The sequence below is a fragment of the Gordonia crocea genome, assembly GCF_009932435.1.
GTDB lineage: Bacteria > Actinomycetota > Actinomycetes > Mycobacteriales > Mycobacteriaceae > Gordonia > Gordonia crocea.
In genome coordinates this window covers 1-114588 of the sequence record NZ_BJOU01000002.1, presented here as the reverse complement: position 1 = coordinate 114588, position 114588 = coordinate 1, and the positions used below count along the sequence as shown (strand labels likewise).

General features: G+C 69.5%; 107 protein-coding genes, 2 tRNA genes and 1 pseudogene (1 of these 110 only partly in view). 39 read left to right on the top strand and 71 right to left on the bottom strand.

The window, feature by feature from the left end; all coding sequences use genetic code 11:
• Positions 1-118, bottom strand: partial view of a 3-isopropylmalate dehydratase large subunit gene (leuC, locus tag nbrcactino_RS12205; RefSeq protein WP_161927830.1) — the 5' end (the start) only. 1316 nt of this gene lie to the left of the window's left edge; 118 of the gene's 1434 nt are visible here — the first part of the coding sequence; its start codon is at positions 116-118; the stop codon falls past the left edge of the window.
• A gap of 75 nt (positions 119-193) precedes the next feature.
• Between leuC and nbrcactino_RS12200 the strand changes: the two genes are divergently transcribed.
• A complete protein-coding gene (locus tag nbrcactino_RS12200) occupies positions 194-928 on the top strand; it encodes an IclR family transcriptional regulator (RefSeq protein ID WP_161927829.1) in 735 nt (244 codons plus the stop codon).
• A gap of 65 nt (positions 929-993) precedes the next feature.
• Positions 994-1509: a PPOX class F420-dependent oxidoreductase gene (locus tag nbrcactino_RS12195; protein ID WP_161927828.1), complete on the top strand. Its 516-nt coding sequence runs from the start codon at positions 994-996 to the stop codon at positions 1507-1509.
• On the opposite strand, the gene nbrcactino_RS12190 is transcribed toward nbrcactino_RS12195, so the two are convergent.
• From nbrcactino_RS12190 to nbrcactino_RS12165, 6 genes are all read right to left on the bottom strand, one after another.
• A complete protein-coding gene (locus nbrcactino_RS12190) occupies positions 1472-3613 on the bottom strand; it encodes a heavy metal translocating P-type ATPase (RefSeq protein WP_161927827.1) in 2142 nt (713 codons plus the stop codon). The genes nbrcactino_RS12195 and nbrcactino_RS12190 overlap by 38 nt on opposite strands.
• 238 nt (positions 3614-3851) lie before the next feature.
• Positions 3852-3924: transfer RNA gene (locus nbrcactino_RS12185), tRNA-Glu, on the bottom strand.
• A gap of 62 nt (positions 3925-3986) precedes the next feature.
• Positions 3987-4058 (bottom strand) — tRNA-Gln (locus nbrcactino_RS12180).
• Between the two features lie 98 nt (positions 4059-4156).
• Positions 4157-5632 carry a glutamate--tRNA ligase gene (gene gltX, locus nbrcactino_RS12175; RefSeq protein WP_161927826.1) on the bottom strand — a complete coding sequence of 492 codons (1476 nt, stop codon included), beginning with the start codon at positions 5630-5632 and terminating at the stop codon, positions 4157-4159.
• 44 nt (positions 5633-5676) lie between these two features.
• Positions 5677-6507 (bottom strand): alpha/beta fold hydrolase, encoded by an 831-nt coding sequence (locus nbrcactino_RS12170; RefSeq protein ID WP_161927825.1) that lies wholly within the window; start codon positions 6505-6507, stop codon positions 5677-5679.
• Positions 6504-7289, bottom strand: coding sequence for a fumarylacetoacetate hydrolase family protein (locus tag nbrcactino_RS12165; protein WP_161927824.1), 786 nt, complete (start codon positions 7287-7289; stop codon positions 6504-6506). The genes nbrcactino_RS12170 and nbrcactino_RS12165 overlap by 4 nt, the downstream gene beginning before the upstream one ends.
• 148 nt (positions 7290-7437) lie before the next feature.
• Here nbrcactino_RS12165 and nbrcactino_RS12160 point away from each other — a divergent pair, with 148 nt between their 5' ends.
• The 3 genes from nbrcactino_RS12160 (at position 7438) to nbrcactino_RS12150 (ending at position 10035) form a co-directional block, all read left to right on the top strand.
• Positions 7438-8628 carry an MFS transporter gene (locus tag nbrcactino_RS12160; protein ID WP_161927823.1) on the top strand — a complete coding sequence of 397 codons (1191 nt, stop codon included), beginning with the start codon at positions 7438-7440 and terminating at the stop codon, positions 8626-8628.
• A gap of 76 nt (positions 8629-8704) precedes the next feature.
• Positions 8705-9058 (top strand): GntR family transcriptional regulator, encoded by a 354-nt coding sequence (locus nbrcactino_RS12155; protein ID WP_161927822.1) that lies wholly within the window; start codon positions 8705-8707, stop codon positions 9056-9058.
• Positions 9055-10035: a DUF1648 domain-containing protein gene (locus nbrcactino_RS12150; RefSeq protein ID WP_161927821.1), complete on the top strand. Its 981-nt coding sequence runs from the start codon at positions 9055-9057 to the stop codon at positions 10033-10035. Before nbrcactino_RS12155 ends, nbrcactino_RS12150 begins: the two co-directional genes overlap by 4 nt.
• Here nbrcactino_RS12150 and nbrcactino_RS12145 read toward each other — a convergent pair.
• A complete protein-coding gene (locus nbrcactino_RS12145; protein ID WP_161927820.1) occupies positions 10032-11078 on the bottom strand; it encodes a 3-isopropylmalate dehydrogenase in 1047 nt (348 codons plus the stop codon). The genes nbrcactino_RS12150 and nbrcactino_RS12145 overlap by 4 nt on opposite strands.
• Positions 11075-12670, bottom strand: a complete 1596-nt coding sequence (serA, locus tag nbrcactino_RS12140; RefSeq protein ID WP_161927819.1) for a phosphoglycerate dehydrogenase — start codon at positions 12668-12670, stop codon at positions 11075-11077. The genes nbrcactino_RS12145 and serA overlap by 4 nt, the downstream gene beginning before the upstream one ends.
• A 323-nt stretch (positions 12671-12993) precedes the next feature.
• Here serA and nbrcactino_RS12135 point away from each other — a divergent pair, with 323 nt between their 5' ends.
• The gene (locus nbrcactino_RS12135) at positions 12994-13653 is read left to right on the top strand and encodes a chymotrypsin family serine protease (protein WP_161927818.1); all 660 of its coding nucleotides are present in this window, start codon (positions 12994-12996) and stop codon (positions 13651-13653) included.
• Between the two features lie 240 nt (positions 13654-13893).
• Here the strand turns inward: nbrcactino_RS12135 and ilvC are convergent, their stop codons facing one another.
• From ilvC to nbrcactino_RS12120, 3 genes are all read right to left on the bottom strand, one after another.
• On the bottom strand, positions 13894-14895 hold the full coding sequence (ilvC, locus tag nbrcactino_RS12130; RefSeq protein ID WP_186343386.1) for a ketol-acid reductoisomerase: 1002 nt from the start codon (positions 14893-14895) through the stop codon (positions 13894-13896).
• Between the two features lie 91 nt (positions 14896-14986).
• Positions 14987-15487 carry an acetolactate synthase small subunit gene (gene ilvN, locus nbrcactino_RS12125; protein ID WP_161927816.1) on the bottom strand — a complete coding sequence of 167 codons (501 nt, stop codon included), beginning with the start codon at positions 15485-15487 and terminating at the stop codon, positions 14987-14989.
• Positions 15484-17424 carry an acetolactate synthase large subunit gene (locus nbrcactino_RS12120; protein ID WP_161927815.1) on the bottom strand — a complete coding sequence of 647 codons (1941 nt, stop codon included), beginning with the start codon at positions 17422-17424 and terminating at the stop codon, positions 15484-15486. The genes ilvN and nbrcactino_RS12120 overlap by 4 nt, the downstream gene beginning before the upstream one ends.
• A 266-nt stretch (positions 17425-17690) precedes the next feature.
• Between nbrcactino_RS12120 and nbrcactino_RS12115 the strand changes: the two genes are divergently transcribed.
• The 3 genes from nbrcactino_RS12115 (at position 17691) to ilvD (ending at position 21493) form a co-directional block, all read left to right on the top strand.
• Positions 17691-18158 (top strand): PH domain-containing protein, encoded by a 468-nt coding sequence (locus tag nbrcactino_RS12115; protein ID WP_228460848.1) that lies wholly within the window; start codon positions 17691-17693, stop codon positions 18156-18158.
• Positions 18159-18180: 22 nt separating this feature from the next.
• The gene (gene mgtE, locus nbrcactino_RS12110; protein ID WP_161927814.1) at positions 18181-19521 is read left to right on the top strand and encodes a magnesium transporter; all 1341 of its coding nucleotides are present in this window, start codon (positions 18181-18183) and stop codon (positions 19519-19521) included.
• A 127-nt stretch (positions 19522-19648) separates the two neighbouring features.
• The gene (gene ilvD / locus nbrcactino_RS12105; protein ID WP_161927813.1) at positions 19649-21493 is read left to right on the top strand and encodes a dihydroxy-acid dehydratase; all 1845 of its coding nucleotides are present in this window, start codon (positions 19649-19651) and stop codon (positions 21491-21493) included.
• 27 nt (positions 21494-21520) lie between these two features.
• Here ilvD and nbrcactino_RS12100 read toward each other — a convergent pair whose 3' ends face one another.
• Entirely contained in the window at positions 21521-22738 is a 1218-nt protein-coding gene (locus nbrcactino_RS12100) for a DoxX family protein (protein ID WP_161927812.1), read from the bottom strand.
• Positions 22739-22891: 153 nt separating this feature from the next.
• Here nbrcactino_RS12100 and nbrcactino_RS12095 point away from each other — a divergent pair, with 153 nt between their 5' ends.
• The gene (locus nbrcactino_RS12095; protein WP_161927811.1) at positions 22892-24091 is read left to right on the top strand and encodes a PQQ-dependent sugar dehydrogenase; all 1200 of its coding nucleotides are present in this window, start codon (positions 22892-22894) and stop codon (positions 24089-24091) included.
• A 92-nt stretch (positions 24092-24183) separates the two neighbouring features.
• Here nbrcactino_RS12095 and gatB read toward each other — a convergent pair whose 3' ends face one another.
• The 6 genes from gatB to gatC all read right to left on the bottom strand — a co-directional run bounded on the left by gatB (position 24184) and on the right by gatC (position 30610).
• On the bottom strand, positions 24184-25686 hold the full coding sequence (gatB, locus tag nbrcactino_RS12090; protein ID WP_161927810.1) for an Asp-tRNA(Asn)/Glu-tRNA(Gln) amidotransferase subunit GatB: 1503 nt from the start codon (positions 25684-25686) through the stop codon (positions 24184-24186).
• 31 nt (positions 25687-25717) lie between these two features.
• Positions 25718-26752: an ATP-dependent 6-phosphofructokinase gene (locus nbrcactino_RS12085; protein ID WP_161927809.1), complete on the bottom strand. Its 1035-nt coding sequence runs from the start codon at positions 26750-26752 to the stop codon at positions 25718-25720.
• A 98-nt stretch (positions 26753-26850) separates the two neighbouring features.
• Positions 26851-27669 (bottom strand): LLM class F420-dependent oxidoreductase, encoded by an 819-nt coding sequence (locus tag nbrcactino_RS12080; RefSeq protein ID WP_161928021.1) that lies wholly within the window; start codon positions 27667-27669, stop codon positions 26851-26853.
• Between the two features lie 50 nt (positions 27670-27719).
• Positions 27720-28724, bottom strand: a complete 1005-nt coding sequence (locus nbrcactino_RS12075) for an IS481 family transposase (protein ID WP_161927195.1) — start codon at positions 28722-28724, stop codon at positions 27720-27722.
• A 98-nt stretch (positions 28725-28822) separates the two neighbouring features.
• Entirely contained in the window at positions 28823-30313 is a 1491-nt protein-coding gene (gatA, locus tag nbrcactino_RS12070) for an Asp-tRNA(Asn)/Glu-tRNA(Gln) amidotransferase subunit GatA (RefSeq protein ID WP_161927808.1), read from the bottom strand.
• Positions 30314-30610 (bottom strand): Asp-tRNA(Asn)/Glu-tRNA(Gln) amidotransferase subunit GatC, encoded by a 297-nt coding sequence (gene gatC, locus nbrcactino_RS12065; RefSeq protein ID WP_161927807.1) that lies wholly within the window; start codon positions 30608-30610, stop codon positions 30314-30316.
• A 109-nt stretch (positions 30611-30719) separates the two neighbouring features.
• Here gatC and nbrcactino_RS12060 point away from each other — a divergent pair, with 109 nt between their 5' ends.
• Entirely contained in the window at positions 30720-31388 is a 669-nt protein-coding gene (locus nbrcactino_RS12060) for an ACT domain-containing protein (protein ID WP_161927806.1), read from the top strand.
• A gap of 43 nt (positions 31389-31431) precedes the next feature.
• On the opposite strand, the gene ligA is transcribed toward nbrcactino_RS12060, so the two are convergent.
• Complete coding sequence (gene ligA / locus nbrcactino_RS12055) at positions 31432-33474, bottom strand: NAD-dependent DNA ligase LigA (RefSeq protein ID WP_228460846.1); 2043 nt, start codon at positions 33472-33474, stop codon at positions 31432-31434.
• A gap of 55 nt (positions 33475-33529) precedes the next feature.
• Here ligA and nbrcactino_RS12050 point away from each other — a divergent pair, with 55 nt between their 5' ends.
• A complete protein-coding gene (locus nbrcactino_RS12050) occupies positions 33530-33946 on the top strand; it encodes an MmcQ/YjbR family DNA-binding protein (protein WP_161927805.1) in 417 nt (138 codons plus the stop codon).
• A 121-nt stretch (positions 33947-34067) separates the two neighbouring features.
• Positions 34068-34472, top strand: a complete 405-nt coding sequence (locus nbrcactino_RS12045) for a hypothetical protein (RefSeq protein ID WP_161927804.1) — start codon at positions 34068-34070, stop codon at positions 34470-34472.
• Between the two features lie 18 nt (positions 34473-34490).
• On the opposite strand, the gene nbrcactino_RS12040 is transcribed toward nbrcactino_RS12045, so the two are convergent.
• From nbrcactino_RS12040 to nbrcactino_RS11990, 11 genes are all read right to left on the bottom strand, one after another.
• On the bottom strand, positions 34491-35489 hold the full coding sequence (locus nbrcactino_RS12040) for a uroporphyrinogen decarboxylase/cobalamine-independent methonine synthase family protein (RefSeq protein WP_161927803.1): 999 nt from the start codon (positions 35487-35489) through the stop codon (positions 34491-34493).
• Entirely contained in the window at positions 35486-36577 is a 1092-nt protein-coding gene (mnmA, locus tag nbrcactino_RS12035) for a tRNA 2-thiouridine(34) synthase MnmA (RefSeq protein WP_161927802.1), read from the bottom strand. Before mnmA ends, nbrcactino_RS12040 begins: the two co-directional genes overlap by 4 nt.
• A 19-nt stretch (positions 36578-36596) precedes the next feature.
• Complete coding sequence (locus nbrcactino_RS12030; protein ID WP_161927801.1) at positions 36597-37796, bottom strand: cysteine desulfurase family protein; 1200 nt, start codon at positions 37794-37796, stop codon at positions 36597-36599.
• An 89-nt stretch (positions 37797-37885) separates the two neighbouring features.
• Positions 37886-38335, bottom strand: coding sequence for a hypothetical protein (locus nbrcactino_RS12025; RefSeq protein WP_161927800.1), 450 nt, complete (start codon positions 38333-38335; stop codon positions 37886-37888).
• A 56-nt stretch (positions 38336-38391) separates the two neighbouring features.
• Complete coding sequence (locus tag nbrcactino_RS12020) at positions 38392-39270, bottom strand: lysophospholipid acyltransferase family protein (protein WP_161927799.1); 879 nt, start codon at positions 39268-39270, stop codon at positions 38392-38394.
• A 1-nt stretch (position 39271) separates the two neighbouring features.
• Positions 39272-40138 carry a GNAT family N-acetyltransferase gene (locus nbrcactino_RS12015; protein ID WP_186343381.1) on the bottom strand — a complete coding sequence of 289 codons (867 nt, stop codon included), beginning with the start codon at positions 40136-40138 and terminating at the stop codon, positions 39272-39274.
• A gap of 142 nt (positions 40139-40280) precedes the next feature.
• Positions 40281-41249, bottom strand: coding sequence for an electron transfer flavoprotein subunit alpha/FixB family protein (locus nbrcactino_RS12010; protein WP_161927797.1), 969 nt, complete (start codon positions 41247-41249; stop codon positions 40281-40283).
• A 48-nt stretch (positions 41250-41297) separates the two neighbouring features.
• Entirely contained in the window at positions 41298-42080 is a 783-nt protein-coding gene (locus nbrcactino_RS12005; RefSeq protein WP_161927796.1) for an electron transfer flavoprotein subunit beta/FixA family protein, read from the bottom strand.
• A gap of 129 nt (positions 42081-42209) precedes the next feature.
• The gene (locus nbrcactino_RS12000) at positions 42210-43271 is read right to left on the bottom strand and encodes a DUF3558 domain-containing protein (protein ID WP_161927795.1); all 1062 of its coding nucleotides are present in this window, start codon (positions 43269-43271) and stop codon (positions 42210-42212) included.
• A 14-nt stretch (positions 43272-43285) separates the two neighbouring features.
• Entirely contained in the window at positions 43286-43792 is a 507-nt protein-coding gene (locus nbrcactino_RS11995; protein ID WP_228460845.1) for a DUF3558 domain-containing protein, read from the bottom strand.
• Entirely contained in the window at positions 43789-44328 is a 540-nt protein-coding gene (locus nbrcactino_RS11990; protein WP_161927794.1) for a DUF3558 domain-containing protein, read from the bottom strand. Before nbrcactino_RS11990 ends, nbrcactino_RS11995 begins: the two co-directional genes overlap by 4 nt.
• A gap of 97 nt (positions 44329-44425) precedes the next feature.
• Between nbrcactino_RS11990 and nbrcactino_RS11985 the strand changes: the two genes are divergently transcribed.
• From nbrcactino_RS11985 to nbrcactino_RS11970, 4 genes are all read left to right on the top strand, one after another.
• Entirely contained in the window at positions 44426-44776 is a 351-nt protein-coding gene (locus tag nbrcactino_RS11985) for a VOC family protein (RefSeq protein ID WP_161927793.1), read from the top strand.
• 106 nt (positions 44777-44882) lie between these two features.
• A complete protein-coding gene (locus nbrcactino_RS11980; RefSeq protein ID WP_161927792.1) occupies positions 44883-45680 on the top strand; it encodes a class I SAM-dependent methyltransferase in 798 nt (265 codons plus the stop codon).
• Positions 45677-47230 (top strand): 1,4-alpha-glucan branching protein domain-containing protein, encoded by a 1554-nt coding sequence (locus tag nbrcactino_RS11975; protein WP_161927791.1) that lies wholly within the window; start codon positions 45677-45679, stop codon positions 47228-47230. The genes nbrcactino_RS11980 and nbrcactino_RS11975 overlap by 4 nt, the downstream gene beginning before the upstream one ends.
• A complete protein-coding gene (locus tag nbrcactino_RS11970; RefSeq protein ID WP_161927790.1) occupies positions 47227-48492 on the top strand; it encodes a glycosyltransferase family 4 protein in 1266 nt (421 codons plus the stop codon). The genes nbrcactino_RS11975 and nbrcactino_RS11970 overlap by 4 nt, the downstream gene beginning before the upstream one ends.
• Positions 48493-48736: 244 nt before the next feature.
• On the opposite strand, the gene nbrcactino_RS11965 is transcribed toward nbrcactino_RS11970, so the two are convergent.
• Together nbrcactino_RS11965 and nbrcactino_RS11960 are read right to left on the bottom strand one after the other, a co-directional pair.
• Positions 48737-49150: a VOC family protein gene (locus nbrcactino_RS11965; protein ID WP_161927789.1), complete on the bottom strand. Its 414-nt coding sequence runs from the start codon at positions 49148-49150 to the stop codon at positions 48737-48739.
• Positions 49151-49328: 178 nt separating this feature from the next.
• A complete protein-coding gene (locus tag nbrcactino_RS11960) occupies positions 49329-50066 on the bottom strand; it encodes an acyltransferase (protein WP_161927788.1) in 738 nt (245 codons plus the stop codon).
• A gap of 108 nt (positions 50067-50174) precedes the next feature.
• On the opposite strand from nbrcactino_RS11960, the gene nbrcactino_RS11955 reads away from it, so the two are divergent.
• Positions 50175-51506, top strand: coding sequence for an outer membrane protein assembly factor BamB family protein (locus nbrcactino_RS11955; RefSeq protein WP_161927787.1), 1332 nt, complete (start codon positions 50175-50177; stop codon positions 51504-51506).
• A gap of 12 nt (positions 51507-51518) precedes the next feature.
• Here nbrcactino_RS11955 and nbrcactino_RS11950 read toward each other — a convergent pair whose 3' ends face one another.
• The 3 genes from nbrcactino_RS11950 to nbrcactino_RS11940 are packed head-to-tail and all read right to left on the bottom strand — an operon-like array spanning position 51519 to position 54541.
• The gene (locus nbrcactino_RS11950) at positions 51519-52715 is read right to left on the bottom strand and encodes a THUMP-like domain-containing protein (RefSeq protein WP_161927786.1); all 1197 of its coding nucleotides are present in this window, start codon (positions 52713-52715) and stop codon (positions 51519-51521) included.
• A 22-nt stretch (positions 52716-52737) separates the two neighbouring features.
• Positions 52738-53712, bottom strand: coding sequence for a methyltransferase domain-containing protein (locus tag nbrcactino_RS11945; protein ID WP_161927785.1), 975 nt, complete (start codon positions 53710-53712; stop codon positions 52738-52740).
• Positions 53713-53752: 40 nt separating this feature from the next.
• Complete coding sequence (locus tag nbrcactino_RS11940) at positions 53753-54541, bottom strand: enoyl-CoA hydratase/isomerase family protein (protein WP_161927784.1); 789 nt, start codon at positions 54539-54541, stop codon at positions 53753-53755.
• Between the two features lie 26 nt (positions 54542-54567).
• Here nbrcactino_RS11940 and ligD point away from each other — a divergent pair, with 26 nt between their 5' ends.
• The 3 genes from ligD to nbrcactino_RS11925 all read left to right on the top strand — a co-directional run bounded on the left by ligD (position 54568) and on the right by nbrcactino_RS11925 (position 58957).
• A complete protein-coding gene (ligD, locus tag nbrcactino_RS11935; RefSeq protein ID WP_161927783.1) occupies positions 54568-55500 on the top strand; it encodes a non-homologous end-joining DNA ligase in 933 nt (310 codons plus the stop codon).
• A 29-nt stretch (positions 55501-55529) separates the two neighbouring features.
• Positions 55530-57002, top strand: a complete 1473-nt coding sequence (locus tag nbrcactino_RS11930; RefSeq protein WP_161927782.1) for an NAD-dependent succinate-semialdehyde dehydrogenase — start codon at positions 55530-55532, stop codon at positions 57000-57002.
• A 623-nt stretch (positions 57003-57625) separates the two neighbouring features.
• A complete protein-coding gene (locus tag nbrcactino_RS11925) occupies positions 57626-58957 on the top strand; it encodes an HNH endonuclease signature motif containing protein (protein ID WP_161927781.1) in 1332 nt (443 codons plus the stop codon).
• Positions 58958-59097: 140 nt separating this feature from the next.
• Here the strand turns inward: nbrcactino_RS11925 and nbrcactino_RS11920 are convergent, their stop codons facing one another.
• Together nbrcactino_RS11920 and nbrcactino_RS11915 are read right to left on the bottom strand one after the other, a co-directional pair.
• Complete coding sequence (locus nbrcactino_RS11920) at positions 59098-59916, bottom strand: NUDIX hydrolase (protein ID WP_161927780.1); 819 nt, start codon at positions 59914-59916, stop codon at positions 59098-59100.
• An 86-nt stretch (positions 59917-60002) separates the two neighbouring features.
• Positions 60003-60836 carry an ABC transporter ATP-binding protein gene (locus tag nbrcactino_RS11915; RefSeq protein ID WP_161927779.1) on the bottom strand — a complete coding sequence of 278 codons (834 nt, stop codon included), beginning with the start codon at positions 60834-60836 and terminating at the stop codon, positions 60003-60005.
• Between the two features lie 64 nt (positions 60837-60900).
• On the opposite strand from nbrcactino_RS11915, the gene nbrcactino_RS11910 reads away from it, so the two are divergent.
• The 3 genes from nbrcactino_RS11910 (at position 60901) to nbrcactino_RS11900 (ending at position 63502) form a co-directional block, all read left to right on the top strand.
• Entirely contained in the window at positions 60901-61914 is a 1014-nt protein-coding gene (locus nbrcactino_RS11910) for an LLM class flavin-dependent oxidoreductase (RefSeq protein ID WP_161927778.1), read from the top strand.
• A gap of 98 nt (positions 61915-62012) precedes the next feature.
• Positions 62013-62768 carry a DUF1906 domain-containing protein gene (locus tag nbrcactino_RS11905; protein ID WP_161927777.1) on the top strand — a complete coding sequence of 252 codons (756 nt, stop codon included), beginning with the start codon at positions 62013-62015 and terminating at the stop codon, positions 62766-62768.
• Positions 62765-63502 (top strand): DUF1906 domain-containing protein, encoded by a 738-nt coding sequence (locus nbrcactino_RS11900; protein ID WP_161927776.1) that lies wholly within the window; start codon positions 62765-62767, stop codon positions 63500-63502. The genes nbrcactino_RS11905 and nbrcactino_RS11900 overlap by 4 nt, the downstream gene beginning before the upstream one ends.
• On the opposite strand, the gene nbrcactino_RS11895 is transcribed toward nbrcactino_RS11900, so the two are convergent.
• Genes nbrcactino_RS11895 through ctaD form a run of 3 tightly spaced genes read right to left on the bottom strand, consistent with a single transcriptional unit; the run spans position 63487 to position 67181 of the window.
• Entirely contained in the window at positions 63487-64236 is a 750-nt protein-coding gene (locus nbrcactino_RS11895; RefSeq protein ID WP_161927775.1) for a peptidyl-tRNA hydrolase, read from the bottom strand. The genes nbrcactino_RS11900 and nbrcactino_RS11895 overlap by 16 nt on opposite strands.
• 2 nt (positions 64237-64238) lie before the next feature.
• Complete coding sequence (serB, locus tag nbrcactino_RS11890) at positions 64239-65480, bottom strand: phosphoserine phosphatase SerB (protein ID WP_161927774.1); 1242 nt, start codon at positions 65478-65480, stop codon at positions 64239-64241.
• A gap of 3 nt (positions 65481-65483) precedes the next feature.
• The gene (ctaD, locus tag nbrcactino_RS11885) at positions 65484-67181 is read right to left on the bottom strand and encodes an aa3-type cytochrome oxidase subunit I (protein ID WP_161927773.1); all 1698 of its coding nucleotides are present in this window, start codon (positions 67179-67181) and stop codon (positions 65484-65486) included.
• Between the two features lie 196 nt (positions 67182-67377).
• On the opposite strand from ctaD, the gene nbrcactino_RS11880 reads away from it, so the two are divergent.
• Entirely contained in the window at positions 67378-68316 is a 939-nt protein-coding gene (locus tag nbrcactino_RS11880) for an ABC transporter substrate-binding protein (protein WP_161928018.1), read from the top strand.
• On the opposite strand, the gene nbrcactino_RS11875 is transcribed toward nbrcactino_RS11880, so the two are convergent.
• Entirely contained in the window at positions 68313-68843 is a 531-nt protein-coding gene (locus nbrcactino_RS11875) for a DinB family protein (RefSeq protein WP_161927772.1), read from the bottom strand. The two genes, nbrcactino_RS11880 and nbrcactino_RS11875, sit on opposite strands and share 4 nt — an antisense overlap.
• A gap of 67 nt (positions 68844-68910) precedes the next feature.
• Here nbrcactino_RS11875 and nbrcactino_RS11870 point away from each other — a divergent pair, with 67 nt between their 5' ends.
• Genes nbrcactino_RS11870 through nbrcactino_RS11860 form a run of 3 tightly spaced genes read left to right on the top strand, consistent with a single transcriptional unit; the run spans position 68911 to position 73537 of the window.
• Positions 68911-69780 (top strand): SMI1/KNR4 family protein, encoded by an 870-nt coding sequence (locus tag nbrcactino_RS11870; protein ID WP_161927771.1) that lies wholly within the window; start codon positions 68911-68913, stop codon positions 69778-69780.
• 5 nt (positions 69781-69785) lie between these two features.
• The gene (locus nbrcactino_RS11865; RefSeq protein WP_161928017.1) at positions 69786-72740 is read left to right on the top strand and encodes a DEAD/DEAH box helicase; all 2955 of its coding nucleotides are present in this window, start codon (positions 69786-69788) and stop codon (positions 72738-72740) included.
• Positions 72740-73537: a hypothetical protein gene (locus nbrcactino_RS11860; protein ID WP_161927770.1), complete on the top strand. Its 798-nt coding sequence runs from the start codon at positions 72740-72742 to the stop codon at positions 73535-73537. The genes nbrcactino_RS11865 and nbrcactino_RS11860 overlap by 1 nt, the downstream gene beginning before the upstream one ends.
• A 48-nt stretch (positions 73538-73585) precedes the next feature.
• Here the strand turns inward: nbrcactino_RS11860 and nbrcactino_RS11855 are convergent, their stop codons facing one another.
• On the bottom strand, positions 73586-74956 hold the full coding sequence (locus tag nbrcactino_RS11855; protein WP_161927769.1) for a DUF2252 domain-containing protein: 1371 nt from the start codon (positions 74954-74956) through the stop codon (positions 73586-73588).
• On the bottom strand, positions 74956-75957 hold the full coding sequence (gene nrdF / locus nbrcactino_RS11850; RefSeq protein WP_161927768.1) for a class 1b ribonucleoside-diphosphate reductase subunit beta: 1002 nt from the start codon (positions 75955-75957) through the stop codon (positions 74956-74958). Before nrdF ends, nbrcactino_RS11855 begins: the two co-directional genes overlap by 1 nt.
• 347 nt (positions 75958-76304) lie before the next feature.
• On the opposite strand from nrdF, the gene nbrcactino_RS11845 reads away from it, so the two are divergent.
• The 4 genes from nbrcactino_RS11845 (at position 76305) to nbrcactino_RS11830 (ending at position 82243) form a co-directional block, all read left to right on the top strand.
• Positions 76305-78728: a helix-turn-helix transcriptional regulator gene (locus nbrcactino_RS11845; RefSeq protein WP_161927767.1), complete on the top strand. Its 2424-nt coding sequence runs from the start codon at positions 76305-76307 to the stop codon at positions 78726-78728.
• A 117-nt stretch (positions 78729-78845) separates the two neighbouring features.
• Positions 78846-80393 (top strand): arylsulfatase, encoded by a 1548-nt coding sequence (locus nbrcactino_RS11840; protein ID WP_161927766.1) that lies wholly within the window; start codon positions 78846-78848, stop codon positions 80391-80393.
• Between the two features lie 4 nt (positions 80394-80397).
• Positions 80398-81342, top strand: coding sequence for an HAD family hydrolase (locus nbrcactino_RS11835; protein WP_228460843.1), 945 nt, complete (start codon positions 80398-80400; stop codon positions 81340-81342).
• Positions 81335-82243 carry a formylglycine-generating enzyme family protein gene (locus nbrcactino_RS11830; RefSeq protein ID WP_228460842.1) on the top strand — a complete coding sequence of 303 codons (909 nt, stop codon included), beginning with the start codon at positions 81335-81337 and terminating at the stop codon, positions 82241-82243. Before nbrcactino_RS11835 ends, nbrcactino_RS11830 begins: the two co-directional genes overlap by 8 nt.
• A gap of 8 nt (positions 82244-82251) precedes the next feature.
• Here the strand turns inward: nbrcactino_RS11830 and nbrcactino_RS11825 are convergent, their stop codons facing one another.
• The 5 genes from nbrcactino_RS11825 to nbrcactino_RS11805 all read right to left on the bottom strand — a co-directional run bounded on the left by nbrcactino_RS11825 (position 82252) and on the right by nbrcactino_RS11805 (position 86590).
• Complete coding sequence (locus nbrcactino_RS11825; protein WP_161927765.1) at positions 82252-82578, bottom strand: PIN domain-containing protein; 327 nt, start codon at positions 82576-82578, stop codon at positions 82252-82254.
• 152 nt (positions 82579-82730) lie between these two features.
• Positions 82731-83342, bottom strand: coding sequence for an NUMOD3 domain-containing DNA-binding protein (locus nbrcactino_RS11820; RefSeq protein WP_228460841.1), 612 nt, complete (start codon positions 83340-83342; stop codon positions 82731-82733).
• A 217-nt stretch (positions 83343-83559) separates the two neighbouring features.
• Positions 83560-85752: a class 1b ribonucleoside-diphosphate reductase subunit alpha gene (gene nrdE, locus nbrcactino_RS11815; RefSeq protein WP_186343379.1), complete on the bottom strand. Its 2193-nt coding sequence runs from the start codon at positions 85750-85752 to the stop codon at positions 83560-83562.
• A gap of 111 nt (positions 85753-85863) precedes the next feature.
• Entirely contained in the window at positions 85864-86301 is a 438-nt protein-coding gene (gene nrdI, locus nbrcactino_RS11810) for a class Ib ribonucleoside-diphosphate reductase assembly flavoprotein NrdI (protein WP_161927764.1), read from the bottom strand.
• 13 nt (positions 86302-86314) lie between these two features.
• Positions 86315-86590 carry a redoxin NrdH gene (locus nbrcactino_RS11805; RefSeq protein WP_161927763.1) on the bottom strand — a complete coding sequence of 92 codons (276 nt, stop codon included), beginning with the start codon at positions 86588-86590 and terminating at the stop codon, positions 86315-86317.
• A 264-nt stretch (positions 86591-86854) separates the two neighbouring features.
• On the opposite strand from nbrcactino_RS11805, the gene nbrcactino_RS11800 reads away from it, so the two are divergent.
• Positions 86855-87472, top strand: coding sequence for a TetR/AcrR family transcriptional regulator (locus nbrcactino_RS11800; protein WP_161927762.1), 618 nt, complete (start codon positions 86855-86857; stop codon positions 87470-87472).
• Positions 87473-87479: 7 nt separating this feature from the next.
• Here the strand turns inward: nbrcactino_RS11800 and eccB are convergent, their stop codons facing one another.
• Complete coding sequence (eccB, locus tag nbrcactino_RS11795) at positions 87480-88880, bottom strand: type VII secretion protein EccB (RefSeq protein ID WP_161927761.1); 1401 nt, start codon at positions 88878-88880, stop codon at positions 87480-87482.
• 303 nt (positions 88881-89183) lie between these two features.
• On the opposite strand from eccB, the gene nbrcactino_RS11790 reads away from it, so the two are divergent.
• Positions 89184-90536, top strand: coding sequence for a hypothetical protein (locus tag nbrcactino_RS11790; protein ID WP_161927760.1), 1353 nt, complete (start codon positions 89184-89186; stop codon positions 90534-90536).
• Between the two features lie 7 nt (positions 90537-90543).
• On the opposite strand, the gene manA is transcribed toward nbrcactino_RS11790, so the two are convergent.
• Genes manA through nbrcactino_RS11775 form a run of 3 tightly spaced genes read right to left on the bottom strand, consistent with a single transcriptional unit; the run spans position 90544 to position 93363 of the window.
• On the bottom strand, positions 90544-91779 hold the full coding sequence (manA, locus tag nbrcactino_RS11785) for a mannose-6-phosphate isomerase, class I (RefSeq protein ID WP_161927759.1): 1236 nt from the start codon (positions 91777-91779) through the stop codon (positions 90544-90546).
• A 1-nt stretch (position 91780) separates the two neighbouring features.
• Entirely contained in the window at positions 91781-92893 is a 1113-nt protein-coding gene (locus nbrcactino_RS11780; protein WP_161927758.1) for a hypothetical protein, read from the bottom strand.
• Between the two features lie 44 nt (positions 92894-92937).
• Positions 92938-93363 carry a DUF3499 domain-containing protein gene (locus tag nbrcactino_RS11775; RefSeq protein WP_161927757.1) on the bottom strand — a complete coding sequence of 142 codons (426 nt, stop codon included), beginning with the start codon at positions 93361-93363 and terminating at the stop codon, positions 92938-92940.
• Between the two features lie 94 nt (positions 93364-93457).
• On the opposite strand from nbrcactino_RS11775, the gene nbrcactino_RS11770 reads away from it, so the two are divergent.
• Positions 93458-93928 carry a metallopeptidase family protein gene (locus tag nbrcactino_RS11770; RefSeq protein WP_228460840.1) on the top strand — a complete coding sequence of 157 codons (471 nt, stop codon included), beginning with the start codon at positions 93458-93460 and terminating at the stop codon, positions 93926-93928.
• Between the two features lie 32 nt (positions 93929-93960).
• Here the strand turns inward: nbrcactino_RS11770 and nbrcactino_RS18025 are convergent, their stop codons facing one another.
• Positions 93961-94182, bottom strand: coding sequence for a WhiB family transcriptional regulator (locus nbrcactino_RS18025; protein ID WP_186343385.1), 222 nt, complete (start codon positions 94180-94182; stop codon positions 93961-93963).
• A gap of 512 nt (positions 94183-94694) precedes the next feature.
• Between nbrcactino_RS18025 and cofD the strand changes: the two genes are divergently transcribed.
• The 3 genes from cofD to nbrcactino_RS11750 are packed head-to-tail and all read left to right on the top strand — an operon-like array spanning position 94695 to position 97614.
• On the top strand, positions 94695-95717 hold the full coding sequence (gene cofD, locus nbrcactino_RS11760) for a 2-phospho-L-lactate transferase (protein WP_161927755.1): 1023 nt from the start codon (positions 94695-94697) through the stop codon (positions 95715-95717).
• Positions 95714-97069, top strand: coding sequence for a coenzyme F420-0:L-glutamate ligase (locus nbrcactino_RS11755; RefSeq protein ID WP_161927754.1), 1356 nt, complete (start codon positions 95714-95716; stop codon positions 97067-97069). The genes cofD and nbrcactino_RS11755 overlap by 4 nt, the downstream gene beginning before the upstream one ends.
• A complete protein-coding gene (locus nbrcactino_RS11750; protein ID WP_161927753.1) occupies positions 97066-97614 on the top strand; it encodes an NUDIX hydrolase in 549 nt (182 codons plus the stop codon). Before nbrcactino_RS11755 ends, nbrcactino_RS11750 begins: the two co-directional genes overlap by 4 nt.
• Before the next feature lie 60 nt (positions 97615-97674).
• Here nbrcactino_RS11750 and glgC read toward each other — a convergent pair whose 3' ends face one another.
• From glgC to nbrcactino_RS11690, 12 genes are all read right to left on the bottom strand, one after another.
• On the bottom strand, positions 97675-98892 hold the full coding sequence (gene glgC, locus nbrcactino_RS11745; RefSeq protein WP_161927752.1) for a glucose-1-phosphate adenylyltransferase: 1218 nt from the start codon (positions 98890-98892) through the stop codon (positions 97675-97677).
• A 33-nt stretch (positions 98893-98925) separates the two neighbouring features.
• The gene (locus tag nbrcactino_RS11740) at positions 98926-99783 is read right to left on the bottom strand and encodes a putative RNA methyltransferase (protein ID WP_228460839.1); all 858 of its coding nucleotides are present in this window, start codon (positions 99781-99783) and stop codon (positions 98926-98928) included.
• Between the two features lie 47 nt (positions 99784-99830).
• The gene (locus nbrcactino_RS11735) at positions 99831-99998 is read right to left on the bottom strand and encodes a DUF3117 domain-containing protein (RefSeq protein ID WP_007322703.1); all 168 of its coding nucleotides are present in this window, start codon (positions 99996-99998) and stop codon (positions 99831-99833) included.
• Between the two features lie 75 nt (positions 99999-100073).
• A complete protein-coding gene (locus nbrcactino_RS11730; protein WP_186343378.1) occupies positions 100074-100397 on the bottom strand; it encodes a DivIVA domain-containing protein in 324 nt (107 codons plus the stop codon).
• The gene (locus nbrcactino_RS11725) at positions 100388-101335 is read right to left on the bottom strand and encodes a glucosyl-3-phosphoglycerate synthase (RefSeq protein ID WP_161927751.1); all 948 of its coding nucleotides are present in this window, start codon (positions 101333-101335) and stop codon (positions 100388-100390) included. The genes nbrcactino_RS11730 and nbrcactino_RS11725 overlap by 10 nt, the downstream gene beginning before the upstream one ends.
• A complete protein-coding gene (gene folP / locus nbrcactino_RS11720; protein WP_161928011.1) occupies positions 101332-102156 on the bottom strand; it encodes a dihydropteroate synthase in 825 nt (274 codons plus the stop codon). The genes nbrcactino_RS11725 and folP overlap by 4 nt, the downstream gene beginning before the upstream one ends.
• A 102-nt stretch (positions 102157-102258) precedes the next feature.
• Positions 102259-104040, bottom strand: coding sequence for a long-chain-acyl-CoA synthetase (locus nbrcactino_RS11715; protein ID WP_161927750.1), 1782 nt, complete (start codon positions 104038-104040; stop codon positions 102259-102261).
• A gap of 40 nt (positions 104041-104080) precedes the next feature.
• The gene (locus nbrcactino_RS11710) at positions 104081-104617 is read right to left on the bottom strand and encodes an LOG family protein (protein WP_161927749.1); all 537 of its coding nucleotides are present in this window, start codon (positions 104615-104617) and stop codon (positions 104081-104083) included.
• Positions 104617-105384 (bottom strand): LOG family protein, encoded by a 768-nt coding sequence (locus nbrcactino_RS11705; protein ID WP_161927748.1) that lies wholly within the window; start codon positions 105382-105384, stop codon positions 104617-104619. The genes nbrcactino_RS11710 and nbrcactino_RS11705 overlap by 1 nt, the downstream gene beginning before the upstream one ends.
• Complete coding sequence (gene dapE / locus nbrcactino_RS11700; protein WP_161927747.1) at positions 105381-106481, bottom strand: succinyl-diaminopimelate desuccinylase; 1101 nt, start codon at positions 106479-106481, stop codon at positions 105381-105383. The genes nbrcactino_RS11705 and dapE overlap by 4 nt, the downstream gene beginning before the upstream one ends.
• Before the next feature lie 27 nt (positions 106482-106508).
• The gene (locus nbrcactino_RS11695; protein WP_161927746.1) at positions 106509-108137 is read right to left on the bottom strand and encodes a monocarboxylic acid transporter; all 1629 of its coding nucleotides are present in this window, start codon (positions 108135-108137) and stop codon (positions 106509-106511) included.
• Complete coding sequence (locus tag nbrcactino_RS11690) at positions 108134-108499, bottom strand: DUF485 domain-containing protein (protein ID WP_161927745.1); 366 nt, start codon at positions 108497-108499, stop codon at positions 108134-108136. The genes nbrcactino_RS11695 and nbrcactino_RS11690 overlap by 4 nt, the downstream gene beginning before the upstream one ends.
• A 93-nt stretch (positions 108500-108592) precedes the next feature.
• On the opposite strand from nbrcactino_RS11690, the gene dapD reads away from it, so the two are divergent.
• Positions 108593-109561 (top strand): 2,3,4,5-tetrahydropyridine-2,6-dicarboxylate N-succinyltransferase, encoded by a 969-nt coding sequence (gene dapD / locus nbrcactino_RS11685; protein ID WP_161927744.1) that lies wholly within the window; start codon positions 108593-108595, stop codon positions 109559-109561.
• Between the two features lie 149 nt (positions 109562-109710).
• On the opposite strand, the gene dapC is transcribed toward dapD, so the two are convergent.
• The 5 genes and pseudogenes from dapC to nbrcactino_RS11660 form a co-directional block, all read right to left on the bottom strand.
• Positions 109711-110820 (bottom strand): succinyldiaminopimelate transaminase, encoded by a 1110-nt coding sequence (gene dapC / locus nbrcactino_RS11680; protein ID WP_186343377.1) that lies wholly within the window; start codon positions 110818-110820, stop codon positions 109711-109713.
• Between the two features lie 5 nt (positions 110821-110825).
• Positions 110826-111155 (bottom strand): ferredoxin, encoded by a 330-nt coding sequence (fdxA, locus tag nbrcactino_RS11675; protein WP_161927743.1) that lies wholly within the window; start codon positions 111153-111155, stop codon positions 110826-110828.
• A 110-nt stretch (positions 111156-111265) separates the two neighbouring features.
• The gene (locus nbrcactino_RS11670; RefSeq protein ID WP_161927742.1) at positions 111266-113857 is read right to left on the bottom strand and encodes a bifunctional FO biosynthesis protein CofGH; all 2592 of its coding nucleotides are present in this window, start codon (positions 113855-113857) and stop codon (positions 111266-111268) included.
• A 28-nt stretch (positions 113858-113885) separates the two neighbouring features.
• Positions 113886-114266 carry a facilitated glucose transporter gene (locus nbrcactino_RS11665; RefSeq protein WP_161927741.1) on the bottom strand — a complete coding sequence of 127 codons (381 nt, stop codon included), beginning with the start codon at positions 114264-114266 and terminating at the stop codon, positions 113886-113888.
• Positions 114267-114286: 20 nt separating this feature from the next.
• Positions 114287-114588: pseudogene (locus nbrcactino_RS11660) on the bottom strand (N-acetyl-1-D-myo-inositol-2-amino-2-deoxy-alpha-D-glucopyranoside deacetylase); the annotation flags it as partial.

Here is a 114588-nt window from a genome sequence, read left to right as displayed (position 1 = left end):
CGATGTAAATCAGGTCGGGGTTGCGCTGCCCCGATGCGTCGCTCTCGCCGCGCACGACGACATGGTCGTCCCACACTTTCTCGGCGAGCGTGCGGGGCTTGGCCGGGCTGGTGCTCATAGCTCCTCGCTGGGTTTGCCAACAATTGGGCTGCAACTGTTGGAATCTCACTATCTGGACAGATAGTATCGGTCTATGGGAAATAGTACCGCACCCAGGACGGTGAGCGGAATCGGCGTTCTCGACAAGTCTGTCCTCGTACTGCACGCCGTGTCCGCAGCTCCGTGCAACCTCGCCGAACTCTGCGACGCGACCGCCCTCCCGCGCGCCACCGCGCACCGGCTCGCCGTCGGGCTGGAAGCGCACCGGCTGATCGCCCGCGACACCACCGGCCGGTGGATGCCCGGCCCGGCGCTGCGCGAACTGTCCGGGTCGCACGTCGACCGAATCCCCGACGCCGCGGTCACCATCCTGCCGCGGCTGCGGGAGATCACCGGCGAATCGGTGCAGATCTACCGCCGGGACGGGGCCGAACGCATCTGCGTCGCCGCACTCGAACCGCCCAGCGGCCTGCGCGACACCGTTCCCGTCGGCACCCGGCTGCCGATGACCGCCGGTTCGGCGGCCAAGGTCCTCCTCGCCTGGGCGCCCGACGGCGTCCGGACACCACTCCTCGACGACAGCGTCTTCGCCGAACGCACCCTGGCCGAGGTGCGCAAGAAGGGCTGGGCGCAGAGCGTCGCCGAACGCGCCGCCGGGGTGGCCAGCATCTCCGCCCCCATCCGCGACGGGGACGGCGAGGTCGTCGCCGCGATCTCGGTATCCGGTCCGATCGAGCGGATCGGGCGGCGTCCGGGCGCCCGGTGGGCGGCCGACCTGCTCGCCGCCGCAGACGCGCTGGAGGAACGGTTGGGCCACGCCCCGGACTGACCCGCCCCGGACTGACCGCCCCGGACTGACCGCAACCGCCGGCCGGGAACCGATAGGGTCCAGGAATGGGAAGCAACCAACGCAGCCAGATCGTCATGTCCGACGACGAGATCGCCACGTTCATCGACCAGCAGCGCACGGCCACCCTGGCCACAACCGGCGCCGACGGCGCGATCCACCTCGTCGCCATGTGGTACGGCGTGATCGACGGCGAGCTGTGGTTCGAGACGAAGGCCAAGTCGCAGAAGGCGGTGAACCTGCGCCGCACCGCGAAGTGCTCGGTGCTGATCGAAGACGGACTGACCTATGACACCCTGCGGGGGGTCGCCATCGAGGGAACCGCCGAGATCTACGACGACCCCGAGCACGCACTGGCCACGGGGATCAGCGTCTGGGAGCGGTACAACGGCCCCTACTCCGAGGAGATCCGACCGCTGGTCGACCAGATGATGCACAAGCGCGTCTCGGTCCGGATCCGCGCCGAACGCACCCGGAGCTGGGACCACCGCAAGCTCGGCCTGCCGGCCATGCCGGTGGCCGGGTCTACCGCGCCGTTCCTAACCGCACCGGACCAGCAGTAGCGGCCCGCGGCTCGGCTGCCGCCGGCGCCACGACCTCCGGACTGAGGTCGAGCCGCCGCAACAATTGGGCGTTGAGCGCGACGACGATCGTCGACAACGACATCAGCACCGCGCCCACCGACATCGGCAGCACGAAACCGACGGGGGCGAGCACTCCCGCCGCCAGCGGGACCGCGACCAGGTTGTACCCGGCCGCCCACCACAGGTTCTGCCTCATCTTGCGGTAGGCCGCCGCGGACAGCTCGATCACCGCGACGACCGACCGCGGGTCGTCGCTGGCCAGCACCACTCCCGCCGATGCGATGGCCACGTCGGTCCCCGCTCCGATGGCGATGCCGACGTCGGCCTGCGCCAGGGCCGGCGCGTCGTTCACCCCGTCGCCGACCATGGCCACGCGGTGCCCCTCCTGCTGCAGGCCGGCGATCGTCGACGCCTTGTCCTGCGGACGGACGCCGGCGAACACCCGGTCGATGCCCAGGTCGGCGGCCACCGACCGCGCCACCGCCTCGGCGTCGCCGGTGATCATCACCACCGCCACCCCGCGCCGGTGGAGCTCGGCCACCGCCGCGAAGGATTCCGGCCGGACCGCGTCGGCCAACCGCAGCGCGCCGACGACCACCCCGTCGACGAGGACGTGCAGAATGATGGCGCCCTCGTCGCGCCAGTCATCGGCGACGGGGAGTTCGGCCGCCGCCTCCTCGTCGAGCAGGTGCGGCCCGCCCACCCGCACAAGGCGTCCATCGACGCGGGCACTGACCCCGACCGCCGCCGACGAGGCGAAGTCGGTCGCCGACCGCACCGTCAGGCCGCGCTCGGCGCCGGCGGAGACGATGGCCCGGGCGAGGGGATGCTCCGAATCCGCCTCCGCCGATGCCGCCAGGGCGAGCACATCGTCGGCCGCCCACCCCGGTGCCGGCTCGACGGCGGTGACGGCCGGATTGCCCTTCGTCAGCGTCCCGGTCTTGTCGAAGACCACCGTGTCCACGGTGCGCATGCTTTCCAGCGCGAGGCGGTCGGTGACCAGCACCCCGCTGCGCGCCGCCCGCTCGGTCGCGATGGACACCACCAGCGGGATGGCCAGCCCGAGCGCATGCGGGCAGGCGATCACGAGCACGGTGATCACCCGCACGACCGCCTCGTCGGGGTTGCCCAGCAGCGTCCAGACCACCCCGGTGACGGCGGCGGCGCCGAGCGCGAACCAGAACAACCATCCAGCCGCCCGGTCGGCGAGACGCTGGGCGCGCGACGACGAGTTCTGCGCCTGCGCGACGAGCCGGGAGATCCCTGCCAGCGCCGTGTCCTCCCCGACCGCGGTGACCTCGACCCGCAACCCGGAGTCGGTGGCCACGGTGCCGGCCACGACCCGGTCGCCGACCTCGCGGCGCACCGGCCTCGACTCGCCGGTGAGCATCGACTCGTCGACGTCGGCGCTCCCGGCGACCACCTCGCCGTCGGCTGGGATCCGCCCGCCGGGCCGGACGACGACGATGTCGCCGAGGGCGAGTTCGGCCGGTGCCACGGTGACCGTTGAATCGCCCTCGACCCGCTCGGCCTCATCGGGCAGGAGCGCGGCCAGTGAGTCGAGCGCCGAGGTGGTCTGCGCGAGCGAGCGCATCTCGATCCAGTGGCCGAGCAGCATGATGACGATCAGCAGTGCGAGTTCCCACCAGAAGTCGAGCTCGTGGTCGAGCAGACCCAGGCTCGCACCCCAGGAGGCGAGGAACGCGACGGTGATCGCCAGCGCGATGAGCAGCATCATGCCGGGCCGGCGGGCCCGGATCTCGCCGACCGCGCCGGTCAGGAACGGGGCCCCGCCCCAGACGTACATGACGGTGCCGAGCACCGGGGAGATCCACGTCGCCCACGTCGGCACCTCGTAGCCGACGAGCATGGCGAACATCGGCGAGAAGGCGACCGTCGGGATCGCGACCACCGCCATGATCGCGAACAGGCGGCGGTACCGCGCCACGTGGCCGCTGTGGTCGTGCGCGCTGTGGTCATGTGCGCTGTGGCTGTGCGCGGCGTTCGCGCTGTGATCGGTGTGCCCGTGATGAGCATGGTGCTCGTCGTGGTCGTGTGCGCTGTGATCGTGCCCGGCTGTCATGGCCGCTCCGCTCGTCGCCAGATGATTCCATCCACCGCGAATCATACCCCTATGGGGTATTTCCTCCAGACGCCCCGATTCGCCGACTAGGCCCTCATCTTCGCCGAGTGGGCCCTCATCTTCGCCGACTGGGCCCTCATCTTCGCCGACTGGGCCCTGATTCCTGCCGACTGGGCCCTGACCCCGGCCGACAAAAAGAGGCGCCTCCACCGAATACTCGGTGGAGGCGCCTCCGTTGTACCCCCTACGGGATTTGAACCCGCGTTACCGCCTTGAGAGGGCGGCGTCCTAGGCCGCTAGACGAAGGGGGCCTGAACAACTCCTCGGTGCGAATCCGTTCCCGCAAGCGGGTCCGAACAGACCGTGAAGTCCGCTGGGGTACCAGGACTCGAACCTAGAATGGCTGAACCAGAATCAGCTGTGTTGCCAATTACACCATACCCCAATGGGTTCCAATCTCCGGGTGTCACCACCCGGCGAATGGGCCGAGAAGTAGGTTAGCAGGATGGCGGCCAAATAGCACAAACGAGCAGGTCGCAACCACTATTTCGCATACTTCGCATGGGCGTCGCGCAACCGCTGGAGCGACTTGTCGGCACCGAGCACCGTCATCGACTCGTACAGCGGCGGGCTCACCGCCGCCCCGGTGACCGCGACGCGCACCGGCCCGAACGCCTTGCGGGGTTTGAGCTCGAGTCCGTCCACCAGCGCAGACTTCAGCGCGGCCTCGATCGTCGGGGTATCCCACGGCGCCAGCCCGTCGAGCGCGGTGATCGCGGCGTCGAGCACCGGCGCGGCGTCGGCACCGAGGTTCTTCGCCGCCGACTTCTCGTCGATGACGAAGTCGGCGTCGTCGACGTAGTGGAACTTGATCAGATCCCACGCGTCACCGAGGACCTGGATGCGCGTCTGGATCAGTTCGGCGAGCGCCTCGAACGCCGGGTCGCCGACGGGGGACTCGGCGAATCGGCCCTGGGCCACCAGGTAGTCACCCAGGCGCGAGGCGAAATCGGCCGGCGCCAGCATCCGGATGTGCTCGGCGTTGATCGCCTCCGCCTTGCGCTCGTCGAAGCGGGCCGGGTTGGAGTTCACATCGCCGATGTCGAAGGCCTCGATCATCTGCTCGAGGGTGAACACATCGGTGTCGCCGCTGAACCCCCACCCGAGCAGCGCCAGGTAGTTCAACAGCCCCTCAGGCAGGAAGCCGCGGTCGCGGTGGTGGAACAGGCTCGACTGCGGATCCCGCTTGGACAGCTTGCGGTTGCCCTCCCCCATGACGAACGGGAGGTGCCCGAACTGCGGGACGCCGTCGGCGACGCCGATCCGCTCGAGCGCCCGATACAGCGCGATCTGGCGCGGGGTCGACGAGAGCAGGTCCTCGCCGCGCAGCACGTGGGTGATCTTCATCATGGCGTCATCGACGGGGTTGACGAGCGTGTAGAGCGGGTCGCCGCTGGCGCGGCTGAGCGCGAAGTCGGGTACCGTGCCGGCCTTGATCGTCGTATCCCCGCGCACGAGATCGGTCCAGGTGATGTCCTCGTCGGGCATCCGCAACCGCACCACCGGGTTACGACCATCGGCCCGATAGGCGGCCCGCTGCTCATCGGTCAGATCACGGTCGAAGTTGTCGTAGCCCAGTTTGGGATCGCGCCCGGCCGCCCGGTGGCGCGCCTCGACCTCCTCGGGGGTCGAAAAGGCCTCGTAGGCCTCTCCCGCCTCGAGCAGGCGGGCGACGACGTCGCGGTGGATGTCGCGGCGCTCCGACTGGCGGTACGGACCGTAGGGGCCGCCGACCTCGGGGCCCTCGTCCCACTGCAGGCCCAGCCAGCGCAGCGCATCGAGAATCGCGGCATAACTCTCCTCGCTGTCGCGCGCGGAGTCGGTGTCCTCGATGCGGAAGACGAAGTCACCGCCGTTGTGGCGGGCGTAGGCGTAGTTGAACAGCGCGGTGCGGATCAGCCCGACGTGCGGGGTGCCGGTGGGCGACGGACAGAAGCGGACGCGAACAGTGCTGGTCATGGCGTCAACGGTAGCGAATCCCGCCGGACGCCCGACGACCGGCGTCAGTGCTTGGCCAGGAACTCCAGCAGCAGCTCGTTGACCCGTGCGGGCTGCTCCAGGTAGCCGAAATGACCGGCCTTGTCGACCACGGCGTATTCGGCGCCCGGAATCACGTCGGCCACCTCGCGGGCCAGGAACTCCGGCAGTGTTCGGTCGTCGGCGAACCCGACGACGAGGGACGGGCGGGTGATCTGCCGATACGCCTCGAGCCGATCGGCCTCTTCCTCGTGCACGCCCAGCTGGGCGCGAACCCCGGGGGTGACGCGTTGCGGCGAGAAGGCGATGATGTCGAGCCAATCGCGCGCGGACCGGTCGTCGGCCAGCGTGTGCGGCGACAGGTTGAGATGGGCGGTGACCGCGGCGACGTAGTCGGAGGGCAACTCGACGCCCTGGTCGTACAGGGCGCGCTCCCCCGCGCTGAACGCGCTCACCATCGGTGTGGGCCGCCCGTAGGTCGCCAACATCGTCGCCGAGCGGACCACGTCGGGTCGCGCCAGCGCCAGCTCCTGGGTGACCCGCGCGCCCAGCGACGTCCCGACGACATGCGCCGGGCCGGCGTCGAGGTGCTCAATGAGGGCGGCGGTGTCGGCGACCATGTCGTCGATGCTGAATCCCGTCGCGCATTCCGACGACGGGGCGATCCCGCGGTTGTCGAAGGTGACCGTGCGGTATCCGGCACGGACCAGGGCGGGGACCTGGTTGGCCTTCCACACGCGTCCGGGGCTGCCGGTGCCCATCACCATGACGACGAGTTCTCCGGCGCCGCCGGAGTCCTCGTAGGAGAGGGTGATCCCGTTGACCTGGGCGAGGGTCGGTGCGGCCGGTCTGGTCACTTATCGACCACCGGGTTGCTCAGCGTGCCGAGTCCGGCGACCGTGACCGACACCCGTTCGCCCGCAACCATCGGCCCGATCCCCTCCGGGGTGCCGGTCAGGATCACATCGCCGGGCAGCAACGTCATCACCGCGGACACCCATTCGACGAGGGATCCCACGTCGTGCAGCATCAGCGAGGTCCGCGACTCCTGCTTGACCGAGGTCTGGCCGTCGAGGCCGGTCAGCTCGGTGCGGATCGCCACATCCGACGGGTCGAACTCGGTCTCGATCCACGGGCCCAGCGGGCAGAACGTGTCATACCCCTTGGCACGGGTCCACTGGCCGTCGAGCTTCTGCTGGTCGCGCGCCGTGACGTCGTTGGCGACCGTGTAGCCGAGGATCGCATCCTTGGCGGCACTCGCCGCGACGTCCTTGCACGGTCGGCCGATGACCACCGCCAGTTCGCCCTCGTAGTCGACCCGCTCCGCCGACGGCGGGCGCACGATGGGCACTTCCGGACCGATGATCGAGGTATTGGGCTTGAGGAAGATGACCGGTGTCTCCGGCGCCTCCGATCCCATCTCGGCCGCGTGGGCCGCGTAGTTCTTTCCCACGCAGATCACCTTCGACGCCAAGATCGGCGCGAGCACCCGCACGTCGGCCAACGGCCAACTGCGGCCGGTGAACGTCGGCGCGCCGAAGGGGTGCTCGGCGATCTCCCGTGCGGTCTCCGCCCCGGATTCACCCTCGATTGCAGCGAAGGCCACGCCATCCCGGGTGGCCACACGTCCTAGTCGCATGCCCGCCAGCCTATCCCACGTTCCGGGATCCCCTCTCGCCGACCGCTCTGGGCGAGTTCTACACTATGAAACTGTCCGTCTCATTCTATGAGACTCGCGATCCGACGAGCCTGTCGCGTTACGGCGCCGACATCAGAGGGGAGCCCGCGTGACCAGCCCATCACCGGCAACCGCCACCAGCACCCGACGGTGGGTCATCCTGGCGAGTTCCCTGCTCGCAGCCATGGCCACCACCTGCCTCGCCAGTGGCGTCGCCTTTCTCATCCCCCGGCTGCACCAGGACGGGATGTCGTTGCCGGCCGCCTCGGTCCTCGCCTCGGCGCCGATGGTCGGCATGGTCGCAACCACCCTGCTGTGGGGTTGGGCACTCGACCGCGTCGGTGAGCGCACCATCCTGGTCCTGTCTTTGTCACTCACCGTCGCCGCGACAGTGGCGACGACGGCCGCCTCCGCGCTGCACGCGCCGGCGTGGGCGTTGTGGATCGGACTGTTCGCCGCGGGCGCCGTTGCCGCGTCGACGAATGGCGCCAGCGGGCGCATCGTCGTCGGCTGGTTCCCTGCGCACCAGCGCGGCACCGCGATGGGAATCCGCCAGATGGCCCAGCCGCTGGGCGTGGGCGTCACCGGCTTGACCGTCCCCGTGCTCGCCCAGCGGTTCGGCACCACCGCGGGGTTCGTCGTGTTCGTCGTCGTCGCCGTCGTCGCGCTGGTGGCAACCGTGCTGTGGATCGTCGATCCCCCGCATCCGGATTCGCCGACCGAGTCCGGCGGCACGAACCCGTACCGGCGCGGGTCCTTCTTGGTCCGCGTCCACGCCGTGAGCGTGCTGTTGGTCATCCCCCAGGTGGCGCTGTGGACCTTCGTGCCCGCCTGGCTGATCATCGCGCGCCACTGGCCGCCGTTGCAGGTCGGGATCGCGGTGACCGCCACCCAAGTCGTCGCGGCACTCGGGCGCATCGTCGCGGGGCGTTGGTCCGACGCCTGGGGGTCGCGGATGCGGCCGATCCGGATCATCGCCGCGGCCGCCACACTCCTCATGGCCGCATTGGCCGCCACCGACGCGATCAACAGCCCGGTGGCGGTGCTTGTCATGGTCGCGGCGTCGATCGTGGTCGTCGCCGACAACGGTCTGGCCTTCACCGCGATTGCCGAGTACGCCGGCCCCGCGTGGAGCGGTCGCGGCCTGGCCATCCAGAACACCAGCCAGTACATCGCCAGTGCCGCGTCGGTCCCGCTCATCGCCGCGGTCATCGACGGCCACGGCTATGCCTGGGCCTATGCCCTGTGCGCCCTGCCCCCGCTGATCGGACTGGCCCTCGTCCCCCGCGACCCCCGCTGATCCACGAGGGAGTAGTGAAACGACGTCACCCGTTCCCGATGTTGTTCTATTTTAGATAGAACTATAGAATCAAGACATGCTGATTCGGATCGACCCCGCCGACCGCACCGCGCTCTACGAGCAGGTGGCGGCGTCGGTGCGCGGCGCCGTCGCCCGCGGCGAGGTGGCCCCGGGTGACCGACTGCCCACCGCGCGCGAGGTCGCCGCACTGCTCGACATCAACATGCACACCGTCTTGCGCGCGTATCAGATCCTGCGCGACGAAGGCGTCATCGAACTGCGCCGCGGCCGCGGCGCCGTCATCGCCCAGAACGCACCGACGACCGCCGAGCTCACCACCGCCATCGACCGACTACTCGAGGTCGCGCGTCGGCACGGGGTGAGCATCGATGCCCTGATCACCACCCTCACCGAAAGGAGCGCCCCATGAGCGCCGACCCGACCCGCACGACGATGCCGAGAATCCGCCTGATCACCACAGTCGTCGGCCTCTGCCTCGGCATCGGCACCCTCGGCTCGATCCTGATCGCGTCCTGGCGCCACGGCCTCCCCGACCCGATCGCCACCCACTTCGGCACCTCCGGACCGAACGGTTTCACCTCGACACCGTGGGTGATCGCCCAGCCGTTGATCGTCGCCGCGGTGTGCGCCGGCGTCGGGGCCGCACTGTTGCTGTCCGACCTCCCGCGCGCCGCGGCCCAATGGCTCGTCGGCTTCGCCACCGGCATGGCGGGCGGAATCGTCACGCTGATGGTCCTGCTGGTCGAGGGGCAACGCGGACTGGCCGACGCCACGAAGGCCACCTTCACCCCGTGGTCGATTCTTGTCGCCATCGCAGTCGGGGCCGCCCTGGGCCTCGGTGCCGCACGACTGGTCCCCCGCTGGCGCGATGCGCTCCCCGCCGTCGACGGAGACGAACCGGTGGCGCAGCTGGGTCCGGAGGAGAGGTTCGTCTGGACCCGGCGCGCAACGTCCTCGGCGCCGGTGGCCGCACTGGCCGTGGTCGCCATGCTTCCCTTGGGCGCGGTCGCCTGGGCGACCCACAGTTGGCTGCCGCTCGCGGCGGCCGCCTTCACGCTGGCCCTCGTCGCGGTGATGTGGTCGGTGCGCGTGACCATCACCCGGACCGCGGTGTCGATCCGCTCCGCCGTGGGTTGGCCGCGAATCACCATCTCGCTCAACGATATCGAGCGCGCCGAAGTCGTCCAGGTCAGCGCCCTGCGCGACTACGGCGGCTACGGCTACCGCATCGGCATCGGCGGCCGGCTCAGCGGAAGCAAGGGATTCGTCCTGCGCTCCGGGACCGCCCTGTTACTCGTCAAGCGCGACGGCGGCCGCGAAGTCGTCGTCGTCGACGATGCCGCGACCGCCGCGGGCCTGGTGAATGCTGTCTGCCGCGCGGGTTAGACGCGTGCCAGGATCCGGTCGCCCACCTCGACGGTGTTGACCGGCCCGTCGCCGCGCTCGGCGACGTCGGCGGCCACCGCCTGCTCGACGCGCACCGCGTCGGCCTCGCGGCCGAGGTGGCGCAGCAACAGCGCCGCCGAGAGGATCGCCGCGGTCGGATCCGCCTTGCCCTGGCCGGCGATGTCGGGCGCGCTGCCGTGCACCGGCTCGAACATCGACGGATTGGCACCGGTGGCATCGATATTGCCCGATGCGGCCAAACCGATACCGCCGGTGACCGCGGCCGCCAAGTCGGTGACGATGTCGCCGAACAGGTTGTCGGTCACGATGACGTCAAACCGCGACGGATCGGTCACCAGGTAGATCATCGCCGCATCGACGTGGCAGTAGTCAGTAACGACGTCGGGGAACTCCGCCCCGACCTCGTCGACGGTGCGCTGCCACATCGAGCCGGCAAAGGTGAGCACGTTGGTCTTGTGCACCAGGGTCAGCTTCTTGCCGCGGGCCTGCGCCCGGGCGAACGCATCCCGGACGACGCGCTCGATGCCGAATCGCGTGTTGACGCTCACCTCGGTCGCCACCTCGTGCGGGGTCCCGACCCGGATCGCACCGCCGTTGCCGGTGTACGGCCCCTCGGTGCCCTCGCGCACGACGACGAAGTCGATCGACGGATCGCCGGGTTGATTCGGCCCGCTCGCTCCGCTCCCGGCGCCGGCCAACGGCGACGACACCCCGGCCAGCAGCACCGACGGCCGCAGGTTGACATGGTGGTCCATGGCGAACCGCAGCTTCAGCAGGAAGCCGCGCTCCAACACTCCCGACGGCACGCTCGGGTCACCGATCGCACCCAGCAGGATGGCGTCGTGCTCGCGCAGCGAGGCCAGATCCGCGTCGGTGAGCAGCTCCCCGGTCGCGTGGTAGCGGCGGGCACCGAAGTCGTACTCGGTGGTGCTCAGGTCGGGGTCGAGCTTCTCGAGGATCCGCAGCGCCTGGGCGACGACCTCGGGACCGATCCCGTCACCGGGGATGACCGCGAGTTTCACGACAGATCCACCTGCTTGACCAGGTTTGCCTCGACCGACTTGCCGATCTTGCCGACGAGCTCGTCGGACAGCTCGCGATCGACGCGCAGCATGACCGTCGCGCCTTCCCCGCTCGCGTCCTGCGACAGGGCTGCGGCCTGGATGTCCACGCCCTCCTCGCCCAGGGCGGTCGCGATCTTGCCCAGCGAGCCCGGCTTGTCGGCGTAGCTGAGGACCAGGTTGTGGCCCTCGGCGCGCAGGTCGAAGTTGCGGCCGTTGATGTTGACGATCTTCTCCACCTCGCGCGGGCCCGACAGGGTGCCGGCGACGTTGTGGGTCGAGCCGTCCGGGAACACCGCCCGCACGTCGACGACGCTGCGGTGGTTCGGGCTCTCGGTCGCGCGGGTGACCTCGCTGGTCACCCCGCGGGTCTGTGCCACCGACGGCGCGTTGACGAAGGTGACCGGCTCATCGGTCGTCGCCGAGAACACCCCGCGCAAAGCAGAGAGGCCCAAGACGTCGACACTGTTCGCGGCCAGCTCGCCGCGGACGTCGACGGTGACCGTCGCCGGCACGTCGGCGCTGATGGCGCCCACCATGACGCCGAGCTTGCGGGTGAGTTCGAGCCACGGCGCGACCTCGTCGTCGACGGCGCCGCCGGTGATGTTCACCGCGTCGGGCACGAACTGTCCAGCCAGGGCGAGGCGGACGCTCTTGGCGACGTCGGTGCCGGCACGGTCCTGCGCCTCGGCGGTCGATGCGCCCAGGTGCGGGGTCACGACAACCTGATCCAGCTCGAACAGCGGCGAATCGGTGCACGGCTCGCTGTTGAAGACGTCCAGGCCGGCGCCGCGGACCTGGCCGGAGGTGATGGCGTCGGCCAGGGCTTGCTCGTCGATCAGCCCGCCGCGCGCGGCGTTGATGATGATGACGCCCTTCCGGGTCTTGGCCAGCTGGTCGGCACCGATCAGTCCGGCCGTCTCCGGCGTCTTGGGCAGGTGGACGGTAATGAAGTCCGCCCGTTCCAGCAGCTCGTCGAGCGTGACGAGTTCAATGCCCAGCTGCGCGGCGCGGGCCGCGGACACGTAGGGGTCGTACGCGATGATCTTGGTCTCGAAGGCGCCCAGTCGCGCGGCGACCAACTGGCCGATGCGGCCGAGGCCGACCACGCCGACGGTTTTGTCGAAGAGCTCGACACCGGAGAACGACGAGCGCTTCCAGGTGTGCTCCTTGAGGGTGGCGTCGGCGGCGGGTACCTGCCGGGCGGTGGCCATCAGCAGGGCGATCGCGTGCTCGGCCGCGGAGTGGATGTTCGACGTCGGGGCGTTGACCACCATCACCCCGCGCTCGGTCGCGGCCGGGACGTCGACATTGTCGAGCCCGACGCCTGCGCGGGCGACGATCTTCAGGTTGGGTGCCGCGGCGAGGACCTCGGCGTCGACCGTCGTGGCCGAGCGCACCAGCAGGGCATCGGCTTCACCGACGGCCTCGAGAAGCTTGGGCCGATCCGGGCCGTCGACCCACCGCACCTCGACTTCATCGCCGAGCGCCTCGACGGTCGAAGGGGCCAACTTGTCGGCAATAAGGACAACTGGACGGCCAGCTGCGGTCACGGGTGTCTCCTGACGGCGATTACGAACGGTTTCGGTTTATCGGATATCCGGGCAGGTGGCGCCCGGTACCCCGACAAGTTTAGTGGCCGCCGTCTGCCCGGTTGCACCCCGGTCGGCCACACCCCGCTAGGATGTGACGGCGCGCACTGCGCTATCGCAAATGTGAACCGTGACCGGATCCGCACCGGCAGCCACGGTAGGATTCTCCAGACCCGCACGGATTCCGCCGCCAACCGGCAAACCCGGGTATCGTGGGCAGGCCGCCTGAAAGGGCGGCGCCGGGGAAATACCAAGTCACGGGACCAACGAACTGGAGTTATTTGATGACACGGAAGCTGACCGCCGTTTTTGCGGTCATGGCCGCGCTTGTGCTCGGCGGACTGGGGAGCAGCGCAGCGTTGGCCGCCCCGCAAGTCCCGGTGGGCGCCGGGTCGGGCATCTTGGTCCTCAAGGGCGGCTCGTCGGCAGCGGCGTGCACGCTGACCGCCATCGGCCGTTCCCGTAACGGAAACAAGTTGATCGGTATCACCGCCGGACACTGCGGAACGCCCAGCCAGCGGGTCTACTCCGAGGTGTTCCAGAACCGCGGCCAGATCGGCACGATCACCTACTCCGCCGCCGACCTGGACATGGCCATCATCGAGTTCAACGGCAACGTCGGCCCGCGCCGCACCAACCGCGGCTTGACCATCACCCAGATCGACCCGCGCCCGGTCCAGTTCCCGACGATCATGTGCAAGACCGGCCGCACCACCGGCCAGACCTGTGGCGTCGCATGGGCCTCCGACAACAAGTCGCACTTCTCCCAGATGTGCGTCATCGAGGGCGACTCGGGCGCACCGGTGACCGTCGGCAGCCGGCTCGTCGGCATGGTCAACGCCTACTACTTCACCGCCTGCATCGGCCCGGAGACCGGCACCAACATCGGCCCGATCATGAACCGGATCGCTCGCACCCAGTACGGCGGCTTCCGCCTCATCTGACCGAGCACCGCCCGGCACCACGAACCCCGCACCTCGGTGCGGGGTTCGTCTTTGTTGGGGTGTCCACTCGACGAGAAACAGGGCCCAGTCGACGGATTCGAGGGCCCAGTCGACGGAATTGAGGGCCCAGTCGACGGAATTGAGGGCCCAGTCGACGGAACTGAGGGCCCAGTCGGCGAAAAGCGGGAGCCCGCACCGGAATTCCGGTGCGGGCTCCGTCGAGCGGGCTCGAGTTGAGACCTAGGCGGTCTCGGTGATCGGGCGGTCGACCCAGCTCATCAGGTCGCGCAGCTTCTTACCGGTGACCTCGATGGGGTGCTCGGCGTTCTGCTTGCGCAGCTCCTCCAGCTCCTTGTTGCCGTTCTCGACGTTGGCAACGAGGCGGCGGGTGAACTCGCCGGACTGGATGTCGGCCAGGATCTCCTTCATCCGCTCCTTGGTGCCGGCGTCGATGACGCGCGGGCCGGAGAGGTAGCCGCCGAACTCGGCGGTGTCGGAGACCGAGTAGTTCATCCGCGCGATGCCGCCCTCGTACATGAGGTCGACGATCAGCTTCAGCTCGTGGAGAACCTCGAAGTAGGCCATCTCCGGGGCGTACCCGGCCTCGACCATGACCTCGAAGCCGGTCTTGACCAGTTCCTCGGTACCACCGCAGAGCACGGCCTGCTCACCGAACAAGTCGGTCTCGGTCTCTTCCTTGAACGTGGTCTTGATGACGCCCGCCCGGGTGCCGCCGATGCCCTTGGCGTACGACAGCGCGAGGGCCTGGCCCTCCCCCTTCGGGTCCTGGTGCACGGCGATCAGCGCGGGCACACCCTTGCCGTCGACGAACTGGCGGCGGACCAGGTGGCCCGGGCCCTTCGGCGCGACCATGGCCACGGTGACGTTCTCCGGGGCCTTGATCAGCTCGAAGTGGATGTTGAGGCCGTGGCCGAAGAACAGCGCGTCGCCGTCCTTGAGGTTCGGCTCGATGTCCTCGGTGAAGATCTTGGCCTGGCTGGTGTCCGGCGCGAGCAGCATGATGACGTCGGCCCAGGCCGCCGCCTCCGCCGCGGTCATGACCTTGAGGCCCTGCTCCTCGGCCTTGGCGCGCGACGCCGAGCCCTCGCGCAGGCCGATGGCGACGTCGACGCCCGAGTCGCGCAGCGACAGCGAATGCGCATGCCCCTGGCTGCCGTAGCCGATCACCGCGACCTTGCGGCCCTGGATGATCGACAGGTCGGCATCGTCGTCGTAGAACATCTCGACTGCCACAGTTGGTTCCCTTCAGGAGTGGTGGCCGGCGGCGCCGGCCGATTGGTTGGTTCCGATTGTCTCAGGTGGCGCGGACGCGCTACCGGTTGGTGGACATGCTTCGCGGACCGCGGCCGAGGGTGACGGCCCCGGACTGCGCGATCTCGCGGATCCCATACGGGTCCAGCATCCGCAAGAGCGCATCCAGTTTTTCATTCGTGCCCGTCGCCTCGACGGTCACCGACTCCGGCGCCACGTCGATGATGTGGGCGCGGAACAGATCGACGATCTGCAAGACTTCGCCGCGCTGGGCGGCATCGGCACGGACCTTGATCATCACGAGCTCGCGGCTGACCGACTGGGTCGGGTCCTGCTCGACGATCTTGATGACGTTGACCAGCTTGTTGAGCTGCTTGGTCACCTGCTCGAGGGGGAAGTCTGCCACCTCGACCATGATCGTCATCCGGGACATGCCCTTGATCTCGGTCGGGCCGACGGCCAGCGACGCGATGTTGAAGCCGCGCCGGGAGAACAATCCCGACACGCGGGCGAGAACACCCGGACGGTCCTCGACCAAGACCGAAAGCGTATGCGTGGTCACTTGTCCTCCTCCGTCGCGTCGGCGCTCTCGCCGGCCGCCATCACTTCGTGGATCACAGCCGGCTCGGAGGCCGCCTCGTCGTCGTCGAACAACGGCCGGATGTCGCGGGCCGCCATGATCTCGTCGTTGCCGGTACCGGCGGCGACCATCGGCCACACCTGCGCATCGGCGCCGACGATGAAGTCGATCAGCACCGGACGGTCGTTGATCTCGCGCGCCTTGGCGATCGTCTCGGCGACGTCCTCCTCGCGCTCGACGCGGAAGGCGACGCACCCCAACGCCTCGGCCAGCTTCACGAAATCCGGGATCCGGCGCGAGTGGGTGGCCAGGTCGGTGCTGGAGTAGCGCTGGTCGTAGAACAACGTCTGCCACTGGCGCACCATGCCCAGGTTGCCGTTGTTGATCAGCGCCACCTTGATCGGGATGCCCTCGATCGCACAGGTGGCCAGCTCCTGGTTGGTCATCTGGAAGCAGCCGTCGCCGTCGATGGCCCAGACCTCGAGCTCGGGATCGGCCATCTTGGCCCCCATGGCGGCCGGGATCGAGTAGCCCATGGTGCCCAGCCCACCCGAATTGAGCCAGGTGCGCGGGTTCTCGTAGGAGATGAACTGGGCCGCCCACATCTGGTGCTGGCCGACGCCGGCGACATAGGCGGCGTCCGGCCCGGCGGCCTTGCCCAGCTCCTCGATGACGAACTCGGGCGAGAGTGAACCGTCGGACTGCTTGTCGTAGCTGAGCGGGAAGGTGTCGCGCAGATTGTCGAGGTAGGCCCACCACTCGGTCATCTCGGGCAGCTTCGCCCCGGTGGCCAGCTCGGCGCGCAGCGCCTCGATCAGGTCGCCGATGACGGCCTGGCAATCCCCGACGATCGGCACGTCGGCGTGACGGTTCTTTCCGATCTCGGCCGGGTCGATATCGGCGTGGATGACCTTGGCGTCGGGCGCGAAGGAGTCCAACTGGCCGGTCACCCGGTCGTCGAAGCGTGCTCCCAGGGTGATCAGCAGATCGCTGCGCTGCAGGCCGGCGACGGCCGAGACCTTGCCGTGCATGCCGGGCATGCCGATGTGCTGCCGGTGCCCGTCGGGGAACGCGCCGCGGGCCATCAGCGTGGTGACGACGGGGATTCCGGTCAGCTCGGCGAGCTCCATCAGCTGCGGCGCGGCGTTGGCCTTGATCACGCCACCGCCGACGTAGAGCACCGGCGACGTGGACGCCAGGATCATCCGGGCCGCTTCGCGGACCTGCTTGCCGTGGGGCTTGACCACCGGGCGGTAGCCGGGCAGGTCCAGCTGCGGCGGCCACGAGAAGGTCGTCTGCGCCTGCAGGATGTCCTTGGGGATGTCGACGAGGACCGCGCCGGGGCGGCCGCTCTCGGCGAGGTAGAACGCCTCGGCCATCACCTTGGGAATGTCGGCGGCGTTGCTGACCAGGAAGTTGTGCTTCGTGATCGGCATGGTGATGCCGGAGATGTCGGCCTCTTGGAAGGCGTCGGTGCCGATCAGGCCCCGCCCGACCTGGCCGGTGATCGCGACCACCGGGACCGAGTCCATCTGCGCGTCGGCCAGCGGGGTGACCAGGTTGGTCGCACCGGGCCCGGAGGTCGCCATCATGACCCCGGCACGGCCGGCGATCTGGGCATAGCCGGTGGCGGCGTGGCCGGCACCCTGCTCGTGGCGGACCAGGACGTGGCGGACCTTCTCGGAGTCCAGCAGCGGATCGTAGGCGGGAAGGATCGCGCCACCCGGGATGCCGAACACCACGTCGACGCCGAGTTCCTCCAGGGAGCGGACGACCGACTGGGCGCCGCTGACCCGTTCGGGGGCGACGGTTCTGGATGGGGAGGTTCGCAACGTACCGCCGGCGGGCGACTTCGTGCGCAACGTGTCAAACGTCTGCGCCGAGTCGGAACCGGTGGCATCTGCTGTCGGAGCGCTCACGAGCGTGCTTCCTTCTTGGGCCGGGTCTTCGTTGACGGGGTATGGGCAATAAAAAACCCTCGACAGCGATGGGCTGTGCGAGGGGCGCGTCGATCGTGACGGGGGTCTACGAAGTGACCGGTCAGGCGACGCGCCGACCGAGTACTACGAGAATGCCGTTGGTGATCACGAAGACAACATTAGGACTGCGCAATACGGCTAGTCAAACCGCCCGGCGGCAACCCGGCCGGACGGGGCCCCGTGCGGCGTGATGACACAATGGGTTCGTGGCTGCCCCCGATTCCCCCGACCTCCCCATCTATCCTCCTGCTGACCCGCGCGTCGAGACCCCGGCCGAGCCGCTGGTTCTCCGCCTGTCCGGCATCGCCTACCTCGCCGCCATCGGCGTCCTGGTCATCGCACTCGTCTTCGCCGGGGTCGACATCCGCTACCTCGGGTGGACGCTCCTCGCCCCGATCGTGCTGGTCCTGTGGATCCGCCGGCTGCGCACCGCCGTCGACGACGACGGGCTGACCGCCTACCGCACCTTCCGCACCGACCGGATCGCCTGGTCCGACGTCGCGGGTCTGCAGTTCCCCAAGTGGTCGGCGGTCCGCGCGGTGACCACCTCCGGTGACCGGATCCCGTTGCCCGCGGTCGGCTTCCACGACCTGCCGGCCATTGCCGAGCGCAGCGGCGGCCGCGTGCCCGACCCCTTCGCCGCCGAACGCGCCGCCCGGTCGCTCGACGACTGACCCCAGCCACGGAAGGGTCGCGATGCAGACCGCCGCCACCGCCAAGAACGTGCAGCAGGCGATCGAGAGGGGTCATCTCGCCGACGCCGGCGCCGAACTGGCCGCCCTGCCGGCCCAAGACGCCGCCGCGGTCCTCGACGCCCTGGACCGCAAGACGCGCACCATCGCCTTCCGGGTGCTGCCCAAGGACCGGGCGGTCCGCGTCTTCGACCACCTCGACCCCGACGCGCAGGCCGACCTCGTTTCGACGCTGGGCACCGCCGACGTCGCCGAGGCCTTCGACCACCTCGACCCCGACGACCGCGCCGAACTACTCGACGAACTCCCCGCGAAGATCGCCAAGCAGCTGATCCGCAACCTGTCCCCCGCCGAACGCGAGGCGACCGCGGTGGTGTTGGGCTTCCCGCGCGGCTCGGTCGGACGGCGGATGAGCCCGGAGTACATCCACGTCTTCGACGACGAGCGCTGCGGCACCGCGGTCGAGCGGGTCAAACGCCGCGGCCGCGACGCCGAAACGATCTACGCCATCCCGGTCACCGACCACCAACGCCGGCTGGTCGGCGTGGTCGGGCTGCGCGAGATCCTGCTGGCCGATCCCGACGAGCCGGTCGCCGACCACGCCAACCCGCCGATCTTCGCCCGTGCCGACGAGGATGCCGAATCGGCGGCCCGCCGGTGCGTGGACCGCGGCGTGCTGGCCATGCCGGTGGTCGACCACGAGGGTCGGCTGATCGGGATCCTGACGCTCGACGACGCCGCCGAGGTCGTCGAGGCGGCGCGCGACGAGGACGAGGCCCGCGCCGGCGCCCGCGAACCGCTGCGGACGCCGTATTTGCAGTCGTCGATCCTCGCCATCACCCGGGCGCGCGTCGTGTGGCTGTTCGTCCTCGCCGTGTCCGCCATCCTGACGGTCAACGTCCTGGAAGTCTTCGAGGGGACCCTCGAGCAAAAGGTGGCACTGGCCCTGTTCATCCCGCTGCTGACCGGCATCGGCGGCAACACCGGCTCCCAGGCGGCGACCACGGTCACCCGCGCCATCGCCACCGAGGAGGTGACCGGCACCGACGTCGCCCGCGTGGCGTTCAAGGAGGTCCGCGTCGGCCTCACCATGGGGGCCGCCCTCGGTCTCGTCGGGTTCGGCGTCGCGGGCCTGGCCTACGACCGCGGCATCGGGACCGTGATCGGCCTGACGATCGTCTCGGTCTGCGCCGTCGCCGCCACGGTCGGCGGGGTGATGCCGTTGGCTGCGCGCGCCATCAAGGTGGACCCGGCCGTCTTCTCCACCCCGTTCATCAGCACGTTCTGCGACGCGACCGGGCTCGTCATCTACTTCACCATCGCCAAGGCCGTCCTGGGCATCTGAGGCCGGGCCGCCCGGCTGGGGAATAATCGCTGGCCCCCGCGGCGTAGAATATGACCAGTAGCTTTCCATGTGCGCGCAGCTCACCAGCCCGATGCTGAGCGCCCCGTCGACTCCGAGCGAGGATCCCATGCCACCCCTCCGGTCACGCACCACCACCGTCGGCCGAGAGGCTGCCGGAGCGCGCGCCCTCTGGCGCGCGACCGGTATGACCGACGACGATTTCGGCAAGCCGATCGTCGCCATCGCGAACTCCTACACCCAGTTCGTCCCCGGCCACGTCCACCTCAAGAACGTCGGCGAGATCGTCGCCGACGCGGTGAAGGAAGCCGGCGGCATCGCGCGCGAGTTCCACACGATCGCCGTCGACGACGGGATCGCCATGGGCCACGGCGGCATGCTGTATTCGCTGCCCAGCCGCGAGATCATCGCCGACTCCGTCGAGTACATGGTCAACGCGCACACCGCCGACGCGCTGGTCTGCATCTCCAACTGCGACAAGATCACCCCCGGCATGCTCAACGCCGCGCTGCGGCTCAACATCCCGACCGTCTTCGTCTCCGGCGGCCCGATGGAGGCCGGCACCTCGGTGGTCGTCAACGGCGTCGTCCACCCCGGCCTGGACTTGGTCGACGCGATCTCCGCGTCGGCCGACAGCAACGTCAACGACAAGGAGCTGCTCGAGGTCGAGCGGTCGGCCTGTCCCACCTGCGGTTCGTGTTCGGGCATGTTCACCGCCAACTCGATGAACTGTCTGACCGAGGCGCTGGGTCTCTCGCTGCCCGGCAACGGCTCGACGCTGGCCACGCAGGTCGCCCGCCGCAACCTGTTCACCAGGGCCGGCGAACTGATCGTCGACATCGCCACCCGCTATTACCGCGACGACGACGAGTCGGTCCTGCCGCGCAACGTCGCCAGCCGCGAGGCTTTTGAGAACGCGATGGCCCTCGACGTCGCCATGGGTGGTTCCACCAACACCGTCCTGCACATCCTGGCCGCCGCCCAGGAGGCCGAGATGGACTTCAACCTGCACGACATCGACCGCATCTCGCGCAACGTCCCGTGCCTGGCCAAGGTCGCGCCCAACTCGCCGAAGTACTACATGGAGCACGTCCACCGGGCCGGCGGCATCCCCGCGATCCTCGGTGAGCTGAACCGCGCGGGCCTGTTGAACCAGAACGTCGCGCCGGTCCACGCCCCGTCGCTCAAGGAATACCTGGCCGACTGGGACATCCGCGGTGGCACGGCGACCGAAGAGGCCCTGGAGCTGTTCCACGCGGCACCCGGCGGCGTCCGCACCACCGAGCCGTTCTCCACGTCGAACCGGTGGGATTCGCTGGACACCGACGCCGCCGACGGCTGCATCCGCGACAAGGAACACGCCTACACCGTCGAGGGCGGCCTGTGCGTCCTGCACGGCAACCTGGCCGAGAACGGCGCAGTCCTCAAGACCGCCGGCGTCGACGAGTCGCTGTGGCACTTCCAGGGACCGGCGCGCGTCGTCGAGAGCCAGGAGGACGCCGTCCACGCCATCCTGTCGAAGGAGCTGCAGAAGGGCGAGGTCCTGGTCATCCGCTACGAGGGCCCTGCCGGCGGCCCGGGCATGCAGGAGATGCTGCACCCGACGGCCTTCATGAAGGGCACCGGGATGGGCAAGTTCTGCGGGCTGGTCACCGACGGCCGGTTCTCCGGCGGCTCGTCGGGCCTGGTCATCGGGCACGCCTCCCCGGAGGCGGCGGCCGGCGGCACCATCGGCCTGGTCGAGAACGGCGACGAAATCCTCATCGACGTCAAGAGCCGCACGCTGAAGGTCCTCGTCGACGACGAGGTGCTGGCCCAGCGCCGCGCCGCCATGGAGGCCTCGGATACGCCGTGGCAGCCGCGCGACCGCCAGCGCCCGGTCAGCAAGGCGCTGCGCGCCTACGCGAAGCTGGCCACCTCCGCCGACAAGGGTGCGGTCCGCCAGGTCGACTGATCCGTCGACTGATCCGGGGCGATCCGCCTAGCCCGGGTTCCCGGGCGAGGTCAGCGGATTGGTGCCGTTGAACAGCATCCACACGCCGACCGCGACGGCAATGCCGACGATGATCATCGCCACCGACCCGATTCCGGGCCGACGCGCCCAGCCGCGGGCGCCGTCGAGCGAGTAGCGCCCGGGTCCGCACAGGATGATGGTGATGAGCAAGACCACCAGGGCGGCCTCGAAGGCCGCCGAGCCCTTCTCGTCGGCGAACAGGTGGACGCCCCCGGCCAGGGTCACCCGGTAGACCAGGTCGAGGGAGGCCACCGCCAGCCCCAATGCGGCGATCACCGGCGTGATGAAGCCGAACACCAGCACGATTCCGACGACGATCTGTGTGACCGACCAGCCGACCGCCACCACCCCGGCAGATTGCTCGTCGAAACCGATCGCGCGGTTCGGCGTGTTCAGCAACGCGGTCTCGAACCCGTTGAGCGACGGTCCGTCCAACCAGCCGAACAGGCGGCGGGCACCGTCGACGGCGAGGTAGGCGCCGACGGCCAGGCGCAACACCAGAAGTCCCAGGTCGAGGGTGCCGCGACGGCTCTGGCGGGTCAGCTCCTCGACCTCGTCCTCGAGGTCGGTGATGCGGCGGCTCCGCTGCGCCTCGGCCTCTACCTCGTACGGCTCCCCGGTGCGCACCGGCACCGTCTCCGGCTCGGACACCAACGCCACCGGGGTGGCGGGCTCCTCGAATGCGACGGTGGCCCCCGAGTCGGGATCAGACCCCGAGTCGGCTTCGGGCTCCGCCTGGGCACCGCTCATCGACTCCGTCGACGCGGCACCGCGCACCGCCTCGGTGGGAACGGTCTCGGGCAGCGGATCGTCGATCAGCGCCGCCACCGGCGTCGGTGGGTGCTCCCGGGCTTCGACGGGGTCCGCCGCCGGGTCGTCGTCGACGGTCACCGGCGTCTCCCCGGTGATCGAGGGCTTGCGGTTCCAGCGGTGCGAGCGCCGCTGGGTCGGCGCCGGTTTGATGTTCGACTGCTCGCCCTGCTCCGCGCCGGCGCCGTTCTCCTCGGCAGTCTCGGCGTCGGTGGCCGGTCGTCGGTTCCGATCCGACGGCACGTCGAGGTCGTCGAGGCTGTCGATGCGCGAGTAGCCGCTGGGCGGCGCCGGAATCCGGGACTGTTCCACGCGGTGCTTGTCGTCGCGTTCGGCCTCGTCGCCGCCCGAGTCGTCGTTTCGATGCGAACCCATATCCCCCACGCTAGCGCGAAGCCGGCGGAATGGATCGCAGACGCGGCGGGGCCGCACCGACGCGGACCCGGGTCCGGCGCCGTCGCCCGTTTGTCCGACGCGCGCGCCGGTGTCGTCGGCGGCACCGGGTCGGCAGTCGCTAGGCTGGTCACCATGTCCGCCGATTCCACTGTCGACGCCGCACGCCCTCGGCGCCGAGCCCGCGCCGTGGGATCTGGGCGCCGTGCCGGGTTGGCGCTGGGCGCCGTCGTCGCGGTCCTGCTCACCGTGGGCCTCAGCGGGTGTGCCGATTTCAGCAAGGAAGACGCCGAGCGCAACGCCGGACCGTTCTCCAAGAACAATGAGTCTTTCGAGGTCAAGCGGCCGCCGAAGACCCCGCCGCGACCGCGCCCCGGGCTGCCGTCACCGCCGCCCGGACCGTGTGTCGATCCCGATCCCAATGTGATCACCACCTGCCTGCAATCGACGGCGAGCCTGCTGCCCGGCGACGCCACCGGCGAGTCGACCATCGTCGCCGAGCGGTCCACCGGCAAGATCATCTCCGCACGCCGGTTCTCGCCGCACAAGGTCGTCCAGTCGATCCCCGGCGTCGACGCCTCCGGCGACGGTGGCCTCATCGACTTCGCGCCGTCGCCGACCTATCGCGAAGACCGGCTGATCTACGCCTACATCACCACCGCCACCGACAACCGGATCGTCCGCATCGCCGCGGGCGACGTCCCCAAGCCGATCCTCACCGGTATCCCCAAGGGGCGCACCGGGAACCTGGGGTCGATGTTCTTCCGGTCGCGCGGCGAGTTGGTCGTCGCCACCGGTGACGCCGGGAACCCGGCCGCGGCCAACGACCCGGCGTCGCTGGCGGGCAAGGTGCTGCTGGTGACGAGCTTCTCCTCCGGCGCCAACCCCCGGCCGAAGATCCTCGCCTCGGGCGTCGGGTCGAACCCGGCGCTGTGCCCGTCCAACGACTCCATCTTCCTGGTGGACGGCACCTCCAACGCCGACCGCCTGGCCCAGCTGTCGGGCAAGTCGCTGCGCACGGTGTGGTCCTGGCCGGACAAGCCGGGCCTCGGCGGCTGCGCGGTGACCGCGGGCACGATCGCGGTGTCGACCATCCGCACGCAGCGGATCGAGACCCTGCAGGAGCCCACCCCGGAGAAGCCGTCGGTGGACAAGCCGGTCACGGTGCTGGAGAAGCGCTACGGCGCGATCGGCCGGATGACCGCCGTCGGCAACGGGGTGGTCCAGTTCGCGACGGTCAACAAACAGTACGGCCCCAAGGTCGTCTCCCAGGACGAGCGCGTCGTGCGCTTCGTCGTCCAGGCCGGCGGCGGGGGCGCCGAAAGCCGGATGTGAGTCGTCCCGACTGAAAAAGTCCCCCTGGTCAGCGGTCGAGGGAATTACTCCCTCGAATCGTCACCAGGGGGACTTTTTCAGCAGCGTTTCGGCTACTGGCAGGCGGCCAGCACGAGTTCTTTGACCCGGGCGGGATCGGCCTGCCCGCGGGTGGCCTTCATGACGTCGCCGACGATCTTGCCCGCCGCGGCCACCTTGCCGCCGCGGATCTTCTCCACGATGTCCGGGTTGGCCGCGAGTGCCTCGTCGACGGCGGTCTGCAGCGCCGAGTCGTCGCGCACGACCTCCAGCCCGCGGGCCGCGACGACCTCGTCGGGCTCCCCCTCGCCGTCGAGCACGCCGACGACGACCTGCTGGGCCAACTTGTTGGTGAGCTTGCCCTCGTCGACGAGTGCGACGACCCGGGCCACCTGCGGCGGGGTGATCGGCAGTTCGGCGAGCTCGATCGAGCGGCTGTTGGCCTGCTGGGCGAGGAAGGAAACCCACCAGCTGCGCGCGGCCTCGGGCGAGGCGCCCGCGTCGGCGGTGGCGATGATGAGGTCCACCGCGCCCACGTTGACCAGGTCGCGCATGACCTCGTCGGACACCCCCCACTCCTGCTGAATCCGCGCGCGGCGCACCCACGGCAGCTCGGGCAGCGTCGTGCGCAACTGTTCGATCCATGCCGCGTCCGGGCTCACCGGGGGCAGGTCGGGCTCGGGGAAGTACCGGTAGTCCTCGGCCGTCTCCTTGCGGCGCCCCGCCGAGGTGGAACCGTCGCCTTCGTGGAAGTGTCGGGTCTCCTGGATGACCTCGCCGCCCTCGCGCAGAACGGCACCCTGGCGGCACATCTCGTAGCGGACCGCGATCTCGACGCTTTTGAGGGAGTTCACGTTCTTCGTCTCGGTGCGCGTGCCGAACTCGGCCGCGTCCTTGGGCATCAGCGAGACATTGGCGTCGCAGCGCAGTGAACCCTGGTCCATGCGCACGTCGGACACCTCGAGCGCCTTGAGCAGGTCGCGCAGGGCGGTCACGTAGGCGCGCGCCACCTCCGGCGCCCGCTCCCCCGCACCGGTGATCGGCCGGGTGACGATCTCGACCAGCGGCACGCCGGCACGGTTGTAGTCGAGCAGCGAATGGCTGGCACCGTGGATACGCCCGGTCCCGCCGATGTGCAGCGACTTGCCGGTGTCCTCCTCCATGTGGGCGCGCTCGATGTCGACCCGCCAGGTGGTCCCGTCGGCGAGCTGCACGTCGAGGTAGCCGTCGAAGGCGATCGGCTCGTCGTACTGGCTGATCTGGTAGTTCTTCGGCTGGTCGGGGTAGAAGTAGTTCTTCCGCGCGAACACGCTCGACGGGCGGATGGAACAGTTGAGCGCCAACCCGATCCGGATGGCCGACTCGATCGCCGCCGCATTCGCCACCGGCAGCGAGCCGGGCAGGCCGATGCAGACGGGGCACACCTGCGTGTTCGGTTCGGCCCCGAAGGCCGTCGGGCAGCCGCAGAACATCTTCGTCGCGGTGCCGAGTTCGACGTGCACCTCCATCCCCAGTACCGGGTCGTATTCGGCGATGACGTCGTCGAACTCCATCAGCTCGGTCGCAGGCGCAGTCATGCGTCCAATCCTATCTAGTCGGCTCGGCGGCTCAGCCGAAGGCTGCCCGAGCCTCGCCGTAGAGGTCCAACGGGACGTTCTTCGTGTGGCCGACCGCCTCGGCGAAGGGCACCCGGACGATGTCGGTCCCCCGCAGCGCGAGCATCTGCCCCCAACCACCGTCGGCGATCAGTTCGGGGACACCGAAGCCGAAGCGGGTGCCCAGCACCCGGTCCCAGGCGCTCGGCACGCCACCGCGCTGGATGTGGCCGAGCACCGTCGCACGGGTCTCGATCCCGGTCTTCTCCTCGATGAGCGGAGCGAGGATCTCCCCGATCCCGCCCAGCCTCGGCCGGTTGAATCCGTCGAGTCCCTTGTGCGAGTGCGCCTCCTCCATGTCCGGGAAGGTGAACCCCTCGGCCACCACGACCATCGGCGCACGGCCGCGGTCGCGGACGCTGGTCACCCAGTCACACACCTGGTCCAGCGACTCCGGGGACTCGGGGATCAGGATGGCGTGTGCCCCGCCGGCCATCCCGGAGTAGAGCGCGATCCACCCGGCATGGCGCCCCATCACCTCGAGCACCATGCAGCGCTTGTGCGAGTTGCCGGTGGTGCGCAGCCGGTCGACGGCCTCGGTCGCGATCTCGACGGCGGTGTTGAAGCCGAAGGTGTAGTCGGTGGCGGCGAGGTCGTTGTCGATGGTCTTGGGCACGCCGACGGTGGGGATGCCGTCGCCGAAGAGGCGCGCCGCGGCCGCCATCGTCCCGTCGCCGCCGATCGCGATGACACCGTCGACGCCGATGCGCTCGAGGGTCTTCTTGATGTTCTCCGGCCCGCCGTCGGGCTCGGTGTACGGCCCGAACCGGCTGGTGCCCAGGATCGTGCCACCCTCCTTCGAGATACCGCGGACCGCCTGGCGGTCCAGCGTGATGGTCTCGCCGTAGACCAGCCCCCAAAAGCCGTCGCGGAACCCGACGTAGTCGAAATCAGCGTGACCGGAGTCGCTGTCCAACACGATGCCGCGGATGACCGCGTTCAGGCCGGGACAGTCGCCCCCGGACGTCAGGATGCCGTAACGGGCCATGGACGGTTCCTCCTCTGGATTCGGGGTGATCCCAAATCTAGCCGGAACGCGCCGACGCCGCCTGCCACTCCCCGCCGCCGGCGGTGGCAGACGAGCCGCTACGCCAGGCGTTGCGCGATCGCCGTCAACGCCGGCCACGGATCGCGCCCGACCACCTGCACCGCCACCTGGTCGGCGCCGGCCGTCAGATGGGCTTGCACCGCCGCCGCGACGACGTCTCCGTCGCCGTGCGGCACCAGCGCATCCCACAGCCGGTCGGTGCCACCGTCATCCAGGTCGGCATCGGTGAAGCCGAGCCGCTTCAGATTCGCCCGGTAGTTGGTCAACCCGAGGTAGAAGTCGTTGCCCTTGCGGGCCAGGGCCCGCGCGCGCTCGGAGTCGGTGTCGAGCACCACCTTCTGGTCGGGGACGAGTAGTGCGTCTCCGACCAGCGAGCGGGCTTCCTTCGTGTGCGCCGGAGTGGTCAGGTACGGGTGCGCGCCGGCGGTGCGCCCAGCGGCCAGCGCCAGCACCTTCGGCCCGAGTGCGGCCAGCACCGTTTCCTCCGCGGGAACGCCGTGCTCGGCCAAACCGTCGAGATAGTCGACCAGGGCCTCGAAGGGCTTGCGGTACTCCGCGGTCGCCTCGCGGTGTCCCGCGCCGACGCCGAGCAGGAAACGGTTGTCGAACCGGTCGGTGATCCGGTGGTGCGCGGCGGCGATCCCGCCCGGGCCGTCGGTCCAGATGTTCACGATGCCCGTGGCCACCACCAGCGACCGGGTCGCTGCCAGCAATTCGTCGACCACCGCCAGGTCCCCGCCCGGCGACCCGCCCAGCCAGATCGCCGAGTAGCCGAGCTCCTCCGCCTTGGCCGCGAAGTCGCCGTCGACCTGCGAATGGTGCCGCCAAATTCCGAGTTTGCCGAGTTTCACCGTCATGCTCGTGTCCAACACGACACTCACGCCGATCCTTCCCGGCGCGGCCTGTTCTAGGTGTACTTCCCCGTGAGGTTGTGTACGCGGTCTGAGGGGACTTGGCCGCCGATCCCGGTGTGGGGTCGGTGGTGATTGTAGTGGTGGAGCCATGCGGTGTAGGCGGCTTCTCGTTCGGCTTCGCTGGCATAGGGTTTCGCGTAGGCCCATTCGGCGGCCAGGGTCCGGTTGAAGCGTTCGACCTTCCCGTTCGTCTGTGGCCGGTAGGGCTTGGTCTTCTTGTGTTTGATCCCGGCGTCGGCCAGTGCTTCGGCGAACATCGTTGAGCGGTAGCAGGAGCCGTTGTCGGTCATCACTGCGGTCACCCTCACACCGTGCTCGGCGAAGAACGCGTTCGCCCGCCGCCAGAAGCCGGCCGCGGTCTCCTTGCGTTCGTCATCAAGGATCTCCGAGTACGCCACCCGGGAGTGGTCATCGACGGCGTGGTGCAGGTAGCGGTAACCACGCGAGCCCGGTGCTCCCGAGCGTGCTGCCCGGTCGCGGGCCACACCGGCGGTACGGTCGGCGGCTGATCCGCGACCATGCACACGCCAGCCGCCGCCGTCGGGGATTCGGCCTTGTTTCTTGATGTCGACGTGCACGAGCTGGCCGGGCCGGCCGACCTCGTACCGTTTCGGTTTCGGTCTGCGTACCGGCAGTCCGGTGGCCTGGTCGATATTGGCCAGCAGCGGCATCTGATAGCGGTCGAGGACCCGGCCGACCGTCGAACGCGGGATACCCAGGTGATAGGCGATCCGATGCGGGCCCCACCGGCGGGTGCAGCGCAGGTTGATGATCCGGCGCTCGGTGCGGCGGGGCAGCCGGGCCGGTGAACGTGTGGGCCGGGAACTGCGGTCGGTCAGCACCTGGCCGGCGCGGTAGCGGTCGGCCCACCGCTTGGCTGTGGCCGGTGAACACTGGAACCGTTCGGCAGCGCGCCGCAGTGACCAGCCCTGGTCCACCACGAGTGAAGCAAGACGTCGACGCCCCTCGGGCGTCAAAGGTGCGTTAGCGTGAGTCACGAAGACCTCCGTGGCTAGATGGTGGTTGTGGTAACCCACATCCTGCCCGGAGGTCTTCGCCTCACCTCAGATGTTCACAACGTGTCGGGGAAGTACATCTAGGGCGCGATCGGCCCGCGCGCCGCCTCGTAGGCGGCGCCGACCCGGTAGAGCCGGTCGTCGGCGAGCGCGGGAGCCATGATCTGCAGGCCCACCGGAAGACCGTCGGACAGCCCCGACGGCACCGACATCGCGGCCACGCCGGCCAGGTTCACCGGCAGCGTGCACAGGTCGAACAGGTACATGGCCAGCGGGTCGTCGACCTTCTCCCCCAGCTTGAAGGCCGTGGTGGGGGTGACCGGCGAGACGAGGACGTCGACGGTCTCGAAGGCTGCCGCGAAGTCGCGGGCGATCAACGTCCGCACCTTCTGCGCCTGGCCGTAATAAGCGTCGTAATAGCCCGCCGAGAGCGCGTAGGTGCCAATCATGATGCGGCGCTTGACCTCCGGGCCGAATCCGGCCTCGCGGGTCAACGCCATCACCTCGTCGGCGCTGTGGCTGCCGTCGTCGCCGACGCGCAGGCCGTACCGCATCGCGTCGAACCGGGCGAGGTTGCTCGACACCTCCGACGGCAGGATCAGGTAGTAGGCACCCAGCGCATAGGTGAAGTGCGGGCAGGTGACCTCGACGACGGTCGCACCGCGGTCGGTCAGTTCCTTGACCGCCGCCTCGAAAGAGGCGAGCACCCCCGGCTGGTAGCCCTCGCCGGACAGCTCCTTGACGACGCCGATGCGCACGCCGGACAGGTCGCCGGCCGCACCGGTCTTGGCCGCCGCGACGAGGTCGCCGACGGGGGCGTCGATCGACGTCGAGTCGCGCGGGTCGTGCCCGGCGATGACCTCGTGCAGCAGCGCGGTGTCGAGCACCGTGCGACCACACGGGCCGCCCTGGTCCAGCGACGAGGCGCAGGCCACCAGGCCGTAACGCGAGACGGTGCCGTAGGTCGGCTTCACCCCGACGGTCGCGGTGACCGCGGCGGGCTGGCGGATCGAGCCGCCGGTGTCGGTACCGATGGCCAGCGGCGCGGAGAGCGACGCGAGCGCCGCCGCGCTGCCGCCACCCGAACCACCGGGGATCCGGTCGGTGTCCCACGGGTTGCGGGTGACCTGGTAGGCCGAGTTCTCCGTCGAGCTGCCCATGGCGAACTCGTCCATGTTGGTCTTGCCGAGGATCGGCAGACCGGCGGCGCGCAGCTTCTCGGTCACCGCCGCGTCATACGGCGGCACCCAACCCTCGAGGATCTTCGAGCCACACGTCGTCGGTGCGTCGACGGTCGTGAACACGTCCTTGAGCGCGATCGGCACACCGGTCAGCGGAGACGCCGCCTCCCCGGCGGCCACCGCGGCGTCGGCCCGCTCCGCGGCGGCGATCGCCGCATCGGCGCCGACGTGCAGGTAGGCACCGATCGTGTCGTCGACCGCGGCGATCCGGTCCAAGAAGGCGCGTGTCACCTCGACGGAGGAGACCTCGCGGGCGGCGATCTGCTCGCCGAGCCGGGCAGCGGTCGCGTTCAGGATCTCGCCGTCGGCGGCGGTGTACTGCTGGGCCACTTACTCTTCCCCCAAGATCTGCGGAACGGCGAACCGGTCCTGCTCGACTGCCGGGGCGCCCGACAGCGCCTCGTCACGGGTCAACCCGGGGGTCACCACGTCGTCGCGCAGCACGTTGTCCAACTGCGCCGGGTGCGCGGTCGGCGGCACGTCGTCGGCGGCGACGTCGGTGATCGATGCGACGTGGGTCAGGATCGAATCCAACTGGGTCGCATAGTGGTCGAGCTCGTCGTCGGTCAGCGCGAGCCGCGACAGCCGCGCCAAGTGCGCGACCTCGTCACGGGAGATGGCAGCCAATTCCTCGTCCTTTCGAGCCGGGAAACCTCCCCACCACCCTAGTTGCTGGCGTTGTGCGCCGTGTCGGCAGCCAGCCCTCGCCGCGACGGATGAGACCGCTGGTGGAAAAATGGGTCCAATGTCGTACCTGCTTCGCGTAACCATCGACGACCGCCCCGGTAGCCTCGGCCAGCTCGCCATGGCCCTCGGCGGCGTGGGGGCCGACATCATCTCGCTGGAGGTCGTCGAGCGCGGCAGCGGCTGGGCCGTCGACGACATCGTCGTCGAGCTGCCGATCGGCGCGCTCCCGGACACCCTGATCACCGCCGCCGCCCAGTCCGGCGCCCACGTCGACTCGGTGCGCCCCTACGCCGGGGTGCTCGACACCCACCGGGAACTCGAGCTCGTCGACCACGTGGCGACCGCCCGCGGCAACCGCCTGCAGACCCTCGTCGACGACGCCCCGGCCGTGCTGCGCGCCTCGTGGGCCAGCGTCGTCGCCCGCACCGACTCGGGTACCACGCTCACCGTTTGCGGCAGTTCGGGGACGCCGGAGACCCCTCTGGCCGCCGCCGAATGGCTGCCACTCTCCGCGGCCGCCGTCGTCGACCCCGGTGAGAACGGCATCCCGCAGTCGTGGCGCGACTCCGACACCCGGCTCGTCGCGGCGCCCCTCGACGGGACCAACCGCGCCCTGCTGCTCGGCCGCGTCGGCGGCCCCGACTTCCGCCCCGCCGAGGTGGCCCGCCTGGGCTACCTGATCGGGATCATCGGGAGCATCGGCCACCCGACAACCTGACCCGCCTCGCCGATCAGGCGGCGGGCGCCGGCGACGACACCGATCAGGATTGACCGGTCTCCAGCAGCCGCTTGAACCCGTCCTCGTCGAGAATCGGGACGCCCAACTGCTCGGCCTTGTCGGCCTTCGACCCGGGTGATTCACCGACGACGACGTAGTCGGTCTTCTTCGAGACCGATCCCGATGCCTTGCCCCCGCGCGCGATGATGGCCTCCTTGGCCCCGTCGCGGGAGAAGTCCACCAGGGAACCGGTGACGACGATGGTCTTGCCCTCCAACGTCCGCTCGATGGTCTCGTCACGCTCGTCGACCATCGAAACGCCTGCGGCCCGCCACTTCTCGACGATCTCTCGGTGCCAGTCCACGGCGAACCAGTCACGGATGGACTTGGCGAGGATGGCCCCGACGCCGTCGGTGGCGGCCAACCGCTCCTCGTCGGCGGCGTCGATCGCGTCCAGCGAGCCGAACTCGGTGGCGAGCCCGCGCGCCGCCGTGGGCCCCACGTGGCGGATCGACAAACCGACGAGCACCCGCCACAGCGGGACGTGCTTGGCCTTCTCCAGGTTGTCCAGCAGACGCTTGCCGTTGGCCGAGAGGGCGCCGGACTTGGTGACGAACAGGTCGGCCTTGACCAGATCATCCGGGCCCAAGCCGAACAGGTCGCCTTCGTTGGTGATGATCCCGGCCGTCAGCAGTGCCGACGCCGCCTCATACCCGAGTGCTTCGATGTCGAAGGAACCGCGCGAAGCCAGGTGGAACAACCGCTCCCGCAGCTGGGCCGGACAGGTCTGTGCATTCGGACAGCGGATGTCGACGTCGGAGTCCTTCTCCGGGCGCAACGGCGCCCCGCATTCGGGGCAATTCACCGGCATCACGAAGGCGCGCTCGGTCCCGTCGCGCAGGTCGACGACCGGGCCGAGCACCTCGGGGATCACGTCGCCGGCTTTGCGGATGGTGACCGTGTCGCCGATCAGCACGCCCTTGCGCTTGACCTCGGACTCGTTGTGCAGCGTGGCGCGCGCGACGGTCGACCCGGCGACGAGGACCGGCTCCATGAACGCGTACGGCGTGACGCGGCCCGTGCGGCCGACGCCGACGCGGATGTCGAGGAGCTTGGTGGTGACCTCCTCGGGCGGGTACTTGTAGGCGATCGCCCAGCGCGGCGCACGCGAGGTCGACCCGAGGCGCCGCTGCACGCCGAAGTCGTCGACTTTCACCACGATGCCGTCGATCTCGTGCTCGACGTCGTGGCGGTGCTCGCCCCAATAGGCGATGCGCTCAAGCACCTGGGCCGAATCGTCGACGCGGCTGGTGTGCGTCGAGACCGGCAGCCCCCACTCGCCCAGGGCGAGGTAGGCGTCGTGCAGGCTCTCCGGGCGCCAGCCCTGCGTGAAGCCGACACCGTGGCAGATCATTCCGAGCCGGCGCTGCGCGGTGATCGCCGGGTTCTTCTGCCGCAGCGATCCGGCCGCACTGTTGCGCGGGTTGGCGAACGGCGCCTTGCCCGCCTCGACCAGCGAGGCGTTGAGGGCTTCGAAGTCGGCGAGGCGGAAGAAGACCTCGCCGCGGACTTCGAGCACCTCGGGGACCGGGTACTTCTCCGACGGCGTCAGCGCGTCGGGGATGTCGGCGATGCTGCGCGCGTTGAGGGTGACGTCCTCACCCGTGCGCCCGTCGCCGCGGGTGGCGGCGCGCACGAGCCTGCCCTTCTCATAGACCAGGTTGAGCGCGACACCGTCGATCTTCAGCTCGCAGAGAAACGGCACCTTGGCGCCGGCGGCGGCATCGGTCCGCTCGACCCACGCGCGCATCTCGTCGTCGTCGAAGACGTTGTCCAACGACAGCATCCGCTCCAGGTGGTCGACGGCGGTGAAGTCGGTGGCGAACCCGCCGCCCACGAGCTTCGTCGGCGAGTCGGGAACGGCCAGCTCGGGGTGGGCCTCCTCAAGCGCCTGCAGTTTGCGGAACAGCTCGTCGAACTCGGCGTCGGAAACAATCGGCGCATCCCGCACGTAGTAGCGGAATTGATGGTCGCGGACCTGCTCGGCCAGATCGTTCCATTCGCGCTGCGCATCGCCGTTATCCACGACATGCAGCGTAGTCCAGGGGTCGGACCGGCCGGCAGCGCGCAGAATGGACGTCGTGCCCCACCCGATCATGTTCTCCGACGACGACCCATTCCTGGCGCGCATCCGGGAGATGGCGCTGGCCTTCCCCACCGCCACCGAGCAGGTCGCGCACGGCCGCCCCACCTTTCGCTGCCCCAAAATGTTCGGCATGTACGGCGGCGGCGAGAAGAACATCGAGAAGGGCGTGCCCGGTCGACGGTTCGACCAGTCCATCCTCTTCGTCGCCGATCCCGCCGAGCGCGAGGCCCTGCTCGCCGACGAGCGGTTCTTCCTGCCTGCTTACGTCGGTGCTTTCGGCTGGGTCGGTTTGATCCTCGATGACGACACCGACTGGACCGAGGTGGGCGAACTCCTCGACGCCTCCTTCCGCGAGGTGGCACCGAAGCGCACCATCGCCGAGCTCGACGCCCACAATCGGCATGATCCGTGAGTGGGGGTTCAGTGTGATGCAGCCTTTGACCAGGTCAGAAATCGCCCGGGCAAGAGAGACGCTGCTACACGGGGTACAAGCGTTCAATGACACGTGGGTAACGACGAACTGCAGGGTTATCGTGCCCGCCGAAGAAATCTCCGACTTATCCTCCGACACAGTCGGCAGACGGATCCTCCAAACCTTTGAAGCAGAAGGTCAAACCAAACTGCTGTGCCTCACGACGAGGGACCTCGGGGCTGATGACCGGGAGCAGGCCGTCATTGCGCCGGTTTCCGAGATCGAGCGTTGGTGGAAGGAGCACAGCTTCATCGACACCGTGATCGCGTCACCCGACTTGGATTCGGCAGTGCTGCTGACCGTCGACGAGTTCCTCTTGGTCGGCGGAGACCGGAGCTTCGTCGAGGCGGTCCTGGGAAAGCCGTTGGACGCCGCACGCGCAGAATTCACCGAGTACGCCGAGGACATGGCAAACGCATCCCGGCACCTCCCAGGTATCGCGCAGAAGTGGTGCGCTGACCACTGACGTGGCCCTCGGCGAGACTCAGTCGACGTTGCGGAGTTGGTCGGCGACCGATGTCGACAGCGCGAGGGCGCGCGGCGCCCAATCCCGCGCACCGGCGAGGCCGCACGTCGGGGAAACCAATACCTGGTCGACGACAACGCGCCGCGGCAGACCGATGCGATCGGTCAGCTCCACCAGCCTGGTCGCGGTGTCGTCGGCCGACAGCGCCGCCACAGGTTTCTCCGTCGGCACGACGCCGGCGACGAGCACCCCGCCGCGGTCGAGGAAACCGCCCAGTGCGTCGTAGTCGTCGACGGTGATCCCGGTGACGTCCAGCGAGACCGCATACGACGGCAACCGGTCGATCAGGTCCCAGCGCGGCTGCGCGCAGTTGTGCAGCACCATCGGGCGCCCGATGCGCGCCGCGACCGTTTCCAGCGCCGCGGCGACGTCGGGGGCGGGAATCGCCCGGTTGATATCGAGGCGGGTCAACGGCGCGATGTGCCCGTCGACGACCCGACCGATCATCGGCTCGTCGATCTGTACCACCACATCGGATCCGGTCCGGCGGGCCAGGTCGTCGGCCCGCTGCGCGATGCCCTCGGCGAGCGAGGCGACGACGTCGCGGACGGCACCGGCGTCGTGGACGATCTTGTGTCCGCCGGGCAGCTCGACCAGTGCCGACAAGGTGAACGGGCCGATGGCGGAAAGCTTGACCGGTGCCGACGAACCGCTGCGCTCGAGCACCTCCTCGACGGCGTCGAAATCGGCGCGCAAGAATCCGTCGGCGCGTGTGGTCAGCCTGCTTCGCCCCGCGGTGAGTCGGTAGCCGCCCAGCGCGGTGTCCATCGGGATGTCGACGAGCAGCCCCGCGGCACGCCCGACCATGTCGGACCCCGCGCCCCGGGCGGGTAGCTCGGGCACGAAGGGCAGGGCGACCTCGTCGAATGCGGAACGGGCCGCGACCAACGGGTCGGTGCCGGGCATCGATCCGATGCCGGTGGCGATGCCGCCGGTCAACGGATTCGCCGGGCTCATGCGGTGGTGGCGATGCGCCCGGATCCGAGCACCAGGTCGCCGCGGACGGCGTCGGGTGCGTACAGCACCGCGGCCTGCCCCTTGGCGACGCCGGTCAACGGCTCGTGCAGCGCGATCTCGATGCCGGGTTCCCCGTCGACGACGACCGGCGTGGCCACGACCGGCGCCAGGCCGCCGTGCGCGCGGACCTGCACCATGCACTCGACCGGTCCCGCCGGCGCGGTGCCGCTGGTCCAGATCGCGTGGCGGGCGGTGATCCGCGAGACGCCCAGCGCCGATGCCGGGCCGACGGTCACCGTCGCCGTCGCCGCATCGATCGAGGTGACGTAGCGGGGGGCGCCGTCGGATGCGGGGGCATCGATGCCCAGCCCCTTGCGCTGGCCGATGGTGAAGCCGTGCACGCCGTCGTGGTCGGCGAGTTTCTCCCCCGAATCGGCGTCGACGACGGCGCCGGGGCGCACGCCGATCTTCGCGCCGAGGAAGGCGCGGGTGTCACCGGTGGGGATGAAGCAGATGTCGTGGGAATCGGGCTTATCCGCGACGAGGAGCCCGCGGCGGGCGGCTTCCTCGCGGATCTGCGGCTTGGCCGTGTCGCCGACCGGGAACATCGCCCGACGCAACTGTTGGGCCGTCAGCACCGCCAACACGTAGGACTGGTCCTTGTCCTCGTCGACCGCGCGGCGCAGCTCCCCGTCGGACAGGCGCGCGTAGTGGCCGGTGGCCAGCGCATCGAACCCGAGGGCGGCCGCCTTCTCGGCGAGGGCGGCGAACTTGATCTTCTCGTTGCAGGACAGGCACGGGTTGGGGGTCTCGCCCGCGGCATAGGCGGCGACGAAGTCGTCGATGACGTCCTCGCGGAAGCGCTCGGCGAAGTCCCACACGTAGAACGGGATCCCCAACACGTCGGCGGCGCGTCGGGCATCGTCGGCATCCTCGCGCGAGCAGCAGCCGCGCGATCCGCTGCGCAGCGCATCGGGCGTCTCCGACAGCGCCAGGTGCACGCCGACGACGTCGTGCCCGGCCTCGACCGCGCGGGCCGCGGCCACCGCTGAGTCCACGCCGCCACTCATCGCGGCGAGCACCCTCATCGTCGGGCCCCGGCGGCGATCATCGGCGGCCTCCGGCCAGGGCGACGAGACCGGCCGCACGGGCCCGGTCGACGGCGTCGACGATCACCTCGCCGACCCGGTCCACCTCCGCCTCGGTCGTGGTGTGCGACAAGCTGAAGCGCAGCGATCCGCGCGCGGTGCTCATCGGCAGACCCATCGCGAGCAGCACGTGGCTGGCCTGCGCGACGCCGGCGGTACAGGCCGACCCGGTCGAACACTCGACACGCTGGGCGTCGAGGAGCATGAGCAGCGAGTCGCCTTCGCAGCCGGCGAAAGACACGTGGACGTTCCCGGGCAGTCGGTGTTCCCGGTCGCCGTTGGCCTGTGCCCCGTTCACCGTGAGCAGGCGGTCGAACAGGCGGTCCCGCAACGCGGTCACCGCCCGCGCCTCGTCGACGAGATTGGCGGTGGCCACCGACAGGCCCGCGGCCATGCCGACGGCCCCGGCGACATTCTGGGTCCCCGACCGCAGGTCGCGCTCGTGTCCCCCGCCGCGCACGAGCGGGGTGACCGCCACGTCGCGCCCGAGGAGCAGCGCGCCGACTCCCTGTGGGCCGCCGAACTTGTGTCCGGCGACCGACAACGCAGACAGTCCGCTCTCACCGAAGTCGACCGCCAAGTGCCCGGCCGCGGCAATGGCATCCGAATGCACCGGAATCCCGTTCTCGCGTCCGAGTGCGGCGACCTCGATGACCGGCTGGACCGTGCCGACCTCGTTGTTCGCCCACATCACCGAGATGACGGCGATCTCGTCGGCGTGCTGCGCCACCTCGGCGCACAGGGCGTCGAGGTCGAGCGCGCCGTCCCCGTCCACGCCGATGATGACGAGCTCGAAGCCGTCGTCGACGAGTGCCTGGGCCGGGTCGAGAACCGCGTGATGCTCGACGGCGGAGATGACGACGCGGCGGCGGCGCGGATCGGCCGTGCGGCGTGCGGCGGCAATCCCGACGACGGCGAGGTTGTCCGCCTCGGTGCCACCGGCGGTGAAGACCACCTCCGACGGCCGCGCGCCCAAGTCGGCGGCGATCGACTCGCGAGCCTCCTCGAGGTGGCGGCGCGCCCCCCGGCCGGCCGCGTGCAGCGACGACGGGTTCCCGGCCTGCGACAACAACGGCACCATCGCGGCAACCGCCTCCGGGCGCATGGCCATGGAGGCGGCGTTATCGAGGTAGATCGACTCGACCGGTGCGGTGGGCATAGTGCCTACCAGGATAGACGCGCCGCCGAAGCGGTCCAATTCGCCGGTCGGCCCGCCACACCCATCGGTTCTCCGCCCGGTTGCCGGAATCAGTCCGCGACGATGAACGGCACTGTCGTGTACCGGCCGGAGACGCGTTCCTGGACGGTGATCGAATACCGGCCGGGCACCGTGTAGACCCGCTTCGGGAAGGCGGCCGCACCCTGGCAGTTCCGCGACTTGTACATCGGCCAGCGATGCCCGGGGAAGGTGATCTCGATGCGGCACTTGCGCCCGGTGACCGGTTTGCCCTTGGCGGTGTGGCCCGACCAGGTGACCCGCGGGGCGAAAGCGCCGGGCTTCATCGAGCCGCTGGCGCTGGTGACGCCGACGTCGAGCTGGGCCAAGCCGTTGCGGTTGTAGATGGTGCCGGGCGGTTGCGCGGCGCTGCCCCAGTCCCCCAGGGGCGGGGCGAACTTTGCCTGGGCCGGAGCTGCGACGACGGTGAGGGCCAGCGCCGTGGACACCACGGCCCCGGCCGACGCGATTGCACGGTTCATCGAACTCTCCCCTCGATCCGGCGCGCCTGGTCGCCCGCCCCCGTTGCGGGTCGAGGTTAACAGTGGGCGGTGGCGATTTTCAGGCGTTCGCCCGGACCCGCCGTCGCCACCTCTGCGAGCCTCGGCAGGGCACGGGTGCCGAGCACGGCACGCTGCGCACGGGTCGCATCGGCCCGACGGTCGGGTGTCGGCAGGGCGATCGGGTGCGCGGTGACGGTGACGGTCATCGCCCGGACCGCCAGCACGCGCCGCAACGTGCTCAGCGGAGTGTCGTCGGCGATGAACGCCGCCGCCGAGCAGTGATGGCCGTCGTCCTCGTGGTACTCCACCGTCATCGGCATGATCGGCGCGCCCGCCTGGTGGGCGGCGCTGAAGAAGGCCGGCCGGAATCGGCCCGACGCCGCGCCGCACCAGGTGGTCCCCTCCGGGAACACCACCACCGCGCCACCGCCGCGCAACACCCCGGCGACCCGGCCGACGGTGCCGGGGAGGGCGCGCAACGACGACCGGACCACCCCGATGACACCGAGGCTGCGGGCCAGGGCGCCGACCCCGGGCATGTCGAGGACCTCCGATTTCGCGACGAATCGCGCCGGCGTCACCGCGGCAATCGCCGGAATGTCGAGGAACGAAACGTGGTTGGCGACGACGAGCCCGCCGATGCGGACCCCGTCGTCGTCGATCATGCGCCGGTCCTTCACGACGAGCGTGATCCCCAGCGCGCCCAGCACCCGACGCGACGACCACCGGATGAATCGGTGTTGGCGGTCCGGCCCGGTCAGCCGGACCAACGGCGCCAGGGCGCCCAGGACGACGAGCAGCATCGCCAGCCGGATCACCCGCAGCACCATCCGCGACCGGCCGGCCCGGGTGCGGGCCGGTGCGAGGCAATCGGCGCCGCACTCCCCGACCGGGTACCAGGCGTGCGCCTTCATCTCAGGCCGCCTGCTCGCTGAGCCGTCGCACGGTGTCGGTGAGTCGTCGTCGGTAGCGGGAGTCGGCGGCGTCGGAGGACAGCACGGTCAGGAAATCGCCGCAGTCGAAGACCGGGTCGATCGCCGGTTCACCGCACACCCGGGCACCCAGGCGGAGGTAGCCGCGCAGCAGCGGCGGCACGACGAGGCGCGCGGGCGGCTCGATGTCGTCGAGGCGGACCCCGTCGACGATCGACCCGCCGTGCGGGAACACCTGGAACGGGGCGCGGTGGCGATTGCGCAGTTCGTCGCGGATCCCCCGCAGCGCACTGCCCCGATCGGCCCCCGGCGTGGACAGCGGCACCGACACGCATCCCATCAGGTAGTTGTGCCCGGACTCCTCGACGTAGGCCAACACCGCGGCCCACATGAGCGCAGTCACCGATCCGTTGCGCTGGCCGACGGCAACCGCTGCCCGGCCCATCTCGACCGTCCGCGAGGCGATCGGGGCCAGTTCACCCAGGTCGAACTCGCCGTCGCTGTACCAACCGCCGGCGGCGATCGCCCGCACCGGGGAGAGGAGCCGGGCACACCCGACCAGCTCGCCGGTGGCCTCGTCGCGCACCAGGAGATGGTCGCAGAAAGCGTCGAAGTGGTCCGCGTCGAGTCGGGTCGTCGGATCGCCGATCGTCGACGAGAAGCCGGGCTCGGCGCTGAAGACGTCGTACCGCAGGCGTTGGGCGTCGGCGATGTCGTCGGGTTCGGTGGAGAGCCAGACAGAAAAACCGCCGCCTGAGAACAGGCGGCGGTTCGACGGAACGGCGGGGAGCGGGTTCACCGCGGGACGCGGTTCCAGACTGATCGGGGGCTGGTTGATCACTGTCGTCATGGCGCCCATGGAATCGGTGTCAGGAGACACCGCGGACGACGGCCGATGACATGTCGGCGGCCACCCGGTGAATTGCCGGAGAAACGCCAACCCCCGGCCAACCGTTGTGGTCGACCGGGGGTTGGGCAGGTGAACAGCGCGCTTACTTGCGCTTCTTGACCTCTTCGGTCAGCTGCGGCGCGACGTCGAACAGGTCGCCGACGACACCGTAGTCGCTGATCTCGAAGATGGGTGCCTCTTCGTCCTTGTTGACCGCGATGATCGTCTTGGACGTCTGCATGCCGGCCCGGTGCTGGATCGCACCGGAGATGCCCAGGGCGATGTACAGCTGCGGCGAGACCGTCTTACCGGTCTGACCGACCTGGAACTGGCCCGGGTAGTAACCCGAGTCGACCGCGGCACGCGAGGCGCCGACGGCGGCACCGAGTGAATCGGCCAGCTCTTCGACGACCGAGAACTTCTCGGCGCTGCCCACACCGCGACCACCGGAGACGACGATCGACGCCTCGGTGAGCTCGGGGCGATCGCCACCGACGTTCGGCTCGACCTTGGTGATGCGGACCGCGGTCTCCTCCTGGGCGGGAACCTCGACGTCGACGCGCTCGCCGGCGCCGGCGGCGGGAGCGGCCTCGACCGCACCCGGACGCACCGCGAAGATCGGGGTGCCCGACGCCTGCGCGTCGACGGTGAACGAACCACCGAAGATCGAGTGGACGGCGTTGCCGCCTTCCTTGACCTCGATGACGTCGGCGAGGACACCGGCGGCGATGCCCTCGGACACCAGGCGCACGGCCAGGCGGCCGGCGACCTCGCGGCCATCGGTCGTCGCGGCGACGATCACGCCGGCCGGCGAGGCGGAGGTGACGATCGACGCGAGCACGTCGACGACCGGCGAGACCAGCACGCCGGCGGCCTCGTCGGACTCGGCGACGTAGATCTTCTCGGCGCCGGCAGCGGCGAGATCACCGAGAACGGCGTCGGCCTTGCCCGGGGCGCCGACGACGACCGCGGACGGGGTGCCGAGTGCACGGGCGGCGGTGATCAGCTCGGAGGTGACCTTCTTCAGCCCACCCTCGGTATCCCGCTCGACGAGAACGAGTACTTCAGCCATGTTTTCTACTCCTGAGATTTCGGATGTCGGTTGTGGTGGGTGGGTCGGCTAGATGAGCTTCTGCGCGACCAGGAACTCGGCGACCTTGACGCCGCCGTCGCCCTCGTCGGTGACCCGCTCGCCGGCCTCCTTGGCGGGCTTGGGCGTCACCGCGGTGACGGTCGTGGCGGCATTCGCCAGACCGACGTCACCGGCCTCGACATCGATATCAGCGAGGGAGACCACGGCGATCTCCTTCTTCTTCGCGGCCATGATGCCCTTGAAGGACGGGAACCGCGGCTCGTTGATCTTCTCGTTGACGCTGACGATCGCCGGCAGCGCGCCCTCGACGCTGACGATGCCCTCGTCGGTCTCGCGCTCGCCGCTCAGGCTCTCCCCGTCGACGGTCAGCGACCGCAGCGAGGTGAGGTGCGGCAGGCCCAGCCACTCGGCGATCATCGCCGGGACGGCACCCACGCCGCCGTCGGTCGCCTGGTTGCCGGCGATGACGAGCTCGACGCCCTCGACCGTGCCCAGCGCCTTGGCCAGCGTGTAGGAGGTCTGCACCGCGTCGGAACCGTGCAGCGCGTCGTCCTGGATGTGGATCGCCTTGTCGGCGCCCATCGACAGGGCCTTGCGGATCGCCTCGGTGGCCTTCTCCGGTCCGGCCGACAGGACGGTGACCTCACCGCCGTTGGCTTCCTTGATCTGCAGCGCAGCCTCAACGGCCTTCTCATTGATCTCGTCGATCACCGGATCGATCTCGCGATCGAGGGTGAAATCGCTGTCGTTGAGCTTGCGCTCCGAGCCAGAGTCGGGCACCTGCTTGATGAGTACGACAATGTTTGTCATGGGTCTACGTCGACCTCCTGCATCGGGTGAGGCTTCTTACCAGCGGGTAAGGCCATTTAGGGTCGCCCAACACTCTAACGTGTCCGACTCTCGCTGCGAACGCGGTGTGCCTCACAATTTGGCGACCGCCTATGTGCTGCGCTTGAGCGACAGCCGCAGGAGTTCGGTCGCGGCCTCGCACGGGTCCTTCGACGACCCCTCCACGAACCAGGTGTAGATGCCCCGGCTCGGCGCCCGCGCGGTGGCGCCGCATGCCGCCGGACGGTCCGGAAGGCGGGCGAGGAACATCGTGATCGAGTCGACCCGCACCGTCTCCGTCTCGTACCCCATCTGTTTGGCCGAGGCCCGCTCCTGCGCCACCGACTGCCACTCGAACCAGTTGAACGTGATCGAGTTCCCGAGCGCCGATTCCCACCGGCAGATCGGCCCGGTGAACGTCGAGTCGACCACCTGGATCCCCGAGGCGGTGCGCAACTGCCCGAGGGGCAACACCTCACACTCCAGGGTGATGCGGTCGAACTTGTCGGTGTCGACGAGGGACGCCGTCGTCGTCGCCGCCGGTGTGGGGTCGGGGTTTCCGCACCCGGCCACCGACACCGCCACGGCCACCACCGCGAGAACCGTGCCCGCCCAACGGCGCCCGACCCTCATCGGCGCGCCCGCTTGATCGTCGTCGCCGTCAGCGATTTGAGCCCGGCACACAGCTTTTTCGATGCCGATGTTGTTCTCGCCTCGCGCCGGAATCCGACCGCTCACCTCGATGAAGTCCGCGCCAAACGCCACCCCCATCTCGCACACCCGGCCCCTGGTATGGGCGATGAAGCCGCGATGCCCGTCGATCTCCCAGTCGGTGAGGTTGTCCTTGGTCAGCTGGACCCCGCTGCGCTCGCGGTCGATCGGCGAACCGCGGTACCAGTTGAACGAGACCACGGCACCCTGGAAATAGTTCGCGCCACTGAGCCACTCACACGAGGACGTGTTCATCACGGCCAGGCGCAGCCCGCGAAACCCGGTGGCCGCCGCGACGTCCTCCGTGGTGAGTCCGCCGCAGATCCCGAAGAACGGGCCGCGCTGCGCGGGGACCGTCGTCGTGGTCGGGTCGGCCCCGACATCGCGACGCTCCGAACCGCAGGCCGCCAGCACGGTCATGGCGGCGAGGATCATCGTCATCACCCGCACCGTGGTCCGCATCTTCCCCCCTGTGCCTATGCGCTGTTCTTCAAGACCAGCACCATGAGGCGTTTGGCCGCCTCGCAGGAATCGCCGCCCGGGCCGTGCACGAACCAGGAATAGGTGCCGGCCGCCGGCGACTTCGCCGTCACCCCGCACGCACCGGGCAACTGCGGGTCGCGGTGCAGGATCGCCGAATACGACCCGATCTTCACGTTCTCCGTCTCATACCCGAGCCGTTTGAGAACCGTCTGCTCGCCGGCCATCGTCTGCCACTCGAACCAGTTGAACGTCACCGATCCGTCACCGACGCCCTCCCACCGGCAAATGGCGCCGTGGAAGCCGCGCCGGACGCCGAAGCCGACGATCGCGCCGATCTCACGGTCGGACAAGAGATCGCATTCGCGGGTGGAGCGGGCGAAGTCATCCGAAACCACCCGGCTGGACGGCGCCGGGGCCGGATCGGCCGGCCCGCACCCGATCAGCCCGAATCCCAGTGCCGCCACGGCGAGTCCGCGCAGGCCCCGCCCGCGCGCGGTCACGGTTGTGCCCGTTCGATCGAGGTGCGGGCCAAACTCTTGGCCGCCACGCAGAACTGCTCGGCAAGATCGTCGCCAGCCGCGGGACGCCGGTCGGTGGCGACGAGCCACTCGAAGAAGTCCGCGTCAAACCCCACAATGACCTCACAGATACCCGGAGACACGCCGGTGAACCCCGCGTGCCCGTTGACCTCGATGTCGTCGACCCGGTCCTTCCCAAGCTGCACCGCGGCCCTCTCCCGACCAATGGGAGACCGCCGGAACCAATCGATCGAGGCGGTGTCGCCGGCCTCGTTCTCCCAGACGCAACTCGACGGGGTCTTCACCGTCCGGCGCAATCCGGTGAAACCGGTGGCCGCGACGACGTCGGCGACATCGACACCGCCGCACACCCCGAAGAACGGGCCGCCTTTCGTCGGCGCCTTCGCCGTCGGCGTCCCCGGCGTGCCGTCGGATCCACCACAGCCGGCGGCGACGACCACGACGAGGACCGCGCAGACCAACCAGCCGCAGCGGGCGGCAGCACGGACGACGTTCATGACCACGATCGTTATCGACGATCGGCCCGCCGTCCACTCGACTGGCCCCGCTGAATGAAGGCCGACCGATGTCCGACCCCGCGGTTATCGTCGGGCCATGAAACTCTCCATCGGCATGATCACCTTCGACACCACCGACCCCCTGCCGTTGGCGCAGTGGTGGTGCACACAGACCGGCGGCACCGTCGTCGAGACCAACGACGGCTGGTTCGTCACCGTTTCGACCGGCAACGGCACGCCGATGCTGGCCTTCCAAAAGGTCGACGATCCGACACCGGGAAAGAACCGCCTCCACCTCGACCTGGTTTCCGAAGACCTGGAGAAACAGGTCGCCCGGTTGCTCGCCGACGGCGCCACGCTGGTCGCGCGGCGCGAGATGCCCGGGTTCGAGTGGGCGACCCTGGCCGATCCGGATGGGAACCAGTTCTGCGTGTCGGGCCCGCACTGACCCGTCACGACACGGACGCCGGAAAGCCACAGTCATACCGATACCGCCGCCCGTCGGCCACGGTGGAAGCACCCCGTCGCGCACCGGCGACTACGCTCATCAGGTGATGAGCGATTCACCACGCACCGACGCCGACGGACGCGACCCGGCCAGCACACTCGCCCTAACCGGTGAGCGCACCGTGCCCGGTATCCCGGAGGAGAACTACTGGTTCCGGCGCCACGAGGTCGCCTACGAGTACATCGCCGGCCTCGTCGACGGCCGCGACATACTCGAGGCGGGTTCCGGCGAGGGGTACGGCGCCGACCTGCTGTCCCGTCGCGCGCGCAGCGTCGTCTGCGTCGACTACGACACCTCGGCGGTCGAACACACCCGGGCGCGCTATCCGCAGCTCACCGTGCACCAGGGCAACCTGATCGACCTCCCGCTGCCCGACGCCTCGGTGGACGTGGTGGTCAACTTCCAGGTGATCGAGCACCTGTGGGACCAGCCGGCCTTCATCGCCGAGTGCCACCGCGTCCTGCGGCCGGGCGGGCGGCTCCTGCTGTCCACACCCAACCGGATCACCTTCACCCCTGACTCGGACACCCCGGTCAACCCGTTCCACACCCGCGAGCTCAACGCGATGGAACTGACCGAACTGCTCGTCGACTCGGACGGTTCGGGCCGTGCGTTCACCGTCGACGAGATGCTGGGCGTGCACCACGGTCCGCGCCTACTCGAACTCGACGCCAAGTGGGACGGCTCCATCATCTCCGCGCAGATCGAGCGCGCCCTCGCCGACGAACCGTGGCCGAGCACGCTGGCCGCCGACGTCGCCGGGGTCACCACCGCCGACTTCGACATCCGCCCCGGAGACGTCGACGCCAGCCTGGACCTGTTTGCGATCGCGACGCGCAGATGAGCTCGCAGTCCCCCACGGCGGTGCCGGGCCAGTTCACGCTGGTCCTGCACTCGCACCTGCCGTGGCTGGCCCATCACGGGCGGTGGCCGGTCGGTGAGGAATGGCTCTACCAGTCGTGGGCGGCCAGCTACCAGCCGGTGTTCCGGGTGTTGCGCGGCCTCGCCGACGACGGGTTCACCGATGTGATGTCGTTGGGCATCACCCCGGTCCTCGCGGCGCAGCTCGACGACCCGCACTGCTGTGCGTCGATGTACGAATGGCTGGCCAACTGGCAGCTGCGGGCGATGGAGCTGGCGACCGACCGGGACCCGGTTCGCGCCGAGGCCGGCCGCGCACACTTCCGAGACGCGTCGGCGGCTCTGGTCGATTTCGAGCAGCACTGGCGTCACGGGGCGTCGCCGGCGATCCGCACGCTGGCATCGTCGGGGATCGTCGAGTTCCTCGGCGGCCCCCTCGCCCACCCCTTCGCTCCCCTGCTCGATGCCCGGATGCGGCAGTTCTCGTTGCGCGAGGGACTCGCCGATGCCCATCGCCGGTGGGGCCGCACCCCGATCGGGATCTGGGCACCGGAATGCGCATTCGCACCGGGGATGGAAGCGGAGTACGCCGCCGCCGGCGTCGGGCACTTCATGGTCGACGGCCCCACCCTGCACGGCGACACCGCCGTCGGACGTCCGGTCGGCGACTCCGGCGTCGTCGCGTTCGGGCGCGACCTGACCGTCAGTTACCGCGTGTGGTCGCCGAAGTCGGGCTACCCGGGCCACGCCGCCTACCGCGACTTCCACACCTACGACCACGACTCCGGCCTCAAACTGGCCCGCGTCACCGGACGGACCGTCGCCGGTCCCGACAAGGCGCCCTACGATCCCGACCGCGTCGACGCGGTGATCGACAAGCACGTCGACGATTTCATCGACACCGTCCGCGCGCGCCTGGTTGAGGAGACCGAGCGCACCGGACGCCCCGCGCACGTCGTCGCCGCCTTCGACACCGAACTGTTCGGGCACTGGTGGCACGAAGGACCGGTGTGGCTCGACCGTCTGTTGCGGCGGCTCCCCGAGGCCGGGGTGACCGTCGGGTCGCTCGCCACCGCACTCGAGCGCGGATTCGTCGGCGAACCCGTCGACCTCCCACCCTCCTCGTGGGGTTCCGGCAAGGACTGGCGGGTCTGGGCGGGACCACAGGTCCAACACTTCGTGGACCTCAACGCCGAGGTCGTCGAGACCGCGCTCGCCACTGTCGACAAACGGCGGGAGCCGACCACGGTCCGCGACCGGGTGAACGACCAGATCCTGCGCGAGACCCTTATGACCGTTGCCTCGGACTGGCCTTTTATGGTTTCCAAGGACACGGCGGCCGGATACGCCACCGATCGGGCCCACAAGCACGCGCATGCGACCCGGGAGATCGCCGACGCGGCCGCACGGGGACGCGAATCCGCCGCACGGTCGTTGGCCGCGGGGTGGTTCGCCGCGGACAACCTGTTCGCCGACCTGGACGCCCGCCGCCTACCCGGGACCGATGCGTACACGACGGGAGCCGACCGATGAAGCTGCTACTGGTCTCCTGGGAGTATCCGCCCGTCGTCGTCGGCGGGTTGGGCCGGCACGTGCACAACCTGGCCGTCGAGTTGGCCAAGATCGGCCATGACGTCGTCGTGCTGACGCGCCGCCCCACCGGATCCGACGCCACCACCCACCCCACGACGCTGACCACCGCCGAGGGCGTTCGCGTCATCGCTGCCGCGGAGGATCCGCCCGAGTTCGATTTCGGCGCCGACATGATGCCGTGGACGCTGGCCATGGGCCACGCCATGATCCGGGCCGGGTTGCGGCTGCTGCGCGACGACGGGACCGGCGAGGCCTGGACCCCTGACGTCGTCCACGCGCACGACTGGCTCGTCGCCCACCCGGCGATTGCGCTGGCCGAGTTCTTCGACGTCCCCCTCGTCGCGACCATCCACGCCACCGAGGCCGGGCGGCACAGCGGCTGGGTGGCGGCGAAGACCAACCGCCAGGTCCACTCCGTCGAGTGGTGGCTGGCCCGGGAGGCCGATGCCCTGGTCACCTGCTCGACGTCGATGCGCGACGAGGTGAGCCGCCTGTTCGGCCCCGAACTCGCCGAGATCCAGGTGATCCACAACGGCATCGCCGTCCAGGAGTGGCCGCACTCGCCGCGCGCGGTGGCCGAGGGGCCGGCCGAGCTCCTCTTCGCCGGCCGGTTGGAGTATGAGAAAGGCGTCCAAGACCTGCTGGCCGCCCTCCCCCGGATCCGGCGGACCCATCCCGGGACGACGCTGACGATCGCCGGTTCCGGCACCCAACAGGACTGGCTGGAAGAACTCACCCGCAAGCACCGCGTGGTCGGTGCGGTCCGTTTCCTCGGCGCCGTCGACCGGTCCCAGCTGATCGAGCTGATGCACCGGTGCTCGGCCATCGTGTTGCCCAGCCGCTACGAACCCTTCGGCATTGTCGCGCTGGAGGCGGCCGCCACCGGGATCCCGCTGGTGACGTCGACCGCGGGCGGCCTCGGCGAGGCGGTCACCGACTCGATCACCGGGATGACCTTCCCGCCGGCCGACGTGACGGCGCTGGCGGCAGCGGTGCGCGCGACGCTCGACGATCCGGCCGCCGCCGAGGTCCGGGCACAGCGCGCTTATGCGCGGTTGACCGAAGAGTTCTCGTGGCGCACGGTCGCCGAGCGGACCGCCGGGGTCTATCTCGCCGCCAAGCGCCGGGTGCGGCACCCGATCGGGCGTCCCAACATCGTCGAGCGGCCGCTTCCCGAGCGGGACCCCAACCAGCCCCTCTAACCGCCGACTGGGCCCTCATCCCCGCCGAGTGGGCCCTCATCCCCGCCGACTGGGCCCTCGATCTCGTCGACTGGGCCCTCATCCCCGCCGAGTGGGCCCTCGATCTCGTCGACTGGGCCCTCATCCCCGTCGAGTGGGCCCTCATCCCCGCCGACTGGGCCCTCGATCTCGTCGACTGGGCCCTCATCCCCGTCGAGTGGGCCCTCATCCCCGCCGAGTGGGCCCTGCCTGCGTCAGTGCCACCTCAGTCGTCCTGCGCGGCACCGACATCGACCATCCACGGAACGCCGAAACGGTCGATACACATGCCAAAGGCCTTCGCCCAGAAAGTCTCACTCATTGGCATCGTCACCTCGCCACCCTCGGCCAGCGCATCGAAGGCACTATTCGCGGCACTGACGGTCGGCGCCGTATAGGACACGGTAAAGCCGACCTTGCGACCGTCGTCGCCCGACGGGTCGTCCGACCCCATCAGCAGTCCGTCGCCCGTCTTCAGTGATGCATGCATCACGACCGAGTCGTCGACACCCGGCATGCGGGCGTCGGGCGGTGCGTCCCCGTTGCGCATGAGGCTCAAATCGCCGCCGAACACAGCGTGGTAGCGCTCGAAAGCCTCAGCGCAGTTGCCGCTGAAAAAGATGTACGCGTGAAATGACATCGTCGACCACCTCCGGCTTCCGTTCTACGCCGTGTGGGGTGTGGTGGTAGGGATTCAGGGCCCAGTCGACGAGATCGAGGGCCCAGTCGGCGGAGATGAGGGCCCAGTCGGCGGAGATGAGGGCCCAGTCGGCGGGGATGAGGGCCCAGTCGGCGGAAATCAGGGCCCAGTCGGCGGGTCAGCCGGCGGCTTTCTTCCGCTCGATGTCGGCCAAGGCACGCTCGTGTTCGGCCCGGGCCGCGGCATTGCGCTCCCACTCGTCCTTGCGGTTCTTCACCACGCGTGCGGGCGCACCGACCGCGATCGAGAAGTCCGGGATCTCACCCTTGACCACCGCGTGCGAACCCAGGACGCATCCGCGCCCGACGACCGTGTTGCGCAGCACCGACACCTTGGCCGCAACCCAGGTGTCCGGCCCGATCCGGACCGGCCCCTTGACGATCCCCTGGTCCTTGATGGGCAATTCGAGACTGTCCATCTTGTGGTCGAAGTCGCAGATGTAGCACCAATCGGCGACCAGCGTCGACGATCCGATCTCCAGGTCCAGGTAGGAGTTCACGACGTTGTTGCACCCGAACACGACCTTGTCGCCGATGCGGAGGCTGCCCTCGTGCGCGCGGATCGAGTTGCCGTCGCCGATGTGCACCCAACGGCCGATCTCCATCCGCGCCAACTCCGGCGTCGCGTGGATCTCGACGTTGCGACCGAGGAAGACCATGCCGCGCAGCACCACGTGCGGGTTGGCCAGCCGGAACCGCGCCAGACGCAGATAGCGCACCAGGTACCAGGGCGTGTAGGCCCGATTGGACAGCACCCAGCGCAGCGAGGCGAGGGTCAGGAATCGGACCTGGTCGGGGTCGCGGCGGCGACCGGCGCGCCATCGGTCCCGATACGAGGCATTCCACATCGTGGTCATGGCACAAACACTAGTAGAGCCGAAAATCGGACACGATAGGCTCACTGGGCAAGCCGGTTTGCCTCGATCACCGTCGAGCACCGACCAGTCACGCGAAGGAGTCCCTTGATGTCGCGAGCCGTCCGCGGAACCGTGGTCCGGGCCGTCCGCACGGCAGGCGCCGTCGTCACCGCGGCGGTGGCCGCCGCCGCGCTCGTCTCGTGCTCCGACGGCCAGGTCAACGTGAAATCGCTCGCCAGCCCCGGCTGGTCGAGCTTCGGCGGCAATGCCGGCAACACGAACTTCGCCTACCCCGACATCCCGGGCGACCTCGCCCTGAGCTGGACCCGCCCCACCGGCGGGCCGGTCACCAGCCCGCTGACGATCTCCAACCAGTCCAACGTCAGCGTCACCGCGAACACCGCCAACGGCTGCAACTGGATGGTGCTCGACCAGCGCGCCGGCCGGGTGAACTACTGCAAGCGGATGCGCCCGGGCATCGAAGTGCAGTCGCCGCTCATCGACCAGTTCGACCAGACCTACGTCGGCGAGGAGACCACCTTCCTCGCCTGGACCGCCGGCGGCGCCATCCGCTGGCGCATGCCCGTCATCGGCGTCCCGACGTCGGCGAAGTTCGTCGCCCCCTCGGTAGTCCTCGTCGCGACGACGCAGGGACAGATCCTCCTGCTCAACACGCAGGACTCCACCTTCGCCGCCCCCGAGGTGCGCCTGCGCGCCGATGCCAACCCGGACAACGCGATGGACGGATTCGGCGATTGCGTCACCAGCGGGCCGCGCTGCGGCATCCCCGCACCCCCCGCCGTCGACATCAACGCCGAGCGCATCTACCTGAACTTCTGGCCGCAGGGCGCGATCGCCTCTCAGATCCGGGCCCTCGACTACGGCCAGGTCGACGGTAAACGACAGGTCCGCGAGGCCTGGCACGCGAACATCCCCGGCGGCGTCGTCGGCCCCGCCTCGGTGTCCGCCGACGGCAAGACCGTCTACGCGTTCAGCCGCATCGGCCAACTCGTCGCCCTGCACGCCGACACCGGCAAGACCAAGTGGACCTTCGACTACGGCGACCCGGGATTCGCGACGCTGACCGCGACACCCGACGGCCGCATCATCCCCACCGGCCCGTTGGGCGGCCCGCTGCGCATGATCGCCGACCGCGGCGACCGCGCCGAGCAGGTCTGGCGCCGCGACGACCTGAAGACCACCAGCCTGTCGACGCTGACCAACGCGAACACCGCCTGGACCGTCGTGCGCACCGACGACGACGGGTTGGCACTGACCGAGGTCTCCGCCGCCGATGGCAAGACGCTGCGCAGCCTGCCGCTGCCGGACGCCAAGGGGTTCACCACCGGCGTGGCGGTGTCGCCGAAGGGACAGGTCGCGGTGGCGACCAACATCGGCAAGGTGTACTTCTTCGACTCCAAGTCCGAGATCGGCCGCTGACGCCGGTCCGATTCAGGCCGGGCGTCGCCAGCCGGGTTCGCAGAGGAAAGCCACCGCACGGGTTCCAATCCGGGTGACGACCATCGCCAACGGCGTAGATCCCTTGAGCCGCAACCGCTTCCGGAGTTCATCGGGATCGACGTCGACGCCGCGCACCAGGATCTCCAGGCTGCCGCAGTCGCGCGAAGCCAGGGCCTTGCGCAGCATCTTCTCCTTCAACGGCAACTGCTCGAGTACCGCGAAACCGCGCTCCCCCGGCGGTACCGCATCACCGGTCAGGTAGGCGATCTTCGGGTCGAGCTGCCACAGCCCGTGGCGGTGGGCCCAGTGCCGGACCAGTCCGGCGCGCACGATCGCGCCGTCGGGGTCGACGATCCACGTGCCGGCCGGCCCGACGCCGACATCGTCGGACTCGAGGTCGGTGACCTCCTCGACGCGCAGCGCGCCCTCGACGACCCGCAGGACGGTCGCGCGCTGGCGCACCCCGTCGTCGAGCTCGGTCCACAGGCAGGCCTCGCGCACCCCGCCGTCGAGCGAGGTGATCTGGACCTGTCCGTCGAACCCGTATCGCGCCCGCAGCGTCCCGTAGTCGATGCCCGGCGCCGTCTTCACCGCGAGCGGGCGCCCGGCGTAAGTGGTCAGAACGTCGAGCAGCGGCGGTGAGAAGTCATCGGGTCGGAACGAGCGGGTACCGGAGCTGCTGCGGCGCGCCGGATCGGCGATCAGCACGTCGGCAGTCGACGTCGGGGTGAGCGCATCGGCCCGTAGCAGCGTCGCTCCGGTGACATTGTGGGCGGCCATCGCCAGGCGGACCGGATCGAGGTCGGAGCCGATGATCGCGCCGATGCCCCCGTTGTCGGCCAACTCGACCAGCTCCGCGCCGATCGAGCAGGTCACGTCGTGGACCACCGCGCCGCTGAACCGGGCCGCGATCTCGGCGGCCCGTCGGGCGGCGACGACCCCGGCGGTCGCCTGTTGCAGCGCAACGTCGGTGAGCAACCAGTGCTCCGGGTCGCGCAGCCGTCCCACCGCGCGGCGACGACAACGGACAGTCTCCACCAGGGCCGGGGCGCGACTGCCGTAGCGGCTGCGCAGTTCGGCGAGATCGGCGATCAGGGTGCTCGGCGTCAACTCGAGCGCCGCAGCGTTTTCCAACGCCTTGGCCCCGTGTCGCGAACGCAGAAAGGCGACGTCTTCGACGGCGATCACGGGCGTGGGCGGGCGACTGTGCTCAAGCGGCCGGCTTGGTGCCGGTCACCATCACGTTGTAGAAGAACTTCGGCGGCACGACCTTGCGCAGCACCTTCTCGTCGAGCCAGCTCAGGCGCTTCCATCCGCCGAACGCGAACCGCGCCCAGCCCCAGCCGAGCTTCTCCGGCGGCACGGCAGCCTCGAAGGTCCGCACCGGCCAGCCGAGCATCGCCGCGGCGAACTCCTCGGTCGCGGTCTCGACCTTGGCCGCACCCGCCTTGCGGGCGATGCCGGCGAGGTCGTCGGGGTCGAAGGTGTGGATGTCCACCACGGCTTCCAGGGCGGCGGCGCGCGAGGACTCGTCGAGCTCCTCCTGCGGGCGGCGCCAGTCGTTGAGCGGGGCCAGACGCGTCAGGTTGGTCGTCGCGTACCAGGTGGCGCGGGACAGCCAGCGGGCATAGAAGTCGCCGATCGTCGACGGCTCGCCGGCGAACACGAACCGGCCGCCCGGCTTGAGCACGCGCAGCACCTCGCGCAGCGACAGCTCGACGTCGGGGATGTGGTGCAGCACCGCGTGCCCGACGACGAGGTCGAAGGTGTTGTCCTCATAGGGGATCTTCTCCGCGTCGGCGACCCGGCCGTCGACGTCGAGGCCGAGGTTCTCCGCGTTGCGCAGCGCAACCTTCACCATGCCCGGGGACAGGTCGGTGACCGACCCCTTCTTCGCCACGCCCGACTGCATCAGGTTCAACAGGAAGAAGCCGGTGCCGCAGCCCAGTTCCATCGCCCGCTCGTAGGGCAGCTTCGCGTCGGGGACGATCGCGTCGAACCGTCCGCGCGCGTAGTCGATGCAGCGCTCGTCGTAGGAGATCGACCACTTGTCGTCGTAGGTCTCGGCCTCCCAGTCGTGGTAGAGCACCTGGGCGAGCTTGGTGTCCTCCAGGGCGGCCTTGACCTGCTCCTCGGTGGCGTGCGGGTTCGGCGCCGGATCGGTTCCGGGGGTGTTGGTCGTCATGATGTCTCCGTGGAGGGTGGGAACTGTGTTCCGGGTCATCCTACCGGCCGGTAAACTTAGCCTTTCCAGGGCCGTTCTCGACGAAGGAATTCATCCCGATCGTGCGGTCCTCGGTGGCAAAGAGTCCGGCGAAAAGCTGGGCCTCGATCGCCAGGCCGGTGGCCAGGTCGGTTTCCAACCCGCGGTCCACCGCGGCCTTGCCCGCGGCGAGGGCCGCTGACGCGGCGTTCGCGAACTGATCCGCCCATTTGAGCGCGGCGTTGTAGACCTCGTCGGGGGCGACCACCTCATCGACCAAACCGATCGACAGCGCCTCCTCGGCACCGACGAATCGGCCGGTGAAGATCATGTCTTTGGCCTTGGCCGGCCCGACCAGGCGCGCCAGGCGCTGGGTTCCGCCGCCACCGGGGATGACGCCGAGCAGAACCTCGGGCACGCCGAGCTTGGCGTTGTCACCTGCGATCCGGCGATCGGCGCCGAGCACCACTTCCAAGCCACCGCCCAGGGCGTAGCCGGTGATGGCGGCGACGGTGGGCTTCGGAATCGTGGCGATGGCGCCCAATCCGTCCTGCAGGCGTCCGGCGACCTTGCTCATCTCGGCATAGGTCATGTCGTTCATCTCTTTGATGTCGGCACCGGCGGCCAGCACCTTGGGACCGCCGTAGACGACAACCGCCTTGATGTCGTCGCGCGTCGACGCCTCCTCCGCCGCGGCCAGGAGCTCGACCTGGACCTGGCGGTTCAGCGCGTTCATCGGCGGGCGGTTCAGCAGGATCGTGCCGACCCCGGGGTGGTCTTCGGAGGTTTCAAGAGTGACGAACTCAGCCATGCCGTCCACCCTATACGCTGGGCTGCGTGGCTCAGCGCGGCGACCGGGTGCCTCTCGAGGCCGACGGCCGGGTGGTGGAACTGTCCAGTCCCGACCGCGTCTACTTCCCCGAGCGGGGCGAGACCAAACTCGACCTCGCCCGGTACTACCTGTCGGTGGCCGACGGCATCGTCCGGGGGCTGCGCGACCGGCCCACCATGCTGCACCGCTTCCCCAGCGGCGTCGATGGCCCCAAGGTCCATCAGAAGCGCCTGCCGGGCGGCGCCCCCGACTGGGTCGAGACCGTGGAGATCTTCTTCCCCCGCTATGGCCGCACCGCCGACGAGTTGTGCGTGACATCGGTGTCCGACGTGCTGTGGGCCGTGCAGATGTCCACCGTCGAGTTCCACCCGTGGAACTCCCGGCGATTCGACGTGGAGAAGCCCGACGAGTGGCGGATCGACTTGGATCCCATGCCCGACTGCCCGTTTCCGCGCGTGCGCCGGGTGGCGGCCGGGGTGCACGAGGTCCTCGACGAGCTCGGCATCCGCGGCTACCCCAAGACCTCGGGCGGACACGGACTGCACGTCTATGTGCGCATCGAGCCGGAGTGGGGGTTCACCGACGTGCGCCGCGCCGCCCTCGCCTTCGGCCGCGAGGTGGCACGCCGGATGCCCGGCGAGGCGACGACGACGTGGTGGCGCAAGGACCGCGACCCCTCGTCGGTCTTCATCGACTTCAACCAGAACACCCGCGACCACACCATGGCCGCGGCCTACTCGGTGCGGGGCAACCCGCGCGCCACGGTTTCGGCGCCGATCACCTGGGCCGAGATCGACCAGATCGTCCCCGACGATTTCACCATCGCCACGATGCCCGCCCGCTTCGCCGAGATCGGCGACCTGACCGCGACGATCGACGACACCGCACACCGCCTCGACACCTTGCTGCAATGGGCCGACCGCGACGGACTGGACTGACCCCGAAACCCGCTTTGGAGAGGAATCCCATGCCTTCTTTCGACACCCTCATCGACTCGGTCCCGACCGGGCTGTGGATCGACGGGCAATCCCGCCCGGCGGCGTCGGGCCGGGAGTTCGACGTGCTCAACCCGGCAACCGGCGAGGTGCTGGCACAGGTGGCCGACGCGGGTGCGACTGACGCCGACGCCGCCCTGACCAGCGCGGCGGCGGTTGCCGATGAGTGGGCCGCCACCGCGCCGCGCATCCGGGCCGAAATCCTGCGCCGCGCCTTCGAGTTGGTCACCCAACGCAAGGACGACTTCGCGCTGTTGATGACGCTGGAGATGGGCAAGCCGCTGGCCGACAGCCTGGGCGAGGTGGCGTACGGCGCGGAGTTCCTGCGCTGGTTCTCCGAGGAGGCGGTCCGCATCAACGGCCGGGTGACCACCGCCCCGGCGGGCACCGGTGAAATCGTGGTGACCAAGGAACCGGTGGGGATTTGCCTGGCGATCACGCCGTGGAACTTTCCGCTGGCCATGGGGACGCGCAAGATCGGGCCGGCCCTGGCCGCCGGGTGTCCGATGATCGTCAAACCGGCCGAGGACACCCCGCTGACCATGCAATTGTTGGCCGCCGTCTTCGCCGAGGCCGGGCTGCCCGCCGGCGTCTTGTCGGTGCTGCCGACGATGGACGCGGCCGGCACCGTGGCCGCGTTGATGGCCGATCCGCGGCTGCGCAAGATCTCGTTCACCGGATCCACCCGGGTCGGCTCCACCCTGATCGCCCAATCCGCCGACCAGGTGTTGCGCACCTCGATGGAGCTCGGCGGCAACGCCCCGCTGCTGGTCTTCGACGACGCCGATCTCGATGCGGCGGTCGACGGTGCGCTGGCGGCCAAGATGCGCAACGGCGGTGAGGCCTGTACCGCGGCCAACCGCATCCTGGTCCAGCGACCGGTGGCCGACGAGTTCACCGAGCGACTCACCGCGGCGATCGCCGACTACACCGTGGGCCCGGGATGGGAGGACGGCAGCCGACTCGGCCCCATCATCAACGCGCGTCAACGCGATCGGCTCGCAGCCCTCGTCGACGACGCGGTGGCCGGCGGGGCACGGCTGCGCACCGGCGGTGCCGCCGTGGCGGGCCCCGGGTTCTTCTACGCGCCGACGGTGCTCGACGACATCGCCCCCGACAGCACAATCCTGCGCGAGGAGGTCTTCGGCCCGGTGGCCACGGTGGTGGCCTTCGACGACGAGGAGCAGGGCATCGCCCTGGCCAACGCGACCGAGTACGGCCTGGCCGCCTATTTCTATGCCACCCGCCTCGACCGGATCCAGCGCGTCTCGCGCGCCCTTCAGGCCGGCATGGTCGGGGTCAACCGCGGCGTCATCTCGGACCCGGCGGCGCCATTCGGCGGGATCAAACAGTCCGGCCTCGGCTCGGAGGGCGGGTACGAGGGCATCGCGGAATACCTGAACACCAAATACATCGCCCTCCCCCCGACGCCACTGCCGCACTAGTTGTATTGCCCGCCAGGCTGGGTCCGCGGGTGGCGGGCGAGTCGGGGAATGCTGCGAAGCGTTTGGCGTAGCTGGTGCAGGGGGGCGTAGGCCTGCCCCTTCCGCTTGCAGGGTTGCGGTTGATCCGTTCGACCTTCCCGTTGGTCTGGAGTCGGTACGGGCGATGTGCGGGAGTGGTCGTCGACGGCGGGATGCAATACTGCACAATCCAGATTCGGGTGGTCGGCGACTGTGCGGGCCGGCCCGGTTCGCGGTGCGCACCGGAGTTGCGCCCACCCCACCCTGCGCTCACGAGAACGCGATGCCTTATGCGGGCACCCCACCGGCCCGCACGACCGGTCGACCATCCCATCGACCCCCTCGACCCAGTACCGGGCACCCGCCACGGGGCGCTGTCACGGCCAACCGCGGCGCGTGTCCCACCACACCTCTTAACAAAGGACACATACGCGCTATGGACACCCCTGGCGGCGAGGCTGTGTCGCATCATCTCTGCAGGTAAAACCATGAATTAGTGGTTGTCAGACCCCTGATCTAGTGTAAGATATAGATAGAAGGACATCAGCACACATTTGCTACTACGAGTTCGCGCAACACGATGCGAACCCGGGCCTGGGGGTCACATGAACCACGACGAACTCGCCGCATTCGTCACCGACGTGGCCGACGACCTGGCGCCGACGGCGGTGTCCAGTGGTGCGGGTCTGGGGGCGTTGTTGTCGTCGGCGGAAGCGATTGCTGACGACAACGCCGTGCTGGGGGTGATGGTCACCGCGGTACGGATGGGCAATATCGCCTCCTACTTGTTGGCCGCCGCGACAGCTCGCGCCGAGGCCATCGGTATCCCGGTTCGGAATCGGTTGAAGAACGGGCGAGACCTCTTGCGGGAGTTACCGTTGACGCCGGCCACCGTCAACCGGGTGGCTCGGTTGGCCCAGCACTTGGATGATCTGCCGAACCTGGTCCGCGAGGTCCGCGACGGCGACCTCACCGTTGACCATGCCGATGCGGTCATCCGCGGTCTCGACCACATCGCCACCCGCATGGGTGCCGATGGTTTCGACAACGTGCGGGCGAAGACCGCCACCACATTGCTGGCGCACGCCCGCATCGATCAACCCGCCCAAGTGATGGAGAAAGCCCGCGAACTCGGCCACGAGTTGGCGCCCCTGGATCCACCCAGCACACCACCGGCCGACAACCCGTCCTTGAACCAGGCGTCGATCAGCCGCACCGATGAAGGGCGGGTGACCCTCGAAGCGGACCTCGATCAGCTGTCCGGGGAGAAACTCCACACCGCGCTGGATGCCCTGGCGAAGCCCATCCCGGCACCCGACGGTTCCCCGGATCCGCGTCCCCGGTCCCAACGCACCGCTGATGCCCTGGTCGCCATGATCAGCAGCTACCTTGCTTCACGGAACCGTCCGACGGTGGGCGGAATCGTCCCGCACATCACTATGACCGTCCCGCTACCGACACTCCTCGGCAATGAGGGTGGCAGTGTGTCCACGTCGCGGGTCGCACGCCTGGGATTCACCGGCTCGGTATCAGCCGAGACAGCCCGTGAGATCGCCTGCGGCAGTAGCGAAGTCACCGCGTTGATCACCGCGGACTCGGTGCCGTTGGACGCCAAACGCACCCAACGATTCGTCACCGGCACCCTGCGCAAAGCACTCGAGGCCCGCGACGGTGGTTGCCAGTTCCCCGGCTGCGGCAGACCACCGTCGTGGTGTGAAGGTCACCATATTCAGCATTGGGCCGACGGTGGGGAGACGAACCTCAAGAACACCGTCCTGCTGTGCAGCTTGCATCACCACACCTATGTCCACGGCAAAGGCTGGAACATCCAGATCGGGTTCGACGGACACCCCTGGTTCCAGAGTCCCGAAGGAGGTGACTGGATCCGCTGCCATAACCGACGCACCCTCACCCTCGCCAACCACGCCGCGGCTTAAACCCGGCCCGATGAGAGCGGCTCCCCAGGGGCTGCGCACGTACCTTGAGAACTCCATAGCGAAAAACGGCCCCGGTCGGGGCCGGTCCACTACACCGGCAACCATGCCGGGTGCATGAACGGCCCCGACCAACCCCGGCACTAGCCGCTCGCGCCGCGGAAGAACAGCTCGCGCGCCTGGTCGTTCATCGACGCAAAGTATTCGTCGGCATGCGCGAACCGCAGCCCCTCGAAGTCGTCGTTGGGGGTCCCTGGCTCGATCGGCTTGATCTCTCGCTGCGCAGCGAACAACGCCTCCACCGTGTCGTAGGCGGCCAGTTCACGCAGCTGCGTCCACGTGGGCGGCAAGAGGAAGTGCTTGCCGGCCGACCAGTCGACCAGAGCCGCCGACGCCGAATACCACTGCGCCGTCTCCACTTCCGAGGTCTCGGCGTCGGCATCTTGTCCGGCCGGCAGCTCGGCGAGGAAGAACCGGGTGTCGTAGCGACGCTTCTCGATCTTCGGGGTGATCCAGTGCGCCAACGGCCGCAGCAGGTCCGCGCGCAGCGCCAGGTCGTTGTCGCGCAGGAACTGGGCCAGCGACAGCTCCCGGCTCTCCAGCTTGGCGCGCGCCGGCATCAGGCCCGCGACGTCGGGGGCCGCCCCGTCGAGGTGGGTGACCAGCAAGACGCCGCACTCCTCGAAGGTTTCGCGGACCGCCGCGCACACCAGTTCCTGCGCCCCGGTCACCGACGTCGAAAAGCTGTCCGCCCACCACTGCGCATCCGGGCCGACCCAGGCGAGGTCGGCGTCGGCGTCGCGCTCGTCCACGCCGCCGCCGGGGAAGACGGTCATGCCGCCGGCGAAGGCCATCTGCTTGACCCGCCGTTGGAGGAAGACGTCGATACCGTCCGCGCCGTCGCGGACCAAGACCACCGTCGACGCGTCGCGCAACGGTGCGGGGGCTGCGTTCTCAGTCATGAGACCTCACGTTACCGCGCAGGGCCGAGCACCAGGCCGGGGCCGTCCGGGCAGGGGCCGCCTGGACCGGGTTAGTCGCTACCGGACTATTCGGCCCGGCGGTGGCCCCCAGCTCGGCGGGCGCGACGGGCGAAGTAGCGGCCGTCGATCACGTCGAGCGCGATCTGCTGCTGGAAGGCCTCCGTCAGATTGGCGGCGGTCATCACGTCGTCGAGCAGGCCTTGCGCGACTACGCCGCCGTGCGAGAGCAGCATGGCGTGGCTGAACCCGGGCGGGATCTCCTCGGGGTGGTGGGTGATCAGGACCAGCGCCGGGGCGTCCGGGTCGGCGGCCAGGCGGCCGAGCCGGTCGACGAGCTCTTCTCGGCCACCGAGGTCCAATCCAGCTGCGGGCTCGTCGAGCAGCAGCAGTTCCGGATCGGTCATCAGCGCCCGGGCGATCTGGACCCGCTTGCGCTCCCCCTCCGACAGCGTGCCGTAGGTCCGGCGCGCCAGGTGCTCGGCGCCCAGCGACTCCAGGGTGTTCAGCGCCTGGTCGCGGTCCATCGCGCCGTAGTCCTCGCGCCACCGCCCCAGGACCGCGTAGCCGGCGGAGACGACGAGGTCCTCGACGACCTCGTCGGCCGGGATCCGCTCCACCTCGCGCCCACCGGTCATGCCCACCCGTGTGGTGAGTTCGCGCAACTCGACCCGGCCCAACCGCTCGCCCAACACGAAAGCCACCCCGGCGCTCGGATGCACGCGGGCCGCCGCCATCGACAGCAGCGAGGTCTTGCCCGCGCCATTCGGACCGAGGATCACCCAGCGCTCATCGAGCTCGACCTGCCAATCGACGGGACCGACCAACGTGTTCCCGTCGCGCACCAGCGATACGCCGCGGAAGTCGATGAGGAGATCGGGATCGGTGGTTTCGAGGGTCACGCCACCATCGTGCCGGATGATCGCCGCCGGGAATACCCGGGCTCGCCGTAACGCTGGAACATCTATGCCCTCAGACCGCTCCGTATCCGCGATCGGCGTCCCACTGTCCGTGCTCGACCTGGCCCAAGTCGGCCCCGGCGAGTCCGTGGCCGAGAGTCTCGCGCATTCGACGCGCCTCGCGCAGTTCGCCGATACCACCGGCTACCGGCGCATCTGGTACGCCGAGCACCACAACATGTCGGCCATCGCCTCGGCCGCGCCGGCCGTTCTGATCGCGCACATGGCCGCCCACACCTCCCGCATCCGACTCGGGGCGGGTGGGGTGATGCTGCCCAACCATTCACCGCTGACGATCGCCGAGCAATACGGCACGCTCGCCGAACTGCACCCCGGCCGGATCGACCTCGGCCTCGGGCGCGCACCGGGCGGCGACCAGGCCACCTTCGCCGCCCTGCGCCGCACCCATCAGGCGGCCGAGCAGTTCCCGCGCGACGTGGTGGAACTGCAGGGCTACCTGCGCGACGAATCACGCGTCGCCGGGGTACGGGCCACCCCCGGGGCCGGCACCAACGTCGACCTCTACATCTTGGGTTCGTCGCTTTTCGGCGCGCAGCTCGCCGCCGCCCTGGGCCTCCCCTACGCCTTCGCCTCACACTTCGCGCCGCAGGCGCTGACCGAGGCGGTTGCGCTCTACCGCAAGGAGTTCCGGCCCGCGCCCCTGCCGGACGGCGGCGAGACCGAGCCGTATGTCATCGCCGGGGTGAGCGTCATCGCCGTCGACGACGCGGAGTTCGCCGCCGAGCAACTGCACGTCGCCCAGCGCCAGCGCATCAAGCACCTCCTGGCCCACCACCGCCCCCTCAGCGACGACGAGGCCGACCTCCTCGTCGACTCGCCGGTCGGACACCAGGTCGCCGCGATGCTGAGCCGGGCCGTCGTGGGGACCCCCGACGAGGCGGTGGCCGGGCTGCGCGAGTTCGCCGCCGACGCCGACGCCGACGAACTGATCGTCGCGTCGCTGGCCCCCGACCGCCGCGCCTGGTTCGACACGCTGGCCAATCTGGCCCCACCGGCCTGACACCGCGCGTCGACCCAACCTCTCCCGACGGTGTACGGGCGATTCCGATCCCGTCACGACGCCTTACCTCAGCGTGTTACGAAAGTTACTGTTGTGACATGCCGATCAGCCGTCGCCAGTTCTTCTCTGCGGCCGCGGTCGCCGGGCTCGCCGGTGCCACCGCCACCCTGCACCCCGGGGACGCCGTCGCCGACGTGGCCCTGCCGCCGTCGCTGCCCGCAGCCACCAACCTTGGGACGCTGCTGGACTATTCGGCCCGTGTCCCCTCGCCGCTGGCCATCCGCGCCGCCGGACATGCCGGGGTCATCCGCTACGTCTCCGACCGCCGCCCAGGGGCGGAGAACATGCTCGCCAAGCCGCTGACCATCCCCGAATCGCTGGCCATGCGCGCCTTCGGGCTGACCGTGGTGTCGAACTACCAGTTCGGCAAGGGCAAGACCGCCGACTGGCTCGGCGGCTACGACGGCGGGGTCAAGCACGCCCGCCGTGCCGTCGAGCTGCACACGCTGGCCGGCGGCCCGGGCGACGCACCGATCTACGCCTCCATCGACGACAACCCGTCGCGTGCCCAGTTCACCTCGAGGATCGTCCCCTACCTGAAGGGATGGCACTCGATCATCGGCCTGCGCCGCACCGGGATCTACGCCAACGCCCCCACCATCGGTTGGGCCATCGACGCCGGACTCGCGACCTGGTTCTGGCAGCACGACTGGGGCACCAAGCGCGGCTATCTGCACCCTGCGGCGCATCTGCACCAGATTCCCGGCCAACGACGGGTGGGCGGCGTCGAGGTCGACGTCAACACCATCCTCAAACCGAACTACGGCCAATGGGCCGGATCGGGCTCGTCATGACGGACGGGGTCAACCGGCGCGACTTCCTCTCCGCCGCCGCCGGTCTGGGCGCGGCCTGCCTCCTCGGCGCCGGGGTCGCCCATGCCGACTCCTCGTCGGGATCGAGCGGCTTCGGCTCGTCGAGCGGCTCCGCCGATTTCGGCTCGCTGTGCGACTACTCCGCCGCGGTCCCCCCGGCTCAGGCGATCCGCGCGGCGGGCTACCTGGGTGCCATCCGCTATGTGTCCGGGCGGCTGCCGGTGGACCGGTGGATGAAGGCCAAACCCATCACCGCCACCGAGGCGCGGGCACTGCGCCGGGCCGGCCTGACGATCGTCTCCTGCTACCAGTACGCGAAGAACGACTGGCTCGGCGGCTACCGGGCCGGCGTGCACCACGCACGCCTCGGCGCGGCCAAGCACCGCGCGGCCGGCGGTCCCGCCCACGCGCCGATCTACGCCTCGATCGACGCCAACCCCTCGCTCGAGCAGTTCATCACCAAGATCGGGCCCTACCTGCGCGGATGGCAGTCCGTCATCGGACCGGCGCGCACCGGCGTCTACGGCAACGCTTCGACAATCACCTGGGCGGCCGCCGGCGGGTTCGCCGCCTGGTACTGGCAACACGACTGGGGCACCCCCAAGGGTTTGGTGCACCCCCTTGCCCATTTGCACCAGTTGCCCGGGGAGAAGCGGGTCGCCGGGATCGGCGTGGACCGCAACATCATCTGCCAACCGAACTACGGGCGCTGGTAGCCCTCGCGCGTCGCGACGACGGTCATCGACCCGGGTGCGATCTCGGTGAAACCGGCGTCGCGCACGGCGACGGCACCGCTCTGCCGCTCCTGCGCGACCAACTCCTGCCACCGGTGCACCGACGGCTCACACACCGCCAACGGACAACCCCGCTGAAACCATGCCTGCGTCTCACCGACGTCGAGCAACGCCACCCCGAGCATCGCCGCGTGCCCCACCTGCGCCGCGGTCTTGCCGACGGTCATGTCCAGCGTCGGGTTCACCCACAGCGTCAGCCCCGTATCCGCATCGTCATCCGGCTCAGCGGGTAGCCCGCCCTCGACGTCGGTGCCCTCGATCTGCAGCTTGCGGACCCGGGGGTCCACCTCCCCGACCATCGTGGGGACGAAGGCCCGCGCGGCCTGCCCGTCCGACTCGGCGGTGACCCCCCACACCTGTTGGGCGCCAACCCATTGGGCGCCGCGCGCCCGTCGGGCGATTTTGCGGATCCGCGCGTCGCACCACGCATCCATCGCCTCGGCCCAGGGACCGCCGGGCGCCGATCGCTCGTCGAGGCACAGCAGCACCACCGAACGGGCCGCTGCAACGAGAAGTGCGGCCCGCTCCGGCGGGGCGGTCTTCTCCACCCGCAACGCCATCTGCATGGCCCACACACGGGCCGGATCCGGCGGATCGTCACGGTGGGGCGCGTCGAGGTCGTCGACGAGCCGGGCGTGGTTCGCCGCGAGGAACATGCCTAGTCGAGGGGGACGCGCCGCAGCGTGCCGTCGACCGCGTCGGCGGCCTCGATCTCGTCGCGGGTCACCCCGAGGATGAACAGCACGGCGTCGAGGAACGGATGGCTCAACGCGGTGTCGGCGACCTCGCGCAGGGCCGGTTTGGCGTTGAAGGCGATTCCCAAGCCCGCCGCGCCCAGCATGTCGATGTCGTTGGCCCCGTCGCCCACGGCCACCGTCTGCTCCATCGGGACGCCGGCCTCGGCGGCGAACGCGCGCAACGCACGCGCCTTGCCGGGCCGGTCCACGACCTCCCCGATGACGCGACCGGTGAGCTTGCCGTCGACGATCTCCAGGGTGTTGGCCCGCACGAAATCCAGGCTCAGATCATGGGCCAGCGAATCGATGACCTGGCGGAAGCCGCCGGACACGACACCGCAGTGGTAGCCGAGGCGGCGCAGGGTCCGGATCGTGGTGCGGGCACCGGGGGTGAGTTCGAGCGCGTCGGCGACCTCGTCGATCACACCGGCGTCGAGCCCGGCCAACGCCTCGACCCGGCGGTGCAGCGATTCCTCGAAGTCGATCTCGCCGCGCATCGCCGACTCGGTGACGGCCGCGACCTCGGCCTCGCGACCCGCCTTGGCGGCCAGCATCTCGATGACCTCGCCCTGGATGAGCGTGGAGTCGACGTCGAACACGATGAGCCGCTTGGCGCGGCGCGCCAGTCCGGCCCGCTCCACCGCTACGTCGATCTCGTGCTCGCCGGCCACCCCGGCCAGCGCCTCGCGCAACGCCGAGTCGGCGAACGGGGTGTCGCTCGGCGCGCTGACCATGAGTTCCAGGCCGGTGACCGGATAGTCGGCGACGCCGCGGATCGAATCGATGTTGGCGCCCTGGTCGGCGAGTGCCGCGGCCAACGACTCGAAGGCGCGCGCGGTCACGGGACTGCCGAGGACGACGACGGCGTGCGTCGACGGCGGCTCGGCGATGGCGTTGTCACCGGCTTCGACGTGCACGGCGAAGCCAGCGGCAATCAGCCCGACGGCGGCCAACGCCTCGTCGACGCGGTCGGTGAGTTCTTCGACGTCGTCGACTGCCGCCACCAGGACGCCCAGGGTCAACCGTCCCCGGATGACGACCTGCTCGACGTCGAGAAGCTCAACCCCCGCCCGAGCCAGCACCCCCATCAGCACCGACGTGACGCCGGGCCGGTCGGGACCGCTGACCGTGATGAGTACGGAGGGCGTACCCGGCCGCGTCACCCGTCAGTGACGGCCGGACCCGGCGTGGGCCTCGACTCGCATGCGTTCGATCATGTGCGGGTAGTGCAGCTCGAACGCCGGGCGCTCCGACCGGATGCGGGGCAACTCGGTGAAGTTGTGGCGCGGCGGCGGGCACGAGGTGGCCCACTCCAGCGAGTTGCCGAAGCCCCACGGATCGTCCACGGTCACGACCTCGCCGTAGCGGTAGCTGCGGAAGACGTTCCACAGGAACGGCAGCGTCGACAGGCCCAAGACGAGGGCACCGGCGGTCGAGACCATGTTCAACGTCGTGAAGCCGTCCGACGGGAGGTAGTCGGCGTAGCGGCGCGGCATACCCTGGTTGCCCAGCCAGTGCTGGACCAGGAAGGTCAGGTGGAAGCCGATGAACGTGAGCCAGAAGTGGAGCTTGCCCAGCCCCTCGTCGAGCATCCGCCCGGTCATCTTCGGGAACCAGAAGTAGATGCCCGAATAGGTGGCGAACACGATCGTGCCGAACAGCACGTAGTGGAAGTGCGCCACGACGAAGTAGGTGTCGGAGACGTGGAAGTCGATGGGCGGGCTGGCCAGCAGCACGCCGGTGAGACCACCGAACAAGAAGGTGACGATGAAGCCGATGGCGAACAGCATCGGTGTCTCGAACGTCATCTTCCCCTTCCACATGGTTCCGATCCAGTTGAAGAACTTCAACCCGGTCGGGACCGCGATGAGGAAGGTCATGAAGGAGAAGAACGGCAGCAGCACCGCGCCGGTGACGAACATGTGGTGCGCCCAGACGGCCACCGACAGTGCGGCGATCGACAGGGTCGCGTACACCAGGCCGGTGTAGCCGAAGATCGGCTTGCGGGCGAACACCGGGAACACCTCGGAGACGATGCCGAAGAACGGTAGGGCGATGACGTACACCTCGGGATGGCCGAAGAACCAGAAGAGGTGTTGCCACAGGATCACGCCGCCGTTGGCGGGGTCGAAGAGGTGGGCACCGAAGGCGCGGTCGACCTCGACGCCGAGGAGGGCGGCGGTCAGCAGCGGGAAGATGAGCAGGATCAGGATGCTGGTCACCGTGATGTTCCAGGTGAAGATCGGCATCCGGAACATCGTCATGCCGGGCGCGCGCAGACACACCACGGTGGTGACCATGTTGACCGCACCGAGGATGGTGCCCAGACCGCTGACGCCCAGACCCATGATCCACAGGTCGGCGCCGACGCCCGGCGCGTGGATGTCGTTGGTCAGCGGCACGTAGGCGGTCCAGCCGAAGTCGGCGGCACCGCCCGGGGTCAAGAAGCCCGACAGTGCGACCGTCGACCCCAGGACGAACAGCCAGAAGCCGAAGGCGTTCAACCGCGGGAAGGCCACGTCGGGGGCGCCGATCTGCAGCGGCAGCACGAAGTTGGCGAAGCCGATGACGATCGGGGTCGCATACATCAGCAGCATGACGGTGCCGTGCATGGTGAACAGCTGGTTGAACTGCTCGTTGGAGAGGAACTGCAGACCCGGGTGGGTCAACTCGCCACGCATCAGCAGGGCCATCAGGCCGCCGATGAGGAAGAAGACGAAGCAGGCGACGATGTACATCATGCCGATCAGCTTGTGATCGGTCGTCGTCAGCAACTTGAGCAAGAACGAGCCCTTGGGCTGGTACCGCTCGGGGTACGGGCGCACTGGTGCCACTTGCGTGGTGGGCTGGTCAACCGCGGTCACAGTTCCTCCTACAGGCGGGCATTCGGACCAATCCTAACGCCTATCCCACCCCGAGAGGACCCGGGTCCTACGAAGTGTCGTAATTGACCGGGTAGAGCGACGTCGGGGCGGGTAGAAGGTCCCTCGGTGTTAGCGTTTGGGGGTGCATCGAATCGTTCGCCACACCGGCGCGGCCCTGCTGGCCGCGGTGACGGGGATGGCAGTCCTGTCCGCCTGCGGAAGCGACGACGGCGTGCTCCGCGATCCGCAGGGAAACCCCATCTCCACCTCGACGACCCGCATCGCCGAGGTCAACCTGGTCAATCCCGACCGCGACTATGCCAAGACCTGTGCGGCACCCACCGCCGCCGACACCCGCCGCGTGGACGCGCGGCGCATCGTGGTCACCGATCCGGGACTGCTCGACGCGGTGTGCGCCCTCGGCCTGGGCCCCAAGATCGTCGCGGTCACCGCGGCCCCCGGCGCGGTTCCCGCCTATCTGGGCCCGCAACTGGCCCAGGTTCCCGCCGTCGGCGCCGCCCCGGCTGCCGACGCCGTGGCCAAAGCCGACGCCGACCTCGTGTTGACCACCCCGTCGACCTCGCGCTCGGCCGCCGCCTTCGGCGGTGTCCGCTCGGCGACGATCGAACCCGGCGGATGGGAAGACGTCTTCCGGGCCGTCGCCGCCGCGCTCGGCCGGCCGATGACCGCCGACCGGCTGTTGACGCAGTTCCGCACGGACGCGCAGGCGCTCGGCAAGCGGATGGACGCGGCCCACTCGCAGGTGTCGCTGGTGCGGTTCGGCCCGGGTTCGGAGACCATCGCCGGCACCGAGAGCTTCGCCGGGCAGATCCTCGGGATCGTCGGGGTGCAGCGGCCGGAACGCCAGCGCTCCGCCGGGCCCACCCCGATCACCGACGAGAACTTCACCGCGGCCGACGGCGACCTCATCTACGTCAGTTTCGAACCCGACGGGCTCGAGCACGGCAAGTCGGTGCTGCTCAGCGACCGGTGGCTCGACATGGGCGCCCCGACGTGGAAGCGCGTCCTCGGAGTCGACGACGCGGTCTGGTACCGGACGTCGGGCCTGGCCGCGGCCCGGCTGGTGCTGGCCGACCTGAAGAAATCCCTCGACGGCAACTCCTCGCAGTACTAGCCCGCCACTGGTCCGCCGATGTCGTGGCGGTGGTGCACGACGTCATGCAGCAGGTACCGCAGCAGATACTCGGCGGTGAACTCCCGGCCGTCGCGTGATCCGGTGCGCGACCAGCCGTCGTCGTCGATCCCGTCGACGATCCGCGCGACCCGCTCACCGTCCGCGGCGACCTCTTCGGCCACGATCGCGGGGTCCTGCTCGTTGTAGCGCGCCGCGATCGCCGCCGCTTCCTGGTCCCACCCGGCGAATTCCGGGTCCGGCGCGGTCAGGATCGCCGCGACCCGATCGGTGAACAACCGCAGGACGTCGCGCACGTGCGCGCCGTACTCCAACGGCGACCACACCTGCGCCGATGGCCGGGTGCGCAACTCGTCGGCCGGCCGGCCGCGCAGGACCCGGGCCCAATCCGATGCCGCGTCGAGCAGGGTGGGTGCGATCTGGGCGCGGTCCACCGCCGATGCGTCGAATCCGCATTCGTCGCACCGGCGTTCGGCGAACACGCTCCAGTCTTTGGTGTCTGTGGCCACTCGACCACCCTAACCAGCGGTGCGCTCGCGGCGGGACGGCGTCGGACCGCGCGGGTACGCTCGCGCCGTGGACGAGACCCAGCTGCACGACCTGGTTGAGCGTGCGATTCGCGCCGGTGCGACGCCGGGCCGACCGGCCTCCCCCGCGGCGATCGACGACGCACAGGACCGGCTCGGGGTGCGCTTCGACGACGCCTACCGCTCCTTCCTCCTGCGGTGCAACGGACTCGAACGCCTCGGGGAGGCGGACCTGTATCCGGTCGACGAACTCGGGGTGTCGGCCCGCTGGCTCGACTGGGATCGGTTCTTGCGCCTCGAATACTTCTCCGATCTGCCGGGCGCCTTCGAGATGCGCGGTGACGAACAAGTACCACCGGTGTTTCACCCGGCACCGCCGGGACAGCGGCACGTGCTGATCGGCCACGTGAACGGCAGTCTCTGCGCCAGCCTCGTCGCCAACTTCGCCGTCGCCGCGGGCCCGGCGGTGACCGGCGAGATCGCCCAGTGCCGGTACGAACCGTGGCTCCTCGGCCCCTTCGACAATGCGTTGCCCACACTCGTCGACGATGCGCAGCGGTGGATCTCCGACGGGATCGGCCATCCCTACTCGGAGGCGTGGGATCAGCTCGGCTCGGTGGACGCCGCCTTGGCGTCGGGAACCCTCGCCACCATCCGCCACTGCGTCTCCGCCCGGTGGCGCGCCGAGATCGACGCGGTGGCGCCCGACGAGGCGCTGGCGGAGCTGCGCGCCCGGCTCTGGGGGTCCGACACCCGACCGACCACTTTCACCGTCGACTTTCCGGCCTGGGAGAACGGGGTCTTCCAGGTTCTCGTCGGCGATGCCGACGACGGGTTGGCCACGGTCCGGCCACCGGTGGTCCTCGAGGACCACGTGTGGCGGCTCGACGGGTGGCCGGCGCCGGGGGCGAACCGCTGAGCACCATGCCCGACCGCCTCGTACCCGGACCGCTGACCGATCTCCCCCCGCTGCGGGCGATGTGGCGGCCCGGCCTGGGCCTTGCCCTCTGGCGCGACACCGACGCACCCGGCGACGATGACGCACCCCCACCACTGGCCGCCGACGAGGTGCCACCCCGCCTCGCCGAGTTCCTCGTCGGCCGTGCCTTCCGCCGGCGGTTGCCGGTGACCGGCGCCGACGGCAGGCGGGTCTCGCGGCCCTGCGTCGTCGTCGGCCGTACGACGACGGCCTCGCTGCTGTCGGCCATCGACGAGGAGTCCGCCGCACAGGTCGGCGGCGAACTGCGCTTCTACCGCGCCCTGCTCCTCGGCGTCGGAGCGGCGTGCAGCGCCGGTTCCGTGGCGCCGGGGGTGGCGGTCGCCGACGGCGAGTACCACCTGCGCTGGACCCTCGTCGCCACCCCGGCGTGGCGGCGGTGGATGGCGTCGATGACCGACCGCACCCCCGAGTCCCTCGCCGCCAACGACCCCCACCACGGCGGCCGGGACAGTGGCGCCGCGGATTTCGCCGCCGAGATGGCCGACACGCTGTGCCGGCTGCGGCTGCGCACTCCCGGCGACCCCGCCGTGGGACCGGCGCTGCTGGCCGATCTGGTCGACGACCCGCTGCCGCTGCCCGGCGACCGGGGCCCCGTCGCCGGCACCGCCTGGTCCCAGTGGTCGGCCAGCGCCGCCCCCGGCGAGCCGCCGGTCCTCTTCCGGCTCCATTTGCCCGACGACGATCCCGACGATCGGCGCGACCCGCCGCCACCGCCGATCTGGCGATTGCAGGTCTGCCGCCGCGACGACGCCGGCGCAATCGTCGCCGTGGCGCCGCAACGGCTCACCGCCACCGACCTCGACGAGATCACCTCGGCGCTGGCCACGGCCATCGCCGCGTGCCCGGCGCTGCGCGACGCCGACGCCGACCCGCAGTCACTGGACTTCCTGTTGTCCACCGCCGCGGCCGAGGAGTTCCTCACCGACGGTGCGGGGGTGCTGCGCGAGGAGGGCTTCACCGTGCTGCTCCCCCGCAGTATCGCCACCGTGCGCCCGGTGCTGCACGCCCAGGCGCTGCCGGTGGCCACCAACACCGGTCGGGCGGCGATCGTCGGGATCGACGACCTCGCCGACTTCGAGTGGCGGTTGGCCCTGGGCGATGCGCCCGGCGCCGCGCAACTGTCCCAGGCCGACCTCGACGCCCTCGCTCGGCAACAGGGCGACTTGGTCCGCGTGCGCGGGCAGTGGGTCCTCGCCGAGAATGCCGCGTTGAGCCGCGCGGCGCGGTTCATCGCCGAGCAGCGCCAACCCGCCGCCGCACCCACGACGACCGCCGATCTGTTGGCGCTCATCACCGGCATCGCCGACAGTCGCACACCGGTGCCGGTGACCGGCGCCCCGGGGTTGGGCTGGCTCGACGACCTGGCCGCCGGGCGGACCCCGGTCCCGCCGCCGGTGCCGCCACCCCCCTCCTTGGTCGCCACCCTGCGCCCGTACCAGCGCCGCGGATTGGATTGGCTGGCCCACCTGTCGCAGCAGCGCATCGGCGGGGTCCTTGCCGACGACATGGGTCTGGGCAAGACCATCCAGGTCATCGCGCTGTTGTGCCACGAGCGGCAGACCGCGGACCCGGCGCCGACGCTCATCGTGTGCCCGATGTCGCTGGTCGGCAACTGGGCGAACGAACTCGCCCGCTTCGCCCCGCATCTGCGCGTCACCGTCCACCACGGCCCGAACCGGCTGCGCGGCAAGCAGTTCCACACCGCCGCCGCCGGTTCGGCGGTCGTGCTGACCACCTTTGCCATCGCCACCCGCGACCGCGACCTGCTCGCCACCGCCCGGTTCGCCGACCGCCGGTGGGGGCGGCTGGTGGTCGACGAGGCCCAACACGTGAAGAACGTGGCCACGTCGGCGGCGAAGGCGCTGCGCGTGATCGACGCCGATCACCGTCTGGCGCTCACCGGCACCCCGGTGGAGAACCGGTTGGAAGACCTGCGGGCCGTCGTCGACCTGGTCAACCCCGGACTGCTGGGTTCGCCGTCGGTGTTCAAGGCGCGGTTCGCCGAGCCCATCGAGCGCGACCGCGACGCCGCCACCGCCCGGCGCCTGCGGTCGCTGACCCGACCATTCCTGCTGCGCCGGGCCAAAACCGACCCCGACATCGTCGACGGCCTGCCCGCCAAGACCGAGTTGGTCGTCCGCGCCAACCTCACCGTCGAGCAGGCGGCGCTGTACCGGGCGATCGTCGACGAGGTGATGGCCGCGCTGGCCGACGCCCGCCAGCGCGCCCTGCGCCGGCGCACCGTCCTGGCGGCGCTCACCCGGCTCAAGCAGGTCTGCAACCATCCCGCGCACTACCTGGCCGACGGTTCGCCGATGATGGCCAGGGGGGCGCACCGGTCGGGCAAGGTCGAGTTGATCACCGACCTGGCCACCACGGCGGTCGACGAGGGCGACCGCATGCTGGTGTTCTCCCAGTTCGCCGAGTTCGCCCACCTGCTCGCCCCGCTGCTCGCCGACCACCTCGGTGCGGAGATCCCGGTGCTGCACGGCGGCCTGCCCCGCACCGAACGGGACCGCCTGGTGGAGCGGTTCCAGGGCGACGATGGGCCGCCGGTACTGGTGGCCACGTTGAAGGCCGGGGGAACCGGGCTGAACCTGACCGCCGCCAACCAGGTGGTGCACGCCGACCGCTGGTGGAATCCAGCGGTCGAGGACCAGGCCACCGACCGCGCCTATCGAATCGGGCAGGACCGTCACGTCCAGGTTCGCAAATTCGTCTGCGTGGGCACCCTCGAGGAACGCATCGACGAGATGATCGCCGCCAAGCGCGAACTGTCGGCGCTGACCGTGCAGACCGGGGAGAGTTGGATCAGCGACCTCGGCGATGCGGAGGTCCTCGACCTCCTCGCCCTGCGCGACGAGGCGGTGAGCCAGTGATGGCCCGCGCCTCGGGTGGCCGGCGCCGCGCCGCGCCGGCCCGCTCCTACGGGGTCACACCGTGGGGCGGCGCCTTCCTGCGCGGCTTCGCCACCGCCGATTCACGACGGATCACCAAGGCGCGCAGCTACTTCCGCGACCGCCACGTCCACAACCTGTCCGTCGAGGCCGGGCGGATCACCTCGTCGGTCACCGGCAGCCAGCTCGACCCGTTTGCGGTCACCATCGAGCTGCGGATGGTCGACGCGACCACCGTGGTGGGGTTGCTCCACCAGACCGGACACCAAGCCGATCTCACCGAAGCGCTGCGCGGCGGCGCACCGCGCGGGCTACTGGACCTCGTCGCGCCGACCGAGTCGGCCGACGTCACCGCGGCATGCACCTGTCCCCTCGACGAGTTGTGCATCCACGTACTGGCGACCGCCTTCGAAGTCGCCGCCATGATCGACCTCGAACCGGCGGTGCTGCTCACCGTCATGGGCGCGCCGCTGGCCGAATTGGTGGAGCTCGCCAACGCCGTAGACTCGGGTGTACCGAGCGCACCCGCACCGGCGGCAGACCCACACCGGCCGACCGGCACAGGCATCGCGGAGGACGCGCCGGTCGGCGGCGACTTCCACGGCGACCGCGCCGTGTATCCCCCGCCGCCGACGCTGGCCGACTTCCACGCCCTCACCGAGTTCGACGCCCCACTGTTGCGCCGCGCGCTGCGTGCCACCGGGATCGCCGCCCTCGACGTCGCCGAGGCCGCCGACGAACTCGCCGCCCGTTACGAGCAGATCACCGGCCGCGGCTGACCCGGTGCGCCCGCCCGACCGATGGGGTCAGGTCCCAACCGGGGGGGGTCAGGGCCAACCGGGTTCTGCGACCACTCGGCCGTCTTCAATGGCCTTCGCCAACTGAACTTGGTCACGCGCGTTCTGGTCGTCGTAGGCGAAGGCAAAGGCGGTGAACGCCTCCTCGACGCGATCAGACTTGCCCAGGTAGTCGTTGATCGCCGCGACATCACCGCCGCGCGCGTGGGCGCGGGCCAGCACGTGACCGCAGACCCCCGCGTAGCGGGCGAGCTGGGGGGCGATCTCCGCCCCGGTGGGTACCACCTTGCCGTCGCGGAACTGGCGGACGTAGTAGTCGTGCCGCTGGTCGCCGCCGGACGCGGAGACCCACCCCAGAAACGAGTCGCCGGCGCTCTGGATGAGCCGCTGGCCGTGGACCACGCGCTCGCCGTGGCGCGCGTAGGTGCTGGCGCCCAACCACGGCTCGTACACCGACGGGCCGGCCTGCTTGACCTGGAGGAACAGCGGATCCCCGGTGCGGCGCTCCTCGGCGAGGATCAGGAAGACCCGCATGCCGACACTGCCGACGCCGACCACCTGCTGCACGGCGTCGACCACGTCGAAGCTGCCCAGCAGGACCTTGAGGTCGTCGCGAACCGTGGCGAGGTACTGCTCGAGGACCGAGTTCAGCTGAGAGGCGTAGCCGTCGCCCACGTGTACCCGGTAGGGATGCTTCTCGACGATCTGGCGGCGCCCGTCGGCGACGACGGTGAGCTTGTCCAAGGCGCCACGACTGGTCCGCTTCGCCGCCCGCTTCTCCAAGATGCGTCCAGTGCGCTCTTGGTCGTCAGCCGGCACCGCGTATTGGACGAGGCGGTCGAACTCGGCGATGTCGGTCCAGATGTCGATCTCCGGCCAGGTCGCGTACCGGGCGATCCACTCCCGATACCCGCGGAAGCCCGCGGCCACCGCTTTGCGCGTCGCCTTGTCCCGCAGACCACTCTCCCGCGACAACACCACCAGGCTGGTGAGGAAGCGTTTGAGATCCCACTCGAACGGGCCGGGCAGTGTCTCGTCGAAGTCCCGCAGGTCGAAGGCCAGCCGGCGCTCGGGAGTGTTCCACAACCCGAAGTTGAGCACGTGGGCGTCACCGCACAGCTGGACCCGGATCCCGCTGTCGGGATGCGACGCCAGGTCGGCCGCCATCACCGCCGCGGCACCGCGGTAGTAGTTCCACGGCGAGGCCCCCATCCGGCCGTGTCGCAGTGCCAGCAGGCCCGGATCCCTGATGTCCTCCTGGGCCAAGATGGTCACGAGGGGATCCTGGTCGCGGCGATCCGGATCCCACACGCCCTGTCCGCGGCGCGGTGCGACCTTGCGCTGCGCCTTGCCGTCGACCGTGCCGGGCCGTGGGGGAACCGGCGCCGCGGCGGCGTGCATCAGAAGTCCCAGTCCTCGTCCTCAGTGTTGACCGCCTTGCCGATGACGTAGCTGCTGCCCGAGCCGGAGAAGAAGTCGTGGTTCTCGTCGGCGTTGGGCGACAGGGCAGACAGGATCGCCGGGTTCACGTCGGTCTCGTCGCGCGGGAACATCGCCTCGTAGCCGAGGTTCATCAACGCCTTGTTGGCGTTGTAACGCAGGAACTTCTTGACGTCCTCGGTGAGCCCGACCTCGTCGTAGAGGGTTTCGGTGTAGTCCGACTCGTTGTCATAGAGCTCGAAGAGCAGCTCGAAGGTGTAGTCCTTGAGCTCCTGGCGCCGCTCGGGGGTCTGGGTCTCCAACCCGCGCTGGTACTTGTAGCCGATGTAGTAACCGTGCACCGCCTCGTCGCGGATGATCAGGCGGATCAGGTCGGCGGTGTTCGTCAGCTTGGCGCGGCTGCTCCAGTACATCGGCAGGTAGAAGCCCGAGTAGAACAGGAAGGACTCCAGCAGCGTCGAGGCGACCTTGCGCTTGAGCGGGTCGTCGCCGCGGTAGTAGTCCATGACGATGTTCGCCTTGCGCTGGAGGTTCTCGTTCTCCTCCGACCAGCGGAACGCCTCGTCGATCTCCTTGGTGGAGCACAGGGTGGAGAAGATCGAGCTGTAGCTCTTGGCGTGCACTGACTCCATGAAGGCGATGTTGGTGAGAACCGCTTCCTCGTGCGGGGTCGTCGCATCCGGGATCAGCGAGACGGCGCCGACGGTGCCCTGGATCGTGTCGAGCAGCGTCAGGCCGGTGAACACCCGCATGGTCAGCTGCTTCTCGTATTCGGTGAGCGTGCCCCACGACGGGATGTCGTTGGACACGGGCACCTTCTCCGGCAGCCAGAAGTTGCCGGTCAGGCGGTCCCAGACCTCGGCGTCCTTCTCGTCGGGAACACGGTTCCAGTTGATCGCACTGACCCGGCTGACCAGCTTGATCGGTGCGCCTTCGGCAGGGCTGTGGGCGGTCGCAGACATGACACCTCGGTTACTCGCAGAGAAGGTACTTAACTCCCAGTCAGGGAATGCGTCCAACACTACCGGTTGGGACCGACACCGAAGGGCACCACAAGATGGTGTGTCTTGCGAGTTTCCGGCGTGTCGGGACCGGCGTGTCTTCGGCACGCCACCAGCGATCACCGCCCTGACCTGGATGCATCGATCGGTCGCGCAGCACCCACGGGCAAGGGCTACGCTTTCCATTCAGCGAACGACGCGCCGCCCGAGCACACAGAGCCTCAACAATGGACAGACCAGCCGCCAACGAGGGTGAAGACACTCGTCTGGGTGCCCCGTCCCGCCTTGCCCAGACCCGACCACCCCGGATGCCGCATCACCACCTCCCCCGTCCGGAACTCTTCCGCGCGGCCTCCGAACCGAGTCTCCCCGACGCACCCGCAACGGTAACCGCGATCCTCGGCGGAGCCGGCACCGGCAAGTCGGTCCTTGCGGCCGAATATGCCGCGAGCGCCACCGGTTCGTGCTGGTTGACGGTTACCGACCAACACACCGTGCTCGACCAACTCCGCCAGTCGGTTCTCACCGCACGGACCGACAGTGCCCAGATGCAGGACCTACGGCCGCCTGACCCGCTGTCCCGGCACGGCGACGACTTCCTCATCGTCATCGATGACGCCCACCTCATCACCGACAGGCAGGTCACCGACCGGCTGGCGGAGCTTATCCGGTGGGCTCCGGCGAGCACGCGGTTCGCCGTCGTCGGAAGGTTCGAACCACCGGGATTGCTGACTCGGGCGCGCCAGGACTGCCGGGTGGTGAACATCAACGGGGAACACCTCGCCTTCACGGCACCACAGGTCAACGCCCTCGGACACAGGTACGGCCGGACACTCGACGATGAAACAACGCGGCGCCTGTTGCGCCACACCCATGGGTGGGCGGCAGCCGTCGCCCTGTGGTTGGGCGATTCAACCGCATCGGCGGGAGCGATCGTCCCCGGCAGCCTCCTCACCGATTACCTCCACGCCCGCATCCTCGGCGGCCGCTCGGACCGGGTACAGCAGATCCTGGCGGGCGGCGCGGTCCCGGGCGAGGTCTCCGACGAACTCCTCGTCGAACTCACCGGGGAAACGAATGCGCCCGCGGCCCTACTCCACGTTGCCGCCGAGGAGGCGTTCTTGTCCGTCTCCCGAAGAGACGATCGCCTCCGATTCCGGTTCCTCCCAATGGCTCTGCGATTCTTCGCCGAGCACCCGGCGGTCGGGCCGCAACCGACGACTCGAAGGGCAGCTCTCGCTGCGCGTTCCCACCTCGCCCATCACCGGTACGCAGACGCCGTCGCCGCCGCCGTCGCCAGTGCCGACGCGGCAACCCTGACTGCCGTACTCGGCGATGAGAACGTACGCCTCACCCTCGTGGACTCGCCACAACTACTCATCGATGAACTCGCCGACATCCGACTGGAGGCCGACACACCCGACGCAGTGAAACTCGTTGTGGCAGTGGCTGACACGCTTGCCGCTGGCACGTTGCTCCTGCGCGACTCGGTTGACTACCTCACCTACACCCCGCAGCTGCAGCCCCTCTGCGACGCGGTGGTCGCGTTGGTTGCGGCGACGACCGCCCCCGGTGTCGTGCCGACAACCCCACCCGTCGACACACAGCAGGCCAGCCTCAGTCGCCTCGCCCACCGCGACAACGACGTGTACCCGTCCGGAATGCGCCAGTACGCCGAGATCCACACCGCACTGGCGGCGACGATACTGGGTGACTATCCCACCGCCGCCAAGGCGTTGTCGCATGCGGCGCTGATCGCAGCGGCAACGTCGGACGAGTCACTCGCAGCGGCGGTCGGCCTCGCCCGACTTCCCCTGGCCACACTGTCGGGCGATCTTCGCGCGGCCACACCGCCCCCGCGAACAACGGGCCCGCGCACACCGGGCGAGACGGAGTCCCTGACCATCCTGGGACACATGTTTGCCGAGCTCGCCGCGCACTACCGCCTGGAGCCAATTCCGCCCGATCCGGTCTGGCGCACCGCCATCGACGGACAACCGAACCATGTGCAGCGAACGATCCGACTGCTGTCCACGCTGATCGACGGGCAGTCGTCGCGGTCCCATCCAGAATCGGACCTGTTCCCCACCGGCGACCAGGAAACCCTCCCAAAGCCGGTCTTGGCGCTGACGGCCGCCGAAACGCAGCAGCGACTTGTCGACCGTCGGGAAATGCGGCTCGCTGCCGCATTCGCCAGACATGTGCGACTCAATCTCGGGGATTGCGCCGAGACCGTGGTAACGCAGGCACAACTGGGCCACGCTGGGGATCGGACCCCCGCGCTTCGCAGCGCGGTAGACGGCAGCACCACCCACCACCATCCGGCCACCGTTGTGTGGGCCGGCGTCCTGCTCGCCATCACCGACTCTCACAACTCGCAGGCCTGGCTGGCCGAAGCACTCGCCACCGCCGAGCGCTCTGGCGCGTACCTACCGTTCCTGTCTCTCCGCGAGAAAGCGCTTCCGCTCCTCGACGAGCATTCGGCCACCATTGCGCCGCCCTCATGGCTCCGCGCCCGACTCCGGGACACCGCCAACCGTGTGCGGCTCTCGCCGAAGGAGGTGCAGGTTCTCCTCTGCCTCGCCGAACCCCAGACGGTCGGCGACGTCGCCGAGCGGCTATTCGTCTCGGTCAACACCGCGAAGACGCATATCCGTCAGATCTACCGAAAGCTCGGCGTTTCCACCCGCCGGGAGGCCCTCGCCGAGGCGCGCCGCCAAGGATTGCTCTGAACCGATCCAGACATCGCCCATATCGGGTGATGTGCCGATCACCTCGGTAGTGGAATCGTCAGGACACAGGTTCGTCCCCCTCCAAGGGGTGCGGAAGTCCAAGACAAGGAGAGTCGGATGCCAAAGGGAAAGCCCAACATTCTCGTGATCTGGGGCGACGACATCGGAATCACGAACCTCAGCTGCTACAGCAACGGCCTGATGGGGTACCGAACACCGAACATCGACCGGCTGGCAAGAGAAGGAATGATGTTCACCGACTCTTATGGTGAGCAGAGCTGCACGGCTGGACGAGCGGCGTTCATCTCCGGGCAGAGCGTGTTCCGCACCGGGATGAGCAAGGTGGGCGCACCCGGGTTCGACATCGGTTGGGCGGCCGAGGATCCCACCATTGCCGAACTCCTCAAACCGCACGGGTACGCCACGGCGCAGTTCGGCAAGAACCACTTCGGCGATCTGAACAAGTACCTGCCGACTGTCCACGGCTTCGACGAGTTTTACGGAAACCTCTACCACCTGAACGCCGAGGAGGAACCCGAGAGTTTCGACTACCCGCACAAGGACCAGTTCCCCAGGTTGTACGACCTCGCGAAACCGCGCGGAGTGCTCGACTGCAAAGCGCTCGACCATGTCTCCGATGAGCCGGACGACCCGAAGTTCGGCCCGGTGGGCAAACAGTCCATCATCAACACCGGACCACTGAACGTGGAGCGGATGAAGGTGATCGACTACGACATCGCCGACCGAACCGTCGAGTACATCAAGCGCAAACACGACGAGGACGCCAACCAACCGTTCTTCGTCTGGTGCAACTTCACACACATGCACCTGTACACCCATGTTGAGGACGACAAGCGCGGTCAGGCCGGAATTTGGCAATCCGAGTACCACGACACGATGATCGAGCACGACAAGAACGTCGGCACGGTCCTCGATGTACTCGACGAACTCGGCATCGCCGACGACACCATCGTCATCTACTCCACCGACAACGGCCCCCACCGCAACAGTTGGCCGGATGGCGGAACCACACCGTTCCGCAGTGAGAAGGATACCAACTGGGAGGGCGCATTCCGCGTCCCCGAACTGATCCGGTGGCCCGGTCATATCGAAGCCGGCGCGGTGTCCAACGAGATCATCCAGCACCACGACTGGTTGCCCACGTTGTTGGCGGCGGCCGGCGACACGACGACACCGGATGAGCTCAAGAAGGGCAAGGAGGTCGGCGACAAGACCTTCAAGGTGCATATTGACGGCCTCAATCTGCTCCCCTACCTGACCGGCGAGGTCGACACGAGCCCGAGGCGGGGATTCTTCTACTTCTCCGACGACGGTGATCTCGTCGCGATGCGGTTCGAGAATTGGAAAGCGGTGTTCATGGAGCAGCGCTGCAAGGGCACGATGCAGGTCTGGGCGGAACCGTTCACCCAGCTGCGGCTGCCGAAGATATTCAACCTGCGCACCGACCCGTTCGAGTACGCAGACATCACGTCGAACACCTACTACGAGTGGCTCATCCGCCATGCCTACCTGGTGATGTACATGACGGCGATGGGAACCGCATTTCTCAACACGTTCCGGGATTTCCCGCCCCGCCACAAGCCCGCCAGCTTCAGCATCGACCAGGCTGTCGAGCAGCTCAACGCGTTCCTCGCGAAGGACTGACGCCTTGCCACCAGAGATCAGCGAGTTCTCGACCGCTTCGGTGCCGAACGGCTGGCGCGACACCCCCGCTCGTGCTGCGCTCGTCGACTTTGTGGGACGGGTCTGCGACCCCGGGCCCGGGCAAGTGCCGCCGAACGAGCGGATCGCCGTCTTCGACAACGACGGCACGCTGTGGACCGAGAAGCCCACTTACATCCAACTCGCGTTCATCATCCACTCGATGGCAGCCGCGGCCCGGGCAGATCTGTCCCTAGAGGAACAGGCCCCGTTCAAGGCCGCCGTCGACGGTGACCTGAATTGGTTCGACAGCGCTGTGGAACAGCATCACCAGGGTGACGACTCGCGCCTGAAGGAGTTCGGCGCCGCCGCACTGTCGATCGCGCGGGCCGAGGCGACCGACGACTTCGCACGCCGCTCGTCGGAGTTCTTCGCTTCGACTCGTCACCCGACGCTCGGCCGCCCGTACACCGCGTGCGGCTATGTCCCCATGGTCGGGCTGCTGCGCTACTTGGAGGCCCACGATTTCACGTGCTACATCGTCTCCGGCGGCGGGCGGGACTTCGTGCGGATGGTTAGTGGATCGATGTACGGCATCCCGCCCGAACGAGTCATCGGCAGCTCTCTCGGAATGGAGTACCGCGACGGCCGGGTCGTCACCACGGGGCGACTCGACGTTTTCGACGACGGCCCTGCCAAGCCGGCCCAGATCTGGTCGCACATCGGGCGCCGGCCCATCTTTGCCGCGGGCAACTCCGACGGCGATCTAGCGATGCTCGAATACACCACGAACGGCTCCCTCCCGTCGCTGGCGATGCTCGTCGGCCACGACGACGCCGAGCGCGAGAACGCCTACTCGACGGGGGCGGAGAACGCACTGCGACGAGCCAAGACCGACGGCTGGTTGGTTGCGAGCATGAAGGACGACTGGGGCACGGTGTTCGGTGACTGATAGCGAGGCGCTCATCGACGCAGCAGTCGGCGACCTCGTCTGGATTCCGCCGCAGACCGTTCGCCTCGGGGACGACGGGGAACCGGAAGAGGGACCCGCGCACGACGTCGACATGGCCGGCTTCTCGATCCAGCGCCACCAGGTCACCAACGCGCAATACCGTGCTTTCGTCGCCGACACTGGTTATGTCACCGTCGCCGAGCGCCCACCCGACCCGGCGGACTTCCCCGGCGCCCCGCCGGAGAATCTGCAACCGGGTTCGCTGGTCTTCCACCGAACGGTCGGGCCGGTGGATCTGCGCGACATGACCCAGTGGTGGCGCTGGACACCTGGCGCGTGCTGGAACCATCCGCGCGGCCCGCGTTCCGGGTTGCTCGGGCGCGACGAACACCCCGTGGTGCATATCGCCTACGAGGATGCGACGGCGTATGCGGACTGGGTCGGCCTTGTGCTGCCCACCGAGGCCCAATGGGAGACCGCTGCCCGGGGCGGTCTCCCACACAGCCGGTTCACCTGGGGTGACACTCCGGAGCAGGAGGGACAGCGGCTCGCGAACTACTGGCACGGCGAGTTCCCGTATCTCCCGGTCAGGGGATACGGGCAGACCTCGCCGGTAGGCAGCTTCGCCCCCAACGGCTACGGGTTGTACGACATGGCCGGAAACGTCTGGGAATGGACCGCCGACCTTTACGGACCCACCCGCGACGCGACGCCCTGCTGCGTCAGCGCGAGTCATGACCCGGATCGCCCCGGCTTCGAACGACGAGTCCTCAAGGGCGGGTCATTCCTCTGCGCTGACAACTACTGCATGCGCTACCGACCGGCTGCGCGGCGCCCGCAGACGGTTGACACCGGCATGAGCCACGTCGGCTTCCGCTGCGCCCGCACCGAGCGCACCTAGACAACACGTCACAATTCAGACAGTCCGACCGTCGGCAGTTCGCCGAAACGGGAGAAGTCACGATCGAGCGTGATCAGTTCGGACACGCCGTTCGCCAGGCACAGGGCGGCGATCCGCGCGTCGTGGACCATCGGCCCGGCCACACGGGCCGCGTGAATCACGTCGCGCGCCACGGCCCAGTGCTGCGCACCTTCGGACAACAATCGCAGCGACGGTGAACCCAGCCACGCGTCGATCTGCTGCATCGCCTGCTCCGACGTGCTGGGCGGCCGATAGATCTTCGGGCTGGTCACGATGGAGTAGAACCCGTAGAGGCACGCCGTCGACACCAACATCCTGGTCTATGCCCACAGGGCGGATTCGCCGTTTCACGACCGCGCGGAGGCGGTCTTCATAGGAGAATTCTAGCGGGAATACCGCTAGCGGTATTCCTAGAGCATGCGGGAGGACGAGCCCTCCACCTGCTGGCAGTATTGACACTTCTCGCTCACCACACCTTGTTCGTGTGATGGCGGGTGTGAGCGCTCCGGCGACTCGACGGCATCGGCCGGCCCTTACGAACGGCCGACATCTTCGCACGCGTTTCGGCGCTCGCCTTCTTGCCATAATTCGGGTTCCGCTCTCCGCGCTTCTGCTCGGAGAGCTTGGCGCGAGTTTCGTCGGAGACGGTATGCCCATAGCTAGGGTGCTCAGCTCCAAACTTTCCGAAGTTCGGATTCGCCGCGCCCGAGTTTGTTCCCTTACGTTCATCGACCCACTTAGCCCGTTGCTCGGGTGTGTGCGAGTGTCCATAGAAGGGCGCTTCCGGACCGTACCGGTGAATACCCGGCCGGCCAGTCGAGCGGACCCGGGCGGCCTCACGCATCTCTGCAGTCCACTCGATTCCCGACGGCCCAAGTCCGCCACCGGACAGGTTGAGAAGCGGTTGACCTTCGAAGCGCAAATACGCGATCCACGCAGTCTCGGTCTCACCAAGATCGTCGCGTGTCCCACAGCAGTCCAGTACATCCACGATGACATCGCTCCGGTCTTGCTTCCGAAGCCAGTCGTAGAACGGCGTCTTCCGTCCCGAAGCAGCAACCTGGAAGTGCTTTCTCAACCGAACAGGAGCCGAGAGCGATGTCTGACCGACATACCTGTAGTCACATGAATCACGGAGTCTGATCCCGTAGACAACTCCACCTTTGTCTTCCCGACTTGCTGCCATACCTCTTTTCTACATTGCCGGTCCGACAGCACTCTCCTGCATCGATGGCGACCTGGACGGCGGTGGCCCCGATCCGAAGATCGGGGCCACCGTCAATCATTTCCGCAGGTCACAGTGTGCAGCTCACACAATCCTCCACTTGCGTCCCCTCAAGGGCCATCTGGCGCAGGCGGATGTAGTACAGCGTCTTGATCCCCTTGCGCCACGCGTAGATCTGCGCCCGGTTGACGTCGCGCGTGGTGGCGGTGTCCTTGAAGAACAGCGTCAAGCTCAGACCCTGGTCGACGTGCTGGGTCGCCGCCGCGTAAGTGTCGATGATCTTCTCGTAGCCGATCTCGTACGCGTCCTGGTAGTACTCCAGGTTGTCGTTGGTCATGTAGGGCGCCGGGTAGTAGACGCGGCCGATCTTGCCTTCCTTGCGGATCTCGACCTTCGCCGCGACCGGGTGGATCGAACTGGTCGAGTGGTTGATGTAGCTGATCGAGCCGGTCGGCGGCACCGCCTGCAGGTTCTGGTTGTAGATGCCGTCGCGCTGCACGGCTTCCTTCAGCTCCCGCCAGTCCTGCTGGTTGGGGATGTGGATACCGGCCTGGCCGAACAGGTCGCGCACCTTCTGCGTCGCCGGCTCCCACGCCTGCTCGGTGTATTTGTCGAAGAACTCGCCCGAGGCGTACTTGCTGCGCTCGAAGCCCTCGAAGGCGGTGCCGCGCTCGCGCGCGATCCGGTTCGACGCGCGCAGCGCGTGGTAGAGCACCGTGTAGAAGTAGATGTTCGTGAAGTCGATGCCCTCGTCGCTACCGTAGAAGACCCGTTCGCGCGCAAGGTAGCCGTGCAGGTTCATCTGCCCCAAGCCGATGGCGTGGCCGCGGTCGTTGGCCTTCTTGATCGACGGCACCGAGTCGATCGACGTTTGGTCGGCGACGGCGGTCAACCCACGGATGGCCACCTCGATCGACTGCCCGAAGTCGGGCGAATCCATCGTCTTCGCGATGTTCAGCGACCCCAGGTTGCACGAGATGTCCTTGCCGATCTCGGCATAGGACAGGTCGTCGTTGAACGTCGACGGGGTCGACACCTGCAGAATCTCCGAGCACAGGTTGGAGTGGGTGATCTTGCCGTCGACCGGGTTCGCCCGGTTCACCGTGTCCTCGAACATGATGTAGGGGTAGCCCGACTCGAACTGCAGCTCGGCCAGCGTCTGGAAGAACTCGCGGGCCTTGATCTTCGTCTTGCGGATCCGCTTGTCGCCCACCATCTCGTCGTAGCGCTCGGTGACGTTGATGTCGGCGAACGGAACGCCGTAAATCCGCTCGACGTCATACGGGCTGAACAGGTACATGTCGTCGTTGCGCTTGGCCAGCTCGAAGGTGATGTCGGGGATCACCACGCCCAGCGAGAGCGTCTTGATGCGGATCTTCTCGTCGGCGTTCTCGCGCTTGGTGTCGAGGAAGCGGTAGATGTCGGGGTGGTGCGCGTGCAGGTACACCGCGCCGGCGCCCTGGCGCGCACCGAGCTGGTTGGCGTAGGAGAAGGAGTCCTCCAGCAGCTTCATGATCGGGATGACGCCGCTGCTCTGGTTCTCGATCTTCTTGATCGGCGCGCCGTGCTCGCGGACGTTGCTCAACAGCAGCGCCACGCCACCGCCGCGCTTGGACAGCTGCAATGCGGAGTTGATCGAGCGGCCGATCGACTCCATGTTGTCCTCGATGCGCAGCAGGAAGCAGCTCACCGGCTCGCCGCGCTGCTTCTTGCCCGAGTTGAGGAAAGTCGGGGTGGCCGGCTGGAAGCGGCCGGAGATGATCTCGTCGACGAGCTGGCGGGCCAGCACCTCGTCACCGTCGGCCAGGGTCAGTGCCACCATGCACACGCGGTCCTCGAAGCGCTCGAGGTAGCGCTTCCCGTCGAAGGTCTTGAGCGTGTAGCTGGTGTAATACTTGAACGCCCCGAGGAAGGTCGGGAAGCGGAACTTCTTGGAGTACGCGTAGCCGAACAACTCCTTGACGAACTCCCGGCCGTAGCGCTCGAGCACCTCGGGCTCGTAGTAGTTCTCCTCGACCAGGTAGTCCAGCTTCTCGTCGAGGTCGTGGAAGAAGACCGTGTTCTGATTGACGTGCTGCAGGAAGTACTGGTTGGCCGCCTCCCGGTCCTTCTCGAACTGGATCTTGCCGTCAGCGTCGTACAGGTTGAGCATCGCGTTGAGCGCGTGGTAATCCAGCTCGCCCGGTTCGTGGCCGGACGGGCTCGGGTGGACGCCCGACTGGCTGGCCGACGCGGTGTCAGAGGTGGTGGTGGGCGACGACACGATAGACACTCCTGTGCAGATCTGGATCTAAGTGGGTTTGCGTTGGGGAGACGGTGCGGCCCCGGGTGCGGGGCTCCTGCGACGGCGCGGTGGCCGATCCGGGCGGACGGGCTAGGTCGCCAGCAGTTGGCCGTGGGCCTGCGCGAACTCGCCCAGCCCCTCGCGGACGCGTTCCACGTCCTCGGCGGTGCCCATGAGTTCGAACCGGTAGAGGAACGGGACCCCGCATTTGCCGGCGATGATCGTGCCGGCCATGCCGTACTCCTCGCCGAAGTTGGTGTTTCCCGCGGCAATCACCCCGCGGATGAGAGAGCGGTTGTGCGGATCGTTGAGGAAATGGATGACCTGTTTGGGGACGTATCCCCCGCCGACCGCCGTCGTGCTGCGCCCCCCGCCGTAGGTCGGGGTGATCAGCACGTACGGCTCGTCGACGGTCAGCCGCTCCGCACGGTCGTGGACCGGGATCCGCCGCGCCGGCACGCCCAGCTTCTCCACAAACCGGTGCGTGTTGTCCGACACCGACGAGAAGTAGACGACCGACAGCGACATGACCCGGCCTGCGTTAAGCGGAAGCGGTGGCCGAACCGGCGGCGCCGGTCGCACTCGCCGCACTGCCGGCGGCCAGCGCCTTGATGCGGTCGGGGCGGAAGCCGGACCAGTGCTCGTCACCGGCGACGACGACGGGAGCCTGCAGGTAGCCGAGCGCCATGACGTAGTCGCGCGCCTCGGAATCCTCCGAGATGTCGACCACCTGGTACTCGACACCGGCCTTGTCGAGAGCCTTGTAGGTAGCGTTGCACTGCACACATGCCGGCTTGGTGTAGACGGTGATAGCCATCAGCAGCTCCGAATTCCATCGATGTCGTTCTGGGGTACCCCGAACACTACACCTTGTGTCTGACATTGCCAGCCAACACTAGAAGTTGTGAATTACATTTATGAAACTCGCTGGTCGCAGGCCTACACGATCACAAATTCTCGGCGTGTCTCGGCGTGTCGGGCGTGTCGGGAAACCCCCGCGGATCCGCCGCCCCGGGGCCGGGTTCCGGCCCCCGCGCCGTCGATGTTCTCGGTGTGCGAGACGACCCGATACCCTCGTCTCATGGACAGCGGCGGACTCGGTGGGCTCCCGCTCGTGGGCAACGACCTGCTCGCGCAGCGCGACGAGCGGGCCGACGCCGCCCAGAACCGGGCCAAGCTGCTCGACGCGGCCGCCCGCCTGGTCGCCGAGCACGGTGCCGCCGCCGTCACGATGGACGAGGTGGCCCGGGCCGCGGGCGTCGGCAAGGGCACCGTGTTCCGCCGTTTCGGCAGCCGCACCGGCCTGATGCGCGCGCTCCTCGACCATGACGAGCACATCCTGCAGCACGGATACCTTGCCGGCCCACCGCCGTTGGGCCCGGGCGCACCGGCGGTGGAGCGCCTCCTGGCCTACGGCCGGGCCCGACTCGCCCACACCCTGGCCCATCGCGACATCCTCGCCGAGGCGATCCCGGTCGAGGGCAGCCAGCGCTACACCATGCCGGTCATGATGGCCGCGACGATCCACGTGCGCATGTTGCTGGTCGAGTTGGGCGTCGCGCGGCCCGAGGTCGCCGCGCTGGCGATCGAGGCTCCGCTGCAGGCCGATGCGGTGCTCTTCCTGACCGATGTCGGGGAGCTGACCCCCGACGAGATCGTGCAGCAGTGGGAGCAACTGGTCCTCGCCCTGACCACCTGATCCCCTCTTACTTGAATCCGCCGTGCGCCACCAGCGCCTCGGCACGGGATAGATCCGGTCCGGTCGGCAGGAGCCGCAGGATCGGCCACGGCGCCAATCCGGGCTCACCCAACCCGAGCATCCGCGCCGCCTCGTCGTCGGCGACCGCATAGCGCATGCCGGTGTCCCCGACGAGGAACCGGCCGTGGCGCCGCGAGCTGCGCGGGTCCATCCCGGTCACCCGCACGTCGTGGGTCGCCCCGGCGGCCACCCGGACCTCGTCCACGCCCGGCCCGGTCCCATCGGCGCCCACCACCGCCACCGGCGGGCCGCCCGGGACCGCCGTCCCCACCCACAGCGCGGTGGTGGCCGCGGGTGCCCCCGGCGGCCGGTACCAGCTCTGGCACGCCACCGGAGCGTCGAGCGCGGCCACCAAGCGGGGCACCCGCTGCGGGAAATGCTCCACCGGCAACTCCCGGACCACCGCGGCCGACGCGGCACGGCCGGGCGCGACGACTGGGACCGCCGGCGCCGCATCGTCGGTCATCCGCAACAGGGCCGCCGCCACCGCGGAGACCGGTTGGACACCGCGCGACAGCACCACGAAGTGATCCGCGCGCCCCTCGAGTGCAGGCACCGCGAACACCGTTCCGACCGCCATCCCGAGCACCCCCGGCGACCCGGCGCCGGTCACGGCCGGCACCGTCAACGGGGCCACCTCCTCGATGGCATCGGCCAGCGCCGGTGAGAGGTGCCGGGGCACCGCGTCGTCGAGGCCGAGCACCCGGCGCACCCGCGCGTCCCCGGCGTCGATCCGGGCCCGGACGGTGCGCTGCGCGGTGCCGTGGCCGAGTCGGTAGACGAGGTAGTGGGTGTCCCCGACGAGGACGAACAAGCCGCGCTCGGGCCCGATCCCACTCGGCGACGGACCGTCGGTGACCACCACGGCGGTGCGTCGGGTCTCCGTGTGGGCCCGCGCCGCATCGCAGACCGCCCAGGTCGCGGCCGCGGCTCCACCGATCGCATTGGGTGCGCCGACGATCCCCAGCACCGGGCCGCGCGGGAGAGTGCGCAGTGCCGCTGGCGACACGGCCTTCGGATCGGCCGGCGTCTGCGCGATCAGTCGTGCCGACGCCAGGTTGAGGACGGGATGTGCGGTGTGGTCGACCACGACATACAGCCCGCCGTCGGAGCGGCTCGCCACGATCGGGGCGTCGGCCACCGACCCGACCGGGCGGATCAATCCGTAGACCCCGGCCCCGGCGGCGACCAGCAAGGCCAGGACCAGTCCCACCGTGACCGATTGGCGCTGGGCCCGCATGGGATCGTGGAGCATCCGGGCATCCCGGCGCACCAACGCGTGCTCGGCCCGGTGCAGCAGGAAGCGGTAGCCGCTCACCTGGGCGCGCGTCGTCAACTGTCTGACCATCGGATTCCCCCAAACCGATTCGCCGGCGCGGCGCGGTCCCCCCGGACCCGCCCGCGTGAACGCCGGCGCCGAGCACACTGTGTCACGCGACGGGGTCGGCGCGGGGCGGAATTGAAGCGCGGGGCGGATTTGCGCAGTCCTTCCGACGGCATCCGCCGGAACCCCCGCGCGTACCCGCGCACTGGGTTAGCGTCGTCGCACAGCGGCGGCCGGGGGCCGCCACGCACGTCGGAACGATTCGGGGGGATCGCCGTGTTCACCAAACCTGTGCCTGCCAGGGCGCCCGAGCGCACCGCGCCAGCCATGGCGCCCGCCTTCGACATCCCGCCGTCGGCCGACCCCAACCTCGCCGGCACCTCACCGGTCGGGGTGCGGTGGGCCGACACCACCCTGGTGACCGCGATCGGGTTGGCCCCGGCGCGACCGGTGGTGCGGGCGCACAGCGCCGGCGGATCGGCCGCGGTGGGCGGCCCCGACACCGCGGTGGACCTGAACCTCCTGGCGGCCTTCCGCCGCTCGGCACGCGTGCCGCTGTCCATCGACCTGGCCGTCACCGAACACCGCTATTGCGGTGCCGGTTCGATCGCCGCGGCCTACAGCCGGTCGCTGGGCTCGTTGCCGGTGGCGGCGGCACGGCAGACGACCATCGTCCTGCGCCTGCCCGCCGTGACGGCGGTACCCCCGCGGGCCCCGGGCGCAACCGCCGCGGCGGTGCTGGGCCGCGCGGCCCTGGTGACCAGGCGCCTCGCCGCACTCTTGGCGGCCCACGGGGTGCGGACCCACATCTTTGACGCCGCCGCGCTGACCGACCACACCGAGCAGCTCCTCGGCCCGCCGGGTGCCGCCCGGCGGGTGTTCGCACTGACCCCGGCGACGACCCCGGCGCACCTGCGGGCCGTGGCGGCCGACCACGCGGTCGCCCACACGACGGCGTTGCGCCTGTCCGGGTCGGCCCCACATCCACGCCTGGATGGACTGCTGGGCGTGACCGAGGTTCCGCGTGCGGGTCGCGCGCTGCGGGCGGTGCCGCCGGGGCTCGACCCCCTCGACGACGGCGCCGACGACGCCCTGGCCGACTTGGTGCCCACCGACGCCGTCCGTGCCACCGCACTCCCCGACTTGGCGGCCGACCCAATCTCCCTGGCGGACTGGCGGTTTCTACTCGGCGACGACGGCGTCTTGATCGGTGCCGCGCACGACGGCTCGGCGGTGACGGCTCCGCTGATCTCGTCGCCGGACCATCCGGCGTCGGTGATCGGCGATCCCCGGTTCATCGCACTGCTGGTCTATCGGTGCATCGGCGCCGGCGCGGCGATCAATCTGCACTCGCCACAGCCACACCGCTGGGCCCGCCTCGTCGACCTCGTCGACGACCCCGGGGTCCTGGCCCTCGGGCCCGCCCGTCCCGGCGCCGCGGCCCTGACTCGGGTCGACCTGTTCGACGAGTCGTCCGAGGATGCCGAGCACTGGCAAATCCGATTGCGCCGGGCCGTCGGGGACCGGGCGGCCGGGGACTGGGAGGCCGGGCCGGCACCGCGCACGGTCATCCGGGGCTCGCGTGCCGACCCGCGGATCGACCTCGTCGTCGACGGCCGCCCCCACCGGTTGACCGGCGCGGCGAGCGAACCGGAACGGACCCTCGTCGCCGCCCTGTGAGGGGTGGTCAGAGGGGGACGCGCGCCCGGTAGAAGGTCGCCTTCGACGAGGCGGCGGCGACGATCACATCGGGATCGGCGTCGGCCAGCCACACCGCCTGCCCCGAGGCGGCGGTGATCGTCTCCCCACCGCCGCGCACGTCGATGCGCCCGGCGGTGACCGCGAGAATCTGCGGGCCGGGCATGTCGAAGGAGATCGTCGACGGGTGGTGCATGCCGGTGCCGTCGAGTTCGACGCGGGAGAGCCGGAACTCGGGGGCCGGCGTGGTGTAGATCCGCTCTGCGCCCAGCACCGAGACGGCCGGGGACAACTCCGCCTGCGACACCGGGGTGAAGTCGAGCACCCGCAACAGCTCCGGGACGTCGATGTGCTTCGGGGTCAGTCCGCCTCGCAGCACGTTGTCGGAGTTGGCCATGATCTCGATGGCCGTCCCCTGCAGGTAGGCGTGCAGGTTGCCCGCCGCGAGGTAGAGCGCCTCGCCCGGCTCGAGATGGATGCGGTTGAGCAGCAACGACGCCAACACCCCCGGGTCACGGGGATAGGCCTCGCCCAACTCGAGGAGCGTGCGCAGTTCGGCGTCGAACTGTGAGCCGCCGCCCGCGGCGAGCGCCACCGCGGCGTCGATGACCGCCGGGACCAAGTCGGCGAGAACGGCCTCGGGCAACGTGATCCACGTGGTGAACAGCGCCCGCAGGCCCGCACTGTCGGGCTGGCCGGCGATCATCCCCAGGTAGGGGTCGAGCGCCGGCAGGGAGAGCTCGCGCAGCAATTCGACGGTCCGGGCCGGGTCGCGGAACCCGGCGAGCGCGTCGAACGGCGTCATCGCGAGGACCACCTCCGGTTTGTGCCACGGATCGCGGTAGTTGCGCTCGGGCGCGTCGACGCGGATGCCGGCGGCGTCCTCCCGCGCGAATCCCTCGGCGGCCTGCTCCGAACTCGGGTGGGCCTGCAACGACAGCGCTTCGTCGGCGGCCAGGACTTTGAGCAGGTAGGGCAACCGCACCCCGAACTCGTCGATGACGGTCGTCCCGAGCGCCGCCGCCGGATCGGCCTCGATCTCGTCAAGCAGCCCGCGCACCGGGTGCCCCTGCGCATCGAGGCACTGGGCCTGCCCCGCCGGATGGGCCCCGAACCACAGTTCCGCCTCCGGGTGGGCCGACGGGGTGGGCAGACCCCGAATGGTGGCGATGGCGGTGCGCGAACCCCAGGCGTAGGGGCGCACCAGGCCGGCGAGAACGCGCACGCTACCGCGCTCCGAGCAGTTGGGCGTAGACCGCGGTCATCTCCAGCCGCGCGGCCAGAACGAGGTAGGAGATCAACGCCTCGGCTCCCTCGTCGGATTCGACCGCCGATCCGGGCTCCACCGGTTCGCGCGGTTGCTCCTCGCCGGCGTCGGGGGCGGTGCCCACCAGGACCTCGGCACCGGGCAGCGCCGCCACCCGCCGGCGCGCCAGCCACTGCCGCCCCGGCGTGCTCAAGACGAACAGCTGCGCACGCGGCGGCAGCGGCCCGTCGATCTCGGGATCGTGGAAGAGCGAGTCGACTCCGGCGCCGCCGCCGTCGCGCAGGAGGCGGGTCATCGCCGACGCGAGATCCACCGCTCCGGCCGCCACCCCGCCGAGCGCGAACAGGGTGCTGGCCGTCCGGGCCGCCAGCGCGTCACCGGCCGGACTGTCCCCGCAGAACACCGGGGTGGCCGAGCCGATCCGCTCGACCAGTGTCTTCGCCGGGGCGCCGTAGACGTCGTGGGACGGATGGTTGCGCGCCGATTCGGCGTCCAGTGCATCGGCAAGGCGGTCCATGTCCAAGTCGCCGGCGACGTAGCGGACCTGGGTCAACCCCTGGCACACGGCGATCAGCGCGGCGACGTGGCCGACGAAGCGGAACTGCTCGCCGACCACCACGCGCGGCGCCAGGTCGATGCCGCGCCCCGCCACGGCACTGGCCAGCGGTCCCTCCAACGGGGCGACGACGACGAGTTCCGCGTGGCGCCGGGTCGCCCTCGAGGCGGCGTCGGCAAGTGCGAGGTCGCCCGCGTCGTCGCCGAGCAGCACGACGACGTCGAGCGGGCCGATCCATCCCGGCAGCGCCGGGGTGGACACGAGGGGGACGTCGAGACGGGCGGCGGTGTGGGCGATGACGAAGCGGGCCGACTGGGCGGCGGCCACCGAGGCCCCGGTGACGATGACGACGCTGCGCGGCCGCAGCCCGGCCAGCGGTTCGGTAACACCTTCGCGCACGGCCTCGGCCACGGCGCGCACCTGTGCGCCGGCCCGGGCCGCGGTGTGCAGCAGCCCGTCGACATCGGCATCGATGAGACCGCTCGGATCGTCGAGATCCACCCCTGTGGTGCGCATGGCTCTAGCGTATCCATCCGCGCGCGGCGATGGGCCGGGGCGGCTCAGTCGACGTCGGGAAGCACCCGCAAATGCCCGCGACGACCAGGTCGCGGCCGTACCGGCGGGGCCGGTTCCCCGGCGCCGAGCAGCGAACGGGACGACTCGGGTCCCCGTCCGCGCGGCGGCAAATCGTCGAAACCGTCGAGCGGCTCGGAACCGACGGCCACCGACTCGCGGACGGCCTCGGCCAGGGCGGTGAGTTCCTGCTCCTCGCTGGGCACACTGAACCCGCTGGAACTGCGCATGATCTCCCAGCCCCGCGGCACCGTGATCCGGTCGGCATGCAGCGCGCACAGGTCCCAGGAGTGGGGTTCGGCGGAGCCGGCGAGCGGACCGATCACGGCCGTCGAACCGGCGTAGTCGTAGGTCAGCGTCGCCACGGCCGGGCGGGAACACGCCGGACGGGAGCACTGACGGTGATTGGTCACGTTTGCCAGATTAGCCCTCCGGTGTGAGCGGTGGACGCAAGACACACCGGCGGCGCATCTCCCCGACCGCGATTCACCCACCTACACTCGTCCTGTGCGAACGGATTCCATTCGGGCGCGCCGGGCGCGCGATCGCCGTTCCCGGGGCCTGCGCTCCCCGCTGCTGCCGCAATCGGTGCCGGCGTGGATGTCGCGCGCCGACGAGTTCGACGCCGTGGTCATCGAGGCGATTGCCGAAATCGACGCCAAGTGGCACGACCAGTTGCGCGAACTCAACATCGCCGTCGACGACGTGCCCCGGATGCTGCCGATCGACCCGTCGACGATCCAGTGGCCGGCCGAGGTGTCGGCCGACCGCGCGGTTCCACTCGCGCGGCTGATCCCCGCGTCCGTGGATGCCGAGGGCAACTGGACCCGGGCCCAAGTCGTGGTGTTCCGCCGCCCGCTCGAATTGCGCTCGCGCGACCGCGACGACCTCGCCGACCTCCTGCGCGAAGTCCTCATCGAACAGGTCGCGACCTATCTCGGCATCGACGAGGACACCGTGGAAAACGGCCCGGGCTAATCAGATTCCGGGCCGGTCAGATCCCGGGCAGGTCAGATGATGCCGCGCTTGAGGCGCCGGCGCTCCCGCTCCGACAGCCCGCCCCAGATGCCGAAGCGTTCGTCGTTGTGGAGCGCGTAGTCGAGGCACTCGGCCTTGACCTCGCACCCCGAGCAGATGCGCTTGGCCTCGCGCGTCGATCCGCCCTTCTCCGGGAAAAAGGCCTCCGGGTCGGTCTGGGCGCACAGCGCCCGGTCCTGCCAGGTGTCCTCCATCGCGTCGAAGAGCGCGTCGAAATCGTCGGGAACAACCGACAGGTGCAGGCGCGGCCCCGGAGGGGCGGGCGCAGCACCGGGTGCCGGATTGCCGTACGCGGACGAGTCGTCGCCCAGCGGGTGTTGCATTCCCATCTCAGCGTCTCCTTCTCGTTGTCGCCTCAGCCTTGTCGTCTCGGCTGCCTACATCCCCGGCCGCCGGACACCCGAATGTGCTTGTCCGACAGTGTCCGACTCCGCCTGCGGCACCACCCGTGGTACCCGGCCAGCCGGTGGATTCGAACATGTGGTCGAACATGCTGTGCCTCAAGGCAATTCACATCCGTTGATACCAAGATTCAAAACCACAAATGACACTGATGTGATTAGACACTTGGTCCCTCGTCCAGGTCAAGCCGAACGGCGAAACACGTCTATATACCACCAAAATCGGTCAATCAAGGGTCTCGACACGAGCTTCAGGGATTCACGTGTCTCACACCACAATCTGGTGCCCACTACAGTGGTCCCTCGTGAAGGTCACTGTCCTCGTCGGCGGCGTCGGCGGCGCGCGCTTGTTGCTCGGCGCCCGCGAATTATTCGGCCGTACCCCGTTTCCTGGTGCCGGATCCGATGACGGATCCGACGGTCTGCAGCATACCGTCAGCGCGGTGGTCAACGTCGGCGACGATGCCTGGATGCACGGCGTGCGCATCTGTCCCGACCTCGACACCTGCATGTACACCCTGGGTGGCGGGATCGACGAGGAGCGCGCGTGGGGGCGGCGCAACGAGACGTGGCACGCCAAAGAGGAACTCGCCGCGTACGGCGCCAACCCCGACTGGTTCGGCTTGGGCGACCGCGACCTGGCGACGCACCTCATCCGCACGCAGATGCTCGAGGCCGGCTACCGGCTGACCGACGTCGCCGCCGCCCTCTGCCGGCGCTGGGATCCGGGTGTCCGGTTGCTCCCGGTCACCGACGAGCGCCACGAGACCCACGTCGTCATCGACCCGCCCGACGGGGACCGGCGCGCGATCCACTTCCAGGAGTGGTGGGTCCGGTACCGCGCACAAGTCCCCACCACCGGTTTCGCCCAGGTGGGCAGCGATAACGCGAAGCTCACCCCCGAGTCGGCCCGGGCCATCGCCGAGGCCGACGTCATCCTGTTCGCCCCGAGCAACCCCGTGGTCAGCATCGGCGCCATCCTGTCGGTCAATGGAATGCGTGCCGCCCTGCGCACCGCCTCCGCGCCGATCGTCGGGATCAGTCCCGTGATCGACAACAAGCCGCTGCGCGGCATGGCCGACGAATGCCTGTCGGTGATCGGCGTGGAGACGACGGCCGAAGCGATCGCCGCCCACTACGGTCCGCGCAGCGGCACCGGTCTGCTCGACGGTTGGCTCATCGCCGACGGCGACACCGCCACCGTCGACGGCATCGCGATCGGCACCGCCCCACTCCTCATGACCGATCCGGGCGCGACCGCGCAGATGGTGCGCGCCGCCTGTGCCCTGGTCGGCGTCGACACCCCGGCGTCGGCGGACCGGTCGTGAGCGCCGATCACCGCTCCGCCGGCGCGCTGACGATCATCGGCGTCCACGGCCTCCCCGAGTTCCGCCCGGGGATGTCGGTCGCCGCGGCCATCCTCGAGGCCGCCGACCTGCGCGACGGGGACGTCGTCGTCATCACCTCGAAGGTCTTCTCCAAGACCGAGGGGCGCATGGTGCCCGCGCCGACCGACCCGGAAGCACGCGACGCGCTGCGGCGCCGCCTGATCGACGAGGAGACCGTCCGCGTCGTCGCCCGCAAGAACCGCACGCTGATCACCGAGAACGCCAACGGGCTCATCCAGGCCGCGGCCGGCGTCGACGGGTCCAACGTGGCGGTCGACGAACTCGCCCTGCTGCCCCGCGACCCCGACGGCAGCGCCGCCGCCGTCCGCGCCGCGTTCGCGCAGGCCGGCTTCGACGTCGCCGTCGTCATCACCGACACGATGGGCCGGGCCTGGCGCACCGGGCAGACCGACGTCGCGATCGGCTCGTCGGGCCTGGCGGTCAGTCACAGTTATGAGGGGCGTCGCGACGTCCACGGCAACGAACTCGTCGTCACCGAGATCGCGGTGGCCGACGAGATCGCCGCAGCCGCGGACCTGGTGAAGGGCAAGCTCGACGGGGTCGCCGCCGCCATCGTGCGCGGCCTGGCGCCCCGTGACGACGGGAGTACCGCCGCCGACCTGGTTCGCCCCGCCGACGAGGATCTGTTCCGCCTCGGCACCGACCTGGCGGTGGCCCAGGGCCGTCGCGAGGCGGTGCTCACCCGCCGCTCGGTCCGCAGCTTTGCGTCGGACCCGGTCGACCCCGACCAGATGCGCGCCGCGCTCGCCGAGGCCCTCACCGCACCCGCCCCGCACCACACCCACCCGGTGCGCTTCGTCTGGCTGCGCGACCGGACCCGGCGCCTGGCCCTGCTCGACGCGATGGGCGACGCGTGGCGATCGGACCTGCGCGACGACGACAAGAGCGACGAGTCGATCGCCAAGCGCGTGCGCCGCGGCCAGATCCTCTACGACGCCCCGGAGGTGGTGATCCCGTTCTTGGTGCCTGAGGGCGCCCACACCTACCCCGACGACCGGCGCAATGCCTGCGAGCACACCATGTTCACCGTCGCCTCCGGCGCCGCGGTCGGGATGCTGCTGGTGGCCCTGTCCGCCCGCGAGATCGGGAGCTGCTGGATCGGCTCGACGATCTTCGCCGCCGACGTCGTCCGCACCCAGCTGGACCTGGACGAGCGGTGGGAACCGTTGGGCGCGATCGCCATCGGTTATCCGCCGACCCGCCCCGACGACGGCTCCAACCCGCCGACCCGTCCCCCGGCCGATCCGACCGGTCTGGTGGTGGAGCTGTGAACCTGCACGCCTCGACGCGCGCCGCCCTGGGCTCCTGGGCGGCGCACAGCGCCGAACAGGACTCGCTGCGCCACACCTATCTGGCGTTCCTCGACGCCGCCCCCGACGGCTGCCTGCGCGCCCACGAGCCCGGCCACATCACCGCCTCGGCGCTCGTCGTCGATGCCGGGGTGACCCACGCCCTGCTGACCCTGCACCCGCGCGTGGGCGCCTGGGTGCAGCTGGGCGGGCACTGCGAGCCCGACGACCCGTCAATCGAGGCGGCCGCGCTGCGCGAGGCCGGCGAGGAGTCCGGCATCGACGGGCTGCGACTGGCCCCCGGGCCGGTCCACCTGCACACCCACCCGATCACCTGTTCGCTGGGCGTGCCGACCCGGCACCTGGACGTGCGGTTCGCCGCGATCGCCCCGGCCACCGACGACGGCAACCTGCCCGCGATCGTGCGCAGCGACGAATCGCTGGACCTGCGCTGGTGGCCGCTCGGCGAGCTGCCCAACGACGAGCTGGTGCCCCTCGTCGACGCGGTCCGCCGTCGCCTGGCCTGACCCGCGCCCGGCCCATTCGACGCGCCCGTTATTCGACGCGCCCGTTATTCGACGCGCCCGTTATTCGACGATGACGCCCTTGCCGACGGCGACGATCCCGCCGTCGCTGACCGTGTGGAGCGTCCGGTCGCGCTCGAGGTCCACGCCGAGCTGTGCCATCGGCGAGACCACCACGTTCTTGTCGAGGATCGCGTTGCGGACGACGGCCCCGGACTTGATCCGGACACCGGGCATCACCACGCAGTCTTGGACGACGGCCCCGTCTTCGATGACCACGTCGGTGGCGATGACCGACCCGCTGACCGCGGTCGCCTTGATGATCGACCCGGCGCCCACCACCGAGTTCTGCACCGACCCGCCGCCGATGAACTTCGCCGGGGCCAGGTTGGACGTCTCACCGCGGATCGGCCAGTGCCGGTTGTAGAGGGTGAAAACGGGATTCGGCGACACCAGGTCCATGTGCGCGTCATAGAAGGCGTCGATGGTCCCGACGTCGCGCCAATAGCCGCGGTCGCGCTCGGTGGCGCCGGGCACCTCGTTGTCGCGGAAGTCGTACACCGCCGCCTCGCCCCGCGCCACGAAGGCGGGGATGATGTCGCCGCCCATGTCGTGGCCGGAATCCTCGTTTGCCGAATCCGCGCGCAGCGCCTCGATCAGCGCGTCGGTGGTGAAGACGTAGTTGCCCATCGACGCCAGCGTCATCGTCGGGTCGTCCGGCGTCGCCGGCGGATCCGCGGGCTTCTCCACGAACCGCGTTATCCGTCCGTCGTCATCGGCGTCGATGCAGCCCAGCGCGTGGGCCTCGTCGCGCGGCACCCGGATCCCCGCGACCGTCGCCGACGCTCCCGAGGCGATGTGCGCGGCCACCATCTGCGACGGGTCCATCCGGTACACGTGGTCGGCGCCGAAGACCACCAGGTAGTCGGGGTTCTCGTCGTGGACCAGGTTGAGCGACTGCAGGATCGCATCCGCACTGCCGGTGAACCAGCGCTTGCCGAGCCGCTGCTGGGCGGGCACCGAGGTGATGTACTCGCCGTGGAACCCGCTGACCCACCAGGTCTGGGCGATGTGGCGGTCCAGCGAATGGGACTTGTACTGGGTCAGGACGCAGATGCGTTCGTATCCGCCGTTGACGAGGTTGGAGAGGACGAAATCGATGAGGCGGTACGTGCCCCCGAAGGGAACGGCCGGCTTCGCGCGGTCGGCCGTGAACGGGTAGAGGCGCTTGCCCTCACCCCCGGCAAGCACGATGGCCAAGACATGCGGTGCGGCTCTCACACCACAAACCTAGCCCACGCCCGGCCCCCGCGCTCAAGACCCGGCGGTGGTGATGTCCACCGCGGTCGTCACCGAAACGGTGCCCCCGCCGCCCGGTCCGCACAGCGCCGCGGCCCGCTCGCGCAGCCGCGCCGGGTCGGAGTGAAACGCACTGGGCCCCATCGCGATCGCATCGACCACCTCGTCGACGGTCCACTCGTCGCGCCGCTGCACCGTTGTCGTGCTGACCGCGGCGAATCCGGCGTCACCGAGCTCGGCGACGAGCCGGGCGTGTTTGCCCGGCGCGATACCCACCATGCCCATGGGGTCGATCAGCTCGCCGAGGTGGTCGGGCCGCGGGGTGACCACGACGATGCGCCCGTCGGCGCCGAGCACCCGGCGGGCCTGGCCAAAACCGCGCGGGGCGAAAACGGCGAGGACGACCGCGGCCGCACCGTCGGCCACCGGCCAGGGCCGCCACAGATCGGCGACGACGGCGCCCGCCCGCGGGTGGATGCGTGCGGCGGAGCGCGCCGCATACTTCGACAGGTCCATGCCGATTCCCCGGGCCCGGGGTATCCGGGTCAGGCACGACGCCAGATAGTGCCCGGTCCCGCAGCCGGCGTCGACGATCAGCGGGGCCGGCCCGGATCCGCCGCCGACGGCACCGGCCACGGCGTCGGCCACCGCGCCCCGGATGGCGGCATACGGCTCAGTGTCGAGCACGCGGCGCCGAGCGGCGACCATGTCGGCGGAATCGGACGACAGACCCGACGACCCGCCGTCGAGCAACGAGACATAACCCTGCCGCGCGATGTCGAATCGATGCCCCGAGGAGCACCCGAGGGTGCCCGAGAGCGGTTCGACGCGCGAGACCGCCCCGGCACAAACCGGGCAGCGCAACGCTTCCATGACGCCGTCGAGTGCGGCGCCCGGGGGCGCTGTCCCGGGAGGGGGTGTCAGCCGGCGACTCCGCGCAGCTCTTCGCCGAGTGCGGCCGCTTCCTCAGCGGTCAGCTCGACCACGAGACGTCCGCCACCTTCGATCGGGATGCGCACTACGATCCCGCGGCCCTCCTTGGCTGCCTCCATCGGGCCATCTCCGGTGCGTGGCTTCATCGCCGCCATCGTGCAACTCCCTCCGAGTTATCAATCTGGTTCATCATACCTGGTCATCGCCGGTGGGCGCGCACGGCCTCACCCTCACGGCAGACCTGGACCGCCGGTTTCGCCCGGCTCGGCGCGCTCACGCAGTGCCGCGGCCACGGCCCGCAATTCGTCAATCTCCCGGGCCAGCTTCTCCAGCGTCCAGTCGACTTCGGACTGCTTGTATCCGCGGAACGCGAGGGCGAAGCGGACCTTGCGGACATCGTCACCGGCGATACCCGCGCGGGGCAGCTCGGTGACGGTCACGTCGTCGTCGACGGCCCTCAGGTCCTCGCCCCGGCCGAAGACGAACCACACCACAACGAAGAGCAGTCCAGCCACCACGGCCAACCCGGCGGCATACGCCAGAATCATCCCCATCGGTGTGCCCCCTGATTCCCGAGGACCGAGTCCATCGGCGGCCGGTCGACCAAGACCACTTCGGTGACCTGGGTGGCGAACGAGCCGTCGGCCGCCGCCGCGAACTGGACCAGCGGCGCTTGCGAGTCGTCGATCCCGCAGCGGCGCAGCAGGGTCCCGACGATCTGGCGGCTCATCACGCCCAGCTCGGTCAGCGGGCGGTGCCGGTGCACGCGGACCCCGAGGTTGACCTGGCCGATCGCCTGCGGACCGCGCGCTTCGTAGGTGTCGATCAGCAGGCCGATCTCCACGCCGTATCCGGGGGCGAACGGCAGCGACGACAACAGCTCACGGGTGCCGGCGTACTCCCCGCCCAACGGTTGGACGATGGGGCTCAGCTCGGGGCGCAGCGCCGCCAACAACGGACGGGCCACGAGTTCGGTCACCCGGCCGCCGCCGTCCTCGACGTGTTGGGCGGCGGTGCGCCAGGGCCGTCGGTAATAGCCCTTGACCAGCTCGATTCCCGGCTGCGTGATGATCGGCCCGACCAGCTTCGGCACGAACATCGGATCGGGCGAGACCAGGTCGGAGTCGATGAAGACGATGATGTCGGCCTGCGTCGCGGCGATCGCGCGCCACAGCACCTCCCCCTTCCCGTCGACCGGCGGCACCTGGGGCAGGGCCTCCTCGCGGCTCACCACCCGGGCACCGGCAGCGGCGGCCACGACGGCGGTGTCGTCGGTGGACCCGGAGTCGAGCACCACCAGGTCGTCGACGAGGCCGCCGACCAGCGGGCGGATCGACTCGATGACTCCGGCGACGGTGTCCGCCTCGTTCAAGGCCGGCAACACGACCGCGATCGTGCGCCCGTCCTTGGCCGCGACGAGCTCGGGCGCGGTCCAGGCGGGCCGGTCCCAGGTCGGGATGCCCGACGCCGGGCGGGTCGGCGCGCCGCTCATGCCAGCCCCCGGATCGCCCGCACCGGGGAACGCCGGCCGGTGATCGCCGCGACCATCTCCACCACCCGCCGGGTGGCCGCGACCTCGTGCGCGCGGAAGATGCGCGCACCGTGCTCGGCGGCCAATGCGGTGGCGGCCAGGGTCCCGTCCAGGCGCTGGTCGAGGTCGACCCCGAGGGTCTCGCCGACGAAGTCCTTGTTGCTCAACGCCATCAGCACGGGGAACCCGGTGGCCGCGAGTCGATCCGTGTGGCGCAGCAGCGCGAGTCCGTGGTGGGTGTTCTTCCCGAAGTCGTGCGTCGGGTCGATGATGATGCCGTCGGCGCGCACCCCGGCCGCCGCGGCGCGGCGGGCCGCCGCGGTCAGGTCGCCGACGACCTGGTCGACGACGTCGGTCGCGGCATCGCCGTAGCGGACCCGGTGCGGCCGGGTGCGCGGCACCGCGCCACCGGTGTGGGAGCAGACGAGGCCGGCGCCGCAGCGGGCCGCCACGTCGACCAGGCCCGGGTCCGCCCCCGCCCAGGTGTCGTTGATCAGATCGGCCCCGGCGGCGCACGCGGCCTGTGCCACGCTCGAGCGCCACGTGTCGACGCTGATCACCGTCTCCGGGAACCGTTCGCGCACCCAGGCGATGAACGGGACCACCCGATCCGCCTCGGCCTGCGCGTCGACCCGCTCCCCCGGGCCGGCCTTGACCCCGCCGATATCGATGATGTCGGCACCCTCGGCCACTACCTGCTCGACACGGCGGCGGGCCGGCTCGTCGTCGAAGCTCGCCCCCCGGTCGTAAAAGGAATCGGGGGTGCGGTTGACGATCGCCATGACCAACGCCCGGTCGGCGGCCACCGGCCGTCCGCACAGGGTCGCCGGAAGGGTGGTGGTGGTCGTCACCGTGTCCACGCTACCGCTGGGGACCACGCACCCTCAGCCGCGGGGGGCCCGGGCGGCGGCCACGTCGGCCGCGTAATCGGCATACGCCTCCACGTATCCGTCGGACCGGCCGCGCAACGCGTAGAGCGGATCGCCACCGACGTCGCCGAAGCCCTCGTCACGCAGGTCGACCTTGCGGGTCTTGAAGGTCGAGGTGGCCTCCACCTCGCCGATGATGCGCACGAAAAGCGGGATCGCATAGGCCGGCAGCACGCGGTAGAGATGCTCGGCGACAGCCTTCCCGTCGAACTCGGCACCCTCGGCCAGCGTCACCGCGGCCATCCCGGCCCGACCGTCGCAGCCGGGCACCTCGACGCCGTAGACGACCGCCTGGTCGACCCCGTCGAGACCGTCGAACGCGCCCTCGACCTCGGTGGTCGCGACGTTCTCCCCCTTCCAGCGGAAGGTGTCGCCGAGGCGGTCGACGAAGGCGATGTGACCCCATCCGACCTCGCGCACGAGGTCGCCGGAGTTGAACCAGGAGTCGCCGGGTTTGAACCCGTCGCGGATGATCTTCTTCTCCGTCGCCGACGGATCGGTGTAGCCGTCGAGCGGCACCCGGTCGCTGATCTCGGAGATCAGCAGGCCCGGCTCGCCCTTCCGCACCGCCCGCAACCGACCGGCGGCGTCGCGCTTGGCCTCGCCGGTCGCCTGGTCGTACTCGACGACCTTGAACGGCAGCGGGCAGAACCCGGCGGTCTTGGCGACGGTGAACACGTTGACGAACGCGAGGTTGAGCTCGCTGGCCCCGTAAAACTCGACGATCCGCTTGACGCCGAAACGCTCGACGAACTCGTCCCAGATCTCCGGGCGCATGCCGTTGCCGACGGCCAGCCGCACGCCGTGGGTGCGGTCGGTCGGCTTCGGCGGCTGGGCCAGCAGGTAGCGGCACAGCTCGCCGATGTAGCAGAACGCGGTCGCGCGGTTGAGGATGATGTCGTCCCAGAACCGCGACGCGGAGAACTGCTTGGCGATCGCCACGGTGGCCCCGGCCGCGAGCACTGCGCCGAGCGAGACCGACAGTGCATTGTTGTGGTAGAGCGGCAACGGGATGTACATGGTGTCGGAACTGCGCAGCCGCACCGCCATCCCGCCGATGCCGGCCATGTTCGCCAGCCACCGGTTGTGGCTCATCACGCTCGCCTTCGGCAGCCCGGTGGTGCCGGAGGTGAAGATGTAGAAGGCGTTGGTCGAGGCCGGCAGGGTGGCCGTCACCGCCGGGTTGGTCGCCGGCCGTGGCGCGGCGGCCTCGTCGAAGGCGGCGTAGTCGTAGACATGCGGGGGGTGCACCTCGGCGTCGAACGAGTCGAAGGTGTCTTTGCACTCGGGGTCGTAGACCAACACCGAGGCGCCCAGCAGCTTTATCGAGTGGTTGCCGATCGCACCGTGCTGGTTGTAGTTCAGCATGCCCGCGACCGCGCCGAGCTTGACCGCGGCCAGCGTCAGGTACAGCAGCGTGGGCGAGTTCTTGCCCAGGAGGGCGACGACGTCACCGGTCCGCACACCGTCGGCGGCGAGTTGGGCGGCATAGCGGTTGACGATCGCGTTGGCCTCGCCATAGCTGGTGGCGCGGCCTTCGAAGCGGACGAAGGGCCGCTCCGGATGCTTGCCGGCATGCTTCTGGAAAACGCTGCCGATGGTTTTGCGCGCATCGGCCGGGCGGTGGATCAACCCGGGCGCGTGCCGGACCATCAGCGGCGCCGACGGCACCATGTCCACCACGCCCTTGGCCAAGTCGGTGAGCCGGACCTTGGTGGTCGCACGGCTGTTCGTCATGGGCCTCAATCTCCTCGCTGCCGGGGGTGTTGCCCACAGCTTACTGTTGGGTAACCAAGCTCACAGCAGCACCCACGGATCCGACGACGAGGAGGCGGTCGAGCGCCTCGTCGGAAACGAATCCGTCGGCGCGCAGGTCGCGCAGCCATCGCAGCATCGGCTGGTAGAAGCCGTCGGCGTCGAGCAGCACCACCGGCTTGTCGTGCTCGCCGAGGAATCCCCCGGTCCACGTCTCGAACAGTTCCTCGAGGGTCCCGATCCCCCCGGGCAACGTGATGAACGCATCGGCACGGGCCTCCATCAGGCGCTTGCGCTCCCGCATAGTCTCGGTGACGACCAGTTCGTCGCTGTCGGTGTCGGCGGCCTCGCGGTCGACGAGGTGGCCCGGAATGATCCCGACGGTCCGCCCGCCGGCCGCCCGCACCGCCGCGCCCACCGCACCCATCATCGAGACGTTTCCGCCGCCGCTGACCAGCGTGTGGCCGGCCGCGCCGAGCGCGGTCCCCAACTCGGCCGCCAACTCCAGGTAGTGCTGCGGCACCGGTCCGGACGCGCAATACACGCAGACCGACGCCACTACGCCTCCTCCCGCGCCGCCCGGGACGCGTCGAGGACGGCCACCACCTCGGCCGGCGTTTCCACGACGCTCAGCAGATCCGGGTCCGCCGGGTCGATCATCCCCTCGTCGACCAGCGTGGACCGCAGCCAGTCGACCAACCCGCCCCAGAACGCGCGGCCGACCAGGATGATCGGGAACTGGGTGACCTTGTGGGTCTGCACCAGGGTCAGCGCCTCGAAGAGCTCGTCGAGCGTGCCGAAGCCCCCCGGCAGGCAGACGAAGGCCTGCGCGTACTTCACGAACATCGTCTTGCGGGCGAAGAAGTAGCGGAAGTTCATCCCGGTGTCGATGAACGGGTTGAGGCCCTGTTCGAACGGCAGCTCGATGCCCAATCCGATGGAGCGCGCGCCGGCCTGCCGTGCGCCGCGGTTCACCGATTCCATGCTGCCCGGCCCGCCGCCGGTGATGACCGCATATCCGGCCTCCCCGATCGCGCGGCCGAGGTCCACGCCCAACTCGTATTCGGGGGTGCCCAACCGCGTGCGCGCCGAACCGAAGACGGTGACGGCGTCTTCGACGTGCAGCAGCGCGTCGAAACCGTCGACGAACTCCGCCTGGATGCGCAGCACCCGCCAGGAGTCGTCGATCTTGATCTGGTTGACGTCGGCTTGACAGCGCGGCGGACGGCGGTTCAGCAGCCGGCGGTCCGACGTCACCGACAGGTCGGTGGCATCCCCGCTGGTCCACGTCGGGCCCGAGTAGCGCCCGCGGTCGGGTTCGGTCACCGCGCACCCCCGCCCAGGTAGTCGCGCAACACGCGGTGGACCTGGTGGATCTGGCCCACCGGGACGTGCTCGTCGCGCATGTGCGCAATGCTCGGGTCGCCGGGGCCGAAATTGACCGCCGGGATGCCGCGCGCGGCGAACCGCGCCACGTCGGTCCACCCGTACTTGGCGCGGAATCGGTGGTCGGCGGCGGCCACCAGTTCCGCCGCGGCGGGGTTGGCCAAGCCGGGCAGTGCGCCCGGCGCCAGATCGGTGACCTCGACGCCCAGGTCGGCGCCACCGGGGGCGCCGGCGATCACCTCGCGGACATGCGCGAGCGCCTGCTCGGAGCTGCGGTCGGGCGCGAACCGGAAGTTGATGTCGACAGCGGCCTCGTCGGGGACCACGTTGCCCGCCACGCCGCCGCTGACCGCGACGGCCTGCAGGCCCTCCCGGTACTCGCAGCCGTCGATGTCCACGCGCCGGGGCTGATAGGCCCCCAGCACCTGCAATAGCCCGCCCAACCGGTGAATCGCGTTGTCCCCCATCCACGCCCGGGCGGTGTGCGCCCGGGTGCCGTGCGCGGTGACCCGTACCCGCAGCGTTCCCTGACACCCGGCTTCGATGAGCCCGCCCGTCGGTTCGCCCAGGATCGCCACGTCGGCGTCGAGCCACTCCGGCAACTCCGCCTCGATCGCACCGAGCCCGTTGAACTCGGCGGCGATCTCCTCGCAGTCGTAGAACACCAGCGTCAGGTCGTGGCGCGGTTCGCGCAGCGTCGCGGCCAGGTGCAGGAACACCGCGTCGCCCGACTTCATGTCCACGCTGCCGCAGCCGTGGATCACCGCGCCGTCGGCGCCGTCCTCCCACCGGTGCGGGACGTTGTCGGCGATCGGAACCGTGTCCAGGTGCCCGGCGAGCATGACCCGCCGTTCTCGCCCCAGCCGGGTGCGGGCGAGCACGCGGTTGCCGTGGCGCAACACCTCGAAGCCGGTCGTCTGCTCGCGCAGGGCCGCCTCGACCGCGTCGGCGATCGTCGTCTCGTCGCGCGACTCGCTGGGGATGTCGATGAGCGCAGCGGTCAACTCCGCCGGATCGGCGCGCAAGTCCAGAGCCATGCCCTCACCGTACCGGGGCCCGCGGCCCTAGTGATCGATGGCGCCCGCAGCGCCGACCCCGGTCAACGACCGGACCTCCATCTCCGCGTTGCGCTTCGGATCACCGCGCTCGGCCGAGGTCAGCGTCCCGACGATGCCCAGGACGAAGGCCAGCGGGATCGAGACCAGCCCCGGGTTCTGCAGCGGGAACCAGGCGAAGTCGGCGTTGGGCAGCATCGACGACTTGCCGCCCGACACCGCCGGGGAGAACACGATCAGGATGATCGCCGACGCGAGACCGCCGTACATGCTCCACAGCGCGCCCCGGGTGTTGAACCGGCGCCAATACAGCGAGTACAGGATCGTGGGCAGATTCGCCGACGCGGCGACGGCGAAGGCCAGCGCGACCAGGAAGGCGATGTTCTGCCCGTTGGCCAGGATGCCCAGCACGATGCCGAGGACGCCCAGGACCACGACGGTGATGCGCGAGACGCGCACCTGTTCCTCGCCGCTGCAGTTGCCGCGCTTGATCACGCTGGCGTAGATGTCGTGCGCGAACGAGGCCGACGCCGTGATCGCCAGGCCGGCCACCACCGCGAGGATGGTGGCGAACGCGACGGCCGAGATGACCCCGAGCAAGACCGTGCCGCCCAGTTCGAGCGCCAGCAGCGGGGCCGCCGCGTTCTCCTTGCCCGCCGCGGCCAAGATCTTGTCGGGACCGACGATCGCCGCGGCACCGTATCCGAGGATCAGCGTGAACAGGTAGAAGGCGCCGATCAGGCTGATCGCCCAGACCACCGAGCGGCGCGCCTCCGTGGCCGTCGGCACGGTGTAGAAGCGCATCAGGACGTGCGGCAGACCGGCCGTGCCCAGGACCAGCGCAATGGCCAGGGAGAGGAAGTCGATCTTCGTCGTCATCGTCGCGCCGTATTTCGCGCCGGGCGCGAGGACGTCGCGGGCGGCGACCGCCTTGTCCGAGGAGTTCCCGATCGCGGTCTGCGCCTGGCCGAACAGGTCGGAGACGTTGAGCCCGACTTTGACCAGCACGATGGCGGTCATGACCGCGGCCCCGGCGATGAGTAGGACGGCCTTGATGATCTGCACCCAGGTGGTGCCCTTCATGCCGCCGATGAGCACGTAGGCGATCATCAGCACGCCCACGACCGCGATGACGATCGACTGCCCGGTGCGCGAAGACACGTCCAGCAGCAGCGCCACCAGGCCGCCGGCACCGGCCATCTGGGCCAGCAGGTAGAACAGCGACACCGTCAGCGTCGAGATGGCGGCCGCGGTACGGACCGGGCGCTCGCGCAGCCGGAAGCTGAGGACATCGGCCATGGTGAACCGGCCGGTGTTGCGCAACAGCTCGGCCACCAGCAGCAGCGCGACGAGCCAGGCGACCAGGAAGCCGATCGAGTAGAGAAAACCGTCGTAGCCGTACACCGCGATGGCGCCGGCGATGCCGAGGAAGCTGGCCGCCGACAGGTAATCGCCGGCGATGGCGATGCCGTTCTGCGGTCCGGAGAACGAACTGCCGCCGGTGAAGAACTGCGACGCCGTCTTGTTGTTGCTGCTGACCTTGATCACCACGGTGAGCGTCACGGCCACAAAGGCGACGAAGATGGCGATGTTGACGGCGGGATTGCCCACTCCCGACGCGGCCGCCGCGGCGTTCATCGGCCGGCCTCGGCAGCGTAGCGGCCGTCGGCGAAGCCCTGGCGCACCACTTCGGCCGCGGGGTCGAGCTTGCGGTCGGCGAACCGGATGTAGGCGAAGGTGATGGCGAAGGTGGTCACGAACTGCAGCAGCCCCAACACGATGCCCATGTTGATCCGACCCCACACCTGCGTCGCCATGAATTCGTGGGCGAAAGCGCCGAGCAGGGCGTAAGTCGCGTACCAGACGAGGAAGAAGGCGGTCATCGGGAAGACGAATCGGAGAAGGATGCGGCGCAAGTGCTCGAACTCGGGGCTCGCGGCGGCGGTGAGGAACTCCTCGCCGGTGGGAACCGACCGCTGGGGGTCGTCGGATTCGGGCACGGGGTCCTCCTGCGGTGTGGCACCGGTCACGTGGTGTGCTGCGAAAGTAGCAGCCCTCCCGTCCGATTCGGACGCAACGGTAGGATTTCGGCCGTGAGCAACCAAGGAGCCTTCGCCGTAGGCATCGCGACCATCACCATCCCCGACGCCGGGGGCGCCGAAAGCGTCCTGGACACGTGGTTCCCCGAGCCGCAGTTGGGTGTCGTCTCGTCGTCGGGCACCAAGATCCTCGCCGATGCCGACGTTCCGCCGGAACTGGCGCCGCTGGTGGGCACCGACGCCGACCGCGGGGTCCGCACCGTCGCCGTGCGCACCAGCATCGTCGACCTGACCGCCGCGCCCCTCGACGCCCACGACGTCTACCTGCGCCTGCATCTGCTGAGCCATCGGCTGGTCGCGCCGCACGGGGTCAACCTGGACGGCCAGTTCGGCCTGTTGAGCAACGTCGTGTGGACCAACTTCGGCCCGTGCGCGGTCGACGGCTTCGAGCAGGTCCGCGTGAAGCTGCGCGCCCGCGGCAACGTGACCGTCAACTCGATCGACAAGTTCCCCCGCATGGTGGACTACGTGATCCCCGCCGGCGTCCGCATCGGCGACGCCAGCCGGGTCCGCCTGGGCGCCCACCTGGCCGAGGGCACCACCGTCATGCACGAGGGCTTCGTCAACTTCAACGCCGGCACCCTGGGCGACTCGATGGTCGAGGGCCGCATCTCGGCCGGCGTCGTCGTCGGCGAGGGTTCCGACATCGGCGGCGGTGCGTCGACGATGGGCACCCTGTCCGGCGGCGGCAAGGAGATCATCACCCTGGGCAGGCGCTGCCTGCTGGGTGCGAACTCCGGCTGCGGCATCCCCCTGGGCGACGACTGCGTCATCGAGGCGGGCCTCTACGTGACCGCCGGCACGAAGGTCGTCGGCCCCGACGGCACCGAGGTGAAGGCCCGCGACCTGGCCGGCCAGTCCAACATCCTGTTCCGCCGCAACAGCACCACCGGCGCAGTCGAGGTCGTGCCGTGGAAGGGTGACGGCATCGCCCTCAACACGGCCCTGCACAAGAACGACTGAGGTCTTCCTCCCGCACCGATTCGCATTTCCCGACGGAATAACCGCGGGAAGTGTGGATCGGTGCGGGATAAGCACCGGCCCCGCCCTGCAAACGGTCGGCGTCAAGGGCTGGGACGGCTTCGCCATCGCCCTCGTGCGCTGAGCCTGGGTTATCCGCGCAGGCGTCGGGCCGCTTCGGCGATCTGCTCGTCGGAGGCGGTGAGTGCGATGCGCACGTGCGTCGCACCGGCCGGGCCGTAGAAGTCGCCGGGGGCGGCGAGGATTCCGCGCTGCGCCAACCAGTGGTGCGTGACGCGCGCATCCTCGTCGCGGGTCGCCCACAGGTACAGCCCCGCCTCCGAGTCGTCGACGCGCATCCCCGCCTCGATCACCGCCGGCTTGAGGACCTCTCGGCGCGCCCGATAGCGCTGGGCCTGCTCCTCGACGTGCCGGTCGTCGGCGAGTGCCGCGGTCATCGCCGCCTGGATCGGGAAGGGCACGATGAGTCCGGAGTGCTTGCGCACCGCCAGCAGTTCGGCGATCAACCCGCGATCGCCGGCGAAGAAGCCCGCGCGGTACGACGCGAGGTTGGAGATTTTGGACAGCGAGTGCACGGCCAGCAGTCCGGTGGTGTCACCGTCGCAGACGCGCGGGTCGAGCACCGACACCGCCTCGGCCTCCCAGGCCAGGCCCAGGTAGCACTCGTCGGACACGACGATCGCGCCGCGCTCGCGGGCCCACGCAACGGCGGCGCGCAACTCGTCGACGCCCAGCACCGCGCCGGTGGGGTTCGACGGGGAGTTCAGGAAGACGAGGGCGGCCTCGGCCAGGTCGGCGGTACCCGAATCGTCGGCACGAACCGGAGTCGCACCCGCGAGCAGCGCGCCCACCTCATAGGTCGGGTAGGCGATCTTCGGCAGCACGACCGTCGAACCGGACTGCAACCCCAGGGTCGAGCAGACCCCGGCGATCGCCTCCTTGGTCCCGATGACCGGCAGGATCTGCTCACCGGCCAATTCGACGGTGTCGTAGCGCCGGTGAAGCGCCGCCGCGGCGGCGGCGCGCAACTCGCCGGTACCGACGGTCAGCGGATAGCCGGGGAACTCCGAGGCCGCGGCCAACGCCTCGCGGATGAGCGGGTCGACCGGGTCGACGGGGGTGCCGACGGAGAGGTCGACGATCCCGCCCGGATGCGCGGCGGCCGTGCTTCGGGCACCGGCGATGGTGTCCCACGGGAAGTCCGGCAGCGAGGCGCTGACCGGTATGCGACTGGCCGCCACCCGGGTCAGTCCTCCTCGCCCATCGGCGGCAGCTCCTTGACGAACGGCGGGTCGTAGTCGGTCTTGCCGACCTTGCTCGCGCCGCCCGGGGAGCCCAGATCATCGAAGAAGTCGACATTGGCCGCCACGTACGGTTCCCACTCGTCGGGGACGTCGTCCTCGTAGAAGATGGCCTCCACCGGGCAGACCGGCTCACAGGCACCGCAGTCCACGCACTCGTCGGGCTGGATGTAGAGGCTGCGACCACCCTCGTAGATGCAATCCACCGGGCATTCTTCGACGCAGGCCTTGTCCATGACGTCGACGCAGGGCTCGGCGATGATGTAAGTCACCACGGTCTCCTTAACGATGCGGGCTCACGGCGCCGACATCGAAGGCGGCGCCGGGCGTCACGGCTATGGGCTGGGCCGCGGCGCCCCGGGTTACAAAAGTCTTCGGTCCCAGGTTACAAGTCATAGGCCACGGCCAGCGAAATCGGGGCACCACCTGCATGGCGCAGGTCACCCCGATCGACCTGAACGCGCCCGTACTCGGTGGTCCGCTGCCGGGCCCGACGACCGATTCCCGCGGCAATCTCGTGCAACTCGGCAACCGTCTTCTCCGACCCGTGCATCGACCCCGCCATGCGCGAGATGGTCTCTTCCATCAGGGTTCCGCCGAGGTCGTTGGCCCCGCCGTTGAGCATCGCCCGGGTACCGTCGACGCCGAGTTTGACCCAGCTCGTCTGGATGTTGTCGATGCGTCCGTGCAACATGATCCGCGCCAGCGCGTGGACGGCCCGGTTGTCGCGGCGGGTCGGCCCCGGCCGCGATGCCCCGGCCAGGTACAGCGGCGAACTCTGGTGGACGAACGGCAGCGGCACGAACTCGGTGAAACCGCCGGTCTCGTCCTGGATCGACCGCAGCGTGTTGAGGTGGCCCACCCAGTGCCTCGGCGCGTCCACGTGGCCGTACATCATCGTCGAACTCGAGCGCAGGCCCACGCTGTGCGCGGTGGAGATCACCTCGATCCACGTCGCGGTCGGCAGCTTGCCCTTGGTGAGGACCCAGCGGACCTCGTCGTCGAGGATCTCCGCGGCGGTACCGGGGATCGTGTCCAACCCGGCCTCGCGCAGCGCGACCAACCAATCGCGGACCGACTGGCCGCCGCGGGACGCACCGTTGACGATCTCCATCGGGCTGAACGCGTGGACGTGCATCGACGGCACGCGCGCCTTCACCGCGCGCACCAGGTCGGCGTAGCCGGTGACCGGCAGTTCGGGGTCGATGCCGCCCTGCATGCAGACCTCGGTGGCCCCGGCGACATGGGCCTCCCAGGCCCGGTCGGCCACCTCGTCGGCGGACAGCGTGAAGGCGTCGGCGTCGCCCTTGCGCTGGGCGAAGGCACAGAACCGGCACCCGGTGTAGCAGATGTTGGTGAAGTTGATGTTCCGGTTGACGACGTAGGTCACGTCGGGGCCGACCACCTCGGCGCGCAATGAATCCGCCAGCGCGACAACCGCTTCCAGGTCATCGCCGTCGGCGGTGGCCAGCGCGAGATAGTCCGCGTCACTGCACCCGGCCGGGTCGGCCTCGGCGCGGCGCAGCGCGGCGACGACCTCCGACGACAACCGGCTCGGCGCGCCGGACTCCGCGTCGGCGAGCGCGGCCACCTGGCTGCGGACGGTCTCCCAGTCGCCGAAGGCCGAACCCAGGTCGCTGCGGGTCTCGGTGCGCCGGCCCTCGCCGTCGATCTCGGTGTTGAGGTCGACCCGCCCGGTCGACTCCCATTCCTCGTCGGGCTCCTGCCACGGCCGCCCGACCGGCATCGCCCCGTCGGCGGCCAGCCCGGTATCCGGGTCGGCCAGCGCGCGCACGTGCCCGGCGACCCTCGGGTCGATCCACGGCGACCCGGCGAGGATGTAGGGCGGCTGCGCGGTGAGGCGCTCGGTCAAGGTGAACCCGCTGGCCGCGGTGATGTCGGCCAGGGTGTCCAGGTTCGGCCACGGCCGTTCCGGATTGACGTGGTCGGGGGTCAACGGCGACACCCCGCCCCAGTCGTCGATACCCGCGGCGATCAGGTCCGCACACTCCCCCGCGTCGACGAGGTTCGGCGGCGCCTGGATCCGCATCGCCGGTCCGAGCAGCAGTCGGGACACCGCGATCGCCGCCCGGTACTCGGCCAGATCCGCGTCGGGTACCGACCGCATGGCGGTGTCCGACTTGGCCCGGAAGTTCTGGACGATGACTTCTTGGATGTGGCCGTAGGCCTTGTGACTGGCGCGGATCGCCATGATCGACTCGGCGCGCTCGACCCGGTTCTCGCCGATCCCGACGAGGATCCCGGTGGTGAACGGCACCGACAACCGGCCCGCGTCGGTGAGCACCTGCAGGCGCACCGACGGATCCTTGTCCGGACTGCCGTAGTGCGGCTGCCCCTTCTCCTCGAACAGCCGCCGCGACGTGGTCTCCAGCATCATCCCCATCGACGGGGCGACCGGCTTGAGTCGTGAGATCTCCTCCCACGACATGACTCCGGGGTTGAGGTGCGGCAGCAGGCCGGTCTCCTCCAGCACCCGGATCGCCGCGGCGCGCACGTATTGCAGCGTCGAGTCGTAACCGCGGGCGTCGAGCCACTCGGCGGCCTGCGGCCACCGGTCCTCCGGACGGTCGCCGAGCGTGAACAGCGCTTCCTTGCATCCCAATGCGGCGCCGGCCCGGGCGATCTCGAGGACTTCGTCGATCTCGAGGAACATGCCCTTGCCCTGGCCGGCCAGCTTGCCCGGCACGGTGACGAACGTGCAGTAGTGACACCGGTCCCGACACAGGTGCGTCAGCGGGATGAAGACCTTGCGCGAGTAGCTGATCTGGCCGTCGCGGCCGGCCGCTTTCAACCCGGCGTCACGGACACGCGCGGCGGAGGCGGTGAGATCGGCGAGGTCGTCGCCGGTGGCGGCCAGCAGTACTGCGGCTTCGTCGACGTTGAGTGTCGCACCGTCACGAGCGCGCCGGAGCGCACGTCGCATGGCCGCCGCGGAGGGGCGTTCATCGGTCACCATCCCGATAGTAGACCGACTCTCCGAACTGCTACCGCCCCCGGGCCGCCCGGTCGATGTCGCGGCGCGCCGCCTCCTCGACCCGGCGACGGGTCTGCAGGAACGACGCCAGTGCGGCCGGGACGGCCACCCCGGCGAGGATCAGCGCCACGACCCGCCAGTCGGACAGGAACAACACGTCCCCGCCGGGCCCCCCGCCCAGGGCGATGACCAGTACCAGCCCCCAGCCGAACACCGGCAGCCAACTGAGCGGCGCCCGGGCATGGGCCGAGGCGAGCCAGAGCAGCAGCGCATTGCCCACCGCGGCGATGAGGATGCCGATCGGCGCGACGACCGTGCCGAGGTAGAGGTTGAGGAAGGCCACCGAGAGGATCCCGACGATCAGCCCGTCGATGAACAGCAATGCCAGCATTGCCCTATCGCCGCCGCGCTTCATCGGATCCCCTCGAACAGATCGGTTTCGCGCGGCGCCCCGGCCGGTGGTGCCGCGTCGTCGACGCGCCGGAAGTGCTCGACGGCGAAGACCGGCTGCACGATGGTGTTGGACAGGGCGTACTCGGTCCCCGACGGCGCCACCGTCACCTGTGTGGCGTGGGCGGCCAGCGCGGCCACCTTGCGGCCGACCACCGCACCGACGTCGACCTGCGCGGTGATCTCGGCATCGGGATAACTCGGCAACTCGCCGGGCTCGGGCATCCGCCAGCCCGCCGGGACCCGCCCGGCGGCGTCGGCCA

Coding starts and splice junctions, on each gene's coding strand:
- nbrcactino_RS11965 (WP_161927789.1), bottom strand. CDS start 49,150: ATGTCATTTCACGCGTACATCTTTTTCAGCGGCAACTGCGCTGAGGCT.
- nbrcactino_RS11960 (WP_161927788.1), bottom strand. CDS start 50,066: ATGACCACGATGTGGAATGCCTCGTATCGGGACCGATGGCGCGCCGGT.
- folP (WP_161928011.1), bottom strand. CDS start 102,156: ATGGCGATCGTCAACCGCACCCCCGATTCCTTTTACGACCGGGGGGCG.
- nbrcactino_RS11910 (WP_161927778.1), top strand. CDS start 60,901: ATGCCCTCAGACCGCTCCGTATCCGCGATCGGCGTCCCACTGTCCGTG.
- nbrcactino_RS11945 (WP_161927785.1), bottom strand. CDS start 53,712: ATGACGACCAACACCCCCGGAACCGATCCGGCGCCGAACCCGCACGCC.
- gatB (WP_161927810.1), bottom strand. CDS start 25,686: ATGACTGCGCCTGCGACCGAGCTGATGGAGTTCGACGACGTCATCGCC.
- nbrcactino_RS12015 (WP_186343381.1), bottom strand. CDS start 40,138: ATGACGACAGTGATCAACCAGCCCCCGATCAGTCTGGAACCGCGTCCC.
- nbrcactino_RS11895 (WP_161927775.1), bottom strand. CDS start 64,236: ATGTTCCTCGCGGCGAACCACGCCCGGCTCGTCGACGACCTCGACGCG.
- nbrcactino_RS11925 (WP_161927781.1), top strand. CDS start 57,626: ATGAACCACGACGAACTCGCCGCATTCGTCACCGACGTGGCCGACGAC.
- nbrcactino_RS11905 (WP_161927777.1), top strand. CDS start 62,013: ATGCCGATCAGCCGTCGCCAGTTCTTCTCTGCGGCCGCGGTCGCCGGG.
- nbrcactino_RS11900 (WP_161927776.1), top strand. CDS start 62,765: ATGACGGACGGGGTCAACCGGCGCGACTTCCTCTCCGCCGCCGCCGGT.
- nbrcactino_RS12165 (WP_161927824.1), bottom strand. CDS start 7,289: ATGCGACTAGGACGTGTGGCCACCCGGGATGGCGTGGCCTTCGCTGCA.
- dapE (WP_161927747.1), bottom strand. CDS start 106,481: ATGGCTCTGGACTTGCGCGCCGATCCGGCGGAGTTGACCGCTGCGCTC.
- nbrcactino_RS12135 (WP_161927818.1), top strand. CDS start 12,994: ATGACACGGAAGCTGACCGCCGTTTTTGCGGTCATGGCCGCGCTTGTG.
- nbrcactino_RS11985 (WP_161927793.1), top strand. CDS start 44,426: ATGAAACTCTCCATCGGCATGATCACCTTCGACACCACCGACCCCCTG.
- nbrcactino_RS12100 (WP_161927812.1), bottom strand. CDS start 22,738: ATGGGTTCGCATCGAAACGACGACTCGGGCGGCGACGAGGCCGAACGC.
- nbrcactino_RS12150 (WP_161927821.1), top strand. CDS start 9,055: ATGAGCGCCGACCCGACCCGCACGACGATGCCGAGAATCCGCCTGATC.
- gltX (WP_161927826.1), bottom strand. CDS start 5,632: ATGACCAGCACTGTTCGCGTCCGCTTCTGTCCGTCGCCCACCGGCACC.
- nbrcactino_RS11735 (WP_007322703.1), bottom strand. CDS start 99,998: ATGGCGGCGATGAAGCCACGCACCGGAGATGGCCCGATGGAGGCAGCC.
- eccB (WP_161927761.1), bottom strand. CDS start 88,880: ATGGTCAGACAGTTGACGACGCGCGCCCAGGTGAGCGGCTACCGCTTC.
- nbrcactino_RS12010 (WP_161927797.1), bottom strand. CDS start 41,249: ATGGCTGAAGTACTCGTTCTCGTCGAGCGGGATACCGAGGGTGGGCTG.
- nbrcactino_RS11780 (WP_161927758.1), bottom strand. CDS start 92,893: ATGCGCACCACAGGGGTGGATCTCGACGATCCGAGCGGTCTCATCGAT.
- nrdI (WP_161927764.1), bottom strand. CDS start 86,301: ATGTCGCTGTCGGTCGTCTACTTCTCGTCGGTGTCGGACAACACGCAC.
- nbrcactino_RS11980 (WP_161927792.1), top strand. CDS start 44,883: ATGAGCGATTCACCACGCACCGACGCCGACGGACGCGACCCGGCCAGC.
- nbrcactino_RS11825 (WP_161927765.1), bottom strand. CDS start 82,578: ATGTTGGTGTCGACGGCGTGCCTCTACGGGTTCTACTCCATCGTGACC.
- nbrcactino_RS12060 (WP_161927806.1), top strand. CDS start 30,720: ATGGGTCCAATGTCGTACCTGCTTCGCGTAACCATCGACGACCGCCCC.
- ilvD (WP_161927813.1), top strand. CDS start 19,649: ATGCCACCCCTCCGGTCACGCACCACCACCGTCGGCCGAGAGGCTGCC.
- nbrcactino_RS11665 (WP_161927741.1), bottom strand. CDS start 114,266: ATGCTGGCATTGCTGTTCATCGACGGGCTGATCGTCGGGATCCTCTCG.
- nbrcactino_RS11970 (WP_161927790.1), top strand. CDS start 47,227: ATGAAGCTGCTACTGGTCTCCTGGGAGTATCCGCCCGTCGTCGTCGGC.
- mnmA (WP_161927802.1), bottom strand. CDS start 36,577: ATGAGGGTGCTCGCCGCGATGAGTGGCGGCGTGGACTCAGCGGTGGCC.
- nbrcactino_RS12025 (WP_161927800.1), bottom strand. CDS start 38,335: ATGAACCGTGCAATCGCGTCGGCCGGGGCCGTGGTGTCCACGGCGCTG.
- nbrcactino_RS11930 (WP_161927782.1), top strand. CDS start 55,530: ATGCCTTCTTTCGACACCCTCATCGACTCGGTCCCGACCGGGCTGTGG.
- nbrcactino_RS12190 (WP_161927827.1), bottom strand. CDS start 3,613: ATGACAGCCGGGCACGATCACAGCGCACACGACCACGACGAGCACCAT.
- nbrcactino_RS12095 (WP_161927811.1), top strand. CDS start 22,892: ATGTCCGCCGATTCCACTGTCGACGCCGCACGCCCTCGGCGCCGAGCC.
- nbrcactino_RS12195 (WP_161927828.1), top strand. CDS start 994: ATGGGAAGCAACCAACGCAGCCAGATCGTCATGTCCGACGACGAGATC.
- nbrcactino_RS11715 (WP_161927750.1), bottom strand. CDS start 104,040: ATGACGAACAGCCGTGCGACCACCAAGGTCCGGCTCACCGACTTGGCC.
- nbrcactino_RS11725 (WP_161927751.1), bottom strand. CDS start 101,335: ATGAGCGGCGCGCCGACCCGCCCGGCGTCGGGCATCCCGACCTGGGAC.
- nbrcactino_RS11880 (WP_161928018.1), top strand. CDS start 67,378: ATGGCAGTCCTGTCCGCCTGCGGAAGCGACGACGGCGTGCTCCGCGAT.
- nbrcactino_RS11695 (WP_161927746.1), bottom strand. CDS start 108,137: ATGAACGCCGCGGCGGCCGCGTCGGGAGTGGGCAATCCCGCCGTCAAC.
- nbrcactino_RS12200 (WP_161927829.1), top strand. CDS start 194: ATGGGAAATAGTACCGCACCCAGGACGGTGAGCGGAATCGGCGTTCTC.
- nbrcactino_RS18025 (WP_186343385.1), bottom strand. CDS start 94,182: ATGGAGGACACCTGGCAGGACCGGGCGCTGTGCGCCCAGACCGACCCG.
- nbrcactino_RS11990 (WP_161927794.1), bottom strand. CDS start 44,328: ATGAACGTCGTCCGTGCTGCCGCCCGCTGCGGCTGGTTGGTCTGCGCG.
- nbrcactino_RS11920 (WP_161927780.1), bottom strand. CDS start 59,916: ATGACTGAGAACGCAGCCCCCGCACCGTTGCGCGACGCGTCGACGGTG.
- nbrcactino_RS12030 (WP_161927801.1), bottom strand. CDS start 37,796: ATGCCCACCGCACCGGTCGAGTCGATCTACCTCGATAACGCCGCCTCC.
- nbrcactino_RS12040 (WP_161927803.1), bottom strand. CDS start 35,489: ATGAGCCCGGCGAATCCGTTGACCGGCGGCATCGCCACCGGCATCGGA.
- nbrcactino_RS12155 (WP_161927822.1), top strand. CDS start 8,705: ATGCTGATTCGGATCGACCCCGCCGACCGCACCGCGCTCTACGAGCAG.
- nbrcactino_RS12085 (WP_161927809.1), bottom strand. CDS start 26,752: ATGGCCCGTTACGGCATCCTGACGTCCGGGGGCGACTGTCCCGGCCTG.
- nbrcactino_RS11740 (WP_228460839.1), bottom strand. CDS start 99,783: ATGGAAGCGTTGCGCTGCCCGGTTTGTGCCGGGGCGGTCTCGCGCGTC.
- nbrcactino_RS11800 (WP_161927762.1), top strand. CDS start 86,855: ATGGACAGCGGCGGACTCGGTGGGCTCCCGCTCGTGGGCAACGACCTG.
- nbrcactino_RS12080 (WP_161928021.1), bottom strand. CDS start 27,669: ATGACGGTGAAACTCGGCAAACTCGGAATTTGGCGGCACCATTCGCAG.
- mgtE (WP_161927814.1), top strand. CDS start 18,181: ATGCAGACCGCCGCCACCGCCAAGAACGTGCAGCAGGCGATCGAGAGG.
- nbrcactino_RS12000 (WP_161927795.1), bottom strand. CDS start 43,271: ATGCGGACCACGGTGCGGGTGATGACGATGATCCTCGCCGCCATGACC.
- nbrcactino_RS11805 (WP_161927763.1), bottom strand. CDS start 86,590: ATGGCTATCACCGTCTACACCAAGCCGGCATGTGTGCAGTGCAACGCT.
- nbrcactino_RS12020 (WP_161927799.1), bottom strand. CDS start 39,270: ATGAAGGCGCACGCCTGGTACCCGGTCGGGGAGTGCGGCGCCGATTGC.
- nbrcactino_RS11840 (WP_161927766.1), top strand. CDS start 78,846: ATGCCAAAGGGAAAGCCCAACATTCTCGTGATCTGGGGCGACGACATC.
- nbrcactino_RS11855 (WP_161927769.1), bottom strand. CDS start 74,956: ATGCACGCCGCCGCGGCGCCGGTTCCCCCACGGCCCGGCACGGTCGAC.
- nbrcactino_RS12005 (WP_161927796.1), bottom strand. CDS start 42,080: ATGACAAACATTGTCGTACTCATCAAGCAGGTGCCCGACTCTGGCTCG.
- nbrcactino_RS11975 (WP_161927791.1), top strand. CDS start 45,677: ATGAGCTCGCAGTCCCCCACGGCGGTGCCGGGCCAGTTCACGCTGGTC.
- nbrcactino_RS11670 (WP_161927742.1), bottom strand. CDS start 113,857: ATGGTGACCGATGAACGCCCCTCCGCGGCGGCCATGCGACGTGCGCTC.
- nbrcactino_RS11955 (WP_161927787.1), top strand. CDS start 50,175: ATGTCGCGAGCCGTCCGCGGAACCGTGGTCCGGGCCGTCCGCACGGCA.
- nbrcactino_RS11845 (WP_161927767.1), top strand. CDS start 76,305: ATGCCGCATCACCACCTCCCCCGTCCGGAACTCTTCCGCGCGGCCTCC.
- nrdF (WP_161927768.1), bottom strand. CDS start 75,957: ATGTCTGCGACCGCCCACAGCCCTGCCGAAGGCGCACCGATCAAGCTG.
- nbrcactino_RS11860 (WP_161927770.1), top strand. CDS start 72,740: ATGGCCCGCGCCTCGGGTGGCCGGCGCCGCGCCGCGCCGGCCCGCTCC.
- ilvC (WP_186343386.1), bottom strand. CDS start 14,895: ATGTTCTACGACGACGATGCCGACCTGTCGATCATCCAGGGCCGCAAG.
- nbrcactino_RS11865 (WP_161928017.1), top strand. CDS start 69,786: ATGCCCGACCGCCTCGTACCCGGACCGCTGACCGATCTCCCCCCGCTG.
- nbrcactino_RS11730 (WP_186343378.1), bottom strand. CDS start 100,397: ATGGGGATGATTCTGGCGTATGCCGCCGGGTTGGCCGTGGTGGCTGGA.
- nbrcactino_RS11940 (WP_161927784.1), bottom strand. CDS start 54,541: ATGGCTGAGTTCGTCACTCTTGAAACCTCCGAAGACCACCCCGGGGTC.
- nbrcactino_RS11790 (WP_161927760.1), top strand. CDS start 89,184: ATGGCGCCCGCCTTCGACATCCCGCCGTCGGCCGACCCCAACCTCGCC.